We start from the raw sequence: 115,343 nt of genomic DNA, 5'->3' as shown, positions 1-115,343 counted from the left end.
GTAATAAAATCAAGAGCAGAAGCGCTCATAATGATTTGCACTTCTGCTCCTGCTTTGATCAATAAACGGGCAAGATGAGCGGATTTGTAGGCGGCAATACTGCCAGTCACACCTAAAATTATCCGCTTCCCTTGAAGGTTCATTTTTATTGTTCTGATTCTTGCTCAGGGAATCTGTGGTAGATTTTTCCCTCGATAAATTCTTCCAGAGCCAAGGTAGAAGGCTTTGGCATTCGCTCATAAAACTTGGAGATTTCGATTTGTTCTTTGTTTTCGAAGACCTCTTCCAAATTATCCACCGTAGAGGCAAATTCAGACAATTTTGTGTTCAATTCTTCTTTTAAGTTAGAAGAAATTTGCTTTGCACGCTGTCCGATCACATGGATGGATTCGTAGATATTGCCGGTAGGTTCGGCTATTTTTTCTAGATCTCGCGTAATGATGGATGGATTGATTGCCATTTTATTTATTCGTTTGTTAATTTCTAGTTGTTTTCGATTACTTCTTCGGCTTGATTTTCCTGTGCCGCTTCCCGCTCTGCGTATTGTTTTTTCAGTTCAAGATGTGTGGTAAGCTCTTCTTTGGATGCAGCTTCGTATTTCTTTACCTCGGAGACAAACTTACTATCGGGATATTTTCGATAAAAGTTTGAGGCAAAGTTCAAAGACTCATTTAATCGCTCTTCTTTTTTATTGAAAATACTGTTTTTGGCGAAAGTAGCACTTACTTCGACCAGCTTGTAGGCCAGTTCTTCGTTGTATTCACTTTCGGGATAGTCTCTGGCAAAGTTTTGAAAATTGACAATACAAGCCATGAGGAATTCTCCCGGAAATAAACCGTCCTTCAAGCGATAATACATGGTGGCTTCCTGGTAGGCTTTCTCTTCAAATCTCGATTCCAAATCCTCCAGCATTTCCATGGCACGCTCATAACTAGCTGATCCGGGAAACTGAATTACAAATTGCTGAATCGCAGCGACCGCCTCTTGGCTACTTTGTTGATCCAAATTGTAATCGGGAGAATCCAGATACAAGGCATAGGCATTCATAAAAAGAGCCTCTTCTGCCAAAGGACTTCGGTTATAGGTCCGATAGAAGTTATTAAAATATCCTGCTGCCTCAATGTACCGCTTGGTTTTGAAATGGCAGTTGGCATAATTGTAATCCGCTAATTCGGCTTTTTCACTTCCTCTGATGACGGGTAATACTTTATCATAGAGAATAATAGCCTTATTGTACTCCCCATTTTGGTAGTAATCATTCGCTCCTTCATAGAGTTCTTCCCAATTGGTGCTTTTTTCAAGCTTGCTAAAAGGCCCACAGGAAGCAACTAGAAGAGAAATAAATAATAAAGAAAGGATGGGTAAGCGCATGTTCATTTTCAAGACCGCAAATATACGGGATATTAATTGGTATTCAAACGGATAGATGAGAGGTTCGATCTACTTCTTCACAACGAGTTTTTTTGTGACAATATTTTTATTATCCACAAAAAGCGTGTAAAAATATACTCCAGGGTTCAAATCCGAGACATTGACCTGAAGGGTAGTCCGCTCAGGATCCAACTCATATTCTGCGACTGGATTTCCTATAAAGCTATTGATCGAGATTTTGGCCACTGCTGACCTGTTTTTTATCAAGTAATCAAAATGAGCCACTCGATTACTAGGATTGGGATATACATCACTCAAGGAAAGCGCTTCGTAATCAAATTCATCTACCTTTCTTTCGGGATTGGTTACATCGTACTGGGCCTCCACCAAAAATGCATCGCGGATATTATCCACATTGACAAAGAACAAATCAAAACTTCCCCTTGTCTCTGCTATTCCCAATGAAAACTCCACATAGACATCGGTGATGATTTCGCCAGGCTCCATCGTCAATTTCACTTTGGCCAGATCCCTTTTGACATCAAAACATTGCTCTCCCACACAGATTTTCATGTTTTGGGAGGACCCGATACTTCCACGAATATTCTTGAGGTAAAATGTTTTGGCGCGATCAGACTCATTTTGAATCAAAATACTCTTTCGCTGCGAGGACCCGATATCTCCTACAAACTCCAGATTCTCACTTAATACACGAATATCCTGCGCTTCCACCATAAATGGAAGTGACAGCATAAGCCATGTGAAAAGTTTGAAAATTTTGTTCATGTAAAGTTTTAATCTATAAGCCCTTTGATTTTTCTACTATATAAAAACAATATACGGACAAAATTAACTCTTGGATAGCCTCTGAGCGAAAAAATGCGGTTAATTGTTGTTAACCTTCTTAAAATTTTTTCTGGCTTTGGTCGTTTGCCCCTTTGATTCTAACTGGAAGCTTTTTGAAACTACTGTTTTCGAGTTTTAAAAGACGTTTTTGTAGGGTTTTTTCCATCTCTTCCTCAGTCGGCATTCGAAGCCTGACATTGGGAATATCAAATAGATTTTTTTGATCTAAATCAATTTCATCCACTATTCGCCAAGCAAAAATATCCTCCATGCTGGGCTTTTCTTCCTCTCTCCATTGGAAGCCTTCCAGGCGGGTAGTTTTTTCGTCTGTATCTTGAATCGGTATAAATCTACCATCAGGTTTCACCCCGTAGTTGACTCGTCGTACCGCACCGTCTTGGAAGTTTAACCTAATCGTAGCAGAAAGTGTTCGGTTGATTCCTTGATTTAGTGTGTCTCCTTCCAGTGCATAATACAGCGACTCCCCATTTCCCTCTATTAAAAGCTGCCTAATTTCTCCCTCTCCAAAAAATGCGGTCATCTTCCTTCCTTTCATCTGATTAAAATTTGCCAGCGTATCGGTCATGACCGAAAATGCTTTCTCTTTCATAATGGCCCGCTCCAATTCCTCATTGACGATGTAAAAAACCATAGAATCCGCTGAAATCTGATTCTTTTGATTCCAAATGACCGGATCATTAAACAGCTGAATGGATGAGTCGGAATAATTATAAACCAAGGAATCCGAAATCCCCGCCATGTCTGATTTAATAAGACTAATGGATCGGAAGGCTTTCAGAAATTTAAGTGAATCCCCTTCTCTATCCTGAGAAATCAGGGTATCGGCTATCATAAAAAGGGTGTCTTTCTCAAAGTATTTTCTCACCAAGGCATTTCCAATGACTTCGCTGTATCCTCGGTCTTCCCAATATTTTCCCAGGTCGCCGAAGATTTCCACCTCCCGCTCTTTGTTCAATACAGCCACCCGGTTTTTTCCCTCATAGTAAGCATCGAGTTCCCGATAAATTAATTCATCTGCTTTTACCCGGCTATTCTCCGTATCTACCATTCCTTCAAAAAATCGGAATTGCTTCTTCTGGGTATCGTAAAAGCTTCCTTTTTGAGCATCCAGCGTGGTTCCATCTTCAGCCACCAGATTTGTCAAACCTTTGGTTTCGGCCGTTTTGGGAATTGTCATATAGACCAGATGATTGGTCTTCATCGTATAGTCCGGATTGACCAAAATCACATCTTCGTTAAAGGTAATTCGCTCTAAATTCACCTCATATCGCCCTCTAAAACTGGTGAGCACATTGGTCGTATCGACTACCTTCCCCTCATTGAAATAAACCGCCACATTGGCCGCCCGATCAAAATCCAAATAATCCGTATATAAGGAAGTTTCTCCATTGGTCATGACCACATTGGTTCGGAGTTTGGCCAGTTTGGTATTTCCGTTATAGTCGGCATAAGCACTTCGAGTCGTCACCGAATCCTCCAAGTCCTCGATGAATACCCGGCCATAGAGCTTGGCGACATTTAAGGCCCGGTAAAAATGTGCCGAATCACAATTGATGAGCGTACTTTGGTTTTTCATTTTCACATCCCCGTACAGCCGCTGAAAACCCATCGCTCCTTTCAAAGAATCTGCTCTTATGATTTCCAACTGATTGCTCCCCCCAGTCTGTCCCGCGGGAGCAGAAGCATCTCGACGCTGCCCGCTCTGCGAAAAGGTGTTTTCGGAGAGAAGCAGCAAAATGAAGGATAAAAAGAGGACCGGATTTTTCATGATGGATCAACAGTGGGCAAAATTAGTAGAAAAAGCTATTTTTGATCAATGATCACAGCCTTTAAAGCCCATATACGTCAAAAGAACCTTTTGGATGTTAATAAAACCTATTTACTAGCCTGCAGTGGTGGACTGGATAGTGTGGTATTGGGTGAGCTTTTGTTAGAATCTGGTTTTTCTTTCGAAGTGGCACATGTGAATTTTCAATTGCGGGGAAAGGAAAGCGAAGGAGATGAGAAATTTGTGGCAAAATGGGCGGAACAAAAATCCCTGGAATTTCATCTGAAGCGAGTGGATGCGGGGACTTTTGCGGAAGATCAGAAAATCTCTATTCAAATGGCTGCCCGCAAGCTGCGCTACGAATGGTTTGAATTCCTTCGCAAGGCTCGGAACTTAGCCGGGATTATCCTTGCCCATCATGAGGATGATCAGATAGAAACTGTTTTTTTGAATCTCCTCCGAGGTACTGGGCTAGACGGACTGCAGGGAATGGCAGAACGGAATGGTCATTTGATTCGCCCGCTGTTAGTCTTTTCGCGAGACGAATTGGAAGAATTTGCGCAATCGAATAACATTAAGTGGCGGGAGGACAGCTCCAATCAAAAAACGGACTACAAACGCAACAAGCTGAGACTCGAGGTGCTGCCAAAACTCTATGGAAGTACGCCTGAAGCCAAGAAAAATTTACTGACCAGTCTAACCCGGATCAAAGACAGTACAAGAGCCTTTGGGGGATTGTATGAACAATGGCTGGAACAAACAGTCCGCCTAGAAGATGACACTTCTTTTTTACCCCTATCAAAGGTGATGAATATGCCCGGCGCTGTGAGTTTAATTTTCCTTTGGATTCGTTCTTTTGGATTCAATTCGGACCAAGCGGAGTCTATTTATCAAGCCGCCAAATCCGGTGAAGTAGGAAAGCTTTTTTCATCCTCGACTCACTTATTAAATCTCGACCGGGATGAATTGATCCTAATGCCTCAAGGTCCAGATTTCAAGGCTATGGAGATTTCTGAAAATGAAATAGAAATCCACTTGCCTGATACCAGTTATGATTTATTGAAATTAGCTAGTCCGGCTACTCTCGACACACACCGAAGCAATGCTATGCTTGATTTGGAACAGTTGGAATTCCCTTTGGTGATCAGAAACTGGGTGATCGGGGATCGGTTTATTCCCCTTGGCATGAAAAACAGTAAAAAGGTATCGGACTTTTTGATAGATTTGAAAATACCATTGGCACAGAAATCAAAAATCAAGGTATTGGTATCCGGAGGAAAAATCGCCTGGGTAATCGGGCTCCGGATTGCGGATTGGGCCAAATACGACGCCTCCACTAGGAAAATTATTTACTTCAAACAAAAAGTCCATGCGTAACCCTTTTTCAAAGACCTACACCGAGGAAGATCTAAAGATGTTTGATTTTCTGAGATTGATTAAGTTTTTTGAGCGACTGAAAAACAAGGAAATGGTGCGATTCCTGCCTGCCATGCATCAGCGCAAATACAAGAAGGATGAAGTGGTTTTTTTTAGCAAGGATCCCAGCCAGGCACTTTACCTAGTGAAAAAAGGTCAAGTCAATTTGATGATTGACATTAAGGATAACTTCGAAACCATATTAGAGATCAACCGAGGTGAGGCTTTTGGAGAAAACTCTCTTCTGGAAAATGCAAAAAGAACCTACACGGCACTCGTCACCTCAGATGATGCGGATCTGATCGTAATTCCGCATTTTGTCATTCAAGAAATTTTCGATTCAAACCCTAAAATAAAAGCTAAAATGATGACTTCCCTGTCAGAATATTACAATGAAAACAATCAGCGTTTATTCCGTTCCTACCGGGAATCGTTTGGTTTTTTCAGCTTGAGACAAATGTTTGAATAAAGCAAAAGTCCTCTGTATTCTTTTACTTTTATCCCAAATGCATACCGCCAAACAAAGTATTCACTCTCGGGTTTCGAATCCTGCCTTTGTTACTTAACTTAGCGTCGCTTTTCAGGCAGTTACAAAAAATAAATCTAAAAATAATCATGAGCAAAGTTACCGTAGTAGGGGCTGGAAATGTCGGCGCAACCTGCGCAGACGTTTTGGCCTATCGCGAAATCGCCGAAGAAATTGTTTTAGTAGACATCAAAGAAGGTGTAGCCGAAGGAAAATCCCTTGATATTTGGCAAAAAGCCCCCATCAATCAGTACGATAGCCGCACCATAGGCAGTACAAATGATTATAGCAAAACGGCCAATTCTGATGTGGTAGTTATCACTTCTGGACTCCCTAGAAAGCCGGGAATGACTCGGGACGATTTGATCGAAACCAATGCCGGTATTGTAAAATCAGTTACTGAGAATGTGATCAAGCATTCCCCAAATGCTATCATTATTGTAGTATCTAACCCATTGGACGTGATGACTTATCAGGCTCACCTGACATCCAAACTTCCCCGAAACAAGGTAATGGGAATGGCGGGGATTTTGGATACGGCTAGATATCGTGCATTTTTGGCGGAGGAATTGAACGTATCCGCTAAAGAAATCCAGGCAATCTTAATGGGTGGACATGGGGATACCATGGTGCCACTACCAAGATATACCACTGTTGCGGGAATTCCGGTGACCGAATTGATCGCAAAAGACAAACTGGACGCAATCATCGAGCGTACTAAGTTTGGTGGTGGAGAGCTTGTTAAATTAATGGGAACTTCCGCATGGTATGCGCCAGGATCTGCTGCCGCTCAAATGGTCGAAGCAATTCTTAAAAATCAGCGAAGAGTATTCCCGGTTTGTATCAAATTGGATGGAGAATATGGAATCGATGATTGCTATCTTGGAGTACCGGTAATCCTCGGAAAAAATGGAATCGAAAAAGTCATCGAGCTGGATCTGAATCAAGAAGAAAAAGACCTCCTCGAGACTTCAAGAGGACATGTCAAAGAAGTTATGAGTGTTTTGGACAAATTGTCTAATTAATCTCACCTTTGAATAAAACCCGGTCTCCGAACGTTCTGGTTGTGGAGCCGGGTTTTGTTTTTATTTGATTGCCTAGATTTGACTATTCGCCTGTGAAACTCTGGAAAAGCTTACTTATTTTAATCCTCATCACATTTAGTGGCATTGCGGCTTATTGGGTGTATTACAACTACTTCGCCAAGCCACAAGTCAAATCTCTCGATCTCATCAGTCAAGATGCAGTCTTCGTCTTTGAAAGTGATCAAGGTTCTGCTACTTGGAACGCCCTCGTAGAGCACCCCTCTTGGGAAATTTTTCAAAATTTCCCGGCTTTCCAAAAAATCTCCTCGCATCTCCAAACACTCGATAGCCTCACTGGACAAACTGGACAAATCAGTCGATTACTCTCCGGCAATACCCTCACCGTAAGCTACCACTCCATTGGAGCTGATAGTTTTGATCTGCTTTATACCCTTTCTGCAGGAAATAGCTCCGGTCCGGATCTAATGGAGGAGCTAAAATCGCAGCTCCCCAAAGACAGTAAAATTGCCGAAAGAAAATACTCTGACCAGCCGGTTTTTGAATATTTTGATGCTTCCAACACAAGGCTTTGGAGCTTTTCATTTTTAGGTCCCGTTTTGATCATTTCCCAATCTTCTGCAGTAGTCGAGGAAGCCATCAGACACTACCTCAATCCCGAATTGATTACCTATCTGGATCTAATCGGTTCCAAGTCCGCTCTCAGCTATGACTTGGGCAAATTATGGATAAACTCCCAAGGAGTCAAAACACTCATGAGTGGAATGTTGGCCAACCGGGAAGAGGAAACTGCCCAAAGCATTGGGAGCTTTCCGGCAATCGCCGAGCTGGAATTATTCTTAGACGAAGGCCAACTCAGATTTGAAGGACCGGTGGTTTTCCAGGAGGAAATTGATTTTACTCCATCCATTCAGGCGAATATCAGCCAACTAGAAAATGCCATTTCCGCTCGCTCCATTGCGGTCACACAAGTCAACTTAGGAAGCATCTTTGAGACCCAAAAATTGGTCAATCGAGCATTCCCAAGTAAGTCAACTTTGGCAGCAGAAGTTCAGCGAAACCTCATAGATAAAGGGCTTTTGGATGATTTTACAGGGGAAATATACCTTCTTGACCTCGAACCTTATGGAGGCTCGGACAGCAATAAAGCACTATTGATCAGAAGTAAAAACACCGAAAGTTCAATTTCCATGCTTTCTGAATTTCTGATGAATACAGAAGGAGAAACTTCAGGGGATTTTTATGCCGGAAGGGATATTTTATTTATCGATGAGGAGGAATTTCCAGCCTATATTTTCAATGGAAAATTTATGGGTTTTGAGCAGACGTATGTGGCAGAAGTGGATGAGTTATTGATTTTTGCCAATACCCAGCAAAGTATGAAATTGGTGCTGGACGATATCCAAAATGGCAATACCTGGAGCAATGCCAATCGCGCACCCGAAGGGAAAATTGCACTCACTCCTACTGCCGGGTTTTCGAAAACAATTTTGACCAGCAATAGCTGGGATCGATGGACCACACAAACCAATTCTTCCTGGAGCACTTTCCTCCAAAAGTATCAATCGGCATTTCAGGCTTTCCCCTATTTCTCTTTTCGGATCAATCAACTTTCCGATGGTCCAAAAGCCAGTCTTACTATTCCCTTCAAATCAGGAAATATTCAAGATATCGCATCCGAAACATCTAGCGTAAGTATGGAAGCTCAAAATCGGATAGGTTTTGACGCTAGGCTGACCTATGGGCCAAAAGTAGCCATCAATCACTTGGACGTGACTGAGGATTTGGTGGTACAGGATGAAAATCAGGTGGTTTATCAGGTAAATTCCGCAGGGGAAATTGTCTATTCGACATCGGTTGACGGGCCGATTATTTCGGATTTGTTTCAGGTGGATTATTACCGAAACAACAAACTACAAATTCTCTTTGCTACCGAAACCGCGATATATGGGATTGATCGACTAGGAAACCCACTGCCAAATTATCCGATCAGCATATCCGGAGAGCAAATCACTCACCTTAATTTGGTAGACTATGACAACAATAAAAATTATCGTTATTTCGTCGGGACTGGCTCAGGTAATCTTTACCTTTTAGACAAGACGGGTAAACAACTCGAAGGCTGGAATCCGCAATCCACTTCTGAGGCGCTAGTTTACCCACCCAATCATCTCCGAGTACCGGGCCGTGGCGATTTCATGGTTAGCTTCAGCGAATCAGGAAGCCTTAATCTATTTAATCGAAGGGGCGAAAAACAAGCTGGATCACCAATATCCTTGGGAGATTCATTTTCATCGGGTGTGATTCTGGAGCGAAATCCCAACTCAGGCGCATTTCAATTGGCAGGCATTTCCAAAAATGGAGAAGTAGTACGAGTCAATTTCAATGGAGAGGTCACGTATCGGAATCAATTGATCAAGGAAGACCGGGACAGTGAATTTATGCTGGTTCCGGATCAAAAAAATCAGGATTACTTGATTCTTTCTAGACAATACAATCAAGTTAAAGTATTGGATCGAAACGAAACCGAGCTGTTTACCGCGCGGGTTTCTGAGGGGGATTTGGACTTTCAGTATTTTGACTTTGGTGGAAATAGACAGATTATAGTCATTACCGATCTCACTCAGGAATTTTCCTATCTCTATGACAAAGCGGGAAATCTACTGACACAATTGCCGCCTGAAAGTAGCGGTCCTCTCCACATCAGCTATCTTGCCAATCAGGGTCAACTCCTCATCCGCACGATAGCAGGGAGCTACCTGACCACTTACCAACTCAGCGAGTAGCCTTGGGTCAGGCTGGGGATTTGACTACCTTTGTGGCAACTTTATTAAGCGATGCAGAAAAGCCTCTTATTCTTTCTTGTCTTTTTGAGTGTACTCTCGACTCAGACGACAGCCCAGCTTATTGACGATAAGGTTGTCAAAGATCAATTTACGGATCAAATCAATCTCAGCTCGCCCTATTACACGACCCTTACATTTTTTTACAATCTAGAAGAGACCAATTTCAGGCCAAAGGAAGCTGCCAAAGCGCTTCGAATTCCGGAAAATCCGGAAGAAGATGGCGAGGGATTGGCGATCAAATTAAAACAAATCTTCGAAGGGCAGGGAGTCATCATTCGGACTAGTTCTATTCCCAACATCTCCAATTACCAAGATAGCACCTCTGGTGTACGGGAGCCAGTGTATTATTTTGATAAATCAACTCTACCGGGTGTGTTTTTAGAAAAGGTGGGAAATCAGTGGAAATTCTCAGCATTTACCATTAGCCAAATTCCCGATCTGCATCAGGAAACCTATCCTTATGGAACTGACAGACTCCTCAACCTACTTCCAAAAATAGGGACCCAAGAGTACTTTGGTCTTTATCTCTGGCAGTTATCGGGGATGTTTTTGCTTCTATTTCTCATCTTTCTTGCCCATTTCTTTTTCACATTTCTGGTGGACAAAGTCTTGGTTTATTTTTTCAAAAAGCTGAAGCACCAACAATTGGGAGAAAGTTACATTCTTCCTGTAGCCCGGATCATTTCTTACTACCTGATCGTCCTGTTGCTTTCGGTCTTTATGCCCGTCCTACAGCTTCCCGTCGAAATCTGGTCTTGGATTATCGTGATTCTGAATACGCTCAAACCATTATTGATCACGGTCGCCTTTTACAAACTGGTCAATGTAGTAGCGGTTTATTTTGCTCGATTAGCGACCAAAACAGAATCCACACTTGATGATCAGCTGGTTCCGCTGATGCGCAAAACGCTAAAAGCATTCGTGGTAATCATCGGTACCCTGTTCATTTTGCGAGATGGGCTCAACCTGGATATCATTCCATTTCTGACAGGATTGTCCATTGGTGGTGTCGCCATAGCACTGGCCGCCCAAGACACGATCAAAAACTTCTTCGGATCGGTAATGATTTTTATCGATAAACCTTTCCAAGTTGGCGACTGGATTACCTCTGGGGACATTGATGGTACAGTGGAAGAAGTGGGGTTTCGGTCCACTAGAATCCGGACATTTAGGAATTCGCTGATGTATGTCCCAAATGGAAAAATAGCCGATGCCGTACTAGACAATCACGGTTTAAGACGATATAGACGGTTTTTGACTACCTTGACCGTCACCTATGATACTCCTCCATTATTGATTGAGGAATTTGTCAAGGGACTGCGCGAAATCGTGGAAGCTCATCCCGATACGCGAAAAGATTATTATCATATTTATTTCAATAATCTTTCATCCTACAGTCAGGACATCATGTTTTACATATTTTTCGAAGTCCCCGGATGGCCGGATGAACTCCGCGCTAGGCATGAGATATTGATCCAGATCGTCAAATTGGCCAATTCACTGGGTGTGCGATTTGCATTCCCAACCCAGACCTTGCATATGGAATCATTCCCAGAAAAGAAAGATTTGATTCCGGAGTATCCTGCTGACTCTACATTTTATCAGAAAAAACTCGGGGAATTTTTAAGTACCGAACTTAAAAAGAAATAAAACTAGTCCTCTGTCACTTCAAATCGAAGTCGATGATTTGTCATACTTCCATCTGGATTTTTGGATTTGACCTGAATCATAAATATTCCAGAAAGTTCGGAAGTTAAAATTTCCAATTCATTTGAATCCGACAGAGTTTGCAAGGGATCTTTGGACCAAAATAAAACCGATCTGAAGTCTGCCAAAGAACCTGACTCGGAAAGCGATTTTTCCAATTCTATCGGGATTTGAATGCCCTTGTATTGAGAAAAAATCGCATTGCTTGGCAAAGGAAATCCACCCACATTTCCCTCATAGGTTGAGAAACTCATCACGCCTTCGTATTCCTGCTCGTTGAGATAAAATCTGCGGGAAAGAACATCGAGTTTTTCAAAACTCTTCGGATTAAACGCGGCCATCTGATCCGAATCAAAAACAGGCATTCCATCTACCAGCATTAATGGGTTCCCGGAGAAACTGTTTCCAAATTCATTCACTGAGCGAAATTGCTTTTTCCCTTGCCGAGTGCGGACAGCAATCATCGGCACATATTCCTTGATTACAGTTTCTACCGTCTCAAAACGGGTATAATCATCCAGCAGAAAGGTCCGGTCCGCCACAAATCCAGTGACCACAGGGATGGGCTCTTGCTCAAAGCGCTCGGAGTAAAATGTCTGCACTCCACTGCTGATCAGAAGCTGCTGCAAAAATGCTTCGTCATTGGGACCAATTTCTAATTCAGGGAAAATAAAACCGCTTTTAAAGGCTGTTTGTACCGCTGGAGACTGAAGTTCAAAATCCAACAAACTCCCGTTTTGATCTGCCTGAGCGATGACAAATTCCCAGTGCTTTAACCCCCCAATGTCAAAATGGAGAACACCCTCTGCATCTGCTCGATCTGTGTACAATGCTGACTCCATTCCATGAACTGACAAGAAATATACTCGGGTAGTGTCCAAAAGCATTGGGTCCACTCGGGCGGTGACGATATGCCCAAAAAGCTCCGGAACCAATTCTCCTTTCACTTCAGATTGATAAATAGCTTCAGAAGGAATCTGTCCGGTTTTTCCCAAAAATGGATTGAAAATCGCCACACTGACTTCTTGAAGATCCGTCAAATCTCCGAATTCCAGCGATAATTTTTCCCCAGCTTTCACTTCACTACCCGAGAGTCGGAGGGATGCAGATGACTCGGGTATAGAAAACGCCCGGGTGATAGGTTCAGCGCTGACTTTAGGTGGTTTTGTGGGATTAAAAATGGTGACAAACTCCTGCTTGAGTCCGTTTTCCAAATCAATTAATGGGCTCACACGAGTAAACACTCGAAGCAAATAATGATCGGAAGGTAAGTTTTCTGGGATTTCTATAAAATGAAATACCTTTCCATTTTCCAGAAGAAATTTCTCGACATGTACCGATTGATTTTCCCTATTGAGTAGTTCGGCATAAAGCACCTGAGAAGTCGAAGGTTTTTCATTTTGAAAAACGGAAGCCTCTAGCCAGATCTTTTCACCCGTGAAATAAATCGACTTGGGAATCGAATAATTTACCAGCTCTTTGACCAGCTCTTGGGCAAAAAGTACCTGAACCCCAAAGGTCAATAACAGGGTGAGGATAGTCCGGTAATTTCTCATAAATCTTCCCAAAATTCTGGTTTCACATTCGTTCCACGCCGGGTACAATCCACACAGGATGCCGTGGCGTATCGATAACCTATAGGTTCAAATCCATTTCCTACAAAAATCGGAAGTGTCGGCATGTTTCTCCCCGTACGAAAATAATCATCATAGTCCTTAACCAGAACCGTATCCGGTTCCTGGATACATCCGAAATATTCGGGCACTTCAGCTCTCCATGGGACGACTTCCCGCAAATCGATAAATAATCGCTTTTGTCTTATTTTACCCAAACTGACTTGCCCGATTACAGGGGCATCTGGATTTTGGTCTTGTCGGATATTTCCCCTGATATTGGAGGGAAGTGGACTGAAAATCGAACCCAAATCGTCGGTATTCTTTTTCAAAATCTCCCAAAATTCAGCATCTTCTTTGCTCAAAGCCATCTGGGAAATCAAAACGCTATAGCGAAGAGAAAGTCGCTCATCTCCCTCGTCGATCTGATTGATCGCCTGACGAAAAACAAACTGATCCTCAAAGCGGGAAGAAGTCTCTAGGAGCAGATCGGAGTTTCGCTCACTTTTATAACAGACATCTATTCGCTCATCCGGTTCCCGAAGGATTACTTGCTTTGACGCAGTATCGTATTTGACTTGGGAAGGAAAAGGAGGCCTAAAAGCCCAAGTTTCTTCATACATCCAGAGAAAATCATCTGCATTTTCATCCCCTTTAGTCGTTAGGAAAATCTCAACTCCATCTTCATTTCGCTCAAATCCCACATCGACAATATCCGGAGTGATGATGGGTGTCAATTCGTCAGAAGTATAACTCGTGCCGTTTGATAAAATAATCCGTAACCGATAACTATCCTGCTCATTGATATCCTGCTCAAACTGATAACTCCCTCCACCCAAATCCTCCAAAGGAAAACGGTCACTTGCGGAATTTTCCAAATATACCGTCGCCCCACCAACAGGAACCAGCTGTGGTGAATCATCCTGAATAGGCCGAGTATAACTGAGTGAAATCAAACTTGGCGAACCATCAGAGTCCAAATAACCTTCGACCACGAGGACGTTTAGATCTACCGAATCGATTTCCGGCTCAAACGGCTCTCTGCAAGCTCCAAAAGCAAGAAAAATCAAACCGTATAAAAATAAAATGCGCTTCATCAAAACTTGAAATTATAGGTAATAAATGGAATAGGCCGGGCGAAAATGGAAAGCTGATAGCCTCTCAACTGTCCATCGACCGGAGTATAATAAACCGAATAGGGATTGCTTCTCCCCAGTACATTGTATACGCCCACTGACCAAGAAGAATGGGCTAATTTTCTGACTTTGTGATTGCCTTCCAGATTGACTGAGACGTCAATCCGGAAGTAATCTGGAATCCGATAGGCATTGCGATCGGAGAAATACACGCGTTCTGATCCCGCATATTCAAACTTGGCGATGGGTAAGGTCACGGGTCTACCTGTACTGTAGTTTCCATTAATTGAGGTATTGATCCGCTTGCTTAATTCTAAATTCCCTACCAAAACCACATGGTGGGGCTGGTCAAAATTACTGGAATAAAAGCGTCCTTCATTTATCTTTTCTACACTTGGCTCATTGGAGGTTTGAAGCAAGGATCGAGAGTAGGTATAGGCCAAAGAGCCGGTAAGGTTTCCGGAGGTTTTCTTAAGCAATAATTCTATTCCATAGGCTTTACCCAGCGAATTGAGAACATCCTGCTCAATATTGTCATTTAAAATAATATTGGCGCCTGATCGATAGTCCAGCAGATTATTCATGTATCGATAATATAATTCCCCAGAAAACTCTAGGGTATTGGAAGCCATATTACGATAATAGCCCAAGGAAGCCTGCCCGCCGGTCTGAGGCTTGATGTATCGATCACTTAGCTTCCAGCTATCTGTCGGAGCAATGGCGGAGGTATTAGACAACAAGTGGAGATTTTGACGCATGGTCGTAAATCCCATTTTGATCGAAGATTGATTAGTCAGCGTATATCGACCGGAAAGTCGAAATTCAGGTCCATGGTAGGTTTGAACCGTTTCACCAGCTCCATAAGTTTGCTCTCCGATGACGTTACTCTCAGTGATTGCTTCTCCTGGCACATAGTCATTGACGATCATCGGTCCATAGATCTGATAAAACATATATCGTCCTCCATAGCTGACCAACATGCGTTCGCTGATGGTCAGTTCATCTCCAAAATACAAGGCAATTTCACGGGCATTTTCATCCGAAATATCTTCAGGAATAACAATTGATTCCTCTCCAAAAGGAAGATTGGTCCCTGGATTAAGCTGGTATTGAATCGCATGCAGTCCAAACTTGTATACGTGATTCTCTCCTTTTCGATACTCAAAATCCGCACGAGCGTGTAATTGATTGACATCAAAATTAAACTGATAGGCATTCAATGGATTGTCCTCCCCTACGATTCCAAACTCATAGCCATCGTATCCCACAGTCAAGCTGCCCTCCAATTGATCATTAAAGAAGTGGCGCCAAGTCGCGGCCAAATTCGTATTCTCGTAAGAATAGGTCGTATCTCGGTCAAATCCGAATTCATCTCTGGAAAGGTAAGAAGTGATTTCCAACTGATTCTTTTCGTTAAACTCATGCCGGATATTGGCATTAAAATCATAAAAAGATGCATTGGAACCATTAAGGGCTGCTTCATCATCGAGCAGATCGAGTGCCCAATTTGAATAGGTGGTCCTACCCCCAACAATAAAGGTTGTCTTCTCTCCAATGGGTCCCTCCAAGCTGAGGCGTCCAGTCATGATTCCTATTCCTCCACTTCCGCCGATTTTATCAGAGCGCCCAAATTTAGGTTCGACCTGAAGCACCGAAGAAAGTCGTCCTCCGTAATTTACCGGAATAGATCCTTTGTATAACTCCACCCCTGAAACCATATCCGGATTGAAGGCAGAGAAAAACCCGAAAACGTGGGCTGGATTAAACACTGTCGATTGATTGTAAAGGATCAGGTTTTGGTCAGCAGCTCCTCCTCTGACGTTGAATCCCACACTCGCTTCTCCCACCGTGTTGACTCCGGGCATAGTCATGACACCGCGAATGACATCCACTTCGCCAAGGATAGCAGGCAGACGTTTTACTTGGGACATGCTCATCGATTGTACACCCATATCCAGTTTGCTGACATTACTGAGAGCGCCCGAATTGACTACAATTTCATCCAAGGAGAGAAAACTTTCCTGTACCTCCAAGTCAAACTCCCCATCTCCAAAGAGCTCAATTTGTCGCTGCTCTTGATATCCTCCTGGATTCTGAATAAAGAGCGTATGTCGTCCTTTGGGGAGTTCTAATTGATAATTTCCTTCTTCATTCGTAATCGCTTGTAAAAATCCCTCTTTCTCAAAAATCACCGTTCCGAGCATCGGGCTGCCATTGTCGATATTGGTCACGGTTCCACTGAGAATTGCTGTGTTTTTATTAGGGTCTTGATTGTCCTTGCCGATTTCAAAGCGCATATTTCTGGCAAAGGCCCCCAAACTTGAATTTCCACTGTCATCTGAGCCTTTGTCTGCGGTGGATCGAGGTTCAAAATATCCACGGGCAAAATTTACCGTCATCTTTTTGCCTTGGGTTATAAACACGCGGTGATCCGATGAAATAGAAAACTTAAAATCCGTACCCGAAAAAATGGTTTCCAGCAAATCCTCCAAGCCACTTTCCTCGGCTTGGAGGTTAACGGTGGTTTCAGCCAGTAATTCCTGGTCATAAAAAAACCGGTAATCGCTTTCCTCCTCAACTTTTTCAGCAAAGCGATCGAAAGAGACCCCTGCAAAAAATCCTGAAATTTTTTGAGTGCTCTGTGCTTTTAGACTTTGCAGGCTCCATCCCGAAAGGAACAGAACAAAAAGTAAAATTTTACTAAAATTCATTGCATAGCTGGTTTGCTGGAATTGTATAATTTAACCAAGGAAATCAAAAATTTTCTGGGGTTTTGATTGAAGTAGATGCCTTTTTTGATCAGTTTTTCCCGCACCGCTTTTTTTTCGATTTGCAGTAGTTTGATCGCATCTTTTTTCTTTCGGATAGGAAAAAACTCTCCTTCTTTTTCTAAAAAGAAGTCTTCGTATTCTACGTAATACGCGACAAATTCACCTACCTCACGGGCAGGTTTTTCTTCTTTATAGTGTTTGGAAATTAATCGATACGAGCCGGACTCGAGGAGTTCATAAAATCCATTTCTATTATAAAAGTACCGTTCATTGCCTTTGACTTTAATAAATTGCCTCTCATCTGAAAGAACAAATGCATCAATTTTATCAGGATTGATGAGCAGCTTTTGGGTAAAAAGCGGATGAAAGGTCACCAACTGATCATATCGGATATCATAAAGCAGAGGCACATCAGGATAAAAGACCCGATTGATAGTCAATCCTCCATTCTGGAAAGAACGGGTTTCCAAAAAAGGAAACCCATCATGATTTCGGGGCGGCTCAGGATACTGTGCTCCTGTGATCAGCTCTTGAAAAAAGGGAAGTTCCGCTTGATATTGATCAAGGTTTGCCAAATTTTCATTCACTGTTTGAGCTTGGGATGAAACCGTCAAAATCAAACATAAACCCCAAAAAAAAATAAATTTCCGCATGGATGAAATTACGATAGAATCCTCTGGAAGATTCCTATTTTTAGAATTAAGTATAAATGGCATTCTTTTTCGATAAAAGGAAATATGCCTACACTAAAACGCCTAAACCTATCATGACCACACGTAGAAATCTATTGAAAAGCCTCTCCTTGGCTCCATTGGCAACGATGGGATTGCCTGCATTGGCCAAATCAAAATCCGAGAATGAGGCCACTTTCCGGTTTTCACTTAATACCAGTACCATTAGGGGACAAAAGCTTTCGCTCTCCGAAATGATTGAGGTCACCGCTCGGGCAGGTTACGATGGCATTGAGCTCTGGATGATGGAAATCGACGCTTATCTCCAATCTGGAAAAAGCCTGACTCAACTTAAAAAAGAAGTGGATGATGCAGGAATCGAAGCGGTCAATGCGATTGGTTTTGCCACCTGGATGGCTCAGGATTCAGGGAAAAGCAAACAGGGATTTGAGCAGATCGAAAAAGAAATGAACCAACTTGCTGCCATCGGTTGTACACGGATTGCCGCACCTGCCATCGGGACTGTGGCTCCTGTTGATCTGATAGAGGCTGGTGAAAAATACGCCAAACTCTTAGATCTCGGTCGTAAAACAGGTTGTATGCCACAGCTTGAATTTTGGGGAGCTTTTCCTCCTTTTTACCAATTGGGACAGGCATTGGCGGTAGCTGCCATGGCTAATGACCCTGACGCCCGGCTTTTACCGGATATTTACCATCTATTTCGTGGAGGATCCGGTTTTGAGGGGTTGAAATTAATCCATGGCCAGGCCATAGAGGTGTTTCATCTAAATGATTTTGCCGATACGCTCCCACGAACCGAGCAAGAAGACAAGCATCGCGTTTACCCGGGAGACGGAGTGGCGCCACTTGCAGAGGTCGCCCAAACTCTCAAGTCTATGGGAGGCAATAAAATCCTATCTCTGGAGCTATTCAACCCAAGCCTTTGGGAAATGGAGGTGAATCTAGTCGCTCAAACAGGTCTGGAGAAGATGAAGCAGTTTTTTGTTTAAGAGCCAAGAAAAAGGATAAGTAAGAGAGCCGTACAATGTCTTAAGCATTTTGCTTCAAGTCTCAGACTTAAATCTTAATCTTGAAATAGTAGGAAAATTGAGGTAGAACTGAAATTACCCAAACAAATCCGAACTCAGATACCGGTCTCCCCGATCACAGGTGATGCAAACGATTAATGCTTCTTCGAGTTCTTTGGACAGTTCGATTGCAGCATGTAAAGCGCCTCCGCTACTCATTCCGGCTAAAATCCCCTCTTCTTTGGCCATACGACGGGTCATTTCTGTGGCTTGCTGTTGAGAGACATCAATCACTCGATCGATCCGTTCCTTTTCAAAAATTGCTGGTAAAAACTCCGGAGACCAACGTCGGATTCCGGGAATACTCGAACCATCGGTAGGTTGGGTTCCTACGATTTGAATCTCGGGATTTTTTTCTTTGAGATATCGGGATACACCCATTATCGTACCCGTGGTCCCCATAGCAGAAACAAAATGGGTTACTTTTCCATAGGTATCCTTCCAGATTTCTGGACCTGTAGTTTTATAATGAGCGAGGTAATTATCCGGGTTGGCAAACTGATTTAGCATAAAATAGCCCTCTTCAGCATTCATCTTTTCGGCAAGAGTTCGGGAATATTCAATGGTTTTGGAAGCAGGTGTCAGGATCACTTGAGCACCGTAGGCCTCCATCGAGAGTACGCGCTCCCTTGTGGAATTATCCGGCATAATCAGTGTCATGTTCAGCCCTAGTACTTTGGCTACCATCGCCAAGGCGATTCCGGTATTTCCACTTGTAGCTTCGACTAGTTTATCGCCTTTTTTAATTTCTCCTCTATCCAAGGCAGATTGTAGCATATTATACGCTGCGCGATCCTTGACACTACCGCCGGGATTTTGACCCTCCATTTTACAGAGAATTTTAACCTTAGGGTTGGCAGAAATATGTTGTACTTCGATTAGTGGAGTATTTCCGATTAATTCAAAGAGCTTCATCGACGTCATTTTTGAAGATATATAAATCCGTCACTTCCGAATCGGCGTGATGCATTTGAGCCTGATAATACACTTTTGAGCCAGCGGCAACAGATTTAGTCAGCCAAACATTACCTCCGATGGTACTTCCTTTGCCGATTACCGTTTTACCTCCGAGGATCGTAGCACCTGCATAGATCACCACATCATCTTCTATAGTTGGATGACGCTTGCTATCCGCGTCTGCCTTGTCCACACTCAATGCTCCCAACGTCACCCCTTGGTATACTTTGACCCGATTACCAATTACTGTAGTTTCTCCGATTACCACGCCCGTCCCATGATCAATGCAGAAATGCTGTCCAATTTTAGCACCCGGATGAATATCGATTCCTGTGCGGCTATGGGCGATTTCTGTAATCATACGAGGGATTAATTTAATCCCTAATACGTGAAGTTCATGTGCTACTCGGTAAGCTGCAATAGCATAAAACCCCGGATAGGAACGAAGAATCTCTGTTCGTGATTTAGCTGCAGGATCTCCTGAAAACATGGCATCAACATCCTGATGAATCCAGTCATACACACGCTCCAATTGAATAAAAAACTGACTGGCCAGATGCCTTCCATCTTTGCCATGGAGATGTGTGTTTCGCTCCAATATTTTTCCCAAGCGCTCCTCCAAAGCCTGAAGTTTCTGGGTGACATCCTGTTCTTCTTTAAGCTTCTGAACGGTATATTCTGGAAAAAGCAATCCCAAGAGTTCTTCAAAAAACTGTTGGATAACCTGAGGCGAGGGACAATCAGAGCACTCCTGATGAGCTTGGTGGATTTTTTTAATCAGTGAATTCATCGAGTAGGTTTGAAGCGTATTTACATCACAAAACCCACACGGATGACATAAGGTTCACCATAAGGGGAACGAAGGTTGTCATGAAGAATATTGTAGAGAAAAGTAAAATTGGCTCCACCTCTTCCCCCTCCAAATGGAGCAAAATAGCCGGCCCCTAGAAAAAGGGCATTGGACCAAATTCGACTGAATTCACCATTGAACTGGTTAAAATTATCAAAATTGATCGATTCAAATTCTCCATGAAGAAATATATTGGGCAGGACATTGTATCGATTGAAAACCCTTCCTCCGTAAGTAGAGGTTGATCCGCCTACAAATCGGCGATCATTAAAATATTGGTATGTCACTCCCACTCCTGCCGAATAGCGATTTGTAATCATCACTCCCACCAGCGGAGACGCATCGACGAGTGTGATGGTGCCAAACTGCATTCCAAAATTCCCTCCATAGTAAAGTCGATCTTTGAAAGGAATGGTATCAGAGTATATTTCGCGCTGCGCAAGACTGCTCAATAGCGTGGTGAAAAAAAACAATCCTAAGATTAGAAAAAACTTATTCCTTGACGATAACATAGAGGTCCTCCGTTTTCTTCTTCATAAAGTATTTTTCACGGGCAAACTTCTCCAAAAGTTCAGGATTGTTTAGTAATTCTTGTCTTTCCGCTTGGACTTTGAGTTTTCTGTCCTGATAAAACTCTTTTTGATCCTCCAATTGATTCAGTTTTTGGCTCAGCTTAAATTGGTTGACGATGTTATTTGAGTCGATAAAAATCATCCAGAACAGGAAACAAAGAGCTGCGATCCCATAGAAATTGGTAGTGAGTTTGAAAAGCTTTTTCATCCAAAATAATTTAGATAATTAAGGTACAAAAATGATGCAAAAAGCCTAAATCATTTTTTGATTTTTAAAATACCATTTCCCATTTCCCTGAAAAACAAAACGCCCACCAGCAAAAAGCTAGGGGCGTTTGTACAATTATATTTTATTTTAAGCGGAGTTTATCGGCTTATTTCAATCTTCCCTTGAAAACCGCTGACTCTCCCAATTGCTCCTCAATTCGAAGCAATTGATTGTATTTGGCCATACGATCAGAACGGGATGCGGATCCGGTTTTGATTTGTCCGGTATTCAAAGCCACTGCCAAATCAGCAATCGTAGAATCTTCCGTTTCACCTGAGCGGTGAGACATCACGGCTGTAAAGCCAGCTTTGTGGGCAAGGTTCACTGCATTGATCGTCTCTGTAAGCGTACCGATTTGGTTTACTTTGATCAAGATCGAGTTGGCTGATTTCTCTTCGATCCCTCTTTGCAAGAATTTTACATTGGTCACAAAAAGATCATCACCGACCAGCTGTACTTTATCTCCGATTTTGGCAGTGAGCATCGCCCAACCTTCCCAGTCTTCCTCTGCACAACCGTCTTCGATCGAATCAATTGGATACTTCTGGGACAATTCAGCCAAATAATCTACCTGCTCTTCTCTGGAGCGAACTTTACCGGTTGATCCTTCAAATTTGGAGTAATCGTATTTCCCGTCCACAAAAAATTCAGAAGCAGCACAATCCAATGCGATTGTTACTTGCTCACCAGCCTTATAGCCAGCTTTGGAAATGGCGTCCAAAATACTTCCAAGCGCTTCTTCAGTCCCGCCAGAGAAGTTTGGAGCAAAACCACCTTCATCTCCTACCGCAGTCACCAAATTTTTATCATGAAGGATTTTTTTCAAATGATGGAAAATCTCTGCTCCCATACGAATGGCTTCTGAGAAACTTTCCGCACCAACAGGTCGGATCATAAATTCCTGAAAAGCAATAGGTGCATCAGAGTGAGAACCTCCATTGATGATATTCATCATTGGCACAGGGAGGGTATTGGCATTTACTCCACCGATATAGCGGTAAAGTGGCTGTCCGGATTCCATGGCTGCAGCTTTCGCTACTGCAAGAGAAACGCCCAAAATAGCATTAGCACCCAAGTTGCCTTTGTTGGAAGTACCGTCAAGCTCAATCATAATCTGGTCGATCATATTCTGCTCGAAAATATCCATTCCGACCAATTCAGGGGCAATGACATCATTGACATTGGAAACGGCTTTTAACACCCCTTTTCCAAGATATTTACTTTTATCTCCGTCACGTAGCTCCACGGCTTCATTGACACCTGTGGAGGCTCCACTTGGGACTGCCGCACGGCCAAAGGCCCCATTTTCTGTCACTACATCTACCTCTATGGTAGGATTTCCTCGCGAATCGAGGATTTGTCTCGCATGAATTGATTGAATCAAGGTCATAGTTTTAAAAGGTTTAAGAGATTTAATTTTGATTGATTAAGGAAATGAAGTCATCAAAAAGGTACCTGGAATCGTGTGGTCCCGGAGATGACTCGGGGTGATATTGTACTGAAAAAGCCGGCTTATTTTTAAGTCTGATACCTGCTACCGTATTGTCATTAAGATGAACGTGAGTGATCTCCACATCAGGATGATTCTCACTGTCCTCTCGGACAATATTGAAGCCATGATTCTGGGAGGTGATTTCACTTTTTCCGGATGTCAGATTTTTGATCGGATGATTGATTCCCCGATGTCCATGGTGCATTTTATAGGTTGAGATCCCCACTGACTCAGCCAGCAACTGATGCCCAAGACAAATCCCAAATAAAGGTTTTCCTGTTTCTAGAATATCTTTTACTGTATCTACGGCATATTCCATCACGGCTGGATCTCCAGGGCCATTGGAAAGGAAATAGGCATTGGGAGACCAAGCTTCCATTTCGGCCAATTTTGTCTTGGCTGGGAATACTTTGCAATAAACTCCTCTGGAGGCTAGATTTCTCAGGATATTCTTTTTAATCCCAAAATCCAAACACGCCACTTTTATCGCGGCATTTTCGTCTCCGTAAAAATAGGGCTCCTGAGTACACACTTTAGAAGAAAGCTCCAGTCCGTTCATATCCGGAAGCTTGTCCAACTCTGCCTGAAGTCCTTCTAGATCGCCATCATATTCAGAACTGATAATGGCGTTCATGGCACCTTGAGAACGAATATGTCTCACCAGTTTACGGGTATCAATATCAGCGATCCCGGTTATTTTATATTTGACCAAATAATCTTGAAGAGAACCGTGTCCATCCAATCGGGAATAAATCTCGGAGAAACTGTTGACCACAATTCCACCGATGGTTGGATGATCTGATTCTACTTCTTCATTATGTACCCCATAATTACCGATATGTGAGGTAGTGGTCACGATGACCTGCCCGGTATAAGATGGATCGGTATAAATTTCTTGGTAACCGGTCATACCGGTATTGAAGCAAATTTCACCGCCATTAGTGCCTGGGTTTCCGATTAAAGAACCGTGAAAAACGGTTCCGTCTGCAAGGAGTAAGGTAGCTTTTTGTTTAATCATGTTTCAGAAGATTGCCCAAAGTTAAATATTTCTTGGAAGGAGGAGGAATGTATGGGTATAAAAAAAGGATTGAACTAACGTCCAATCCTTTCTATATATCGAATAGATTTCAAACTTATTTCTCTTCAGATTCTGTATCCGTATCATCAGAAGCTTCAGGAGCCTGAGGCTTTGATGGTTTTTCTTCTGAAGTAGTAGCCGCAGCAGCTTCAATCTCAGCTGGCTTAGAAGCACCTGTACCTCTACGAGATCTACGGGTGGTTTTCTTGGCTGGCTTCGCGTCTTTCAGCATCAACTCGTTGAAATCAACAAGTTCAATGATACACATTTCTGCATTATCTCCTAATCTGAATCCCGTCTTGATGATGCGAGTGTATCCACCTGGACGAGTACCTACTTTGGCGATCACTTCTCCGAAAAGAGAAATGATGGCTTCCTTATTTTTAAGATAGGAAAATGCCACACGTCTGTTGTGTGTAGTATCTTCTTTGGCTCTGGTCACCAGAGGCTCTACATATTTCTTCAATTCCTTTGCCTTGGCAAGCGTGGTAGAGATACGCTTGTGAAGAATCAGGGATGTAGCCATGTTGGAAAGCATCGCTTTCCTATGAGCAGCCTTCCTTCCAAGGTGGTTAAATTTCTTACCGTGTCTCATTTTATTTATTCTTCATCAAGTTTATACTTTGAAATATCCATTCCAAAGGTCAGGCCTTTTTCCTGAATCAGCTGTTCAAGTTCAGCCAATGATTTTTTACCAAAATTTCTGAATTTCATCATGTCAGAAATCTCCAATTTCGCCAAATCACCAAGTGTCTTCACGTCTGCGGCTTTCAAGCAATTGAATGCACGTACGGAAAGATCAAGGTCACTCAGAGAGGTTTTGAGGAGTTTTCTCATGTGAAGGAATTCTTCATCGATCGGCTCTGCCTCTGCAGGTCCAGTAGAATCGAGCACCATAGTCTGATCAGAAAACAACATAAAGTGTTGGATCAGAATTTTGGCAGATTCCTGAAGTGCTTTTTCCGGATGGATGGATCCATCGGTAGTGACTTCAAGGATCAATTTTTCGAAGTCAGTTTTTTGCTCCACACGTGTGTTTTCAACGCTATACTTCACGTTTTTGATAGGAGTGAAAATAGCATCAATTGCAATCTGACCGAAAATCTGCTCTTTTGGTTTGGATTCTTCAGCTGGCAAGTAGCCTCTTCCTTTGTCAAGAATCAATTCGATCTCGAACGTCTTTTTTTCATCGATATGGCAAATGACCAAATCAGGATTAAGAACCTCGAAGGAAGAAGTGAACTTGGCAATGTCCCCGGCAGTGAAGACAGACTGATTTTTAACTTCCACAGTGATTTTGCCGTCGAAAGCCTCGTGTACTTTCTTAAATCGGACCTGCTTCAGGTTCAAAATAATGTCGGTCACATCCTCCACTACACCTTCGATGGTAGAAAACTCATGCACCACTCCAGGAATCTTGATGGAAGTGATGGCATAACCCTCCAGCGAAGAAAGCAATATTCTTCTTAGGGCGTTACCGATAGTAACTCCATAGCCTTTTTCTAGTGGTTTGAAGGTAAACAAGCCATGAAAGTCATCGGCTTTTTCCATTACCACTTTTTCGGGCATTTGAAATGCTAATATGGACATATATCTTGTTCTTTGTTTTAAAGCTGAAAATAGTAAATATTACTTAGAGTAAAGTTCGACAATAAGTTGCTCCTTGATATTCTCAGGAATATCATCTCTGCTTGGGATACTGACAAACTTTCCGGACAATGAAGCACCATCCCACTCTAACCAGGAATATTTATTGGCGCCTTTTCCTGCCAAACTATCGGTGATAGCTTCCAAGGACTTAGACCGCTCTCTTACAGAAACGATATCCCCTGGCTTCAAGGTGTAGGATGGGATGTTTACCACCTCACCGTTGACCAAGATGTGTTTGTGAGAAACCAATTGTCTGGCACCTCTACGAGTAGGGGAGATTCCCAATCTGTAAACGGTATTATCCAAACGCGCTTCTAGCAATTGCAAAAGGTTTTCGCCGGTGATTCCATTTTTTCTGGAAGCGATGTCAAACATTTTAGCGAATTGTCTCTCCAATACACCGTAGATGTATTTTGCTTTTTGCTTTTCAGCAAGCTGGATTGCGTATTCAGATTGCTTCTTTCTTCTTCCGCGGCCATGCTGTCCGGGAGGGTAGTTTTTCTTTTGAAGCGCTTTGCTATGCCCTTCGATAGGCTCGCCAAACTTGCGGGCGATCTTTGCTTTAGGACCTGTATATCTAGCCATTCTGTTACAATTTTAAAATTAAACTCTTCTACGCTTAGGAGGACGACAGCCGTTGTGCGGCATTGGAGTCACATCAATGATGGTAGTCACATCCAAACCTACATTTTGCAAGGTTCTGATCGCTGATTCCCGGCCGGAGCCTGGACCTTTTACAAAAACTTCGATTTTTCGCAAACCTAAGTCGTAAGCAACCTGACCACAGTTTTGGGCAGCCATTTGCGCAGCATAAGGAGTGTTTTTCTTTGAACCTCTGAATCCCATTTTACCGGCAGAAGCCCAAGAGATAACCTGTCCTGAATTATTGGTAATAGAGATGATAATATTGTTAAAGGAAGCTTTGATGTGGACTTGGCCTACTGCCTCTACTTTAACAACTCTTTTTTTACCTTTTGCTTTATCGTTTCTTTTCTGAGCCATAATCTAAATCAGGTTTTATTTAGTCGCTTTTTTCTTGTTAGCAACTGTTTTTCTCTTACCCTTCCTTGTTCTGGCGTTGTTTTTGGTCTTTTGACCACGCACCGGAAGTCCTTTTCTGTGTCTCAAACCTCTGTAGCAACCGATATCCATCAGTCGCTTGATGTTCAATTGGATCTCTGACTTCAACACACCTTCTGTTCTGAATTCCTCAGAGATGATGTTTCGGATGGCGGTTGACTCATCGTCATCCCACTCACCTGCTTTTTTGTCGAAGGAGATACCGGCCTTGTTCAGGATCGCCCTGGCGGAGCTTCTTCCTATTCCGAAGATATAGGTAAGTCCTACTTCGCCACGCTTATTGTCTGGTATATCTACACCTGCAATTCTAGCCATAATCTTAACCTTGTCTTTGTTTAAACTTAGGATTCTTCTTATTGATGACGTAAAGTTTTCCATTTCTTCGGATCACCTTACAGTCAACACTTCTCTTTTTGATAGATGCTTTAACTTTCATATCAGTTTATTTATATCGATATACAATTCTGCCTTTTGACAAATCATAGGGAGATAGCTCTAATTTGACACGATCTCCAGGGAGGATTTTGATGTAATTCATCCTCATTTTACCGGATATATGTGCGATCAGTTGATGCCCATTTTCCAGTTCCACTTTGAACATGGCGTTAGATAACGCCTCAATGATGGTTCCGTCTTGCTCTATTGAAGTCTGTTTTGCCATTTTAGAATTTAAAACTCTCTTCTATGTACTTATGAGAGGTCAAAACCTCTGTTCTATCTTCGAAAATTGCAACTGTGTGCTCATAATGTGCGCTGGGTTTCCGATCGGCTGTTCGGATCGTCCATCCATCGCGCTCTTGTACGATATTTCGCGTACCGAGATTAATCATGGGCTCGATTGCAATAACCATCCCCGCTTTTAGCAAAGGACCGCTGCCTCGTTTACCGTAATTGGGGACCTCAGGAGCTTCATGAAGATTTTTACCCAAACCATGACCTACCAGTTCTCTGACGACTGTATATCCTTTGGATTCGACAAATTTTTGAATCGCGTGTCCGATATCTCCAATACGGTTACCAAAAATAGCCTGCTCTATTCCCAAATAAAGCGAATCTCGGGTGGCTTTTAACAAATTCAGAACAGGAGTTGAGACTTCACCGATGGGGTAAGTATAAGCGGAATCGCTATGAAAACCTTGGTGAAAGACTCCACAATCTACTGAGATTATATCGCCATCTTTCAATTCATATGAGCTGGGAAATCCATGAACGACTACCTCGTTCACAGAGATGCAGAGTGATGCGGGAAAACCGTTATATCCTTTAAAGGATGGAACAGCCTGATGATCCCGAATAAACTCCTCAGCTATTTTATCTAAGTAAGAGGTCTTTACCCCTACTTTGACATGCTTGGCTACTTCTCCGTGAGCCTTTGCCAAGATGTCAGCACTTTCTTTAATCTTTTGAACTTCCTCTGAAGTCTTGTAATGAATCATCTTAAGCTACTTGGTAATTTGAAGCACTATTCTTCATATTACCACTCTTCATCATTCCTTCATAATGTCTCATGAGAAGATAACTTTCAATTTGACGTAGGGTATCCATAATCACACCCACCATAATCAATAATGAGGTACCTCCGTAAAACTGAGCGAATTCGGCACCAACACCTGCGATAATCGCAATGGCCGGTAAGATCGCTACTACAGCAAGGAGGATAGACCCTGGTAGAGTGATTTTGGAAATGATTCCGTCAATAAACTCTGAGGTAGGTGCTCCAGGCTTGATCCCTGGTACAAATCCACCATTTCGCTTCATATCCTCTGCAATTTGCTCCGGGTTAACGGTAATAGCAGTGTAGAAGAATGTAAAGATGATAATCAAAACTCCAAAGAGTACATTATACTGCCAGGAGGTAAAGTCAGAGAAGGTAGTACCAATATAATTGGCAATATCACTTTCACCTGCCCAAATCTGAGCAATCAAAGCAGGTACAAACATCAAGGACTGCGCAAAGATAATGGGCATTACACCTGAGGCGTTTACTTTGATAGGGATATACTGACGCTGACCGCCATATACTTTACCACCCACCACTTGTTTGGCGTACTGCACAGGGATTCGCCGAGTAGCTTCTGTCAATGCAATTACACAAAGAACCACAAAGAACAAGACCGCAGCTTCAATCAATAGAAGAAGCATGCCTGAGGTATTTTTTTCCAAAACTTCCGCGATAATAGCACCTGGAAATCTAGAGATGATACCGATCATGATAAGCATGGAGATCCCGTTTCCGATTCCTTTTTCGGTGATCTTCTCTCCAAGCCACATACAGAACATTGTACCGGCGGAAAGTAGCACCAAAGAGCTAAACATAAACAACCCTGTACTTACCATTACAGCACCTGTTGGTAAAATGGTGGCGGTAACGTACCCGATACCTTGAGCTACTGTAATCAATATGGTGAGAACTCGCGTGATCTGATTGATTCGTTTCCGACCAGATTCACCCTCCTTCTGCATTTTCTGAAAGTAAGGTACTCCGACAGTCAACAGCTGCAACACAATGGAGGCAGAAATGTAGGGCATAATCCCCAATCCGAAGATGGAAGCATTACTAAACGCCCCACCAAGGAAGGTGTCAATCAAACCGAAGATTCCTTCTTGAGGTCCTCCCAACTTGGAAGGGTCTACTCCTGGAAGAACGATAAATGAGCCTAATCTGAAAATAATCAGAAAGCCTATCGTGTTAAGGATCCGAATCCTTAGGTCTTCGATCGAGAAGATATTCTTAACTGTCGAAATAAACTTTTTCATTTAATTAAATCTTGTTTACAGAACCGCCCGCTTTTTCAATGGCAGCCACAGCGCTGGCAGAGAAACCGTGAGCAGATACAGATAGCTTGGAACTCAACTCCCCATTACCCAAAATTTTGATCTTGTCATTTTTTGAAGCAACTCCGTGAGCTACTAAAGTATCCATATCGACAGTCTCTAGATTGAACTGAGAAGCAAGGTCCTGCAAGGTATCCAAATTTACTGGTTTGAACTCAACTCTGTTGAAGCTTTTGAATCCAAATTTAGGAACTCTTCTCTGAAGTGGCATCTGACCACCTTCGAATCCTAGCTTGGACTTGTATCCAGATCTTGATTTAGCACCTTTGTGACCTCTTGTAGAAGTTCCCCCTCTACCGGATCCTTGACCTCTACCGATTCTTTTTCGGTTTTTGGTGGATCCTTCGGCTGGTTTTAATGTATGTAATTTCATGATTAAGCTTCCTCCACTTTTACAAGGTGATTAACTTTCTTTACCATACCGGCGATCTGAGGAGTATTCTCTACTTCTACAGATTTACTGATTTTACCCAGACCGAGCGCAACAACAGTCGCTTTCTGATCTTTTGGTCTATCAATGACGGATTTTATTTGCGTGATTTTGATCTTAGCCATGATGATTATCCGTTAAAAACTTTAGACATTTTCACCCCTCTTTGCTGAGAAACAGCAATAGCGTCTCTAAGCTGAAGTAATGCATCAATGGTAGCTTTAACCACGTTGTGCGGGTTAGAAGATCCTTTGGACTTGGCCAAAACGTCGGTTACACCGGCTGATTCCAATACTGCACGCATCGCACCACCGGCAATTACTCCAGTACCTGGAGCTGCTGGCTTGATCAAAACCAAACCTCCACCAAATTTACCGATTTGCTCATGAGGGATTGTTCCTTTAAGCACGGGTACTTTGACGAGATTTTTCTTTGCGTCTTCGATACCTTTGGTGATTGCGTCAGTTACTTCGTTGGCCTTACCCAATCCATAACCTACAACACCATTGCCATCTCCTACTACCACGATTGAAGAAAAAGAGAATCTTCTACCACCTTTCACCACTTTGGCTACCCGGTTGATCGCTACTACTTTTTCTTTTAATTCTGTATCTGTAGCCCTGATAGGCTTTTTTCTTTGTTGAGACATAATGGATTAAAATTTAAGGCCTCCTTCTCTGGCGCCTTCGGCCAAAGCTTTCACATTACCATGATACAAGTAGCCGTTTCTATCAAATACTACTTCGCTGACACCATTGGCCACTGCTCTTTCGGCAAGTTTTTTACCTACTTCTACAGAGACAGAAACATTGATGTTTTGCTTAGCTCCCAATTCTTTGGAAGATGCCTGAGCAAGCGTTTGACCTTTAAGGTCATCGATGAGCTGAGCGTAAATACCCGTATTACTTTTGAATACAGATAACCGAGGTCTGGAATCGGTACCGGAGATTTTTCTACGGATACCCTGCTTGATTCTAAGTCTTCTGGAATTCTTGTTAAATGCCATAACCTATTATTTTTTACCGGCAGTTTTACCAGCCTTACGTCTAATTTGTTCACCCACGAAACGCACACCTTTACCTTTGTAAGGTTCGATTTTACGCAACGATTTGATTTTTGCAGCTATTTGCCCAATCAGTTCCTTGTCAATTGCTTCCAAGGTGATGAGTGGGTTTTTACCTTTTGGAGTTTCGGTTTTCACGGCAACATCATTTGGCAAAGCAAAGAAGATGTTGTGAGAATAACCCAGATTCAATTCAAGAACCTGTCCTTGGTTGGTTGCCTTATAACCTACACCGACTAGTTCCAATTCTTTTTTGTATCCCTCAGAAACTCCGATCACCATATTGTTGATCAAAGATCTGTAAAGACCATGAAGAGACTTGTGTCTTTTGGATTCGGTAGGACGGGAAACGATGATATCATTGCCCTCCACTTTGACCTGAATATCAGGATTGACTTCCTGAGTCAGGGTACCCTTTGGACCTTTAACAGTCACCTCTCCGGGAGAGGAAACGTCTACAGTAACACCGCTGGGTAGATTTATTGGTTTTTTACCTATTCTTGACATGATAGTAAATTAATATACATAGCAAAGCACCTCACCACCGATACCTTCGGTACGTGCTTCTTTGTCAGTCATTACTCCTTTGGATGTGGAAACGATCGCTACTCCCAAGCCGTTGATGACGCGGGGAAGATCTTCATGTTTCACATATTTTCTCAAACCTGGTGTACTAACACGCTGTAGGCTCACGATAGCGTTTTGCTTGGTGGTAGGATTGTATTTCAAAGCGATTTTGATGCTGCCTTGAGGTCCATTTTCCTCGAACTTATAGTTCTGGATGTATCCTTTTTCATGCAATACTTTAGTGATCTCCTTCTTGATGTTAGAAGCAGGTATTTCGACGATACGATGAGAAGCCTTGATGGCATTTCTCAATCGGGTCAAATAATCAGCTATTGGATCAGTCATGGTATTATTAGTCTAGCTCCACCCGTTTTGGGCGTGCAAAGTTACGAATTGATTTTTTAAATAAAAACTACTGTCGTTATTTTACCAGCTGGACTTAGTGACTCCCGGGATCTTGCCTGCTGAGGCCATTTCTCGGAAGGTTACCCGGTTGATACCAAACTTTCTCATGTAGCCTTTTGGACGACCAGTAAGTTTACAACGGTTGTGTAATCTTACTGGAGAAGCATTCTTAGGCAATTTGTCAAGGGCTTCGTAGTCACCGGCTGCTTTTAGCTCAGCTCTTTTCTTAGCATACTTGGCTACCAGATGCTCTCTCTTTCTCTCGCGAGCTTTGATGGACTCTCTTGCCATAATTATTCTTGATTTGAGGGTTTAACGAACGGCATGCCGAAAGCTTTCAACAAAGCCAAGCTTTCTTCATCTGAATTGGCAGAAGTCACAAAAGTGATATCCATGCCGGAGATTCTGTTTACTTTCTCGATTGAGATCTCAGGAAAAATAATCTGCTCGGTCACGCCCAAGGTGTAGTTACCTCTTCCGTCGAAACCTTTATCAGAAATTCCTTTGAAATCCCGTACACGAGGAAGTGCAACGGTCATCAATCTATCCAAAAATTCATACATCTTTTGTCCTCTCAGGGTCACTTTGGCTCCGATTGGCATTCCTTCTCTCAACTTAAAGTTGGAGACAGAAGTCTTAGCAATGGTAGCTACGGCACGCTGACCGGTAATCAAGGAAAGCTCTTCGACTCCCTGATCAACCAACTTTTTGTCAGCTACTGCAGCTCCGATTCCTTTGTTGAGAACGATTTTCGTCAACTTGGGAACCTGCATCACAGAAGAATATTGGAATTTCTCTTTCAAAGCAGGAACTATGTCGTTCACATACTTTTCTTTCATTCTAGGATTAGCCATTGATCACCTCCCCAGTTTTTTTGGAATATCTTACTAGTTTACCATTTTCACCTGCCTTGCGTCCAGTACGGGTGGCTTCACCAGATTTAGGATCTACAAGCATCAGGTTGCTGATATGTACAGAGGCTTCCTTCTTTTCGATACCACCTTGAGGCTTTGCGGCAGTAGGCTTCACGTGTTTGGTCACGATATTGATTCCTTCTACAAAAGCTCTGGTCTTGGCTGTATCTACGGCAAGTACTTTCCCCGTTTTTCCTTTGTCATCACCTGCGATCACCTTCACAGTGTCTCCGGTTTTGATGTGCAGTTTTGTCTGCTTTTTTGTCTTTCTTTCCATGATTACAATACTTCAGGGGCCAAAGAAACGATTTTCATAAACTGCTTCTCTCTCAACTCTCTAGCCACAGGGCCAAAGATACGAGTGCCTCTAGGCTCATCGTTGTTGTTCAACAATACGGCAGCGTTGTCCTCAAATCGGATATAAGAGCCGTCTTTGCGTCTTATTTCTTTTCGGGTTCTTACGATTACCGCTCTTGAGACGGTACCTTTTTTCATGTTGCTGGAAGACAGGGCTGATTTAACAGTCACGACTACTTTATCACCGATAGAAGCATATCGCTTTTTTGTTCCTCCCAATACGCGGATGACCAATACCTCTTTGGCACCGGAGTTGTCCGCCACACTTAGTCTGGATTCTTGCTGTATCATGATTATTTAGCCCTTTCAATAATTTCAACTAATCTCCAACGCTTGTTCTTACTCAGCGGACGAGTTTCGCTTATTTTCACGGTGTCACCTGGGTTACACTCGTTTTTCTCGTCATGAGCCATAAATTTGGTCGTCTTGGTAACGAACTTCCCATACATGCCGTGCTTCACTTTACGTTCTACAGCGACAGTGATGGATTTGTCCATTTTGTTACTCACAACTTTACCAACTCTTTCTTTTCGAAGATTTCTTTCGATCGTAGCCATTTTGTTTTCTGTTAGCTATTATTTGGCAGCCAATGCAGTCTTTAATCTTGCGATTAAACGCTTGGTCTCGCTGATTCTGTTAGGATTCTCAATAGGAGAAATTGAGTGAGCAAATTTAAGTTTGCTCAGATTCGTTTTCTCGACGCTGATTTTCTCAGCGATTTCACTTGCGGAAAGTGATTGGATCTCTGTGTTTTTCATAGTTCCTAATTATTCTGCGTAGTCTCTACGAACAACGAAATTTGTACTTACTGGAAGTTTCTGCTGTGCAAGTCGCAATGCTTCTTTGGCAGTTTCCATAGATACACCTGTAGCTTCGAAGAGGATGGTTCCCGGCTTAATCACTGCTACCCAATATTCGGGAGCACCTTTACCCTTACCCATACGGACTTCAGCTGGCTTCTTAGTGATCGGCTTGTCAGGAAAAATCCTAATCCAAACCTGACCTTCTCTTTTCATCGCTCTAGTCATCGCGATACGAGCTGCTTCTATCTGACGGGAGGTAATCCATCCTGCTTCCAGGGATTTGATGCCAAAGTTGCCAAAAGAAAGCGTATGCCCTCTTTGTGCAATGCCTTTGACACGGCCCTTTTGCATTTTCCTATATTTAGTTCTTTTTGGCTGTAACATGAGTTCTCACTTATCGGTGAAAATTAGTTATTTCTTTTTCTGCGTCTTGGACCTCTGTCTCCTTTAGGGCCTGCATTTCTTGGGCCTTTTGGCTCATTAGCTGCTCCCTGATTAGGTGACAAGTCTCTTTTTCCGTACACTTCACCTTTGAAGATCCATACTTTGATCCCGATAATTCCATAGACAGTCAATGCCTCTGAAATCGCGTAATCAATGTCGGCTCTCAAAGTATGAAGAGGAATTCTTCCCTCTTTGTACATTTCGGATCGGGCCATTTCGGCACCACCAAGACGGCCAGAAAGTTTGATTTTGATTCCTTCAGCTCCCACTCTCATGGATGCGGCAATTGCCTGCTTCATTGCTCTTCTAAAGGAAATTCTGGCTTGAAGCTGCTGAGCGATGGATTCACCTACCAATTTGGCATCCAATTCAGGTCTTTTGATTTCAAAGATGTTGATCTGAATGTCTTTGTTGGTGATCTTTTTAAGCTCTTCTTTCAGCTTGTCTACTTCGGCTCCACCTTTACCAATCACTACTCCCGGACGAGCGGTATGAATGGTAAGTGTGATACGCTTGAGCGTTCGCTCAATGATCACCTTAGCAATCCCACCCTTAGGAATTCTGGCAAGGACGTACTTTCGGATTTGCTGATCTTCGTATAGTTTGTCGGCGAAGTCTTTCCCACCATACCAGTTGGAATCCCAGCCTTTGACTACACCAAGTCTAAATCCTATTGGGTTAATCTTTTGTCCCATAGTCTGTTCTTAATTTGCCTTTTCGTTTGTTTCTACTACATCAGCGGTAACCTCTTCTCCGCTGAATGCATCAACGACTAGGGTTACATGATTTGATCTCTTGCGGATTCTGTGGCCACGGCCCTGAGGAGCTGGTCTCAATCGCTTTAGTGATCTTCCTTCATCTACCATGATGGTTTTGATATAAAGATCAGCTTCTTCGAGCTTTTCATCAGGATTTTTTGCCTGCCAGTTGGCTACTGCCGAAAGAAGAAGCTTTTCCAGACGGATTGCTCCGTGATTGGGAGTAAACTTCAATATGCTCAGTGCCAATCCCACTCTTTTGCCTCTGACCAGGTCAGCGACAAGTCGCATTTTGCGAGGAGAGGTAGGAACGTTGTTTAATCTTGCTACTGCTTCCATGATTATCTCTTTCCTTTATCTTTTTTGGCAATGTGGCCTCTGAAATTTCTGGTAGGAGCAAATTCACCTAGCTTGTGACCTACCATGTTGTCTGTGACGAATACCGGTATAAATTTATTTCCGTTATGCACAGCGAAGGTATGTCCTACGAAATCTGGAGAAATCATAGATCGTCTTGACCAAGTCTTGATCACGGATTTCTTGCCGGACTCGTTCATCACATCCACCTTTTTCAAAAGGTGATGCTCGATATAAGGACCTTTTTTTAATGAACGTGCCATAATTATTTAGATCTTTTGCTGACGATGAACTTGTTTGAATACTTTTTAGGAGAGCGGGTCTTCTTACCTTTAGCCAATAGACCGTTTCTTGATCTTGGATGACCTCCAGAAGAACGTCCTTCTCCACCACCCATTGGGTGATCGACTGGGTTCATAGCTACACCTCTTACACGAGGTCTTACTCCTAACCAGCGCTTACGGCCGGCTTTACCCAATACGACATTCATATGATCTCCATTGGAAACCGTTCCAACGGTAGCCATACAAACCCCTAGGATCATGCGCATTTCTCCAGAAGGAAGTTTCACCGTCACATATTTACCCTCACGGGCAACAATCTGTGCGTATCCACCTGCACTTCTTACCATCGCAGCACCTTTGCCTGGTTTCAACTCCACACAGTGTACGATAGTACCCATAGGGATATTTTTCAAAGGCATAGCGTTACCCACTTCTGGGGCAACTTGCTCACCGGAAATCACTGTTTGACCTGCTTGCAAACCTTCCGGGGCGATAATGTAGGCCTTGGCACCGTCTGCATAATAAAGCAGGGCAAGACGTGCTGTTCGGTTTGGATCGTATTCGATTGACTTTACAGTCGCCGGTACGTCAAACTTATTTCTTTTGAAGTCTACTATTCTGAGTCTTCGCTTATGACCACCACCAATGTAGCGAGCAGTCATTTTGCCATCATTATTTCTACCGCCTGACTTCTTGATAGGAGCAAGAAGCGACTTCTCCGGTTTTGACGCGGTAATCTCGTCAAAGGCCGGAGCCACTCTAAATCTTGTTCCTGGAGTTACAGGCTTCAATTTTTTAATTGCCATGATATTGATTCAATTAAATTTCTCCGTAAAAATCAATTACCTCACCATCAGCTACCTGCACGATTGCTTTTTTGAAAGCGTTGGTGAAGCCTGATACGATTTTTGTCTTGGTGTATCTTGTCTTATGCTTCGCAGCATATCTCATGGTTCTCACAGAGACCACTTTCACACCGTATGCTTTTTCTACAGCATTTTTGATTTCTGGTTTCTTTGCGGTTTTCTCCACAATGAATCCATAAACGCCTTTTTCGTTCATGGCAGAGATCTTTTCTGTAATCAAAGGCTGCTTTAGAATATCCATTGTCTTATTTCGATAAAATGGTTTCCAACTTACTTACAGAATCTTCGCAAAGAACCAAATGGTCTGCGTTGAGCAACTGGTAAGTATTTACATCATTTACAGTCACAACTTTGGCTTTGGGAAGGTTTCTGCTAGACAGGTAAACGTTTTTGTTATCTTCAGGGAGAACCAAAAGCGTCTTCTTATCGGATAGCGCCAATCCATTAAGCAATGCCAGGTAATTCTTGGTTTTTGGCGCATCAAAAGAGATGTTTTCCAAAATCGACAAGCAATTGTCCTTCACTTTATAAGAAAGTGCGGATTTTCTGGCAAGTTGTTTTAATTTTTTATTCAATTTGAAGGAATAGTCTCTTGGTCTCGGACCAAAAACTCTACCTCCACCTCGGAATAGTGGAGACTTGATAGATCCCGCACGGGCACCACCGGTACCTTTTTGCTTTTTGATCTTCTTGGTCGATCCAGCTATCTCGTTTCTTTCCTTAGACTTATGAGTACCTTGTCTCTGATTAGCCAAGTACTGTTTTACATCCAGATAGATCGCATTGTCATTAGGCGCGATCGCGAAGATCTCCTCTGACAATTGCACCTTTCTTCCGGTGTCTTCTCCTTTTTGATTAATTACTGCTAATTCCATGGCTTACTTCTCTAGAATAACATAAGAATTTTTTGGACCTGGTACTGAACCGGACACCAGAAGGAGATTTTGCTCAGCATATATTTTCAATACTCTGAGGTTCAATACTTTCACTCTGTCACCACCGGTTCTTCCAGCCATTCTCATACCCTTGAATACTCGGGATGGCCAAGAACAAGCACCAATGGAACCCGGGTGTCTCTGTCTGTTGTGCTGACCGTGAGTTTGTCCACCCACACCACCAAAACCATGACGCTTCACTACACCCTGGAAGCCTTTACCTTTAGAAGTACCGATAGCATCCACGAAGTCTCCTTCGATAAATACCTCACCGGCCTTCACAGTAGCTCCGAGATCTACCTGGCCTTCAAACTCGACCCGGAAATCACGAAACTCAACAACTTTATGCTTGGGAGTAGTCCCGGCCTTTTTGAAATGGCCGATCAATGGCTTGGGAGTGTTTTTCTCCTTTCGCTCACCGAATCCCAACTGCACTGCGTTGTACCCGTCTGTTTCAACGTTTTTTACTTGCGTCACTACGCAAGGACCAGCTTCTATTAGCGTGCATGCGACATTACGTCCATCGGCACTAAAAATGCTAGTCATTCCTACTTTTTTTCCAATTATACCAGACATCTTTTATAAGATAATTTGATAACCCACAAGCAATTATGTGCCAGGGGCCCTTTTTAAGGACTGCAAAGTTACTGAAATAAAATTCTGCAACAAATGGCAACTCCTATATTTTCAAACATTTAGAAAATAATTGACCTTGAATCGCTCCAGAAGCCGATACCTATCCCCGGCAATGGGCAAAACAAAAGACCTGCATTGAGAATACAGGTCTTTTAAATCTGTTGATTTCGGGTCTGATCAGACCTTAATTTCTACATCTACTCCACTGGGAAGTTCGATTTTCATCAAAGCATCCACCGTCTTGGAAGAATTGGAATAAATGTCTACCAATCGCTTATAGGTGCAAAGCTGATATTGATCTCTTGCCTTCTTGTTTACGTGTGGGGATTTCAACACAGTAAACTTTTCTTTTTTAGTAGGCAAAGGAATCGGACCAACAACAACGGCACCGGTAGCCTTTACAGCTTTCACGATCTTCTCTGATGACTTATCCACCAGGCTATGATCGTATGATTTTAATTTTATTCTGATTTTCTGATTCATCGCAAATATTGATTAGTCTTTCTGACCTTTTACTTTAGCAATTACAGCCTCTGCTATGTTGTTTGGTACTGGCTCATAGTGAGAGAATGTCAAAGAAGCTGTCGCTCTACCGGAAGTGATGGTTCTCAAGTCGGTAATGTACCCAAACAACTCTGACAAAGGCACAGACGCCTTGATTACGGATGAGGTACCTTTGGTGTCCATTCCTTTCATCAAACCTCTACGTCGGTTCAAGTCACCGGTGATCGGACCGGTATATTCATCCGGAGAAACCACATCTACTGACATGATCGGCTCAAGCAATTGAGGCTTACACTTCTTAGCTGCTTCTTTGAAACCAATTCTAGCTGCCAACTCGAAAGAAAGCGCATCTGAATCGACGTCGTGGAAGGAACCATGGAACAAGCGTACTTTCATGGATTCGATCGGATATCCTGCCAAAGGTCCATTCTTCATAGCTTCCGCAAATCCTTTCTGAATAGAAGGAATGAATTCTTTTGGAATCACACCCCCTACGATACCATTCACAAAGTCCAAACCTGGCTTAATTTCACCAGTCTCAGGATCTGCATCTTTTGGTCCGAGTTCGAATACGATATCGGCAAATTTACCTTTACCACCGGTTTGCTTTTTGTAAACTTCTTTGTGCTCTACCGAACCAAACAAAGCTTCTTTGTAAGCCACCTGTGGAGCACCTTGATTGATCTCTACTTTAAACTCACGCTTCAATCGATCAATGATGATATCCAGGTGAAGCTCACCCATACCTCTCAAGATGGTCTGACCAGTTTCGTGGTCAGTATTCACCTGAAGGGTAGGATCTTCTTCGACTAGTTTGGCAATCGCCATACCCAATTTATCCACGTCAGCTTGAGTTTTAGGCTCAATAGCATAACCAATTACCGGCTCAGGGAAAACCATAGATTCAAGGACTACTTTACGCTTTTCGTCGCAAAGGGTGTCACCCGTCTTGATATCCTTAAATCCAACTACCGCTCCGATATCTCCTGCTCTAAGCGAATCAATTTGATTTTGTTTATTTGCGTGCATTTGGAATACACGGGAGATTCGCTCTTTATTTCCAGATCGGCTATTGAATACATATGAACCAGAATCCAATTTACCGGAGTACGCTCTTACAAAGCACAATCGACCTACAAATGGATCAGTTGCGATCTTAAAAGCTAAGCCAGCAAACGGTTCGTCTTCATTTGGAGCTATTCTAACATCTTTTTCTTCATCGTTCAAGTCATGAGCGATGATATCATCTTTGTCCATTGGAGAAGGAAGCAATTCCATCACCAAGTCAAGCATAGTCTGAACTCCTTTATTTTTGAATGAAGAACCACAAACCATAGGGACAATTTTCATGTCAATGGTCGCTTTTCTCAAGGCATTCAAAATCTCTTCTTCTGTAATAGAATCAGGATCGTCAAAAAACTTTTCCATCAAAGACTCGTCATAATCAGCCACAGCTTCCAGCAAATGCTCTCTCCACTGTGCAGCTTCTTCTACCAAGTCTTCTGGAATAGGAACTTCCTCGAAGGTCATTCCCATATCATCTTCATTCCAAACAATCCCGCGGTTGTTGATCAAATCAACTACCCCTTTGAATTTATCTTCAGACCCGATTGGGATTTGCAAAGGCACTGCATAGCTGCCAAGCATTTCCTTCACCTGCTTACAAACCTCCAGGAAGTTTGCACCGGCACGGTCCATTTTATTTACAAACCCGATTCGGGCTACTTTGTAATTATCAGCTAATCGCCAGTTGGTCTCAGACTGTGGTTCAACACCGTCCACAGCACTGAACAGGAAAACCAATCCATCCAATACCCGAAGCGAACGGTTAACTTCTACTGTGAAGTCCACGTGTCCCGGGGTATCGATGATGTTGATTTGATATTTTTGATCTCTGTAGTTCCAGAATACGGTCGTCGCAGCAGAGGTAATCGTAATCCCTCGCTCCTGCTCCTGAGCCATCCAGTCCATAGTGGCTGCACCATCGTGTACTTCACCGATTTTGTGTGAAACACCAGAGTAAAAAAGAATCCGCTCTGTAGTAGTCGTTTTACCAGCATCAATGTGAGCGGCTATACCGATATTTCTGGTAAATCTTAAGTCTCTTTTTGCCATCCTAATTAAAATCTAAAGTGAGAGAATGCTTTGTTAGCCTCAGCCATTCTGTGGGTATCGTCTTTCTTTTTCACCGCTGCGCCTTCACCTTTGGCACCGGCGATGATTTCGCCAGCTAGACGATCCATCATGGTTTTCTCACCTCTTTTACGAGCGTAGTTGATCATCCACTTGATTCCAAGGGCCATCTTTCTTTCGGGTCGGACTTCCATTGGAACTTGGAATGTAGCACCACCAACTCTACGACTCTTCACCTCTACGGATGGAGCAATATTGTTAAGCGCCTTTTTCCAAACTTCAAGACCATTCTCACCTACTTTGGATTCTACCTTTTCTACGGCATCGTAGAAAATTTTGTAAGCAATACTCTTCTTCCCATCTACCATCAGACAGTTCACAAACTTGGTCACCAAGGTATCGTTGAACTTGGGATCAGGAAGAATATATCTCTTCTTTGGTTTCGCTTTTCTCATTTCTTCTAATGTGTTTGATTATTTCTTTTTGCCTGGAGCAGCGGGAGCACCCTTACCTGCTTTAGGTCTTTTAGCACCGTACTTGGAGCGACCTTGCTTACGGTCTTTTACTCCGGCAGTATCCAATGCACCTCGGATGATGTGATATCTCACACCTGGTAGATCTTTCACACGACCCCCTCTGATCAATACGATCGAGTGCTCTTGCAAATTATGACCTTCACCTGGGATGTAAGCATTCACTTCTTTTCCATTGGTCAATCTCACCCTGGCCACTTTTCTCATCGCTGAGTTTGGCTTCTTAGGGGTAGTAGTGTACACCCTGGTACAAACCCCTCTACGCTGTGGACAAGCGTCCAAAGCCCTTGATTTAGATTTGGTTTCCAGTGTAGTTCTACCTTTTCTTACTAACTGTTGAATAGTAGGCATTAACTGATAAAATTTAGTTTTCCTGTAAACTGTTAAATTTTGGACTGCAAAGGTATTGAAAGTAATAAATTAAACAAAATTAAGCAGTTATATTTTTGTTAGGCTTCTCCTGGCTTTCCGAAGGAAATCGGAAACTGGGGAGCTCCTCCATTTTGGCTTATCTTTCCAAAAGCTGCTTCGTATTTCTCAATATTATCTTTCAAAGCAGCAAGCAATCGCTTGGCATGATCCGGAGTCACAATGATCCTGGACTTCACTTTTGCCTTGGGTACACCCGGCATCAACCGGATAAAATCAATCACAAATTCAGAATTGGAATGGGCGATCATTGCCAGATTGGAATAGACACCTTCAGCTACTTCCTCTGAAAGCTCCACATTGATCTGCTGATCGGGTCGGTTTTGATTTTTCTCGTCGCTCATTTTAACTGGGATTAAAAAAGGCCTGTACTGCTACAGGCCTTTCACTTGAATTCAGAATAAATTATAGAATCGCTTCACTGGATTTGCGGGAAGACTTTTCCATATTTTCGGAAAGTTTCTCGTATTCCTCCTGAGAACCTACGATCGCATTTTGGATAATTCGCTGACCTGTTCCAGCAGGAATCAGGTGTCCTACAATTACGTTTTCTTTCAGTCCCAAAAGCTCATCACGCTTGCCTCGGATCGCGGCTTCAGAAAGCACCTTGGTAGTTTCCTGGAAGGAAGCTGCCGAGATAAAGCTTTCGGTACCCAACGAAGCTGCAGTGATACCTTGCAAAGTAGGCTTAGAAACAGCCGTCTCCGCATCACGTACCTGCACAAGCTTCAAGTCCTTACGCTTCAAGGAAGAATTTTCGTCTCGAAGTCTACGGGAAGAGATAATCATCCCTGGCTTCAAGGTAGAAGAATCTCCAGCATCCATGACCACTTTCTTATCCAGAATGTTGTCGTTTTCCTCACGGAATGCCCACTTGTCCACGACTTGACCTTGCAAGAATCCAGTGTCTCCAGCATCGAGGATTTCAACTTTCTGCATCATTTGGGTGACAATCACCTCAATGTGCTTATCGTTGATTTTCACCCCCTGAAGTCGGTAAACTTCCTGAATCTCATTCACCAAGTATTCCTGAACCGCTGTTGGTCCTTTGATAGACAAGATGTCATTCGGAGTAATGGCTCCATCTGAAAGCGGTTCACCCGCACGGATAAAGTCATTTTCCTGAACCAAGATGTGCTTGGAAAGTGACACCATGTATTTTTTGATCACGCCGTCTTTGGATTCGATGATGATCTCACGATTACCTCGTTTGATACCACCATACGTAACCACACCGTCGATTTCAGAAACTACTGCTGGATTGGATGGGTTTCGCGCCTCAAACAATTCCGTTACTCGTGGAAGACCACCGGTAATGTCTCGGGTTTTTCCGACAGATCGAGGGATTTTTACCAAAATCTGGCCAGCTTTCACCTTATCTCCCATTTCTACAGCAAGGTGAGCTCCCACCGGAATATTGTAAGATTTGGAATCTTCCCCATATTCTACAATAATTGCGGGGTTCTTGGTTCTATCCTTAGTTTCGATAATTACTTTCTCACGGAAACCAGTTTGATCATCAGCTACCTCTTTGAAAGTCACCCCTTCTACGATAGACTCAAAGTCCACTTTACCGTCAAACTCGGAAATAATGACCGCATTGTATGGATCCCAGGTACAAAGAGAATCTCCCTTCGAAATTTTCTGTCCATCCTTTACGTTCAACAATGCACCATAAGGCACATGGTTTGAAACCAATGTTTTTCCGGATTTAGCTTCATTGATCTTGATTTCTCCAGATCTTCCCATCACTACCGTGACTGGTTCTCCATCTTTATTGGTGGTTTCGATGAGTCTCAATTCCTCATCAAATTCCACAACACCGTCAAACTTTGCATTGATGCTCGCCTCAACGGCCATGTTAGAAGCTGTACCACCCACGTGGAAAGTCCTCAAAGTCAACTGCGTTCCTGGCTCACCGATAGACTGTGCGGCAATTACACCGACAGATTCACCGGCCTGTACCATCCGACCTGTGGCCAGGTTTCGCCCGTAGCATTTGCTACAAACTCCTCTTCTAGTCTCACATGTCAATACCGAACGAATTTCTACCTCTTCGATAGCCGATTCATCGACCATCTTGGCGATTTCGTCTCCGATCTCTACACCTGCTGGAACGATAAGCTCATCAGTCAACGGATCGTAAACATCATGTACGGAAACCCGTCCTAGAATTCGCTCAGAAAGTGGCTCGACGATTTCGTCGTTATCTTTAAGTGGCTGAACGATTAGCCCTCTCAAAGTACCACAGTCCTCTTCGGTCACAATCATATCCTGCGCTACATCCACCAGTCGTCGGGTCAAGTAACCCGCATCGGCAGTTTTCAATGCCGTATCGGCTAGACCTTTACGTGCACCGTGGGTAGAGATAAAGTACTCGAGTACATCGAGTCCTTCTTTAAAGTTAGAAAGAATAGGGTTTTCGATGATTTCACCGACAGAACCTTGAAGGTTTTTCTGTGGCTTTGCCATCAATCCTCTCATTCCTCCTAGCTGTCGAATCTGCTCTCTGGAACCTCTTGCTCCGGAGTGCATCATCATATAGATGGCATTGAACCCTTGCTTATCTTCTTCCATCTGCTTCATCAGAATATTCGTCAGATTGGAATTGGTACGGGTCCAAATATCAATTACTTGGTTGTAACGCTCATTATCAGTAATCAGACCCATGAGGTAGTTGTTCCAAACCGCATCCACTTCTTCCTTGGCTTTAGCCACCAATGGATCCTTTTGATCTGGAATAATTACATCATTCAATCCCATGGATAGTCCACCTTGGTAGGCCATTTGGAACCCTAGATGCTTGATATCATCCAAGAACTGAGCAGTACGGGCAATTCCACAAACTTTAACTACCTCGGCGATAATCTGCTGAAGTTTTTTCTTAGTCAAAAGTTCATTTACATATCCAACTTGCTCTGGAACAAACTGATTGAAAATCAATCGGCCGGCTACAGTTTCTACGATTTTGGTTTCGAAGGTATCTGGAGCAGTTCGTACTCTTACTTTACACTTGATATTAGCATGCTTTGAAACCTTTCCCTCATTCATGGCAATAATTACCTCTTCCTGAGAGTAGAAGGTCATTCCTTCTCCAGCTACCGGCTCTTCTTTGGTAGACATTTTGCCTTTGGTCACATAGTACAACCCCAAAACCATGTCTTGAGAAGGCACCGTAATAGGCGCTCCGTTGGCAGGGTTTAGGATGTTATGAGCAGAAAGCATCAATGTAGAAGCTTCCAAGATCGCTTCATGTCCGAGTGGAACGTGTACGGCCATCTGGTCACCGTCAAAGTCAGCGTTGAATGCTGTACATACCAATGGGTGGAGCTGGATCGCTTTTCCTTCGATCAATTTAGGCTGGAATGCCTGGATACCCAATCGGTGAAGAGTTGGGGCACGGTTGAGTAGAACGGGATGTCCTTTCAACACATTTTCCAAAATATCCCAAACCACCGGATCTTTACGATCCACAATTTTCTTGGCAGATTTTACGGTTTTTACAATCCCTCTTTCAATCAGTTTTCGGATGATAAAAGGCTTGAAAAGTTCCGCTGCCATATTTTTGGGAAGACCGCATTCGTGAAGTTTCAATTCTGGTCCTACCACGATTACAGATCGACCGGAATAATCCACTCGCTTACCCAATAGGTTTTGACGGAATCGACCCTGCTTACCTTTCAACATATCGGAAAGGGATTTTAGGGCACGGTTACCATCAGACCTCACGGCATTTACTTTTCGGGAGTTATCGAAAAGTGAATCCACAGCTTCCTGAAGCATTCGCTTTTCGTTTCTCAAAATCACCTCAGGAGCCTTGATATCGATCAAACGCTTCAATCGGTTATTTCTGATGATTACTCTACGGTATAGATCATTCAAATCCGAAGTCGCAAAACGACCCCCATCCAAAGGAACCAATGGTCTCAATTCCGGTGGAATAACAGGAACCATTCGTACGATCATCCACTCTGGGCGGTTTTCAATACGGGTTCTGGCATCACGGAATGCCTCTACTACTTTCAGACGCTTCAAGGCCTCAGCCTTTCTCTGCTGAGAAGTATCTGTAGCTGCCTGATGGCGAAGTGAATAAGAAAGATCATCCAAGTCCAAACGGGCCAAAAGCATTTCAAGCGCTTCTGCTCCCATCTTTGCGATGAATTTGTTCGGATCATCATCATCCAGCATATGGTTTTCTTTAGGAAGCTTGTCCATGATGTCCAAGTATTCGTCTTCCGTCAAGAAATCCAGGTACTGAATTCCTTCTTCTGCTTTGATTCCTGGCTGGACTACCGCGTATCGCTCATAATACACGATTTGATCCAATTTTTTGGTTGGTAAACCAAGCAAGTAACCGATTTTATTCGGTAGCGATTTGAAGTACCAGATATGAGCTACAGGCACTACCAATTCGATGTGTCCCATCCGCTCACGGCGAACTTTCTTCTCGGTGACTTCCACACCACATCGGTCGCAGATGATTCCTTTATATCTGATGCGCTTGTATTTACCACAATGACATTCCCAGTCTTTGACCGGACCAAAGATTCTTTCACAGAACAAGCCGCCCATTTCGGGCTTGTAGGTTCTGTAGTTAATCGTCTCTGGCTGGGTTACTTCTCCATTTGAGCTATCCAGAATGGATTCTGGAGAGGCCAAACTGATCGTAACCCTAGAAAAATCAATGTTGAGTTTTTTATTTTTTCTAAACGACATAGTTTTTTGAAGATATGTGAAGGGCGGGAATACCGCCCTGTTGAGCCAATTTAATCTAAGGTAATTTCTAGAGCCAAGCCTCTCAACTCATGAACCAATACGTTGAATGATTCAGGAATATTTGGCTTTGGAAGGTTTTCACCTTTCACGATAGCCTCGTAGGCTTTCGCTCTACCGATTACATCATCAGACTTTACAGTTAAGATTTCTTGTAGGACATGAGAAGCACCGAATGCTTCCAAAGCCCAAACTTCCATCTCACCAAATCGCTGACCACCAAACTGCGCCTTACCACCCAATGGCTGCTGGGTAATAAGTGAGTATGGACCAATAGATCTTGCGTGCATTTTATCATCCACGAGGTGACCCAGTTTCAGCATATATGCGATACCTACAGTCACGGGCTGATCAAATTTTGCACCTGTCAATCCATCGTATAGGTAGGTACGGCCATATGGAGGCAAGCCCGCAGCATCGAGTTCCGCTGCAACCTCTTCCATAGAAGCTCCATCGAAGATCGGAGTTGCGTATTTCTTCCCTAGCTTTTGTCCTGCCCAAGCCAAAACGGTTTCAAAGATTTGACCAATGTTCATTCGAGAAGGTACACCTAGTGGATTCAATACGATATCCATTGGAGTTCCGTCCTCTAGGAATGGCATGTCCTCATCTCTTACGATTCTGGCGACAATACCCTTATTTCCGTGACGACCGGCCATCTTATCTCCTACCTTCAGCTTTCGCTTCTTGGCGATATAAACTTTGGCTAACTGTACGATTCCGGCCGGCAATTCATCACCAACCTCAAGCGTAAATCGATCACGCTTAAACAAACCACTGATCTCGTTACGTGAGTTGGTGTAGTTTTTCACCAATTTCACGATCAAATCGTTGGTATGTGCATCATCTGTCCAATCATCCAAGATAATATCAGAAATCAGATTAGCTTCTTCCGGCACATTGTAATTAGACTCGTCTCTGTAAGGGTTCTTAGCAGGGAAAAGGTTATTTTCAATGTTCTTCAGGTTAAACTTCATCCCCTTGCTGATGATCTCATCGCCAAACTTATGCTTGACACCAAGGGAGGTTTTTCCGTCCAGAATAGTCACCAATTTATTAATCATTCGAGCACGGATGCCCAAAAGATCCTTGGAATACTTCGCTTTCAGTTTTTCAACTTCAGCTTTAGCTTTAGTCCGGTTATCTTTATCTTTTTTAGGTCTAGAGAATAATTTGGTTTCGATAACCACTCCATTTAAGGATGGAGAAGCTTTCAAGGAGGCGTCTTTTACATCGCCAGCTTTGTCACCAAAAATTGCTCTAAGGAGTTTTTCTTCCGGAGTAGGATCTGTTTCTCCTTTTGGAGTGATCTTACCGATAATGATATCTCCTTCTTTTACCTCTGCTCCGATGGCGATTACACCATTTTCGTCCAAGTGCTTCACAGCCTCTTCGGATACGTTTGGAATTTCAGAAGTCAATTCTTCTTCTCCGCGCTTGGTATCCCGAACTTCAAGTTGGAATTCCTCTACGTGAATCGAAGTAAAGACGTCCTCTCTTACCACTCGTTCAGAGATTACGATCGCATCCTCAAAGTTATATCCCTGCCAAGGCATGTAAGCCACCCGGAGGTTTTTACCCAAGGCTAGCTCACCGTTATTGGTAGAATAACCCTCAACCAAAACCTGGCCTTTGACAATCTTATCTCCTTTCAACACCAATGGCGTTAGGTTGATTGTCGTATCCTGGTTTGTTCTTCTGAATTTAATCAGATCGTATGTTTTATATTCGTCAGTGAAGTTGACTAGAAGCTCATCATCCGTCAAATCATATTTGATGGTGATTTTTCGAGCGTCAACGTATTCAACGACTCCATTTGCCTCTGCAATAATCAGCGAACGAGAATCTGTTGCCGCTTTGCCTTCCAAACCTGTTCCCACGATTGGAGCTTCAGCCTTTAACAACGGAACTGCCTGTCGCTGCATGTTGGATCCCATCAACGCTCGGTTTGCATCATCATGCTCCAAGAATGGAATCAAGGAAGCTGCTACGGATACAATTTGATTGGGAGCAACGTCCATGTAGGTGATTTCAGATGGGTCAAGCACTGGGAAATCCCCTTCAAATCGTGCTTTTACCTTTTCATTTACGAAAATACCCGCATCATCCAACGGTGCGTTTGCCTGAGCAATATTGTGATCGTCTTCTTCCTCAGCAGTCAAGAATACAATATCTTCTTTTTGCATAGCCACCTTACCGTCTTTTACTTTTCGATAAGGAGTCTCCAAGAAGCCCATGGAATTCACTTTGGCATGAACGCAAAGAGAAGAAATCAAACCAATGTTTGGTCCCTCTGGTGTTTCGATGGTACAAAGTCGACCGTAGTGCGTATAGTGAACGTCACGAACCTCAAAACCCGCCCGCTCTCTGGAAAGACCACCTGGACCCAAAGCAGAAAGTCTACGCTTGTGCGTGAGTTCGGCCAATGGATTGGTTTGATCCATGAACTGAGAAAGCTGGTTGGTACCGAAGAAAGAGTTGATAACAGAAGACAGCGTTCTGGCATTGATCAAGTCAACTGGTTTGAAATCTTCATTATCTCTGACGTTCATTCGCTCTCGGATGGTTCTGGCCATTCTGGCCAAACCTACCCCAAATTGGCTGTACAACTGCTCGCCTACTGTTCTTACCCTTCTGTTGGAAAGGTGATCAATATCATCGACTACCGCTTTGGAGTTGATCAATCCGATCAAATACTTCACGATATTGATGATATCTTCCTTGGTCAAAACGATTTTGTCTGAGTCGATATCAAGACCAAGCTTTTTGTTAATTCTATATCTACCTACTTCACCCAAGTCATATCGCTTGTCGGAGAAGAATAGGGAATGGATCACTTCACGAGCAGTGGCTTCATCAGGCGCTTCAGTATTTCTCAACTGACGGTAAATCACCTCAACGGCCTCCTTCTCGGAGTTTGAATTATCTTTTTGTAGGGTATTGTAGATAATGGAGTAATCAGCCACATTCACATCCTCTCTGTGAAGAATGATGCTCTTAGAGCCGGAGTCCAAAATCATTTCAATATCCTCATCAGTCAAAACGGTATCACGCTCAAGCAATACTTCGTTTCGGTCGATGGAAACTACCTCTCCGGTATCTTCATCCACAAAATCCTCCACCCAAGTTCTCAATACACGGGCGGCAAGTTTTCTACCGGCGGCTTTCTTAAGCGCGGTTTTTGTTGCAGAGACCTCTTCAGAAAGTCCAAATAAGTCAAGGATATCCTTATCGGATCCATATCCAATCGCTCTGAGAAGTGTGGTAACCGGAAATTTCTTCTTACGATCGATGTATGCATACATGACATTGTTGATGTCAGTGGCAAACTCGATCCAAGAACCTTTGAAAGGAATAATACGGGCCGAATATAATTTCGTACCGTTGGTGTGTTTACTTTGAGCAAAGAATACTCCCGGAGAACGGTGTAATTGAGAAACGATTACCCGCTCAGCTCCATTGATGACAAATGAGCCTTTCTCGGTCATGTAAGGAAGATTTCCCAAAAACACCTCTTGCTCGATGGTTTCGAAATCCTCATTGTCCTCATCATGACAAAGTAATCTCAATTTTGCTTTCAATGGTACGGAGTAGGTCAAGCCTCGATCGATGCACTCACCTACACTGTATTTGGGAGGGTCAACGGCATAATCGATAAATTCCAAAGTAAAGTTTTCTCTGGAATCAGAGATTGGGAAATTCTCAGAAAACACTTTGAATAACCCATCCGCCCGGCGTTTTTCTGCAGGAGTATCCAACTGGAAGAAGTCTTTGAATGACTGCAGCTGAATATCTAGAAAATCCGGATAGTCTTTGACCACCTTAATGGAGGAGAAACTTTTCCTTTCGGTTTGATTCTTGATAGCCAAGGTAGTATATGTTTATAGTGAAATTAAATTAAGGAAAATTACAATTTTCGATCGAAATAATGCAATTTTTTACCTGCGCATAAACAGGAAAAGACCTGACTTAAATAGTCAGGTCTTAGGGCCTCACCCAAACCTAAACAGGTCCGGATGAACCAAATTATTTGATCTCTACTTCAGCTCCAGCTTCTTCGAGAGACTTTTTCAACGCTTCAGCTTCGTCCTTAGCGATACCTTCTTTCAAGGCTTTCGGTGCGGAGTCAACCAATTCTTTTGCTTCTTTCAAGCCAAGACCAGTTAATTCTTTTACAAGCTTAACTACTGCTAGCTTCTGTCCACCAGCTGCTTTAAGAACTACGTCGAATGCAGTTTTTTCCTCTTCAGCAGCAGCACCATCGGCACCACCAGCAGCAGGTCCCGCTACTGCAACAGCTGCTGCAGCAGGTTCGATTCCGTACTGATCTTTAAGGATGTCTGTCAATTCTTTAACCTCTTTTACAGTCAAGTTTACCAACTGTTCTGCAAGTTGTGTAAGATCTGCCATTGTATTATAAATTTAGATTTTTCGTTTTTTTTGATTGAATTTGAAGTATTGTTATTCTCCTCTGCTTTCTAGAGTTTTCAACACACCGGTAAGGTTGTTTTGACCACTTTGAAGGGCAGAGATAAGGTTCATCGCAGGAGCTTGAAGTAGACCGATAAGATCTCCGAGCAATTCTTCCTTTGACTTGAGTTTAGAGAGCATTTCCAAGTTGGCTTCACCGATAAAGACATCTGTATCGATTGCTGCGCCTTTGAATACTGGTCTAGTCTCTTTTTTACCTATTTTTTTCCTGAAATCCAGCAATACTTTAGCTGGCAGGTTACTAGTCTCTTTAGAGAAAATGATTCCTGAGAATCCTTTAAGTGATTCATCCAATCCTGAAAAGTCCGCTTCCAGATTTTCCAATGCTTTTTTGATCAAGGTGTTTTTGTACACTTTGTACTCCACTCCTTTTTCGTAGCAGGTTCTTCTGAATGCGTTCACTTCAGCTACAGAGAATCCACCGGCATCTGTAATGTAGAAGAAAGGGTTTTCTCTGAATTTCTCGGTAAGACCGTCGATTATTTCTTTCTTTTCGTCTCTAGTCATGATTAAATTCCTTGAATGCTACCCTTGTCCACTGAGATACCAGGAGACATTGTACTGGATACGTGAATACTCTTAAAATATGTCCCTTTAGAAGAAGCTGGCTTCAACTTGGAAATCGTCAAGATCAATTCTTTGATATTCTCTTCGAGTTTATCTGGAGAGAATGACACCTTGCCCACGCTAGCGTGAATGATTCCGAATTTGTCGACTTTAAAATCGATTTTACCTGCTTTTACTTCTTTGACAGCTTTTCCTACTTCTAGTGTTACTGTTCCTGCTTTAGGATTTGGCATCAGACCTCTTGGTCCGAGCACTCTACCTAATCTACCTACTTTTGCCATCACGTTTGGCATGGTGATAATGACATCAATGTCAGTCCATCCGCCTTCGATCTTAGCAATGTAGTCGTCCAATCCAACGTAATCTGCACCTGCTTCTTTAGCTTCAGCTTCTTTGTCAGGAGTACAAAGCACCAATACTTTGATGTCTTTTCCTGTACCGTGAGGAAGAGCTACTACACCTCGGACCATTTGATCGGCCTTACGAGGATCCACACCTAAGCGAACGTCTACGTCCACTGAAGCATCGAATTTTGTATTAGTGATTTCCTTCACGATCGAAGAAGCTTCCTCCAGGGAGTACACTTGGCTTGGGTCGTACTTAGAAAGAGCTTCTTTTTGCTTTTTTGTTAACTTAGCCATAGTTTATTTATTATACTTCCCAAGGGGCTTTTCCAGATACTGTGATTCCCATGCTTCGTGCGGTACCAGCTATCATTTTCATAGCTGACTCCACTTTGAAGGCATTTAGGTCAGGCATTTTTACTTCCGCTATTTCCTTTACCTGATCCCAGGTAACAGAACCGACCTTCTTACGGTTTGGCTCTGCAGATCCGCTTTTGACCTTTGCTGCCTCGAGTAGCATATTTGCCGCAGGAGGAGTTTTTACTACAAAGTCAAAAGACTTATCCGAGTAAATCGTAATCAATACAGGACACGTTTGACCCATTTTTTCTTGGGTACGTGCATTGAATTGCTTACAAAACTCCATGATATTCAAGCCCTTGGAACCAAGAGCCGGACCTACTGGAGGTGACGGGTTTGCCTGGCCACCTTTCACTTGCAGTTTTAAATAACCAGTGATTTCCTTAGCCATTGCTTAGTCTTGTTTTTCTACTTGTATAAAGTTTAATTCTACAGGAGTGTTTCGACCGAAGATCTTGACCATAACATTCAATTTCTTCTTGTCATCAAACACTTCCTCAATTGTCCCGGTAAACCCACTGAAAGGTCCGTCCATTACTTTTACGGACTCTCCAACTATAAATGGGGTATCTAACTTCTCGGCAAACTCATCAATCTCCTCAACCTTACCTAAGATACGGTTGACTTCAGACTGTCGTAATGGTTCAGGGGTTTTGGAAGCTCCCCCTTGGTTTGATCCTAGAAATCCGATTACTCCCGGAATGCTTGTTATTACGTGATTGGCTTCACCATTGGTAAGATCCGCATTGACTAAAACATAGCCCGGAAAGAAGTTTCTTTCTCTGACTCGTTTTTTGCCATTTCGCATCTCATATACCTTCTCAGAGGGAATGAGGACTTCGGGGATAAATTCATCCAGCTTTTGTCTGGCAATTTCATTTTCCAGATAAGTCTTGGTTTTCTTTTCCTGTCCCGCTACTACCCTGAGTACGTACCATTTATGTTCAGCCATTCTGTAATGTCAGTTCAATTAAAATAAATCATAAAACCATGTCATGATGTTCTCAAATCCCAAATCAACCGCACCTATGAAAAGCGCAAAGATTAAAGATGCTACCAACACCAATACTGCTGAATTTTGAAGAAACGAATACTTAGGCCATGTGACCTTGTTTTTCATTTCATCATATGACTCGAGGACAAAGTTTTTGAGATTCATAATGTCTTTCTTACTAGCACGGGCAGAGAGATTCGAACTCCCATCAACGGTTTTGGAGACCGCTATTCTGCCATTGAACTATGCCCGTGTGAATGAACGCTCCGCTAATGGGAACGCAAAATTAGATATAACTGCCTAAAGAAACAAATGCGATCCCAAAAATATTCAGGATCGCATTGTATATTTATTAAGAATCAGTACTGAATTAGTCAAGAATTTCAGTCACCTGACCTGCACCTACAGTTCGGCCACCTTCACGGATAGCGAAACGAAGACCTTTTTCAAGAGCAATTGAGTTAAGCAAGTTAACTTCAATAGTCACGTTATCACCTGGCATCACCATTTCTACGTTTTCTGGAAGTTTGATCTCTCCAGTCACGTCAGTGGTTCTCAAGTAGAACTGTGGTCTGTATTTGTTAAAGAATGGAGTGTGACGTCCACCTTCTTCTTTTGAAAGTACGTAAACTTCAGCTTTGAAGTGAGCGTGAGGAGTTACAGATCCTGGCTTACAGATAATCATACCTCGCTTGATCTGCGCTTTTTCAATACCTCTTAGCAACAAACCTACGTTGTCACCAGCTTCACCTCTATCAAGAATCTTACGGAACATCTCTACACCAGTTACGGTAGACTTCAGTCCTTCAGCTCCCATACCGATGATGTCAACTGGATCTCCAGAGTTGATTACTCCTCTTTCGATTCTACCAGTTGCTACCGTACCTCTACCAGTGATGGAGAATACGTCTTCAACAGGCATCAAGAAGTCTTTGTCGATCAATCGCTCAGGAAGCGGAATGTAGTTATCAACTGCATTCATCAATTCCATTACAGTTTCAACCCACTTCTCTTCACCGTTCAATGCACCTAGTGCAGAACCAGCGATTACAGGGATGTTGTCACCGTCGAACTCATAGAACGAAAGAAGCTCTCTGATTTCCATTTCCACAAGCTCAAGAAGCTCAGGATCGTCAACCATATCAACTTTGTTCATGAATACTACTAGAGCTGGCACACCTACCTGGCGAGCCAAAAGGATGTGTTCTCTAGTTTGTGGCATTGGTCCGTCAGTCGCAGCTACTACTAGAATAGCTCCGTCCATCTGGGCGGCACCAGTTACCATGTTTTTAACGTAGTCAGCGTGACCAGGACAGTCTACGTGTGCGTAGTGTCTAGCCTCAGTTTGATATTCTACGTGCGAAGTATTGATGGTAATACCTCTTTCTTTTTCTTCCGGCGCGTTATCGATAGAAGAGAAATCTCTTAGTTCGGAAAGACCTTTTTTTGCCAATACGGTAGTAATGGCGGCAGTCAATGTAGTTTTGCCATGGTCTACGTGTCCAATCGTACCGATGTTAACGTGCGGCTTGGAACGGTCGAATGTTGCTTTTGCCATGCGTGAAAATCCTCAGTTTAAGTTTAAAGATATGTTTAGAATTATTTTAAAGCCGTTAAGAGCCAACGAGGGGATTTGAACCCCTGACCCCTTCCTTACCAAGGAAGTACTCTACCCCTGAGCTACGTCGGCTTTTACCCGATGCTTTTCAAGAGAAAAGCATTGAGCGGGAGACGAGGCTCGAACCCGCGACCTGCAGCTTGGAAGGCTGCCGCTCTACCAACTGAGCTACTCCCGCTTTTGATCCGGCAAAGCCGAATATTTTTTGCCCTGCAAAACTAGAAAAAAAATTTCACAATTCAGGCAATTTTGTGGGGGAAACAGGATTCGAACCTGTGAAGACATAAGTCAACGGATTTACAGTCCGTCCCAGTTGGCCGCTTTGGTATTCCCCCAACTAGCGTTTCGATCCCTACACTTTGGTGGTGTATCTCTCTTAACGGATGGCAAAATTATAGGCTTTTCTTAAAGTTTCAAAACAAGGATTTTATTTTTAAGAAGATTTTTCATCTAATCACTTCAATCCTTTCTAAATCAGCCTATTAATTTTCATCAGAAAGTGCCTGAAGAAAATATTCCATGTAATTTTTGATCTCTTGATTGCTTTCTCCTGCCACAGCCTTCCTTAATCGCTCCGCTACTCCCGCTTCATCTGCAAAACCTAAGAGCCCCTGAAAGGCACCCAGTCTTACATAAACCTGTCCGCTATTCTCCAATTCAGAAAATAAATATTCAACCGCTTCATTTTTTCCTTCCTCTGGATTTCGCACGAAATATTCACTAAAATATCCTAAGAAATAATATAATCCCTCCCCACTAAGCTCCTCAGTCTTCTGTCGAAACCAGTTTCCTTTTCCTTTCAATTCCTTAGTCAAATAATATTCTGCCAACGGTACAGCCACGCGGTAATTGCTCGATTGGGCAAAACCTTCTATAAATTCGACATCAATCGACGTCGTTTCAGTTTGATTGATTGCCATCAAAGCCGAACTGACGATCAAATAGGAAGAATCATTGGCAAACCTTCGGAAAGCCTGGTAATATTTATCCGCATCAAATGCAGAAAGCACATCAATGGCTCCCGCTCTCACTGAATTTCTCGAGTCTTCTTCGGCAAGTAGGTACACCTGCTCTTCTAATTCCGGATCCATTCCCAACCACTCCGTGTAATTTTGAACTACTCTCAATGCAGATTCTCTCACTGCCCAAAACTCATCCTCCAAGGCCTGAGCGATCAACTCCTTAAGTTGGTCTTCTGCTTCCCAAGCTGACAAACTATCCAATGCTTCGTATCGGGCTACTCCAAATTCGGACTCCTTGAACTGACGAACCATGAACTCCGGACTTAATTCTTGCTGACGAACGGCCAAGAGGTCTTTTTGCTCATCGATATATACTTGATCGACTACTTGCTTATTTTCTAAAGCAAACTGCTGAAAAGCCCGCTCTAAAATAAATGTCTTTTCTTGTCTTTTGCCCTCCGCATACCAGCTCACTTTGAAAGGGATCCGATAGAGCGGAGTATTCTCCAAGTTTTGTTTTTGTCTTACTGTAATCAAGAGATTTTCCGGCACGGAGTAATCGACTTCAAAAGCCAGCTGAGGATGTCCTTTGTCCAAAAACCATTGATTGAAAAACCAATTTAAATCTTCCCCACTGACCTCCTCGAAAGCCAGTCGGAGATCATGTACTTCCACGCTATTCAGTGCATTTTCATTTAAATAATGCTTGAGCCCCTCAAAGAATAATCGATCTCCAAGGTACTTTCTTAACTGATGCAGGACCCAGCCGCCCTTGGAATAACTGTGGGAATCAAACATATCTTCTGCAGAGGCATACTGAAAGCGGATCAAATCGACCTGCTTACTATCCGACTCCAATAGATAGTTTTCAAGCTCGGTCATCAACTTCAGCTTCGCTTCATCCTCGCCATATTTGTATTCATGCCAGAGAAATTCACTGTAATTGGCAAAAGCTTCATTTAGGGTTAAATTGGACCAAGATTCTGTCGTCACATAATCTCCAAACCACTGATGAAACAGCTCATGAGCAATAATATAATCCCACTCCGAATCAATCGCCTCCCGCTCATCCAGCCGAAGTTCCTCCATAAATATCGACGCGGTAGTATTTTCCATCGCACCGGAAACAAAGTCCCTGACCACAATTTGATCGTATTTTTGCCAGGGATATTCTACCCCCAGTAAATCCTCAAAGTATTCAATCATTTCCGGGGTATGCTGAAATACTTTCTTGGCTCCCGCGCCATAGCCTCTCTCTACATAATACCCAAGAGGAATCTCCTCATAGCTGTCTGAGACTTTTTCAAAATCGCCAATCGCCAAGGCAACCAAGTACGGTGCATGAGGCAGATCCATCAGCCAAGTATCGACTCGAAGGCCATTATCCGCTTTTTCCTGATTGATCAATTTCCCATTGCTTACAGAGACCATCGTGTCTGGCACACTTACTTTGATCTGGTGGGTAAACCGCTCATTCGGTTCGTCTATCGTCGGAAACCACTTGGAGTTATGGGAAGTTTCCCCCTGCGTCCAAATCATGGTGGGTTTAGAATCTATCGTGTCCAGCGGATCGATGAAGTACAATCCTTTGGTATCTGTGATCGCGGCACTTCCTTCTCGGGCATTTCGCTCAGGAAATGCCTGATAGGCCAATCGAAGCTGAACCGTATCACCTACCGCCACGGTATCCGGAAAATACACCAGCAACTCCCTATCATCATAGCGGTAGCCAAGAGAAGTTTCTTCATCAGATTCTACCAAGTTTACCTTGCCCCATTCAAAATCCTGGGCATCCAACGTCATCGTAGTCTGCGGTCGGGCATATGGAGTCAAAGTCAAGATCGCATCTCCAATAACCACCTGCTCATCGAAATCAAAACCGACAGCTAAATCCATGTGGACCAAATCCATGATTCGGGGAGCAGCTGCCCGATAGGAATTTAGAGCATACTCCTTATTTTGAGTTAATCGGATCGAGTCCTCATTGACCTCCTCTTCCACCACTTCTACAGGTTCCTGAGGAATGGAAGGTGTCGAGGGAGTCGGCTGGGTGGACTTGCAGGCTATCTGAAAAAAAATCAAGGCAATTCCCAAAATTCTAATCGTGAATTGCAAAATATTCTTTGGCTTCGTAATCATTTATTTGATATTTGGAGTAGAAATAGGCTCATGTCTATGAGCTTGACAACTATAGCGACTCAAATTAGCAGGAATGTTTTCAGTAATCCTCAACCAAAAGACGTTTTCGGTCGAAAAATCCGACAAACGTCTCAAAGTAAACGATCAAATCCTAGATTGGGATATCCGATGGATTTCCGATCGTAAAATCCACCTGATCAAAAACGGAAACTCCATGGAGGCGGAGTTGGTCAGTCTAAACCGCGTGGAAAAATCCCTTCAGATCAAGTTGGCAAACAAGATCGTGGATGTTCAATTAAAGGATAGATTTGATCTTTTATTGGAGGAGTTGGGAATGACTGATCTCAATCAAAGCAATATTCAGGACATCAAAGCTCCCATGCCAGGTTTGATTCTGGATCTGAAAGTGGCTCCTGGAGACGAGGTTAAAAAAGGTGATGTAGTCTTGATATTGGAAGCCATGAAGATGGAAAACATCATCAAAGCTCCTGGGGATGGGGTCGTCAAAGAAGTAAAAGTCTCGCTCAAACAAAGCGTGGAAAAAAATCAAGTCATGATCACCTTTTAATTTTGGCGCAGGAATTGAATCGTACCCTTTTGGGCAAATTGAAATTTTGACTAGCATTCTGAAAGGAACAAATTATATTTGTCCGGTTATTTTTGAAAAACCAGGCATTGCACTCTTTTGAAAAAAAACGACACCTATGAAATACAATAGAATCCTCCTCAAACTCAGTGGGGAAGCGCTGATGGGCGACAAAAGCTATGGAATAGATCCCAACAGACTACAGCAATACACCCAAGAAATCAAGAAAGTAAAAGAAATGGGGGTGGAAATCGCCATTGTGATCGGAGGAGGTAATATTTTTAGAGGAGTGCAGGCCGAAAAATCAGGAATCGATCGAGTGCAAGGGGATTACATGGGCATGCTCGCCACGCTAATCAATGCCATGGCTTTACAAAGTGCCCTCGAACAAGCCGGAATGTTTACCCGCCTGATGTCCGGGATCAAAATCGAATCGGTCTGCGAACCCTTTATCCGAAGAAGAGCGATCCGGCACTTGGAAAAAGGACGAATCGTTATTTTTGGAGCAGGAATCGGAAATCCCTATTTTACCACCGACTCCACGGCGAGTTTGAGAGCAATCGAAATCGAAGCGGATGTGGTCTTGAAAGGAACGCGGGTAGATGGGGTTTACACCGCAGATCCCGAAAAAGATAAAACCGCGACAAAATATCAAACCATTTCCTTTCATGAGGTCTATGAAAAAAACCTCAACGTGATGGACATGACTGCTTTTACGCTTTGCCAGGAAAACAATTTGCCCATTATCGTTTTTGATATGAACAAAGCTGGCAACTTAAGCAAACTAGTCGAAGGAGAACAAATCGGAACACTCATCACCTCACTATAAAATAATCATGGAAGAGATCGAATTATACCTAGAAGAGGCTAAAGAAATGATGCAAAAAGCCGTGGATCATACCGCAGCTGAGCTGTTGAAAATCAGGGCAGGCAAGGCTATGCCTAATATGCTAGACGGGATCCTAGTCATGTACTATGGTTCCCCCACTCCGCTCAATCAAGTATCATCAGTAACCACCCCGGATGCACGTACCTTGGCGATTCGCCCATTTGAGAAAAATCTGATCGGAGAAATCGAAAAAGCCATCATCAATTCGGATCTGGGGCTAGCTCCGCAAAACAACGGAGAAATGATCATCCTGACCATCCCGACTTTGACAGAGGAGCGTCGGATTAACTTGGTCAAAAATGCGAAAAACGAAACAGAAAACGGAAAAATTTCCATTCGTACGATCCGTAAGGACACCAATGATGCATTGAAAAAACTCAAAAATGATGGAGTTTCCGAGGATGACATCAAACGCGCCGAAGACAAAGTCCAAAAACTCACCGATCAGTACTCAACCAAAATCGACGAGCTTCTAGCCAAAAAAGAAGCGGATATTATGAAAGTCTAAGGAGGGTAAAATACCTTTCAAAAGCCACTTTCCGAAAGAGAGTGGCTTTTTTGATTTTGAAAGCTAGAAACCCTATAAACTGATATAGTTTTTTGAAGAGTCTCATACTCCCAACTTCCAGAATTTAGCTAAATTCATGAACTCAACTTCACATATTTAGCTAATTTTATGAAGCTGACTTCTTCCATCTGCCCAATTTAACCCTCAGGTGGTCCGTACCATCTCCGCATTTTCATCGAGTTTATCTCAGTCCGAGTCGAAGGAAACCCGAAGAATATCCGAATGAACGCCGAAGAAAACCTAAAGAAACCAAGGCTTAGCCATGGCATTGAAATAGGAATGAATTACTGAATCTGAATAAAGGTCGCCACTCCAAAGCGGGCTCTGCCTCTCAGGTACTTTCCATTTTCGAAACCTGCCCCAAATTCCACCCGGAATATCCGGAACAGATTATCTATGGAATAGCCCAACTCCACATAATGAGGCGAGTTTTCGGTTTTGAGGTAATTGAGGAAAATATTTTCCCGCAATCCCGAAAACCGCAACATCGGCAATTGAGTCAGGAGGAATTTTCGAAATTGATAGTGGAAAATTCCAGTCAAATAGGTCGAACTCGTACTGTATCGGTAATAATCCATAAAACGGAAGTTGGAAGCTGGACCAAAATTGGAAAAGATCGTCCGATTGCCGCCAAAGTGGGCAAAATCCTGAAAATACACCCGGTCCTGATTGAGGAAGGTACCCGCAGTAATATTGAAATCAAATTTGCCACTTACTCCAAATTTAAAGTCATGCTCGATTCCGAGTTCCACCTGATCAAAATCAGCCGCTTCATCGCTTTGGAAAAGAGTAGGAATGGCCTTATTAAAAGTTGCTCTGATTAAAGGGGAACGATCCGTAATGGGATACTTTCGACCATTCCGGATTCCATAGCGAATACCCGGTCTCCATTCTAAAGAGAGATTGAGTTTGGCTAGTCGATGATTTGCAAAAGCTTCCTGACCCGCTTCCACATTATCGGGCTGATTGGAGGTATAGCTTCGCTCGGGTTTATTGTACCAGCTGAGGTCCGAGTTATTTTGAAGGGAACGCCGCTCAGCCAGCGTGAAATTCATCCGATAGGTCAGACCATAATTCACCCGATGGTACCAGTAGATTTTGGCAAAATCCTGCTCATAGAGTTTCATGTAATTTTGTCGAAATAGCAGGGAATAAAGCGCATTGACTTGTTCATTGATCGGCTCACCCCCGTTAAATTGCTCGATAAAGCGACCGCCTTCTATTCCCCAGGTTTTACCGGAAATGGCCTCCGTAGTTGACCATCTGAAATTCGTTTTTCCATAAAAGCGCTTACTGGCAAATCCATAGCGAAGTTCCGGTTCGATATTGAAACTCCTGCTGAATCTTTCGGTGCTGTCGGTTTGGGCTTGATTTGAAAATTTTCGATAGAAAAGCTTCATTCCCACTTTCCATCCCTCTACGGTGTTGAAAGAAATTTTAGTCCAGTTTTGGTCAAATCCCAAACTTTTCCCTTTCCCAAAACTATAGCTGGCACCATTCAAAAAATCCAGGGGACGGTATTTTCTTCGGGCTTTTTTGGCCACCGAGTCCACCTCACTCATTTTAGCAGCCTCCACGGTGGCCAAGCTATCATCGCGCTGATAGCCCTGGATTTCAGTATCTGTAAGTGGAATAGGCCGAATGCTGTCCCAATAACTCAAATCCCGCTTTTTGGCCATAGAATCTACCTTGTAATAGCGCTCCGTGACTACGGCCTCCTCCTGCTTTTCTTCCAAAAGCTCCTTTTCATAGGCATTGATCAGCTTGCGGTATTCCTTCCGGGTTTTGGGCTCCTCGGTCGTGAGCTTTTCCAAGGTAGAAAGACCTTCAGGAAGGCTTACCGTTGATTCAGGAACGTCCTCCACTTTTTCATCAATAATATCTGGCGTTTGGATAAGGTCAGGATTTAGGGTGATTTCATAATCATTGGTGGAGGCCAGATAGTTGAACTCTCCCTCAAATCCAAAAAACTTGCCTCCAAAGCGATAGGTATGGGTAAAGGGCATCCAAACGTTTTCGGCCACTTGAGCATACTGTTGCTTGGCCTCAATTTGAAAGCCTAAATAAGAAGTTTTCAAATCCAAACTATGAATTGCCCACAAATCCTCAATAATGTAGATGTGGCCTTCAAATACCTGTTCTCCTCTAGAGCGGGGAGTGACTCGGATTTTTGATACCAATACCTCCTGATCAAAAAAGCTGCCTTCATATCGGAATTTATAGTATTGAAAAGCCATCCGAGAAAGTGGAGACACGATTTCATTAATTTTATCTTGGTAAAAACTTGTCTGAATATAAGGTGCCGGTGAGGTGGACTGATTGTCCCCGTTGGTTCGGATCGAAATTACCTCCTCCTCTACCTTGTCGGGTTGAGTAAAAGTGATTTTCGAAACAGACTCCGAAGTGTAGGCTTCATTCAGGTTAAGCCCTTCTTTTTCCAGTGTTTTTTTCAGGAAAAACGGGGCATCAGTCAGTTGTCCGGTTCCTTTGAGATAGACCATCATTGAGTAGGCATCAAGTTGTCGTCGATGATACTTGGCTTTGGTGATGGCTTTGCGCATAATAGTAAGAGCAGGATCCTCTTGACCCGCTCTAACCTCCACCTCCGCTAAAGTGTAATCTTGGGGAATCAGCTTTACATTGAGCGATACCCAATCCTCGGCTACCGTGACTGTCTCGATGACAGATTTGTATCCCAAGTACTGAAATAATACATCATAGACTCCGGGAGGAAGCTTGAGTTCAAAATCCCCCTCTTCATTGGAAGGAACACCTTCACTAATATTCCGGACATAGACAGAGGCAAAGCCCAAAGGATTGTCTTGATCGTCGGTTATTTTCCCTTTGATCCCTTGTGAAAAAGTAACAGGACTGGACAAAAAGAGCAGGCCAAAAACCAAAACAAATTTTAAAAAGGAGATCATAACAATTGAATTTTTCCGAAGATTAACGATTTGACCCAAATCCCAAAACGGGGTACTCAGATTTAAGATGCTTTAAGAAGGCAAAAGGTTTGCTAGCCACCGAAATAAAAGCTGAATTTCAATTTTTTCTTTTATGTATATCTGCTTTCTTACCAGTAAGAATTGTGCACGGACCAAAATGAGGGTTGAAGTTCAATTTAAGCAAACTTCGGTCATCGGTCATCGGTCTTCCAGCCGCTTAAGCAAAGAAAATATGGCTACTGGTATAATTACGGATAATCAGTTTTTATTTAAAAATATTTCATCAAAACAAAAGAACTTCCTTAAATTTTTTAAAAATGTGGAAATCAGCCTAAAAACGAACATTTCGAAAAATGGGTGAATTTTCGAATAATTAATAAATATGATTTTTTTTAATTATCCGTAAATGGAAATCGATTTCCATTAGTGTCTTAATACTTAAATTAACAATTCACTGAGAATTCATTAAAATATACATTATTCTGTTAATTGTCTCTTTTTCAACAATCACTAAAGCCAATTGTTAACAATTGCAAAATTAAAATTAATGCGTCACATTAGGTTTGAAATTAAGTACTCATACCTATTTCGCTTTTTCAAAAACAAAAAACCCTATGAGAAATTATTTACAAAAAGCAAAGACATTGACGCTGGCGATCATGCTCCTTTTTGGAGCCACGTTAGTAGCCAATGCCCAAAGTAGAACCATCACGGGTACTGTCCTGGATGCTTCCTTTGGAGACCCTGTTCCAGGTGCCACAGTTTTGATCAAGGGGACCACGCGAGGCGTTCCTACTGATCTAGACGGAAAGTTCACCTTGGAAGTAAGACCAGGAGATGAAATTCTCGTGGTGTCGTTCGTTGGTTATCTGACTCAAGAAATTGAGATTGGTAGCCAAAGTACATTTACTATCAACCTCGAAGAAGATATCCAAAGTTTGGAAGAGGCGGTAGTCATCGGTTACGGTTCTCAAGACAAGAAAGAAATCACCTCCGCAGTAGTGGGTGTTTCTCCGGAGGATTTCAACCGAGGTAATGTCTCTAATCCGGCTCAATTGCTACAAGGTAAAGTAGCCGGTCTATCCATCACCCGACCTGGTGGTAACCCAAATGCCGGATTCAATATTCGTCTTCGTGGTCTTTCCACGTTCGGAGCCAACTCTTCTCCATTGATTGTATTGGATGGAGTAATTGGAGCATCGCTTGAAAACGTCGATCCCAATGACATTCAGTCCATCGATGTATTGAAAGACGGTTCGGCAGCAGCGATCTACGGTGCTAGAGGTTCATCCGGTGTTATCTTGATCACCACGACCAAAAAAGGAAGCAAAGAAGGAAGAGCGGAAGTCAACATCAACTCATTTGGTACTTTGGACAAAGCTGCCAATCTAATTCCTATCCTTTCTGCAGAAGAATTTGTAGCAAGAGGAGGCACAGACTTTGGCAGTGAAACCGATTGGAGACAAGAACTGATTCGGGACGCTTATTCCTACACGACCAATGCCAGTGTTTCTGGTGGATTTAACAACACCAATTATTTGGCTGCTGTAAACTATAGAAGTAACAATGGTATCGTTCAGGGCTCATCAAATGACCGGATAAATACTCGAATCAACCTTTCTCAAGCTGCTTTTGATAATAAGCTGAGAATGAATGTGAATTTATCCTTCAGTACTATCGAATCGAATTCCATCAATGATGCGGCATTCAGATATGCTACCATTTACAATCCAACTGCGCCAATTTTTGAGGATACTGAGGATGCAAATGAACGATTTGGAGGATATTTCCAGAGAGACCTATTTGACTTCTTCAACCCGGTCGCAATGATCAATCAGCAGAAATTCAGAAATGAAAGAAAAACTGCTTTGACCTCTTATCGTGCGGAATATGATATTTTACCGAATTTGACGGTTTCGGCTCAGTATTCTGAAGACAGAAGTAATGATTTGATCGGTGGTTTCTGGTCAAGACAGGATTTTCAAGTTGGACTTGGATCCAGAGGTTCGGCGGAGCGAATCACCAATGACAGAAGACAGCAAATCTTTGAATCTACCCTTCGATATGAAGTAGATATCACAGATGGCTTGAATTTAGCATTGTTGGGTGGTGTGGGTACTCAAACTACCAAAAACCAAGGATTTGGCGCTAGATCCAGACAGTTCCTTTTCGACACGGGCTGGGACAATTTGGGAGCTGGAGCGATCCGAGTGGGTAACTTTACCAACATGTACTCCTATGCCAATCAGGATCAGTTGAATTCCGTTTTCGGAAGAGCAAACTTCAATTACAATAATTACCTGTTTGTCTCAGCATCTGTAAGGGCAGAAACGTATTCTGGTTTTGGACCGGAAAATCAAACTGGTGTGTTCCCTGCATTCTCTATAGGATCTGACTTTACTCAGCTGTTTGATATGGGCTTATTTTCCCAATTCAAGCCAAGAGTTTCATTCGGTGTAACGGGTAATCTTCCTCCTTCTCCTACCCTTGCTTTAGGTGTCTTCGGAAATGGTAACCGAATTGATTTGGATGGAGATCCGCTTTCTACCGATGACGTATATGTGGGTATCGTCCAAAATTCAAACCCTAACCGATTCCTAAAGTGGGAAACCAAAGAAGAATTTAACGTGGGTATTGACTTCGGGATTTGGGATAATAAGGTAACGGGTAGCATGGACTACTATACCCGAAATATTTCTGACCTACTATTCAACGTACCTGTGGGCGGTGGACCAAACATCTTTGATCCAGGACGATTCAATACGGTAGGAAGTACTTGGGTAAACTTGGCAGATTTGAGCAATGCAGGTTTTGAATTCTCAGTTGCTGTCAACGGCCTTAACCTCGGAGAGGTGATTTGGACTCCTAGTGGTAACTTCACTATCTACCAGAAAACTCAGATCAATAGCTTATCAGCATCAGGTCTTGGTTTTGATGAATTACGTTTTGCAACTCCAGGCTCTCCTGGACAAAACAACAACCCAATTATCTACAACCGAGTAGGTCAGACGTTGGGTGACATCTATGGTCCAAGATTGGAAGGCATCTCAGAATCCGGTGAATACATCCTTTCTACGACCAATCCGGATGAATTCGAGCGATTGGGCAACGGTCTTCCAAAAGGAGAATTTGGATTTGCCAACAACTTTGCTTGGAGACAATTCACCTTGAATTTCTTCTTGAGAGGAGTTTGGGGACATGATTTGTATAACTCTTACCGAGGATTCTACGAAAACGCAGACGGTGCTTCAATTACTTGGAATTCTGTAGTCACTGACAAAACTCCTACCGATCCGTTTATTACTTCAACTCCTACATTCAACAGTTCGTATGTAGAAGATGCAAGCTTTGTCCGTCTGGACAACATGGAAATTGGTTATAACTTCAAAACCAATTCTCCAAATTTGGGTTCTTTAAGGGTGTACTTCGCTGGACAAAACCTGTTTACCATTACCAACTATTCAGGAATTGATCCGGAAGCAAGAGTAACAGATTTGGAAAATGGAGATGGATTCACCACTTCACTTTCTCCAGGTATTGAGCGAAGAAATACGTATTTCCAAACTCGCTCATTTACATTGGGACTTTCTTTAAACTTCAAATAATCAATCAAAATACAGAGATATGTTTAAATCATTTAGAAAAACCTTTCTTTTGATCCCTGCGACATTGATGCTGGGATCATGCTGGGAGTTGGATCAAGAGGTGCTGGATGGGATTACGCAGGAAGAGGTAAATAATAGCAACAATCCGGTATTGATTGATGTCTTGAAAGCCTCTGCCTACTCCCGAATCGTCGGGAGCTGGGGGTCTCATAACAGTATTTGGTCCATTTACGAAATCTCTTCCGATGAGATGGCTATTCCTCAAAAAGGAGCTGACTGGGAAGATGGCGGACTATGGTTAAGAATGCACAGGCACACCTGGCAACCATCTGATGAAGCTTTCAATAACTCTTGGGCTTATTGCTACACGGCAATCGGTGAGATCAACAACTTGATTGTAGCCTATAGAGATGTAGAACTACTTACCGCAGAATTACGCGTGTTGAGAGCTTTGGTTTATTCTTGGCTGATCGACAGCTTTGGAAATGTTCCGATCATCACAGAAGATGATTTGGAAGGAAACCCAACCAACAATACCAGACAAGAGGTATTCGATTTTATCGAAGCTTCAATTTTAGAAAATGTTGATTTACTTCCAAAAGAAGATACCAAAACCACCTTGAATTACTATTCTGCACATGCAGTTTTGGCAAAGCTTTATCTAAACGCGGAAGTCTATACGGGAACTCCGAGATGGGCTGACGCGGAAGCTGCTGCGGACGTCGTGATCAATAGTGGTCTTTATTCTCTTTCTCAAAACTACTTTGCAAACTTTGCGACTAGAAATGGTGGATCGACTGAAAATATCCTGACGCTGCCTTATGACGAGAATAATGCTGGAGGATTCAACATCGCACAGATGACGCTTCACTATTCTAATCAGGCTACTTATGACTTGCAAGAGCAGCCTTGGAATGGCTACGCATCCCTTGAAGAGTTTTACAATTCATTCGATGATGACGATGTCAGAAAGAACTCCTTCCTAGAGGGACCTCAGTTTGCTGCTGACGGCACACGCCTCAACGACATTTCTGCTGAGGACAATGATCCGGACGGTGAGCCATTAACCTTCACTCCAGAGATTAATCAGTTAGCGCCAAACGCGCTAAGACAAGCAGGTGTCCGTGTGGGAAAATATGAAATCGCCTCTGGTGCATCCTCCAATCTAAGCAACGATTATCCGTTGATCCGATTGAGCGATATGTATTTGACCAAAGCGGAAGCTGCTTTCCGTCAAGGAAATGCTTCTGAAGCGCTTGAGCCATTCAATATGGTCAGAGAAAGAGCCGGTTTAGACCCATTAGGAGCTTTAACTTTGGATGATATTTTCAACGAAAGAGGATTTGAGTTCTTCGCTGAAGCTTCTAGAAGAACAGATCAGATTCGATTCGGAAAGTGGACTCAGCCTTGGTGGGAAAAAGGACAATCAGAGCCATTCAGAGCTTTGTTCCCTATTCCATTGCAGCAAATCAATGCTAACCCTACTTTGACTCAGAACCCAGGTTATTAATTTATACCTGAATAAATTGAAAGGAAGTGTACATTGGTGCACTTCCTTTTTTTTACTACCCTTATGAAATACAGGATAATTATCTTCCTGCTTAGCTTCAACGTGTTACTCTCTTGTACTGATGAGAGCGAGGAGACGGCTACACTTTTTTCCCCTATCAACTCAGATCTTAGTGGAATAGACTTTAGAAATGATCTTTTTTACACCGAAGAAATCAATCCCTATACCTTCCGAAATTTTTATAACGGCGCCGGTGTCGCCTTGGGAGACATCAACAATGATGGACTGATTGATATTTTTTTCGCAGGAAATCAATGCTCAAACAGACTTTACCTCAACGAAGGGAACTTCAAATTCAAAGATATAACCAACTCGGCAGGTCTTGAGTCCATTGGGTATTGGACCACCGGAGTGAGTATGGCCGACATCAATGGCGACGGGCTAATCGACATTTACCTCTGCAAATCCGGGCCTCCGGGAGGCGAGAAACGACACAATGAGTTATTTATCAATCAGGGAGATTTGACCTTCAAGGAAATGTCAAAATCCTATGGGCTGAATGATCAGGGGCTTTCTCAGCATGCCGTATTTTTTGATTATGACAAAGACGGGGATCTGGATTTCTATCTCCTCAGCAACTCGGGAAGATCGGTAGGCATCTATGACCTACGAGAGGGCCAACGGGAAATCCGTGATCCTGATGGAGGGAATAAGCTGTATAGAAATGAAGGAGATTATTTTACGGATGTCAGTGAAGAAGCCGGGATTTATGGTAGTAGCATTGGCTATGGTTTGGGCGTGACAGTGGCCGATTTAAATGGAGACAATTGGCCGGATCTTTACGTTTCCAATGATTTTTTTGAGCGGGACTACCTTTACCTCAACAATCAAGACGGGACTTTCAGGGAGATACTACCTGAAGCCATGCCGGAAATCAGTCTGGGTTCTATGGGCGCGGATATTGCCGATTTGGATAATGACGGTCTACCCGATGTATTTGTCACAGAAATGCTCCCCGAGGATCTCGCCCGGGTAAAGACCAAAACTCCCTTTGAAGAATGGGATAAGTTTCAGGCAAATTTCGATGCAGGATACCATCGACAGTTTACCCGAAATACCCTTCAAAAGAACCTTGGCAAACATCCGGAAACGGGTGAACCCATCTTTGCAGAAATCAGCCGACTGACCGGGATGCATGCCACGGACTGGAGCTGGGGAGCCTTGATTTTTGATGCGGATTTGGATGGCTGGAAAGACGTCTTTGTCGCCAATGGAATTGTTAAAGACCTCACTGATTTTGATTTCGTGGACTTCTATTTGGATAAGCAGCAGGAAGTCAAGCAAAACAAATCCGATTCCCTGCTGATCACCAAAATGATTGACGAGTTCCCCTCCAATCCCCTTCAGAATTATTGGTTTAAAAATCTCGGAAATTGGAACTTTGAAAATCGGGCGGCTTCCTCAGGCTTGGACCAATCCACCTTCAGCTCCGGAGCGGCTTATGGTGATCTCGACAATGACGGAGACCTGGATTTGGTCGTAAACAACCTCAACTCGGAGGCTGGAGTTTTTAAAAATATGGCTATCGAACAGGGCTTGGGCAACTATCTAAAGTTTGATCTGGGAAGCGAATTTGGTGCTAAAATCACCCTAAAAGCTCAAAATCAAACCTTCACCCAAGAATATCAAGCGGTCAAAGGCTACATGTCCTCTGTTGACCCATTGGTGCATTTTGGATTGGGCAATTCCACCCAAATCGACTCGATCATCATCGATTGGCCCAATAATCTCCAAAGTATCCTTACTGACATTCCGACCAATCAAACGCTGAAATTAACCACAGAAAATACTCAGCCGCCCAAACCTAAACCAGAGACATTAGCAACTTTACTTTCGAGAGTTTCCCTGCCCCTTGACTACCGACATCAGGAAAGTGATTTTATTGATTTTGACCGGGATCGATTACGGTTTTGGGCAATCAGCAACGAAGGCCCAAAAGGTGAGCTCGGAGACCTCAACTCGGATGGCTTGATGGACTTGCTTTTGCCAGGAGCCAAAGGGTTTCCCAGTCAGCTTTTTTTCCAAAATAGGGATGGCTCATTCACCGCAAATTTTCTCCCCGATTCGGAAAAAAATAAGCTCTCTGAAGACATTGGAGTACACTTTTTTGACGCCAATCAGGACAGTCATCTCGATATTTTGGTGTATAGTGGAAGTATAGAGTTTGGCGAGGGAAGTCCTTTTTATCAGGATCGCTTGTATCTGAATGATGGTAAGGGGAATTTCTCCGAAGTCTCGCAAACCTTCTCCAGTCAATCCACCTCCTTCGCCCTTTCCTTGGATTGGGATCGAGATGGAGATCTGGATTTGATTTTGGGACAGCGAGCGGCTCCTTTTCACTATGGCGAAGCGGTAGGGCTAGGCCTCTGGGAAAACCAAGGAAATGGAAAATTTACCGAAGTCAATACAAAAGCAAATCCGGCACTTTCTCAAATCGGAATGATTACCAGCGGAGCATTGGCGGATTTGGATCAAGACGGCTTGGAAGAATTGATTCTGGCAGGTGAATGGATGGGAATCAAAATTTTCCAAACGGCGAATGGTCAATTTGAGGATATCACTAAGAACTTTGGACTGGTTCAGACGAGAGGACTTTGGAATTCCCTTCTAGTCGAGGATCTCAACGAGGATGGATTACCCGATATTTTGGCGGGGAATATCGGATTAAACAGTCGGCTAAACTCAAGGAATAAATTCATAAACCGAATGTTTATTAATGACTTTGATCAAAATGGATCTTGGGACCCCATTCTGACTCGTCTGGAAAACGGCAGAAATTTTCCGCTGTTGACCAAAAATGCACTTATCCGCCAACTCCCCTATTTGAGAAAACAATTGACCACCTATGCGGCCTATCAGGACAAGACAATGGAAGAGCTCTTTTTTCCCATAGTTCTCTCAAATTCCTTAATTTTGGAGCTAGACTTACAGGAAACCAGCCTTTGGCTAAATAATGGAAAAGGTGGTTTTGATAAAAAAGTACTCCCCATAGAAGTCCAGTTTGCCCCAATCTATGCCATCAATCATTTTCAAGATTCGGATGGAGAGTCCTACCTGGTTCTGGGTGGAAATCAATCCCGCATCAAACCCGAACTTGGCAGTAATCTGGGAAGTTACGGATGGGTATTGAAGCAAACCCAACAAGGAGAATGGAAAGCGCTCTATCCCGAAGCCAGTGGAATGGCAATTCCGGGAGAAATAAGGGATTTTGAAAAAATACAAATTGAAAACAAACCACATTTACTCGTTTTACGAAATGATCAGGAACCGATTTTATTTAAGATTCGCTAAAGTCACCTTTTTACTCATTCTTCTGGCAGCCTGCCAATCCGAATATCAAAAGATTGAAGAGCGGGAGCTTGCCTCTGGCAAAGAAGTGAATGAACTCTTTCTCGGATTGCAATTAGGCATGGATCGCAAGGGGTTTTATGAGACCTGCTGGGACCTGAACAAAGAAGGGGTATTGACTAATGGGCCCACTGAGCTATCTGTGGAATATGTTCCCGAGCTTCCCTCAGGAAAACCTGCCCGTATGCGATTTTATCCCAAATTTGAAAATGAAAAAATCTACTTGATGCCGGTGGAATTCACCTATGACGGTTGGGCACCTTGGAATGAAGAATTGGCGGTAGAAAAACTCAGAGAAGATGTCGTCGGGTATTTTGAAAACTTATACGGAGAGGGATTTTTTGAGGTCAGCAATGAGGATAAAAGTCTGATTGCCTTTGTAAAAATCGATGGGAACCGAAGAATCCGGATTTTCAAAAAAGACCTATCCACCATCCGCGCAGAAATCGTCGATCTCAAAATCCAAAAACAACTCGAAAAAGAAGCTTCATGAAGATAAAGGCACTTTATTTAGCAGCTTTCGTCGGGCTTATGGCTTGCTCCACTCCAAAGGAAACTGCCCCTACTCTTTTTCAAGAGGTATCGCCAGAGAGCTCCGGAGTTTCCTTTAGCAATGACCTTTCCTTTGATGAAGATTTTAACATTTTCACCTATCGGAATTATTACAATGGTGGTGGAGTCGCCTTGGGAGATGTCAATAATGATGGCTTGCTGGATATTTATTTTACAGGGAACCTGACGAGCAACAAGCTTTATTTAAATAAGGGAAATTTTCAATTTGAAGATGTCACTGAGCAAGCAGGCGTGGCAGGAAATCGAGCATGGAGTACCGGAGTAGCCATGGCAGATGTAAACGGAGACGGGTTTTTGGACATTTACGTCTGCAACTCAGGGGACATCTCCGGAGACAATAAGCAAAACGAACTTTTCATCAATCAAGGTGATGGTACTTTTGTCGAAAAAGCCGAAGAGTATGGATTGGCCGATCAGGGCTTCTCTACCCATGCGGTATTCTTTGATTATGACAAAGACGGTGACCTGGACGTTTATTTACTCAACAATAGCTATCAAGCTATCGGAAGCTTCAACAAAATGCAAAATGAGCGGCCCAAACGAGATCCCGTAGGCGGAGATAAATTATTCAGAAATGACGGGGATCGCTTCACCGATGTGAGTGAGGAAGCCGGAATTTATGGTTCCATCATTGGTTTTGGTTTGGGAATCACCATCGGAGATGTCAATCAGGATAGCTGGCCGGATATCTTTATTTCCAATGATTTTTTTGAACGGGATTACCTATACATCAATAATCAGGACGGGACATTTACCGAATCGCTGGAAAACTCCATGCGATCCATTTCCGCAGCATCTATGGGTGCAGACATTGCTGATATCAATGGGGACGGTCTGCTGGATATTTTTGTCACTGATATGCTACCCGAGCCTCTTGCCCGGCTGAAGCAGGTCACGACTTTTGAGAATTGGGATAGGTTTCAGTTCAATAAAACCCATGGTTACCATTATCAATTTTCCAGAAACATGCTCCACATCAACAATGGGGATGGCACATTCAGTGAACTGGGACGAATGGCCAATGTCGAAGCTACCGACTGGAGTTGGGGAGCCTTGATTTTTGATATGGACAATGATGGCCTTCGGGATTTATTTGTGGCTAATGGCATCTATCAAGACATTACAGATTTGGATTACCTCAACTTCATCGATGATGAGGAGACCAAAATCAAGATCATTTCCCAAGAAGGAGTGGATTATAAGGCACTCATCGATCCCATTCCGATCAATCCCATTCCCAACTATGCCTACCAAAACTTAGGGGACTTGAAGTTTGAAAACAAAGCAGATGATTGGGGACTTGGCGAAGCCATTCACTCCAATGGCGCAGCTTATGGAGATTTGAACAATGACGGAACGCTGGACTTGGTCGTGAACAATGTCAACCGGCCTGCCCAGATCTTTAAAAATGCCCAGCGGGAAATCGCTCCCGAAAATAACTTTATTCAATTTCGCCTTGTCGGCAAAGATCAAAACACCTTTGCCATCGGTGCCCAGCTAAAGGCAAAAGCGGGAGACCAGGTGTTTTATTTGGAGCAAATGCCCAACAGAGGATTCCAGTCTTCGGTAGATCCTAAGCTCACCTTGGGTTTGGGAAAAATCACCCAACTCGATGAATTGACTGTGACCTGGCCGGATGGTTCTCAAACTATCCTGGAAAATATTCAGGCAAACCAACTCCTAAAACTCAGTTGGGAAGACGCGCAAGTGTACCAAAACCCAATAAAAAAATCTCCGATGGGCATCAAATTCGCCCGAAATGACCAAAACTCACTCAATTACACCCATCAGGAAAACCCTTTTGTAGATTTTGATCGGGATCGATTGACCTATCACATGCTTTCTACTGAGGGGCCTGCTTTTGCGAAAGGGGATGTCGATGGCGATGGATTGGATGACCTTTATCTTGGTGGCGCAAAGGGAAATACCGGGAAATTATATCTAGGTATTTCAGATGGTCGGTTTGTGGAAAAAGAACAAGCGGATTTCTCAGTCGATGCTGCTTCGGAGGATACTGACGCTGCCTTTTTCGATGCCAATGGAGATGGCTTTCTGGATTTAATCGTGACTTCGGGCGGAAATGAATCCCCTCGAAATGCTCCCGATTTGGCAGACCGAATCTATCTCAACGATGGAAAAGGAAACTTCTCCAAAAACACAAGCTCTGGGCTTCAGCAAATCCGCGGGAGTAGCTCATCTGTGCAGATTATCGATATCAATGATGATGGAGCCGATGACCTCATTATTACCGAGCGATTGGTGCCTTTCGTCTATGGAGCTCCAGCTTCCAGTCAGGTTTGGATCAATGATGGAAAGGGAAGTTTCAGTAATCAAACCGAAGAACTTGCACCAGAATTTAAGGAAGTTGGGATGATCTCGGATGCGGCAATTTTGGACTGGGATCAGGATGGTCTACAGGATCTGGTTTTGGTGGGAGATTGGATCGCTCCGATTTTTTTTAAAAATACTGGAGGAAAGTTTGAAAAGATCGAAATGCCCGAATTCGAAAAACTCAAAGGCTGGTACCGTACCGTGGAAATCGCTGACATGAATGCTGATGGACTTCCGGATATTCTTTTGGGAAATCAAGGGCTTAATACGCGTTTCAAGGCAAGTGCGGATAATCCCATTCGCATGTATTTGAATGATTTTGATCAAAACGGATCCATTGAGCAACTTTTTACCACCACGGAATCCGGTAAACAGATTCCCTTTGTACTCAAGCATGAATTGGAAAAGCAAATCCCGGAAATCAGAAAAAAATACGTTCGCTACACGAGTTACAACAATCAAAGTCTAGATCAGATTTTTGATGCGGAAACGATCTCCAAATCCATCATTCGGGAAGTCAATCATTTTGAATCCGGCGTCCTTATAAATGAAGGTTCGGGGAAATTTGAATGGAAAGCCTTTCCTCGAATGGCTCAAAAAACCTGGACTTTTGCCATAGAGACCCTAGACTTGAACGAAGACGGAATTCTGGATTTAATTTTAGGAGGAAACCTCTATGGCATCAAACCGGAGATTGGGAAATCAGATGCGGGTTTTGGTGAGGTATTACTGGGAAAAGGAGATGGGACCTTCACCTTTATGCCAAATGCGGAGCACGGTTTGAAACTCGAAGGAGACATCCGAGCGATTTCAAATTTGGGAAACAATCGCCTGCTGATCATCAAAAACAATGACTCGGCGGAATTCTGGAATTATGGGATTGAATAAAATAATTGGATCTAGCTGGTTTCTGGCGGTGGGATTATGTTTTTTTTCCTGCAAAGAAGAGCCGAAGAAGGAAACGCTGTTTGAATTACTCCCCGGAAATCAAACTGGAATCACTTTTTCCAATGAGTTAACCTCCACCTCCGAACTCAACATTTTAGAGTACCTCTATTTTTACAATGGAGGGGGCGTGGCGGCTGGTGACATAAATAATGACGGCTTGGTCGACCTTTATTTTACCGGAAATCAAGTTTCCAATAAGCTTTACCTCAACGAGGGAAATTTCAAATTCCGAGACATCACCGAATCTGCCGGCGTGTCTGGGGATGGTGGCTGGTCCACGGGAGTTACCATGGCTGATGTCAATGGGGATGGTCTCTTGGACATCTATGTCTGTCAGGTAGGGAATTACTTAGGCCTAAGCGGAAAAAACAAACTTTATCTCAATCAGGGAGACTCGACTTTCGAGGAAGTTGCAGCGGAATATGGATTGGATTTCGAAGGTTTCAGCACCCATGCGGCATTTTTTGACTACGATCGGGATGGGGATCTGGATCTTTACCTACTCAATCATGGGATCAAATCGCCAGAAGTCTTTGTGAAAGCAGAAAACAGAAATCTTCCCGAACAGAGTGGAGATAAACTCTTTAAAAATTTTGCCGCCGAAGGGGATATTGGGTTTGAGGAAGTGACAGATGAAGCTGGAATTTATTCCAGCATTTTGGGTTTTGGTTTAGGTCTCAGCATTGAGGATTTCAATGGAGATGGCTGGCCGGACATTTATGTTTCCAATGATTTTACCGAAAACGATTACCTCTACCTGAATAATCAAGATGGGACATTTACCGAATCCCTGGAGAAACTGATCGCCCACACCTCCCGCTATTCGATGGGAAATGATGCCGCAGACCTCAATGGAGATGGTCTTCCCGAAATCATCACCACCGATATGCTTCCCGAAGACCCAGAAATCTGGATGAAGTCAGTCGGAGAAGATAAAGCGGAAGTCTACAAGATCAAAAAAAACCTGAACTATGGTGATCAATATGTCCGTAACCATCTCCAACTCAATCAAGGAGCTCAGGGATTCAGTGAAATCGCACTTTACTCGGAGGTATTTGCCTCGGACTGGAGCTGGTCTCCACTACTTTTTGATATGGATAATGATGGACTCACCGACCTCCACATCAGTAATGGCATTGTCAAGCGCCCAAACGATCTGGATTTTATCCAATATTCCCAAACAGTCGATCCTACACTCACACTGGATCAAGTTCGTCAAAAGCAAATCGACATGCTCCCCAATGTCAAGTTGCCCAATTACACGTTTCGAAATACCGGTCAGCTGAAGTTTGAGCAGATGGCAAAAAACTGGGGTTTGGATCAGCCCAGCTACTCCAACGGTAGTACTTACGCCGACCTAGACAATGACGGAGACTTGGATTTGATCATCAATAATATTGATCAGGAAGCTTTTATTTATCAAAATAGAAGCGAAAAACTACTCCACCATTTTCTTCGAATCAAACTCAAATCACCCAGTCTAAACCCTCAGGCAATTGGAGCGGAAGTGCGTGTTTTTGCTGAAAACCAAACCTGGAGACAGCGTCTGAGTACTAGCAGAGGTTTCCAATCCGGAACCCCTACCGAATTGGTTTTTGGACTGGGAAATACCACTAAAATCGATTCCGTTTTGGTGCGTTGGCCAGAAGGAAACCTAGAAAAGTTTGATGGAGTAGCTAGCAATCAAGAACTGAAGCTGAAGCAAGGAAGTGGAACTCCTCGAAATGAAGAAATAAGCAAACCGGAGACTGACGGATATTCCTTCCCTATCGACTGGAAACACCAAGAAAAAACCGAACTCGATGAATCTGCCCGAGAATACCTAATTCCAAAAAGTTTTGCCAACCGTGGACCTGCTGTCGCTACAGCTGATGTCAATGGAGATGGGCTGGATGATATTTATTTGGGCGGAGCCAAAGATCAAGCGGGAAGTCTTTTTTTGCAAAATAAGGGTGGAAGCTTTCAGGAGGTGCCCAATCCGTTTTTTGAACAGTTGGCAAAAGCAGAAGATGTGGTGGCTGAGTTCGCCGACCTAAATGGAGATGGAAACCTTGATCTCTATGTGGGAAGTGGAGGAAATGAAGAAAAATCAGGCAATCTTTTTCTATTTGACCGGATCTTCTTTGGTGATGGAAAGGGTAATTTTATTTTCTCCCCAACTGCCCTCCCTCCCCTCGGAGAAAATACCGCAAGTCTGGCAATCGAAGACGTGAATGGAGATGGAGCTTTGGATATTTTCGTGAGCGTTTCCAATGTGCCGGGAGACTATGGCGCCAATCCGAAAAGCTACTTATTAATCAATAATGGTTCAGGTCAATTTCAAGAGGCCACTGCTGCATTTTTTGGACCCAACACAGAATTAGGAATGATCAATTCAGCCCAATGGGCGGATCTAAATCAAGATGGAAAAAAGGAGTTGATCCTTGCTGGGGATTGGCAGGACATACGGGTTTTTACACTTTCTGAAACCCAACTTCATGAAATCCAACTGGATGGGCTTGAGAATTCCTCAGGTTGGATCAATGCGATAAAAACTGCTGATATTAACGGTGACGGATTGATGGATATGATCGTGGGTAACTTGGGATTAAACTCAAAACTCAAAGCAAGCCCGGAAAAACCGATTTGGTTATACCATGCGGATTTTGATCAAAATGGTCAGGCCGACCCCATTATTTTTCACTACATGCAGGATAAACTAGTTCCTTTTGCTACTCGCGATGATCTGATCAAGCAAATTCCTTCGATCAAACGCCTTCATCCGAGTTATTCAAGCTATGCCCAGATTGATTCACCGGAGTCCCTTTTCGGAGCTGAGCTCATTAATCAAGTTAAGCCAAAAAAAGCAGTGGAGCTCCGCTCAGGAGTGTACTTTCAGCAAGAGGACGGAAGCTTTGAGTTTGAACCATTTCCGTGGGAAATCCAGTTAAGTCCGGTACAGGCTATTCATTGGGATGAGTCAAGTCGCCTCCTGAGTTTAGGAGGAAATGAATCGGGATATCGAGTGGATTTAGGAAAATCAACCGCCCGGTCATTTCACCAACTCAAATGGACAGGTTCCTCATGGGAAAGCTTACTCCACTCAATTCCAATCCCACTCCATTCAGAGGTTCGGGCGATTATCTCACCCAAGCCCAAAAATCAATCTCAATTATTGCTGGTGACGAATAATGGTCCTGTTTATCAATTAAAAATTGAAGAAAATTGATAAAAGTCATTTGTGCGACTCATAAATGAGATTAGCTTTGACTTTTCCTTCCATGGAACAAGCGATAATAATTTGAGCTTTGATTGGCAATGATTAAATTTAAGGCTGTAAGAATCACTGCTTTCTGCCCTTTATCCAAATTTGGAATCAAGCACAAAGCACCCTTAGCAAAATAATAAAATATGAATCGTATTAAAAGCCTGCTTTATTTAGGATTAGTTGCATTGGCAATCTCCTGTTCTGAGCCGGTTGATTATAGTCAAGCCATTACGGATGGACATTACCTAAACGAGGCTCAAGACCGGATTACCGAAGTCATTATCCACGACATCTTTTCCCCTCCGGTAGCGGCACGGATTTACTCTTATTCTTCCTTGGCGGCCTATGAAGTAGCCGCAGCAGTAGACCCCAACTACCAATCACTCTTGGGGCAACTCAAGGGTTCTGAAGAAGTAAAATTCACCGTACCTGAAAATATTTATCCTCCCCTAGCTTCTCTAGCGGCTTATTATACCATGGGTACTCATTTGATTTTCTCCGAAGAAATGGTCAACGCCCATCGGGACAAAGCCTTTGAGGAATTAAAAGAAAAAGGAATTCCAAGAGATGTTTTTGAAGCTTCTGTTGAATTTGGTAAAGAAGTGGCCGAAGCCGTCAAAGCCTATTCCGCACAGGATAATTATCATCAGAGCCGTTCCTTTCCAAAATACACAGTCACTAATCTCCCCGGAACTTGGGAGCCGACACCTCCGGCCTACATGGAAGGGATTGAACCGCATTGGAACAAAATCCGAACCTTCACCTTAGATTCAGCAGGTCAGTACAAAGTTTCTCCCCCACCGCCTTATTCCACCGATCCCGAATCGGAGTTTTTCAAACGAGCCAAAGAAGTTTATGATGCGGTTAATGCTGCGGAAAAAGAGGAATTGGATATTGCCATGTTTTGGGATTGTAATCCCTACAAAATGAATGTCAAAGGTCATGTGATGTTTGCCGAGAAAAAAATTACACCCGGTGGGCATTGGATGAGTATTGCAGCAATTGCTGCAAAAACCGCAGAATCGGATTGGAAAAAAACCGCCGAAGCCCTTGCGCTTACGGGTATTTCGCTTCATGATGCCTTTGTGGCTTGCTGGGATGAAAAATACCGAAGCAAGCTCGTTCGCCCGGAGACTTACATCAATCAATTTATTGATGAAGAATGGGTCCCCTTGCTTCAAACTCCTCCATTCCCAGAACACACTAGCGGACACAGTGTGGCTTCCACAGCAGCAGCATACACCTTGACGCAGCTATTTGGGGAGGATTTCCATTTTGTGGATAGCTCCGAAGTAAATTATGGACTTCCGGTTCGGGAATATAATTCCTTTTCAGAGGCAGCCGAGGAAGCAGCGATTTCACGGTTTTATGGTGGAATTCACTACATGCCTGCGATTGAAGAAGGAGTATGGCAAGGCCAAAAAGTAGGTGAACTCCTCTGGTCCAGAATTAGCACCAAGCCTAAAAATCTTGCACAAAATGAATAAATTGAACAGCCCGAAAGGGCTGTTTTTTTGACCCAAAAATTAAAATAATGGCAAATCCCATTTGGATTATGACTTCTGCTTTTGACCAGCTCAATCTGGATCAAACCATAGAAAAGGCAAAAGAAATCGGTGTGCAAGGATTGGACCTTTGCGTTTTCCGTAGAGACGGTACACGAGATGATTTTGTCGCTACACATTTGAATTATGAAAGTTTTGGTCCCGAGGATGCCAAAAAACTGATCGATCAATTTAACTCAGCAGAATTGAGATTATCCATCGGAGCTTTCGAAAACCTTATCGGAGGGGATCCGGGTCAGCGAGTTAAAAATCAAAATCACCTGTTGCGATTGATCCGAATGGCTTACCTGCTTGGAGGAGATGAAAATGATGTCAAAGTCGGCACATTTGTCGGCTATAATCATGAATTGGGAAATGAAGAGGGAGGTTTTGAAAAAAACCTGTTGGAATTCCAGCGGATTTTCACTCCGATCATCAAGTATGCAGCCGATCTTGGCGTATGCATTCTGTATGAAAATTGCCCGATGGAAGGTTGGAGAAACTCGGGATATTTTGGCACCTACAATAATTTACCCGGTGTTCTTGCTGCCCGAAAATTGATGTACGAACTGATCCCCTCCCCCAATCATGGAGAAATCTACGATCCTTCTCATGACATTTGGCAGCATACCGATCCGGTGGAGGTAATCCGAAATACGGATAGGTCACGCCTCAAACGTATTCACGTCAAATCAACCCGAAATAATCCGGATCCTTTCTGGGGAAATATGTATCCCATGCATCAGATTCCAGAGGACTGGGCAAAAAAAGCAGGAATACCCTCAAGCACCAATCCTTGGGACAGACATCATTACGAAGCCACCTTGCCAGGCTTTGGACTGGGAGATTCAATGGATTGGAGAACTTTTGTCCATGTGCTAAAAGAAAGAGGATTTGAGGGGCCATTTGAAATCGAAAATGAAGCCGTGCTCTCCAAGCAAACGGGGAAAATAGGCGCGATAGTTCAAGGTTGTAAAGCGGCAGTTCAAAACCTCGCCCCATTACTTTACGAACTGACTGAGGAGGGTTGGGTTTATCCAAATTCTGAATATAAATTTTTGAAAGAAGTCTATCGAAAAGACCTCCCATTGATGACAATGAAGGACTTACAAGGATAGAGTTTATATTGACAAAATATAAATGTTTATTTTGTCAATATAAACCTGAATTGATATCCGAAGTCAAGGTTAAAAATGAGCTAAATCCGTTACCAAAAATTCAATTTCCAGACTCATACCCCACGTCCACTTTCAGCCCATGTCCTTCCGCGGCGGCAACAGCTAGCTGATCGCAGCGTTCGTTTTCGATATTGCCGGCATGACCCTTTACCCACACGAATTTCGGTTTGTACTTCAGATGAAGGGGAATATAGCGTAGCCAGAGATCAGGGTTTTTCTTGTCTTTAAAGCCCTTTTTCTGCCAACCCCAAAGCCAGCCCTTTTCCACTGCATCGACCACGTATTTGCTATCCGAATAAATCGTCACCGGGATTCCCGTTAGTTTTAACTCCTGCAACGCCCGAATCACAGCCAAAAGCTCCATTCTGTTATTGGTCGTCAGACGAAAGCCTTCCGAAAGCTCTTTTCGATGTTTGTTGAATTTCAAAACTGCTCCATAACCTCCGGGACCGGGATTTCCTTTGGCAGCACCATCGGTATAAATCGTAATCATGGCACAAAGAAAAGAATAAAAATCGGCACCTTAGATGATATCCATCGGGAAGGCGTTCGTTTTGAAAATTTTGACTGCAATCGAAAGTAGGATAATGCCAAAAATCCGACGCAATACATCCAACCCGGTTTTTCCAAGCTTTCGCTCCAGCCAATTGGTGCTTTTCAAAACCGCATAGACAAAAACCAAATTCAATAGAATTCCGATGGCAATATTGACTTGAGCAAATTCAGCTTTCAAAGTCAAAATCGTCGTCAAAGTTCCAGCCCCAGCTATCAGAGGGAAAGCGATAGGAACAATAGAGGCACCTGAGGATGCTTCCGGGTCAGGCTTAAAAAGCTCAATACCCAGAATCATTTCTGCACCCAAGGCAAAAATGATCAGAGCTCCCGCTATCGCGAAATCCTCCACTCCGATCCCAAAAAGACCCAAAATGGACTTTCCTGCCAGCAAAAACAAAATCATCAACAGCCCAGCGGCCAAGGTGGCTTTTTCAGATTGAATATGACCAACCTTTTTTCTCAAATTGATAATGATCGGTATGGATCCGAGTATATCAATCACTGAAAAGAGAATCAATGACACCGAAAGAATTTGCTTGAAGTCAACCATGCCACAAAGCTACACCAAATAAAATTTGCCAAAAAGCAATTTCATATTAGGCAATTGTGAATTATTGCGAACCCCTTGAAAACATGAATTTTCTAAGCGCCTTTTTTGGAAGGAGAAGCCTTCTTTCCGAATTAATATTTTGACAAAAATGTAATCAGTCGGTCAATCTCAGCATCCGTAATGGCAGGAAAATTCGCAATACGGAATGAAGTCGGCTTCAATGGGCCGTAGCCACTTCCCAGCTGCATCCCCTCTTTTTCTGCTTCTTTTTTGACACGGGAAATCAATTCTTCGGGACCCGTCACACCCAGCACGGTGGTACTTCTGCTCAATTCGTGATCTACCAATAGGCGTAAAGAGGAGGATTGTGCAATACAGTTTTCCAATTTTACCATTCGCTCGCGGAGATTCTGATCGGTATGCTGAATTTCTGGAATATCCTGAAGCACCCGCTTCAGCAAATAGATTCCCAATACATTTGGAGTATAATGCGTTTGATAGCTAGCCGCGTTTTCCAAGATAAAATTCAGGGAATTGTATCGACCACGTTCTCCTTTTTGCTGAGTTTGCTCTTTTGCTTTTGGCCCTAAAATCAACAATCCCAAACCAGCGGGAAGGCCAAAACATTTTTGAACTGAAGCATACCAAATATCAGCCAATTCAAACTTGAGCTCGATCCCGGCCATACTCGAAGTCGTGTCCACTGCGATCAATTTCTCGGGAAATTTCTCACGAATTGCTTCCAGATATTCCATTTTTACCTGAGAAGCATTGGAGGTTTCATTTTGGGTAATGGCGATCAGATCAAACTTCTCGTCTATTTCCAAGCCTGGCACATCGATCACCTGAGTAGGCTGGATTTTGATCCCATCCGTACCAGGCAGAATATACTTGGCAAATTCGATCCACTTTTTCCCAAAAGAACCAGAAAAAATATGGAAACTCGCACTTTCGACGATAGATTGAGAAATGATTTCCCAGTTTTCGGTAGCAGAGGAAGTGAAAAGCAGTTGATAATCCTCGGGAACATGAAGCTTTTCTCTCATCAAACGCTCGGTTTCCTGATAGAGATTCATAAACACCGAACTCCGGTGATTGGCACTCAAAATCCCCTGAGCATAGGCATCGGCGAGGTATTGGGGAAGGACATCGTAGACTTTTGAAGGTCCGGCGGCAAAGGTCAACATGGTCAAAGATTGATTTAAAGAAAATATCGGATAGCCAATTCGTAGCCTTTCAGCCCCAAACCGGAAACCATCCCTACACAGGACTTGGAAATAATACTTTTATGACGGAATTCTTCTCGTTTGTAAATATTGGAAATGTGAACTTCTAAAACTGGGGTAGTTACTCCCGCGATGGCATCGGAGATGGCCACTGAGGTATGGGTGTAGCCTCCGGCATTGAGCAAAATCCCATCATATGAAAATCCAATTTCATGAATCTTATCGATGATTTCTCCCTCAATATTGCTTTGAAAATATTCGATCTGTATCTCTGGAAACTGCCTACGGAGGGAATCCAAATACTCCTCAAAGGTTTGGCTTCCGTAGACTTCAGGTTCCCGCTTTCCCAGCAGATTCAGATTAGGTCCATTTATTATTTGAATTTTCACAAGCGATAGGTTGAAAGCTAAAACTGGATTTCAACCAAAGTTAAAAACTAAGTACAGATATTCAGCTAGGTGCCTGGTAGTATTCAAAGATTTTTAAAATTAACTCCTCTTATTTTTAAAAGAATGGGATTCAGCATTCCACAATCAAATTCGTAGCTTTGCAGCATGGAAGAAATCCAAAAAAGGGACATTCGTAAACTCAGCCAAGCGGATTTGGAAGAATTCTTTTTGGAACAGGGCGAAAAAAAATTTCGGGCCAAGCAAGTCTATGAATGGCTATGGAATAAATCCCTGAAGAATTTTGACGAAATGACCAATATTTCCCTTTCTACTCGGGAAATGCTCAAGAAGTATTTTATCATCAATCACATCCAAGTGGACCTCATGCAGCATTCTCAGGATGGAACCATCAAAAACGCCGTAAAGCTTTTTGATGACAAAATCGTGGAATCTGTGCTCATCCCTACGAGCAAAAGAATTACAGCTTGTGTTTCTTCTCAGGTAGGCTGTAGCTTGGATTGTAATTTTTGTGCCACTGCCCGCCTCAAGCGCATGCGAAATCTCAATGCAGATGAAATCTACGACCAAGTGGTGGCAATCAAGGACGAAGCAGAAACCTATTTTAAGCGCCCCCTGACCAATATCGTATTTATGGGCATGGGCGAACCGCTACTCAATTATTCCAATGTGATCGATGCCATCGATAAAATCACTTCTTCTGATGGACTCGGCATGGCTCCACGGCGAATTACCCTTTCGACCGTGGGAATTCCCAAAATGATCAAAAAAATGGCCGATGACGGGGTCAAATTCAATTTGGCTATTTCCCTCCACTCAGCCATCAATGAAACCCGCTCCCGACTGATGCCAATCAACGACAAGAGCCCTTTGGAGGAGTTGGGAGAGTCATTGCGCTATTGGTATGAAAAGACCAAACGAAAAGTTACCTATGAATACGTGATTTGGGATGGGATCAATGATGACGAGCAACATGCGAGAGCTTTGGCAAAGTTCTGCAAAATCATTCCCTCCAAAGTCAATATCATCCAATACAACCCCATCGACGAGGGGGAATTTCGACAAGCGTCCAAGGCTGCAGTAGAGATGTATGTACGAATACTGGAGAGCCAGGGAATCATCGCAAAAGTCCGAAAATCCAGAGGTCAGGATATCGATGCGGCCTGTGGTCAACTAGCCAATAAAAACGAAGTTGCTGAATTAGTGAAGATTTAAGATTTTTTCACTTGAATTTTAAATAGGTCTTAGTTTATTTACGACTTAATAGAACTAAGCCAATTTATTTATGAAAAAGTTACTTTTCGGGCTATTCGCCTACTTTGCTTTTTTTCCTGCAGTTTTTGCACAAGAAGAGCTTCCTACACAGATTCAGACCTATTTCGAAAATTATCAAAAAGAAACTCCTCCCGAGAAGGCTTATCTGCATTTTGACAAGCATACCTATACTTTGGGAGAAGATGTATGGTTTAGTGCCTATGTAGTGGCGGGAAGCGTACAGATTCCCTCTCCTCTGAGTCAGACCCTTTATGTTGATCTTTTTGATGGGGATGGCTTGCTGCTCGAGCAGAAAATCGTCCGAATTGAAAATGGACGGGGAAAGGGAGATTTTCAATTGCCTGCCTTTGGGAAGCCGGGTACTTACCGAATCAAGGCGTATACGTCTTGGATGAGAAATTTTGGTGAGGATTATTTTTTCAATCAAAAACTCAACGTGATAGATGGTCAGGGTGGGAGTTTTCTTCCACAGCTAAAATTCATTGAAATTTCCTCCACTGAAGGAAAGGTCACCTATCGAGCCGAACTACAGGCGATTGACGAATCCGGAAATCCGCTTTCCTCAAAAAAAATCGGCTTAAAAGCTTTTGGAGGAAATGAAGAAATATTAAACCAAGAATTAGTCCTTAACCAAGACGGACAAGTCAGCTTTAGTTTTTCGATTCCTGAAAAAGCCTACCCCAGTCAGCACGTAGTTTTAGGCTTTTTCGAAAATGAAAATTATGAAGTGACCCAAAAAATCCGCCTTCCATACAGCTTATCACTGGCTGATATTCAGTTTATGCCGGAAAGTGGAAATTGGCTGATTGGCAAAAATTCAACTATTGCTTTCCGGGGAGTGGAACCCGATGGCACTCCACTTACCTTCACCGGCCAAATCGAGGGCGTTGAAAACAGTACCTTCGAAAGTAATTTTGCGGGATTGGGAAAGATTACCCTCATGCCAAATCAGGCGGACTATGAAGCCCAAATTCAAAATGAGTTGGGGCAGTCAATTACTTTACCGCTTCCAAAAGCCCTATCGAAAGGCTTGACCATGCAGGTAGTCAACAATCCTGAGACCAGCTACTTGACAGCATTTGTGCAGGGAACGGAGGAAAATCAAGACCTCCTTCTTGTCAGCCAAACTAGGGGGATAATCAATTACATGATTCAGGGTGGATTGACTAATGGAGTTTGGGGAGTGAGAATTCCCAAGGAAAATCTCCTGATGGGAATCAACCAAATTACCGTGCTTGATGGCAAGGGAATTCCCTTATTAGAACGCTTGGTATATATCAATCAAGAACCTGAACTATCCCTTGAATTATCAAAGTCAGGCACGCTTGGGTCCAGAGATCTTATAAAATTAAGTATCCAAAGTCAGGTGGATGGACAGCCTGCCGCAGGTAGTTATTCCCTTTCGGTAGTCGATGCAGACCAACAAAAAGATGAAAGTGAAGCATCGGGCACCATTTTCTCCAGTCTATTATTGGATTCAGATCTGAAAGGAAATGTCCATTCACCCGGCTATTATTTTCAGAATCAATCCGAAGAAACACAAGAAGCTTTAGACTTAGTCATGCTGACTCATGGCTGGACAAGATTTCAATGGGATCAAGTGACTTCCAACCAACTTCCGAAAATTGATTATTTCATCGAACGGGGGATCAATATCGAAGGTCAAATCACCGATGCAGAAGATACCCGCAAGGGTCTTTCCGGAGGAAAGGTCAGTGCTGTAGTCGGAGAGGGAATCGAAATCATTTCATCTGAATACGGTCCAAATGGAAGGTTTATTTTACGGGATTTGGAATATCAAGATTCTGTCAATGTCACCATCACTGCGGAAGACAATCGACTAAAGAATTTTGTAGATGTCGAGGTAATCCAGCCCGAGCCGGTATTTAAGGGTACCGAGGGCAGCTATCAATCTGAGATAGTCTGGCCCGAAGCCCTGGCAGCCACCTATCAGGAAAGAACCCTGATGCAGCGAATGAATGAAGATCCCGACATTTTGGATTTGGATGAAGTGACGGTAGAGGGACAAACAATTGAAGCCGAAGAAGAAGAAATCAGAAAAATCTATGGAGCTGGGGATGTGACCTTGGATCCCGAAAAAATCCCGGGATCTGTCGGCTTTACCAATGTCTTTCAATTGATCCAAGGACGAGTATCCGGCGTTTCCGTTTACATTGCAGGCACTGATGTCAGTGTTAATATCCGGGGCATTGGGTCATTGGGGGGATCGGGAACGCAGCCGTTATTCCTTCTTGACAATACTCCGGTAGATGCCAATACGCTTCTTCAGGTCAGCCCTCGGGATGTAGCTAACGTGGACGTCTTCAAAGATCCTGCTCGCTCGGCTATCTTTGGTGCACAAGGCGCAAATGGTGTGATCGCTGTCTATACCAAATCCGGAGCTGGAGTTTCACCTAGCGTAGGCGGTACTTTAGTCTCCAACTATGGGGGATATTCCATCCCCAAAGAATTCTATACGCCAAAGTATGACGAAAAGACTCCAGAGAATGCTATTGATGATAAACGAGCAACCATTTATTGGAACCCGCTTCTTGAGATCGGAGAAAATGGTGAAATCGATTTAGAATATTACAATTCCGATGTGGCTAAGCGCCAACTTTTGATTATCGAGGGGATGGATGCCGAGGGAAGATTAGGACGTCTCGTCAGAGTTTTAGAATAAGTTCTTGTTTTAATCACCAAAGCCACCTAATTTTTATGCTTCAACGTTGACGTTTTGCAGTATGAAAAAGGCTTTGGTGATTTGTTTATTTTTAATTGTCTGCAGTGCTGGTGAAATGATGGCCCAGACTCAGGATCAAGGAAACGTGCGAGCTCACGCTTTTGGAAATTACGGTCTTCGGTGGAAAAACTTTGGAACTGGAGTCGGCTTGGAATATTTTTTTGTGGATCAATTTGCCATTAAACCCAGCTATACCCGGATTTTTCCCCGAGTAGGAAACGCATCAAATTTTAGCATGGATCTGAGATATTACGTTTCGGACGGCCCATCTCAGATGTACTTCATGGCAGGATATAGCCAAAATTGGGAAACCCCCAACACCGTTGGTGGCCCCGGGGTCACCCGCTCATTCAAAGGCGCCAATGTAGGCGTTGGTGCTTATATTCGGTTGGTAGATTGGGTAGGTCTCAGCACGGAATTTCGCGTACAAAGTCAGACTCCTAGAGAAGCCGGTTTTCGATTTGGACTGGCATTTCCGCTCTAATTTTACTTTTTGCTGAACTCAAAAAGCTTTCGTTTCTCCTCTTTATTTAAAGATTCATAACCTCTTTCGGCGATTTTATCCAGAATCCGGTCGATTTCCTCTTGACTGGTTTCTTCAGATGATCGCTTTGTAGAGCCCACTTTGGAAGTGGTATCAGTAGGCTTGGAATAAGAAGAGAAAGTACCAGTCTTGGCTTTTGGTCTTCGAAAACTGACTTTGATTTTGGATGGATTTCTGCTGAATAAGTTTTCGAAAAAGATCCCTACTTTTTGAACGGGCACTCCCAAATCCACTCCTCTTCGCAGCTGGATGATATAAAGATATCCAATCAGTGCCCCTCCCAAATGCGCCAATTCTCCTCCAGCATTAGCTCCGGCAGAATTGACAAAGGATAAAATGACATAAAAAATAGCAATGTACTTGATCTTTACAGGCCCCAAGAGCAATAAGAAAAATGTGGTATTGGGAGACAAAGTGGCTGCTCCGACTACTATGGCAAATACACCCGCACTGGCTCCCAACATCAAAGAACTGTCCACCGATGAGCTAAAATACGGTGCTAAGTTATAGATCAACAGGTAAAAAACTCCACCTGCCAAACCTCCTAAAACATATAAGTTGGTGAGTTTTCGACTTCCCAGAAACTGATGGATCAATTGTCCAAACCAATACAGAAAGAGCATATTGAATAGAATATGAAAAAGCCCTTCATGCAAAAACATATAGGTAAACAAGCTCCAGGGCTGAGTCAGTAACCTGGCCAAGGATGCCGGAAGCATAAAATAGGAGATCAGCTGGGCGTAAACTTCCCCAAAACCGCTAATCGTCATAAAAACATTGAGCACGATAAATACCGCCCACAAGATCAAGTTAATCGCAATGAGCTTATAGAGGCTATTGTCTCCGTGCCGAAAGGCATTCTTTAAATTCTCCCAAAAATTTCCGTACATCTTAATAAAAGCTATTTCTATCCTTTTTCCACTTATATACTAGCAATCCTCCGATGATCAATCCACTCAAGTGAGCAAAGTGTGCTACATTATCCAAAGGATTATTGTTCAATACGTTGTAAATCGTGTAAAGTCCGTAAAACAGGACCAAATATTTGGCTTTGACCGGCATGGGAGGAAACAGCAGAAAAAGCTGCGTATTTGGAAATAGCATCCCAAAAGCAATCAAAACTCCAAACAAAGCCCCCGATGCTCCTACCATGGGGATATTTGCTTTTAGATCCATAATAGAATCCAGGGTTTGGTTGGCTTGAGAAACCTTAATTGGATCCTCAGGATTTCTGCTATAATCATCGATAAAATCAAAAACCTCCCGATTAAAGAAATTTCGGTTTTGGATAACTATCCGATTGAAGCTCTCGGGGTCAGGATCTGCTTGAAACTGCTCCACCGTGGATTCAAAACTACTCATCCGGTAAATATTGTAGCCGGAATACAACACTCCCGATCCTACGCCACAAACCATCCAAAGAATCAACAATTTTTTAGGGCCCAAAAACTGCTCGAGAAGCGGACCGAAAATAAACAAGCCAAACATATTACTGAACAAATGCCAAAAATCGGCATGCATAAACATATAGGTCAGAAACTGGAAAGGCTTGAAGTTTTCACTCCCGATATAATATAACGCAAACCATTCATTGAGCTGGGGTAAAACAAAACCACTCACAATGAATAGACCAATATTGATCAATAAAAGATTCTGTACGACAGGTGTAATATTTCTAAACATGCTATTTTCCGAAAAAAGAGTGGATGCTGGTTAAATCCAATTTGACAAAGGTTTTGTTCCCGCTCAGTCCATAATTTGGATTTTGACAGGCAAAAAGCTGTCCCACGAGGGTTTCCATTTCTTGGGGGTTGAGTTTTTGTCCTCGCTTCAAAGAGGATTTTCTTGCCAAGGAGCGGGCCAGATTTTCCCTTTTGTCGAGGGATAATTCATTTTTGAAATTTTTAAATTGTTCAATCAAGCCTTCGAAAAGGTCTTTTTCATTTTTCAACTGAACATCTGCCGGTACTCCTTGAACCAACACTGTATTGTTTCCAAATTCAGAAATCATAAATCCCAGACTGTGTAATTCGGGCATCAGCCCAGAAACCAATTCAAAATCCCCGGGACTCAGTTCCACCACCGGGGGAAACAAGCACTGCTGGGAAGGGCCTTGGGCAAGTTTCAGCTGTCTGAGGTAGCGCTCGTATAGAATTCGCTCATGTGCCGACTGCTGGTCCACGATCAAAAGGCCGGTGGACATTTGGGCCACAATGTAATTTAGCTCGACCTGAAAAGTAGTTCCTGTTGCTTCCTCCTCCGGGGATCTTGACAAAACAGGCAGATCCGCTTCAGCATTTGCTTTACTTTTAAAAGTCAAAATCTGCTCATCATCACTGTCAGCCTGTCGGTCTCCAGGAGTTTCCGACACCGGTTGATTCCCCTCAAATAATCGCTCCCAGCCACTGGCACTTGATCTTTTAAATTCCGGGGTATTGAAGGTTTTATAACTGTACTCTCGATCTACTGCGGCTTTTTTCTCGGGATCTTTGCTCCAGTTTTCGGTGAAATTGACATCAATACTGAAGTCCAGGGCCGGTACCACATGATGGGCGCCAAGGGCTTGCTTGACCGCAGATCGGATTACGGCATAGACCGTCCGTTCATCTTCAAACTTAATTTCAGTTTTAGTTGGATGCACGTTGATATCAATATGCGAAGGGTCAATTTCCAAAAACAACACATAAAAGGGGTGCTGATCATTTTGAATCAGCCCTTCAAAAGCGGTAGAAACCGCATGATGAAGGTAATTGCTTTTGATATATCGATTGTTGACAAAGAAATACTGCTCGCCCCGGGTCTTTTTTGCACACTCGGGTTTTCCGATGTACCCTTTGACATTGAGATGAGGAGTAAGTTCTTCACAGGGCACGAGATTACTTTGATAATTTTTTCCAAAAAGCCCAACGATCCGCTGGCTCAATTTCCCCGGCTGAAGATTAAAAACCTCCAAATCATTTTGCATCAGTACAAATCCGATTTCGGAATAGGACAAGGCTACCCGCTGAAATTCCTCCACAATATGGCGCATTTCCACAGGATTGGATTTGAGGAAATTTCTGCGTGCAGGCACATTGAAAAATAGATTTTTCATGGCCACTGAGGTACCCGGACTGGTGGCGATGGGTTCTTGCTTTTTGACTTCCGATCCTTCGATTTGAATCAGCGTTCCGAGCTCTTGATCAGCTTGTCTGGTTTTGAGCTCGACTTGTGCTACTGCTGCGATCGAGGCCAAAGCCTCTCCCCGAAAACCAAAGGTTCGGATGGCAAACAAGTCCGCACTCGTCCGGATTTTTGAAGTAGCATGCCGCTCAAAACTCATTCGCGCATCTGTGGCAGACATCCCTCTTCCATTGTCTATGACCTGGATCAGCTGCTTTCCGGCTTCCTTGACTATTACTTGAACTTTGCTCGCTCCAGCATCAATAGCATTTTCGAGCATCTCTTTGAGTGCAGATGCTGGTCGCTGTACGACTTCACCCGCAGCAATCTGATTGGCGATGGCATCGGGTAAAAGCTGTATAATATCACTCATTGCGGGATTTTTTGAGCTTAGTGAAATAAAAGCCCGCAGCAACGATTATTCCTAGGTATAAAAGATATTCAAAAATAACTGGACCGAGATAAATATATCCACCCATACCCGTCAAAAGGAAAAGAAAAATCAACGTCCTGATCAAAGCAGTGGAGTTCATCATGCTGCTTTCCTTTTCTCGAATCCCTTGATATTGGGCAAAAGCTCCACGTATACCGGATTCGTATCGCTTGAGTCTTTCCTCCTCAGTTATTTCTCCAAGTTTCCCTTCTGCTTCGAGTTCTTGTTTAATCCTTGAAGTACGCTGATCTAGCTCCTCTCTAACAGGATCATAATACCTAGGCTTTATATCAAATCGAGCCGGATTTGCAGTCCGAAATATGGATGGGAATTTCATTTTTTTACAATTTTCTTCTTCAAAGGGCTAAATATCCGGATCGAAATCAAACCGGATCCTGCCCACTTTCAGTTTTGGAATTTCATTGGACAACCCCATTATCTCTAAAGGCAACGGTTGAATCATGTCAATTCTCCAGTTGGATTATTTTTTAACCACAGACTTACCGACCTCAGGGGTTTTGGAAGTAAGCTACAGCCGACAATCAAATTTATACCAATTTTAACCCGAAAAGGAACTCATTGTTGTCCTTTCTTTACTATCTTCAAATTACTTTTACCTGAAAAGGAATAAGTAGAATGACCTCTCGGGAATAAGCATACCAGAATGAATGAATAAACGTTCAATGGTGTGCCTCACAAATTTATCTCAAATTTAAGGATTATAATTAACTCAAACATGCATGTTACGGTTCGGAGGGTTTTAGGCATCTGCTTGGTTGCCCTATTTTTCACCTCAGGAAAAATAGACAATGCCCTTTTAGTCGAAGACCCTTTAATCGCTCCAGACCCCATTGCCCAGCTCAACTGGGTAGATTCAGTTTATCAAAACCTCAGCTTAGATGAACGACTCGGCCAACTATTTATGGTGGCCGCTTATTCAAATAAAGACGAATCTCACGTCGATGAGATTAGCCAACTGGTAAAGAACGAAAATTTAGGCGGATTAATATTTTTTCAGGGCGGTCCGGATCGCCAAGCCAAACTGACCAATTATTATCAGGCACAGGCCAAAACTCCACTATTCATTGCCATGGATGCCGAATGGGGATTAAGTATGCGCTTGGATTCTATTCCTGATTTTCCAAAAGCCATGACGCTCGGCGCCATTCAAAATACCGAATTGATCTACACTATGGGCACCGAAATGGCCCGCCAATTCAAGGAAATGGGTATGCATATTAATTTTGCTCCGGTCGTGGACGTCAATTCCAATCCTGATAACCCCGTGATCGGCTATCGCGCCTTTGGGGAAAACAAACAACTTGTTGCCAAGCGTGCAGTTGCTTACATGAAAGGGCTGCAAGACCATGGAGTTATTGCCAACGCCAAACATTTCCCCGGACATGGAGATACCGAAGCCGACAGCCACTACGCCCTGCCGGTCATCAAGCATCCCGAAAATAGAATTTGGGACATCGACTTATATCCGTATCAGGAGCTTTTCCGCGAAAACCTCATGTCGGTCATGGTGGCCCATCTCAATATTCCCTCACTGGACAATACCGCTAACACCCCGACTAGTTTAAGCAGAAAAGTCGTCACGGACCTGCTCCAAAACCAAATGAATTTCCAGGGCTTGGTCTTCACCGATGCGCTTAATATGCGTGGAGTATTGCAATCCAGTAGTCCTGGAGAAGTGGATCTGAAAGCCCTTCTTGCAGGAAATGACGTCCTCCTCTACTCTCAGGATGTCCCTAAAGCCAAAACCCTAATCAAAGAAGCTATACAGGACGGAAAGATCTCGGAGAAAGAAATTGAACGCAAAATCAAAAAAATCCTCAGAGCAAAATACCAGGTAGGACTTAATGACTATCGCCCCATCAAAACTTCTGGACTAATCGATCGCCTAAACACGCCCGAGGCCGAAGTGATTCGGGAGGAATTGTATGCAAATGCTATCACTGTAGCCGCCAACAAGGACGAATTGATTCCTTTCAAAGGACTGGACATGAAGCGATTTGCCAGTCTGACCATTGGTGGGGATGGGCAAGAATTTCAGAACCAGCTTGGCAAATACACGAAATTTGATCATTTCGACATCGAAAAAGCCTCCAGTGAATCTGAGCATTATAAGCTCATGAAAAAACTGGAAGATTACGATGTCGTAGTCGTCGGGTTTATGGGAGTGACCAATCTTCCGAGAAGGGCTTTTGGAATAGCCCCTGGAGATGTGGAATTGCTGCGAATGCTTCAAAAGCGCCAAAAAGTCGTCACCGTACTGTTTGGAAATGCTTACGCCTCCCAGTTTTTGGAGGGATTGGAGCATGTGGTTTTTGCATTTGAAAACAATGAATTAACTCAAAAACTAAGCCCCCAGATTCTTTTCGGTGCGAGACCGGCACAAGGAATCCTTCCAGTATCCGTGAGCACCCAATTCACCTATGGCGTCGGAGGATTTTTGCAGGGGATGAACAGACTTTCCTATGGCACTCCTGAGAGTGTGGGGCTTGACAGCAAGACACTGGACCAAATTGATGAAGTAGCTGAAAAAGCGATTCGCATCCAAGCTACTCCGGGAGCGAGCGTACTCGTGGTCAAAGATGGGAAAGTAGTGTTTGAACGCTCCTATGGGCAACTCGAATACAAACGCTCCCCAAAAGTGAATTCTGAAACCGTTTACGACCTGGCCTCGATCACCAAAGTCCTGGCCACTACCCAGGCTGTGATGTTTCTTCACAGCCGAGGTGAATTGGACATGAACAAAACTTTGGGCGATTACCTCCCAGAGCTAAAAGGCACCAACAAAGCAAAGTTGATCCTTCGGGATGTGATGGCACATGAAGCAGGATTAAAAGCATTTATTCCTCATTACGTAAAAACAGTAGAAAGCGGACAGTGGCGTAATGAGTATTACCAGCCAAACCCTGCGCCCGGTTTTTCAAGTCCCGTTTCCAACGACATGTTTGCGGTAAATCACCTTCGGGATAGTATCTGGCACTGGACCGTAACATCCGATTTGCTTCCAAAAAGCGGGGGCCGAAATCGCTACGTCTATTCCGACCTGACCATGTATTTTATGCAGGCCGTGGTCGAGCGAATCGTCAATCAACCCTTGAACGAGTTTTTGGACCAAAACTTCTATGAGCCGCTAGGATTGTATAGCCTGACGTTTAAGCCATTCGAAAAAATGCCGATCGACAACATCGCTCCTACTGAAAACGATGTTGCCTTTAGAAAACGACAAGTTAAAGGCTATGTACACGATCCCGGTGCGGCCATGTATGGTGGAGTAGCTGGACATGCAGGCCTTTTTGGAAAGGCAAATGACCTTGCCGTCATGATGCAGCTTATGCTCAATCAGGGTTATTATGGCGAACTCAGTTTGCTCAAACCTGCTACAGTAGCAGCATTTACCCAGCGGCAATCCACCCAAAGCCGTAGAGGGTGGGGCTGGGACAAACCCGAACCTGAATTGGGAAAAGGGGGTTCGGCAGGAGATTTGGCTCCCAAGACGACATTTGGGCATACCGGATTTACCGGAACCTGCGTCTGGGCGGACCCTGAAAACAACTTAATCTATGTTTTTCTATCCAATCGGGTCTATCCTGAGGCAGAAAACACCAAGTTGCTCAAAGAGGGGATCCGAACTGAAATCCACGATATTATTTATAAGGCCCTGGCAAAAAACTAAAAATCGCTAAAATATTTTTCAATATCTTTTCGGATAATTATATATTTAATTCTAGAAATACCTTAAGTAAAAGTTATCTTAGGTCATTAAAGTTGAATGTGTGAAAAACTAATTCATCCTCTTTGAAAGATGGATTATCAGGATGCATAGGGAACAAGTTTAGTCCGTTTTTATCAATAAAGTAATGGTGGCTTAAATACACATTTCTAGGAAGAACAAACTCCTTTATTAAGGAAAAATCCTCCAGATTATATATACTGATGGTGAAAAACCTTGGCGTATATCCAAATTTCATAGCATCCTCATCGCCTGAGATATCTTCTCCCGGCCAACCAAAACGAAATAACAAGTTATTATATGCATCAAAGGATATACCCAAATTCGAAGAGCTCTTGTACAGAAGATTGATATTTTCATTAGGAGATTGGGACATTCTAGGAGAATTCCAATATTCATTAGAAAAATTCCGAATCAAATTAGATTTTAACTTATATTCTTCAAATCTATTTCCATTAAAATCAATTTCAAACATGGTATTACTTTGATCATGGAGTAGGAGAAGTGAATTCGAAGTAGCAGAAAGACCAAAATCTATCGCATCATTAAACTTCAACAAAGACTCAGGCGCCTTGAATGCCAAGTAATCAAATTTTTCGCTTTTTTGATTGAAGGAAAAGATTGGAGGATAATCTTTTAAAGTCTCTTCATTTAAGTCAGAAGGGAAAATATTCTGAAGATCTCCCATTAAAAAGAAATATCGGCCTTTTCCATCTTTTTGAATAGTATTCGAAAATCTAGTCATTGAGACAAAGACTCCTCCAAGTTTAGATTCATTAAAATAATCATATTCAAGAAGCTTATTTCCATCTGAGTCAATCAACACAAATTGGTACGCCATAGTTGGAATGTAAATACTATCCTCATTAGCCACGTAGAAACCAAGAGGCATACCTAACCCATTTGGGCCCTCCGTCTCTAATTTTATTGATTTCTTTAAGGTTTTGCTGGTAAGATTAAAAACTGAAATGGTTTGCTGATTTGCATTCCACCAATAAAGATCACCATCAAAATACTGCAGGGTTCTAGTGTAGAGATCTATTTTTGGATCAATGGAAATTGTAGTCGTGTCTACAATGAAATCTAAAGGATTATCAGAATTTATTTTCCTTTCATTACATGAAATGTGAAAAAGAAGAAGTAATAATACTAGTTTTTCTTTCATCTGTATATAATTGATTTTCAGAGGCAACATTAAACCTTGTAGGTTTGATAGTCATGCCAATAGGTGATTTCCATGTCATTCTCGATTTGATAGATTTTATTATCAAAATAAAATCAGGCCTAGCCCTATTGTGGCTAGACCTGATTAGAGAATTTAACCCTTAAAGCTCGGATGCCTCAACTACGGGATAGGTTGTTGAACAGTCGGCACCTCCATAAGCACATAATCCATCAGGGGCTGTAGTTAAACAAAACTGAACCTCCTCAGACCATTTACAATAAATCACATCACTTTGTGCCATGGTGTTACTGGATATAGCACCCAGGAAAAGTAATAGACTTAAAGCCAAAACGAGTTTTTTAATTGAATTTTTCATTTTGATAAATTGATTGTTTAGAAATAATATAAAAGCCCTCAGCGCCGAAAACTTAAACTAAACATACTGCCCCCCCCCATGAAAAAGTCAAGTGTTTACTAAGAAATTTTTGTCATTTTTTTTCAAAACAGCCTCAAGTTGCTAGTTAAAGTCCCTTTAGGATACGGTTTGATCGTTTACTCGATTTTCGAATTCCTGGTTTCAGCCCAAATTGCTGAACATTTGGCGGCTGCGCTAAACCTTTGGGGTTTTATAAACCCCGAAGATTTTTATTCTTTTATAAACCTTCGAGGTCTAAAAAGATCTCAAAGGTTTCGCTAAAATCTACCTCACCAGAATCAATTCCTCTTGAGGCTGGATCAAAAATTCAGCCCCATATTCTGTCACCACAGCCATTTCCTCCACAGAAATTGTTTTGAAGGTGCCATCGGTTCGTTTCCAAGAATGGAATCCATCGAAAGCGAATACCATTCCTGCTTTTAATTCCTTTTCGGCAGCAGGCCGCACAGATGGGCTTTGGGCTCCGCCTAAATTAGGACCTACATCATGAGCTACATAACCCACCGGATGACCGGTACTCCACATGACATATTCCGAACCGGCCTTTTCCATCAGTTCCCGTTGTGCCCGATCTACCTCCACGCCCTTGACTCCCGGCTTCATTGCTGCAAAGGCTGCTCGAGAACCTGCTTTGCCATGCTCCCAGTAAGATTGAATAGCTGCAGGAGCTTCCGTCTCCCCTTCGTTCAGCACATAGGCGAAGCGCTGAATATCACTGACCCAGATATCATAAAGTTTCACCCCGAAATCAATCTGAATCACATCCCCAGGCATGATCACCTTTTCTGTAGCATGCGAATGTCCCCGATCGGGCCCGGAATTCACATTGGGATTTTGATCAGGGTGCCAGGCATCTTTTACGCCATATTCTGACATTTTTTCTTTTAAAAATTGAGCGACTTCCGCATCGGTGGTTTTTCCAGGCTCTATCATGTCATAGGCTTGATACTGAAAATCTGAAGCCAATTGGGCGGCTTGACGCATGATTTCGACTTCAGCCGGAAGCTTGATCGAAAGCCATTCATAAACTAATTCGGTGGAAGAAACCATTTTATCTGCTACCTCGCCTAAAGCTTCTTCTAGCTCCATACGCTGGCTGTAGGATAATCCATCAGCCATGGCATTGGATTCGGAACTATTCACCGCGATTTTCCCAAAATTCTTTTCTCCAATAAAAGCGGCTGCGGCCTCCACTGCGGATTCTCCACGAGGCACTCTCCTCACTTCTTCATGAATATCCAATTCATCCAGTGCGGTGGCTTCGCCATCTGGCGAAAACACCAAGGAATGAAATCCCCCTTCATCGAGGTAAAATAGAAAAACGGCCGTTCCACCGGCATTTTCTCCCCCAATATGAGAAGCGATGGGATCATTGTGATTTTCCCGACAGATACTGATCCAACAGTCCACTCCTGCCGCTTTCATCGCTTCTGGTAAAAGGCGGTTGATTCGCTCTTTTCGGATTTCGGGCCAAGGATTATCCGACCAATCAGGAAGTGAGTCTGATGTACTCTCGACCGGAGGGCTGCATGCCGCCATAGTGGCGATTAGGATAAATAAAACAAGAATGGATTGAAGCATAAAAACACATTTTTGATATCAAATTTTAAAATAAGAGTAAATCCCAAATAAATCCCTTTTCGATTTCAAATATCCTATAAATCTCTTCCCAAGTCAAAAAGCAAAACCAAAGGTATAAACCCTACAATTTCTTGATAATCAGTTTATCTTTACTTTATATTAAAAATAACCTCAAGAGGAGCCAACATAAATACCGCCTTAATTGAACAAATTTAACAGGTATGCGTGTTTAAAACAGATTAGCCAAAAAGGCGTAAATCAAAGCTATGAAAATTGGAATTGTATGTTATCCTACCTTTGGTGGGAGCGGGGTAGTGGCTACCGAGCTGGGAAAAGGCTTGGCCAAAGTCGGTCATGAAGTTCATTTTATCACTTACAGTCAGCCATCCCGTCTGGATTTTTTCAGCGAAAACCTCTATTATCACGAGGTAGATATCAAAAGCTATCCTCTTTTTGAACATGCTCCCTACGAATTGGCTTTAGCCAGTAAAATGGTCTCTGTGGTCAAATATGAAAACCTGGACTTGCTGCATGTACACTATGCCATTCCTCATGCTTCTGCGGCTTATATGGCCAAGCAAATCCTGAAAGACCAAGGCATTCAGATCCCTGTAGTCACTACGCTCCACGGAACGGATATTACGTTGGTCGGAAAAGACCCAAGCTACGAACCGGTAGTCACTTTCAGCATCAATAAATCCGATGGAGTTACTGCAGTTTCCGAAGATTTGAGAAAAGAAACCTTTGCATATTTTGATATCAAGCGAGAGATCGAAGTCATCCCGAATTTCATCGACTTGGAGCGATTCAAAAAACAGAAAAAAGAACATTTCAAAAAAGCCATCTGTCCCAATGATGAAAAGCTACTCGTCCATACGTCCAACTTCCGAAAAGTAAAGCGAGTGGAAGATGTCGTGCGAGTATTTTATGAAGTACGAAAGGAAATCCCAGCCAAGCTACTTCTGGTCGGAGATGGCCCAGAGCGGGACAAAATGGAGCGTCTCTGTAGAGACCTGGGTACCTGCGAAGACATTCGGTTTCTGGGCAAACTCGATGCTGTGGAGGAAGTGCTGTCGGTGGCGGATCTATTTATCATGCCTTCGGAAAAAGAAAGTTTTGGCTTGGCGGCACTGGAGGCCATGGCTTGTGAAGTACCAATTCTGACATCAAATGCCGGAGGTATTCCGGAATTGAATATCGACGGAGTTACCGGACATGTCTGCGAAATTGGCGATATTCAAGATATGAAGGTGAAAGCCTTGAGAATCCTTTCGGATGAACATTTTGCAACATTTAAAGCCAATGCATTGGCTCGCGCAAAGGAATTTGACATTTCTCAAATTCTGCCACGTTATGTGGACTATTACCAGAAAACCATAGAAAAAACCCTGGCTACCATTTAAAAAACTAAAATAAACTGACAAAAATCACAGTGACACCAAACCTTAAGGGCTATTTTTGCAGTACTTATTAAAACCAACTATTTATTTTACCTTTGATTAATTCACGAACAATATGAAAAAGATTGGAAGACTCGAAAGACCGGACAATTTTGGTTCAGTTAGAATGTTCGATAACCCAATATTAGAACGTCTATCTCGGACACATATCAGTATCCCGATTACGATGTTTGGCGTTTTGTCGGCAATTTCATTCTATTACGCCTTGGATACCACGATTCCTTTTGCAAAAGGATTAGTAATACTTTTTGCTGGATATATATTCTTCACTTTTGTAGAATACATGATGCACAAGTATTTTTTTCACATGGAACCTGATACCCCGATGAAGGACAAACTCCAATATTCTGTTCACGGCGTACATCATGATTACCCAAAAGACAAGGATCGATTAGCCATGCCTCCTTTTGTCAGTGCGGCCTATGCGGCGATTGCTTATTTGGTTTTTAAATTGATCATGGGTGATTTTGCATTTTATTTCCTTCCGGGATTCTTAATCGGATATGCCAGTTACTTGGGTGTCCATTACATTGTCCATGCCTACAATCCTCCAAAGAATTTCCTGAAAATACTCTGGGTCAATCATGCCATCCATCACTACAAAGATCCTGATGTCGCTTTTGGGGTAAGTACCCCGCTATGGGATATTATTCTCGGCACTATGCCAAAAAGAGATTAAATCAAAACCTCTCTCACGGGAGGTTTTTTAATCATGAAGCCCATGAATAAAATTTCAATCATCGGACTTGGTTGGATCGGATTGCCCTTGGCAAAATTGCTTTTAGAAAAAAATGTTAAAGTAATCGGAAGTTCGACTACTTCAGCAAAAGCTTCTTCACTTCAAAATTTGGGAATTCCCTCCATTCATTTTGCGCTAGATCCTCACCCTATAGGCTCAGGATTTCATCAACTTTTCCAAGGAGATGTCATCGTACTTAATATTCCTCCCCGTAGTCGGCAGGACGGCGGAGAAAAGTATTTGGAGCAGTTGAAGTTCCTTACCGCCTTGCTTAATAATTCCCCCATCCAAAAGGTCCTATATGTGAGTTCGACGGGAGTTTATCCAGAGGATTTTCGCTCCGAGGAATATACTGAAGAAGAAGCCATCAGCCTTAGTACCGCCGGTAACCCTGCGCTATGGAAAGCAGAGCGCTACCTTCTTGACAATCTTGAGCAAGACTTGACCATCGTCCGATTTGGAGGATTATTAGGTGATGATCGCATTCCAGGAAGATATTTCTCCGGAAAAGAAAATGTGATCGGCCATACTAGAGTCAATTACATCTACAGAAATGACGCGGTGCAGATGATGCATTTTATTCTAGCAAACGAGTTATGGGGCAAAACCTTCAACGGAGTAGCTCCGCTTCATCCACTGCGAAAGGAAGTTTATGAGAAAAATGCTCAAGATCTTGGAATTGCTCCTCCTGCTAGCTTCGCTCCCGAAAATCCAGCCGAACAGCGTCTCGTTTCTTCCCAGAAAATTATCGATTCCGGATTTGAATTTACATTTCCGGATCCTTTGGATTTTCCATACCAACAATAGTTACTCTGACTAAGTAAAAATTTTTTAGGTCACCCAACTGATTTTTGCATCTCAAAGGATTTTTAAAAGAAAATGCGCATATTCTCGGAATAATTTAAATCCCAATAGAATGTGCGCCATTCTCCCCTTCCTCAAAGCTACATTTCCTTCATTCTTTTCCCCTTCAACAGGTACCATTCTACTTTTATTGGGCTCCATTTTGGCCCTTTCCTGCCAATCTCCCAATTCAGAAATTGACTACACGGATTGGTCTCATTACGGAGGCCCTGAAGATGGGAGCCGGTATTCTAGCCTTTCCCAAATCACCAAAGAAAATGTCGCTCAGCTCGAGGTAGCCTGGACTTATCGCACGGAAGATGTCACCGAACGATCTCAGATACAATGCCAGCCGATTGTCAAAAACGGATTGCTCTACGGCAGCACACCTTCACTGAATATTTTTGCTTTAGATGCATCAACGGGGACTGAAATTTGGAGATTTGATCCATTCGAGATTTTAGGAGGGGAAAACTCCTGGGCTGGAACAAATCGCGGAGTATCCTACTGGGAAAAAGGGGAAGATAAACGCATACTTTTCGGTGCTGGCAATTGGCTGATGGCTGTGGACGCTGAAACGGGAAATCCCATTGAAGATTTTGGTGACAATGGAAAACTGGATCTGCGTAAAAATTTGGATTCAGAGCGGGAGGATTTTTTAATCGTGGCCAATGCCCCAGGAGTAGTTTACCAAGACTTGGTAATTATCGGCATGCGCCTTTCTGAGGGACTTGACGCTGCACCGGGTCATATTCGAGCCTATCATATCGAGACTGGAAAACTGGAATGGACCTTTCACACCATCCCAAAAGAAGGGGAATTTGGATATGAGACCTGGGACCCAGCATACATTCGTCAAATCGGCGGTGCAAATAATTGGGCGGGGATGGTTGTCGATTATTCGAGAGGAATCGTCTTTGTACCCACCGGTTCGGCTACTTATGACTTCTGGGGTGGATATCGACATGGAGACAACCTGTTCGCCAACTCCCTGATCGCTCTTGATGCCAAAACAGGGGAAAGAATCTGGCATTTTCAAGGGGTTCATCATGATATTTGGGATCGGGATTTTCCTTCACCTCCAACCCTGATACGGATCAAAAAGGAAGGAAAATGGATCGATGCCGTCGCTCAGCCTTCCAAGCAAGGATACACTTTTGTACTAAATCGGGAAACCGGTGAACCTGTTTGGCCAATTGAGGAGATGCCCGTTACTCAAAGTACTCTTCCCGGTGAAAAAACCAGTCCCACTCAGCCCGCTCCGACACTTCCAGAACCTTTTATGAATATGATTTTTGAGGAAAAAGACATTTTGAACCTCAAACCTGAATGGGAAGCTGATATCCGGGATCAATTAAAAAATGCGCTTTACGGAGATATGTGGCTCCCTCCCAATGCAGAAAAGCCGATTGTTTTATTCCCTGGAATGGACGGCGGGGCCGAATGGGGTGGATCGGCTTTCGATCCTGAAACCCAGACTTTTTATGTCAACGCCAATCAAATCCCCTGGATCATCGAGATGACACCCAATGCGGATTTTGAAAATGTAGGAAAATCCGCCTACACCAATTACTGCGGCAATTGTCACGGATTGGAGCGAAAAGGAAATCCCCCTGCTATTCCGGGCTTGATTCAAATTCAGGAAAAATATACCCCCGACTCCTTGGATCAACTCCTCCAAAAAGGTCGTGGAGCCATGCCGGCTTTTGACTATTTGACTCAAGAAACTCGAAAAGTCTTGGTCGATTATCTGATGGGAACTATTGAGGAAGGGGACAAAGTAGAACTCGAATCCACCCCGAGTAATCTCAATCCCCGCTACTACATGAATGGCTACAAAAAACTCCTCACCAAAGAGGGACTTTATGGATCAAATCCTCCATGGGGCCTGCTCACTGCACTCGATATGCAAACTGGACTGAAAAAATGGCAGATTCCATTGGGAGAAATAGACAGTTTAGCCGCTCAGGGATTCACCAATACTGGGACTGAAAATTACGGCGGACCAGTCGTCACAGCCGGCGGACTACTTTTCATAGCGGCCACAAAAGATGAAAAAATCCGGGCATTTGATAAGGATACTGGGGAATTACTCTGGCAAGCCAACTTACCTGCTGCCGGACATGCGACGCCCGCGATGTATGAAAAAGACGGTAAACAGTTTTTGGTCATTGCCTGTGGAGGTGGCAAAGGCACCAAAAGCGGAGATTCCTATGTGGCTTTTGCCTTGCCGGAAAATGTCGAAAATTGAATTTCTAATCCATGAAATTATTCACTCTTTTCGCTTTCCTCATTTTATCATTTCTCATTCCTATGCAAGTGAATCCAGAATTTCATGATGCATTGGTAGAGGAGTTTGACTCCGAAAATCTCCAACACTTTGAGTACGTTTCCAGGGGATCTGATTCCCCATTTAAGTGGCGATCAGGGATTTCTTCAAAGCAAGAGAAAGAAACCTCCATTCTTTCTTTCAAACTAGACCCAAAAGATCCTGTCGGTCCCGGAAGAGGTCCTGAAATCAGCTCTAAAAAATCAGTTCACTTTGGTCACTACGCAGCTCGGCTCAAGGTGCCCGATGCCAGATTTAAGCAAGCTAATGTGGGAGCAGTAGTCGGATATTTTACCTACACCAATGACTCTATTTTGGGACTGAGTGAAATCGATTTTGAATGGCTATTGGCAGATCCAGAAGTCATTTATGTAGGTACCTGGACTGGCAAAAGCGGGAATTTGAAGCGGGTGGGCCGAACCATCAACCTTGCCCAGGGATTGATCTACACCAGTGAATACCGGGAAGACGCCCAAAAAATCAGAGAAGACATCACTCATGAGCAGCATCAGCCTACGTTTATAGAAACGATTCCCGACTTCGACGCCTCAGCAGAGTTTCACACCTATGGCTTTGACTGGTATCCTGATCGCATCCGGTGGTGGATGATTCATCCGTATCGGAGGGATACCTTGGTTCTTTGGGATTATCGGGGAACGCGCGGGATTCCTCAACACCCGAGCAAGTATTTGATGAATTTTTGGCATACCGATAATTGGGCTGTGGAAACCAACCCGCAAGCTTTGGAGAAACCTAAGCATCGATTCGAACTGGAAGTAGATTGGATGTCCTATCGACCATTAAAAAAATAATCGGAAAACAAGATTGCATCTTTCAATGAAAAAAACTAGCTCTTTTTCCGAAGCTTCACCAAGTCCAATTTTTCACTTGCTTTTTCATTGATTTGGTTCAAGGTTAAGTTAATTTCTAAAATTTGCTTTGACCGAATTATTTCTTTGTCAATGATTTTCTCCAAATCCGTGATCCGCTTATTTTGAATATGTTTTGATTTTGAAAATTCACAGTAGAGAAAATAATACAGCATTAAAAAGCTTCCTAAGATCAAGGAAATAATCACTTTCAAAAATATAGGCTGAAACAGGAATTCAATCATAAGTAGCCAATTCGGATTTATTTTTATAGAAACCAAAGTTAAAATCAATCCATTTCCAACTCCATACGACAAAAGGCCTATTTATATCTCCATGTAGTCTATCGGTCCGAAGGATTTTTTCCAAAAGATTTTCACCCATTCAAACGAAGGAATAATTGGCTTTTCTCTTCAGGTAAGAAATATAATTGATCGATAACCCCGATTCTCTTGGTTTTTGGAAAGAGATATTCAATGGTATAAAAATATAGTCCATCGGATTCGGATTTGCTGAAACCAAACTAATTGCGAAACTTAGGGTTTGATTCACAGCATATAAACCCAAATAGTAACAAAATGAATTTTAACCTCAACGAAAATCAGCAAATGATCGCTGAGATGATTCGTGATTTCGGAGCCAAAGAAATCACCCCTTTTCGTAAAGACTGGGACGACAAGCAACATTTCCCGATTGAAATTTTCAAAAAACTCGGGGAACTCGGTCTCATGGGCGTCTTGGTGCCCTCCGAATACGGGGGCTCGGGCTTCGGATATTATGAATACGTGACTGCCATCGTGGAGCTTTCCAAATTGGATCCCTCGGTAGGACTTTCCATGGCCGCACACAATTCGCTTTGTACCGGACACATCATGATGTTTGGGAATGAGGAGCAAAAGAAAAAATACCTCCCCAAACTAGCCACTTGTGAGTGGCTGGGGGCTTGGGGCTTGACCGAACCAAATACCGGTTCGGATGCCGGAAATATGCGCACCGTAGCCAAAAAAGAAGGCGAATACTACATTCTGAACGGTGCCAAAAACTTCATTACCCACGGCTATTCCGGAGATGTAGCGGTGGTCATTGCCCGGACAGGCGAAGTGGGAGATTCTCATGGAATGACCGCTTTTGTGGTCGAAAAGGGTACTCCGGGCTTCAAAGGAGGCAGAAAAGAAGATAAACTCGGCATGCGAGCATCCGAAACAGCCGAGATGATTTTTGAAGACTGCAAAATCCACGAAAGTCAGATTCTCGGTGAAGTAGGAGAAGGATTTATTCAATCCATGAAGATATTGGACGGGGGTAGGATTTCGATAGCTGCACTTTCCCTCGGTATTGCTGAGGGTGCGCTGGAAGCTTCCATTCAGTATTCCAAAGAGCGTCAGCAATTCAATCAGCCGATCAGTAAATTTCAAGGGATTTCTTTCAAATTAGCCGAAATGGCTACACAAGTAGAAGCGGCAAGTCTATTGACTTTCAAAGCAGCTGACCTGAAAAACCGGGGTGAAAAAGTGACCTTGGCTGGAGCGCAAGCGAAATTGTATGCTTCTGAAATCGCTGTTTCAGTCGCCAATGAAGCAGTTCAGATTTTCGGTGGCTATGGCTTTACCAAGGACTATCCCGTGGAGAAATACTATCGAGATGTTAAATTGTGCACGATCGGTGAAGGCACTTCGGAGATTCAAAAATTGGTGATTTCGAGAGAGGTGTTGAAGAAGTAATTTTGCACTGCAACTTTTCCAAAGTTTAGAACTTTGGAAAAGTTTTTTTTAATATGGATATTCTAAAAGCCAATCCATAAAGTTTTCTCGGTGAATCACTTGTACCGGTGCTGTTCTGTAATTTTCGATAAAAGCTTTAGGAACTTTCACTTTCGCCTTTGGATTCCACTTGAATTCAAACGGATATAATTGACCATCAATCTCTTCTATATAGTCTATTTCTCCGCCTCGAGCTAACCTCCAAAAATAATTTTTTCCATAAAACCCATGGTAACTGAGCAGTTTTATTCTTTCACTAATTAGAAAGTTTTCCCATAAAGAACCGATATCCTGTCTATTCCCGAATGCAGCGTAATTCCCAACCACGGAATTTCGAATCCCATTATCAATAAAATAGATCTTTCGGCTGCTGCTTATTTCAGTTCTCAAATTTCTAGAAAATGGCTGGAGGCGAAAAATGATAAAAGCCTTTTCTAATAAGTCAAGGTAATTTGAAACTGTGTTTTTATCTGCCTGTACTGTCCTCCCTAATTCATTCAAACTTACCTCCGAGCCAAGTTGCCAGGCTAGAGCCTGAAGAATTTTTTGGAGTAATTCCGGCTTTCTAATTCCCTGGAAATTTAATAAATCTTTATAGAGATAACTTGATGCTAAATTCTTTAATAGTTCTACTTCATATCCTGAATTAGTGACTACCTCAGGATATGAACCAAAAACAAGGGTTTTTTCCAGCTCCGAAAGCATGGAAGGAACCCCAAAAGCATTGACAAGTTCGCCCCAACTCATAGGGAAAAGCTGAAACTCCCATTTTCTACCAGTCAAAGGTTCATGAATTTGATTCGCTAATTCTAAAGATGAAGAACCCGTCACAATCAAATTCAAGTCTTGAAAATTATCCGTAATCAATTTGAGTGTAATTCCAACATCTGGAATTCTTTGCGCCTCATCAATGACAATCGTCTTCGTATTTGCCAAATAAGCTTTGAGAAAAGGAAGTGTCGGGCGGGTAAGTGAGGCAATAACCGTCGGTTCGTCTGCATTGAGATACAAAAACTCCCCCAGTGAACCTGCCAGTTTTTTTACCAAAGTTGTTTTTCCAACTTGCCTGGGCCCTAAAAGAATAATGGCTTTTCCAGAGCCTAATTTGGAAAACAGTTTTTCGAATATTTTTCGATTTATATGCATATTTGGTGAATATAATCACCAAATATACGTATATTCAGTGAATATGATCACCAATTATGCGTTTTTCTGATTTCTGGGATGAAAATCCGTCAAAACCTGACGCAGGTAATCCCGATCCAAATGCGTGTAAATTTCGGTAGTCGTGATGCTCTCATGTCCAAGCATTTCCTGGACGGCACGAAGGTCAGCCCCTCCTTCGATCAAATGTGTCGCAAAAGAATGCCGAAAAGTGTGGGGGCTCACATTTTTTTGAATTCCTACCTGCGATACAGCTTCTTTGATAATCATAAAAATCATCACCCGACTCAGCTTTTTGCCTCGTCGATTGAGAAAAACATATTCCTCATGTCCACGGGCGATATCCTGATGACTGCGTACTTCCTGCTGATAAATGTTCAGGTACTTAAGCGCATCTTTTCCGACAGGAACCAAACGCTCCTTATTTCCCTTTCCCACGATTCGCAGAAAACCGATGTCTTCAAAAATCTGGCTTTTTTTCAAACTAATCAGTTCCGAAACCCGCAAACCACTGCTGTAAAGTAATTCCAACATGGCCCGGTTACGATGACCTTGAGGCTCGCCGAGGGGAATGCCTTCGAGGATTTGATTGATTTCGTGAAAGCTCAAAGTATCCGGAAGTTTTCTTCCTAATCGGGGAGCTTCGAGCAATTGGGCGGGATCCTTTTTGATCTGGCCTTCATACATCAGAAAGCGATAAAATGCTTTAATCCCCGAGATCATCCGAGCTTGGGTAAATTCGGAAAGCTCGAGCTCGCCAATGGTTTGGACAAAAGTCTGAAGCTCTTTGGAGCTTAAATCCAAGGGACTCAATCCGCCAAAGGTAGACTCCACAAATTGTCCCAATCGCTGCACATCCCGACAATAGGCTTCAATCGAATTTTCGCTCAGCGAACGCTCGATTTTCAGGTAGTGCCGAAATTGTTTGTTATACGATTCCCAGGATTTGGACATGAATTAAATTTTCTGATTATTCGCAATCATGCCAGTTGACATATTTTCTTTGCTTGACCGATTGGAGGACCGATGACCGAAGACCGAAGCTTCCGGGTTCTGATCTATTGGGCTAATGATTGGCCGTATTTTCCTCTTACTGGCAGGAAAGCGGAATACCTAATGAGTTTTATGAATAAGGTCAAAAATGGGGCCATATAAAAAAATAAGATCGCTTCGCAAATAAGAAGATAAGGTAGACAAGGCTTCCCAGATAGGGCAAAACCTTAGAATTAGGCGTTTATCTTGAATAGCATATCTTAGCGACCAAAGGGAGCCCTATCTGCAAGGCTATCTTTCAAATTTTACCTCCACTTAAAACTCTTATCATCCATCGCCCGCATCGTACAAAGCACACCATCGAGATGATCGTATTCATGCTGGATCAGTTCGGAAATTGCTCCATCTACTTTCCAACTTTGTTTTTGCCAGTTTTCATCCCAATATTCCAAAGTCAGACTTTGATGTCTTTCTATTTTGACAAAAAGATGGGGAAAGGACATGCAATCATCCCAGAGTTCGAATTTTTCACTACTTAGATTTTTCAGTTCCGGATTAATTACCACATAGGGCCGGTCGAGATTGAGGTAAAATAGCCGCTTCATAATTCCCAACTGTGGAGCAGCGATTCCCCTTCCAAATCCATAAACCCGGCGGATATCCTCCATCGCCTCATGAAGCTGCTGAGTCCATTCGGAGACTTGGGGAAGTTCAGACTGAAGTACCGGCTCACAAGTTTGATACAATCGGGGGTCGCCGAGCTTGAGGATATCGTGGATGGTTTTCATCAGGGTATATCGGGTAAGATGCTTCGAAGATAATTCGCAATGCCATTTTTTTAAAGTTTTCGACCTAAATGAAAAAAACTTCAAAGGTGATTAGCGAATTATGGTGTCTTGGGAAATCACTGCCAGAAATCAAATCTTCCTATTGAGCCTTTTTTTTACAGACAATTCCTTAGTTTTGAATATGCATTATTTTAGAAATCAAAACCATTATCCATTTCTTCTAATCCTATTCATCGCCTTTGCATGCACGGAACCCTCAAAGCATAGCGAAAGCAGTAAGCTCGAAGCCAGCGGAGAAATCCTCCGCATCCCCATTGACAGCATCACCGCCAATATCAGTACCGGCTTAATCCGCTACGAAGACTATTTGGTCAATGTCAACTGGAATTCCAATGCGCTGCAGTTTTATGATTTGAACACAAAAGAACTTCACAAAGAAATCACCTATCAGCAAGAAGGCCCGCAGGGAGTGGGAAGCATTTTAGGTATTCACATTCAAAACTTAGATAGTATTCTTCTTTTTACTCAAACCGTTCCAGTCATCACGCTAACTGACACTACCGGCCTAGTTAAAAACCGCATCAAATACGAAAACCCGGAGGGCCACACCAATGCCTTTGTACACAATGCCTATTTTGGGAGTGCTCCCCGGTTAATCAATAATCAACTTTGGGCCAAAACTCACATTCCTGTCCAATATTCCAAGATGACGGCTGACTTGATGAAAAAATCAGTGATGGGATACAGAATCGATCTGGAAAGTGGAAGCAGTTCTAAAACTGGTCTCAATTATCCAGATGATTATTTAGACAGGGGGCTTAAGTTTTATGAACCTAGCCTGGTTTTTCAGCCCGACTTTACGGTATATTCTTTATTTGGAGATCATCGCCTCTTTAAGCAAAACCAGGACGGAAGCTTGGAAACCTTCGAGGGTCAAAGCGAATATTTGGATGAATCCTTACCGCTTTTTCCTGTGGATGGCGAACGCTTTGACACCCAAAAGTACCTCACTGCTTCCTCCCGTTACGAGACGTTGCTGTTTGATGAATATCGGGAAGTGTACTATCGATTTGCCTATCCTACGCTGCAAATTGAAAAAGAAGAAGATTTGATGCCTTTGCGGGAAAACCCCGGACCTTTTGTCATTCAGGTATTTGACGAGGATCTCACCTTGATCACCGAAAGCTATTTCGAAGGGGGAATCTATTTCCCAAACAATCACTTTATCACCGAAAAAGGGCTCTATCTCTCCGCCAACAATCCCGAAAATCCAGAGGCCGAGGAGGATGCTTTTCGATTTGAGTTGATCGAATTAAAAGATTGAAATCATAGGATTCGGCTTAATACCTCTGAATTTTCTTTAAAATACGGCTCAATTTGCGTCAAGAATGAGCCGTATTTCCAAGCATTTTGAGCCGAATCCCCTATTTCCATACTATTACCCGACAAAAGATAGTATATTTCTATCGTCCTTCCATTGTATTTCTCCTTCCTTTAAAGGATCTATTTCTACCGTATTTCAATTGTATTTCTACCTTATTTCCACAGGATTTTCCCGTACTTTTGCGCCATGAATTACCTTTCGGTTGAGAATCTCAGTAAAGCATTCGGCGAACGCAAGCTTTTTTCCAATATTTCCTTCGGCATTTCCCAAGGTCAAAAAATAGCCCTAGTCGGCATCAACGGTGCCGGAAAATCAACGCTCATGAAAATCATCATGGGCCAAGAGATCCCCGACAGTGGGGAAGTTGCGCTAAATAATGCGGTCAAAATCGCCTATGTGCACCAAAATCCCGTTTTTGACTCCAACCTGAGCATCTATCAGACGATTTTTGATCAGAGCAATTCGGAGGTGCTTCGGGTTATTGAAGACTATCACAAAGCCATGCTGGACTCCGAGCGAGGCATCGACAATTCGGACAAAATGTCCAAACTCTTCGAGCAAATGGACGCCTTACAGGCTTGGGACTTTGAATATCAAGTGAAAGAAGTATTGGGAAAACTAGGCCTTCACGATACCGATTTACCAGTTGGCAATCTTTCCGGAGGTCAGCGAAAGCGGGTAGCCTTGGCCAAAGCTATTTTGGAAAAACCTGATCTTCTCCTACTCGACGAGCCAACCAACCATCTCGATTTGGAAACTATAGAATGGCTGGAAGATTATTTAGCTAAAGCCAATCTCGCACTTTTTATGGTGACGCACGACCGCTATTTTTTAGAAAAAGTCACCAATGAAATCCTCGAACTCGATCAAGGCAAAATCCACCGCTATCAAGGGAATTACGGCTATTTTCTGGATAAAAAAGCTGAACGGATGCAGATCGAGGATATTGAAATCGAGAAAGCCAAAAGCCTTTACAAAAAAGAACTGGACTGGATCCGTCGCCAACCCAAAGCACGAGGAACCAAAGCAAAATATCGGGTGGATGCTTTCGAGGAAACCAAGGAAAAGGCCTTTACCAAGCGGGAGGAACGGGATATTGAATTGTCTGTCTCGACTCAGCGACTAGGAAACAAGATTCTGGAAATCGAAAAAATCTCCAAATCATACGATGATAAAATCCTGATCAAGGATTTCTCCTACATATTCAAAAAGAAAGACCGGATAGGAATCATCGGGCCCAATGGAGCAGGAAAGACGACTTTTTTGAAAATGATTACCGGACTTGTTGAACCTGATCAAGGAAAGGCCACAAAAGGTCAAACCACCGTTTTCGGATATTACAGACAGGAGGAAGATCGCTTTGACGAAGAGAAGCGTCTGATCGATGTGGTAAAGGAAATAGCCGAGGTAGTTACGCTCAACAAAGGACAAACGATCACAGTCGGGCAATTCCTCAATCAATTTGGCTTTCCTCCAAAGCAGCAATTCACGCCCATTGGAAAAATGAGCGGAGGCGAACGCCGTCGATTACAATTACTCATGGTCCTGATCAAGAATCCCAACTTCCTGATTCTCGATGAACCGACCAATGACTTGGACTTGATGACGCTAAATATCCTGGAGGAATTTTTGGATACTTTTCCGGGTTGTCTGATCATCGTATCGCACGATCGATACTTTATGGATCGCTTGGTAGAGCATTTGTTTGTCTTTGAGGGTGAAGGAGCGATTAAGGACTTTCCTGGGAATTACACCGACTACCGAGAGTATCTAGAATCAAGTAGCAAGAGCTTAGATCCTAAAATCGAGAAATCAGAACCAAGAAGCGAGAAACAAGAAAAAGTTACCCAAAAATCAGAAGAACAACCCAGGCTAAAGGCCAGCTACAAGCAAAAACAGGAATTCCAGAAAACCAATGAATCCATCGCCAAACTGGAAACGGAAAAGGAGGACATTACTGAAAAAATCTCCGGTGGTATAAATGATCATGAGGAGCTTTTGAAGCTATCCAACCGAATTGCCGAAATCGATCGTGAGTTGGAGGAATTAGAAATGACTTGGTTGGAACTGAGCGAGCTCGATGGCATAGAGAGTTGATATTCTCTTCCTTCAGGCCATCACTTCAAATTCACCATTTAGCATTTTTTTTAATCCCCTTAATAGAAGAAATAGCAAATTGTGCGGTTTACGTTTGTATATTTCGACTATGAGTAGTCGCTTTTTTTTGATTTTTCTTTCTCCCATTTTGCTCCTATCTGCTTCAATCGGCGTCGTCCAGACTGCGGAAGATAGCCTCGCTTTTGCAACAGAGGAAGAGTTGCAACAGCTGTTGGAGGATGAACAAATCTCACCCGAGGATCAGGAAAAGGTGTATTTTGAATTGTTTGATCGATTCAGAAACGAAAAACGGATTGACGAGTGGGCAGACCTTGCTGCACGGTATTTTCACCATCCCATTACCCGTCAAGGTATCAATGAGGAAAAATTGGACGTTTTGCAGGAAGTCCTCCCTTTTGAATCAGAAATTAAGGACAGCAAAATCCGTGGAAATCTCCATTTGAAAACCGGCGGGGCCTGGTTTAATCTTCAGCAATTTGACTCGGCCATAGTCGCTTATTCCGATGCGATCAGCAGTTTTGGGAGCAATGACTCTATTTTAATAGCCGATTCGTACTTTTTTCGGGGACAGGCGGAGGATTACCGGGGAAGCATGCTTCGGGCGATGGAAAATTATCAGCAAGCCCGAGATATTTATGAAGCACTCGGTGACAGCGAATATGTAAATTATGTCAATGGAGGAATTGCCATCCTGTATAGCAAATTCGGAATCTATGAAGAATCCCAAAAAATCAGAATGCAACTCATCGAAGATGCAAAGGAAAAAGGGCTGGTTACCGACCACCGGATTCAGCTGTATAATATGGCAGAAACCTATAGAAAACAGGGTCTAAAAGCTGCGCAACTCCAAGCTTTAAAAAACGCAGAAAGCCTTCTTGAAAAAGAACCTCAAGATCCTTATTTGGAAACCATGCTTTACCTTTCCCTTTCCAAATATTACGGGGATGCGGACGAGCCCGAACTCCAAAACACCTACTTTGAACTGGCAGAGGAAAAGCGAAAAACCGATCCTCGGATCAGTGATGAAAACGGGGCTTATCTGATTGCCAAGTCTCAACTATTACTCGATCAGGGTCAATTTCGAGAAGCCAGGGATATCGCTACCCAACTAATGGAAATCGCCAAGGTCAAGGAAAACATGGATCATCTCCTAAATGCCTACAGACTGATCGTCCAAAGCTCAGAAAACCTCGGAGATTATTCACGTGCCTTTGATGCGAGTGAAAATTTGATGCAATACAAAGATTCTATTTTTACGGTGAATCAGGCTCAATCCTTTGCTTTTTACCAAACTCGCTACGAGACAGAAAAAAAAGAACGGGAAATCCTCAGAAAATCAGTAGAACTCGAAGAAACCAAAACTGCTTCAAGGCAACGAACCCAGATCATGCTGGGAGTCATCTCATTTTTGATCATTTTGGCAGTTATGTTATTTCTCACCACTCGGCTGAGACATTTGCGCAAGCAA

104 protein-coding genes and 4 tRNA genes (2 of these 108 running past the window's edge) are annotated in these 115,343 nt (G+C 43.0%); 30 read left to right on the top strand and 78 right to left on the bottom strand.

Annotated features, from left to right (window positions below):
- The 5 genes from coaBC to BM043_RS11280 form a co-directional block, all read right to left on the bottom strand.
- Nucleotides 1-143: the 5' portion of a bifunctional phosphopantothenoylcysteine decarboxylase/phosphopantothenate--cysteine ligase CoaBC gene (gene coaBC, locus BM043_RS11300; protein ID WP_092791695.1), read on the bottom strand. 1,072 nt of this gene lie to the left of the window's left edge; the window shows 143 of its 1,215 coding nt (coding positions 1-143); its start codon is at nt 141-143; its stop codon lies off the left edge, out of view.
- A gap of 2 nt (nt 144-145) precedes the next feature.
- Nucleotides 146-460 carry a DNA-directed RNA polymerase subunit omega gene (locus BM043_RS11295; RefSeq protein ID WP_092791693.1) on the bottom strand — a complete coding sequence of 105 codons (315 nt, stop codon included), beginning with the start codon at nt 458-460 and terminating at the stop codon, nt 146-148.
- A gap of 23 nt (nt 461-483) precedes the next feature.
- Entirely contained in the window at nt 484-1,377 is an 894-nt protein-coding gene (locus BM043_RS11290; RefSeq protein WP_377901230.1) for an outer membrane protein assembly factor BamD, read from the bottom strand.
- A 63-nt stretch (nt 1,378-1,440) separates the two neighbouring features.
- Nucleotides 1,441-2,157 carry a T9SS type A sorting domain-containing protein gene (locus tag BM043_RS11285; protein ID WP_092791690.1) on the bottom strand — a complete coding sequence of 239 codons (717 nt, stop codon included), beginning with the start codon at nt 2,155-2,157 and terminating at the stop codon, nt 1,441-1,443.
- 118 nt (nt 2,158-2,275) lie between these two features.
- Complete coding sequence (locus tag BM043_RS11280; protein ID WP_092791689.1) at nt 2,276-4,006, bottom strand: OstA-like protein; 1,731 nt, start codon at nt 4,004-4,006, stop codon at nt 2,276-2,278.
- A 48-nt stretch (nt 4,007-4,054) separates the two neighbouring features.
- Between BM043_RS11280 and tilS the strand changes: the two genes are divergently transcribed.
- The 5 genes from tilS to BM043_RS11255 all read left to right on the top strand — a co-directional run bounded on the left by tilS (nt 4,055) and on the right by BM043_RS11255 (nt 11,487).
- The gene (tilS, locus tag BM043_RS11275) at nt 4,055-5,383 is read left to right on the top strand and encodes a tRNA lysidine(34) synthetase TilS (protein ID WP_092791687.1); all 1,329 of its coding nucleotides are present in this window, start codon (nt 4,055-4,057) and stop codon (nt 5,381-5,383) included.
- A complete protein-coding gene (locus BM043_RS11270; RefSeq protein WP_092791686.1) occupies nt 5,376-5,891 on the top strand; it encodes a Crp/Fnr family transcriptional regulator in 516 nt (171 codons plus the stop codon). Before tilS ends, BM043_RS11270 begins: the two co-directional genes overlap by 8 nt.
- Before the next feature lie 146 nt (nt 5,892-6,037).
- Nucleotides 6,038-6,973: a malate dehydrogenase gene (gene mdh, locus BM043_RS11265; RefSeq protein WP_092791684.1), complete on the top strand. Its 936-nt coding sequence runs from the start codon at nt 6,038-6,040 to the stop codon at nt 6,971-6,973.
- A gap of 92 nt (nt 6,974-7,065) precedes the next feature.
- Entirely contained in the window at nt 7,066-9,777 is a 2,712-nt protein-coding gene (locus BM043_RS11260; RefSeq protein ID WP_092791682.1) for a hypothetical protein, read from the top strand.
- 51 nt (nt 9,778-9,828) lie between these two features.
- Nucleotides 9,829-11,487: a mechanosensitive ion channel family protein gene (locus BM043_RS11255; RefSeq protein ID WP_092791681.1), complete on the top strand. Its 1,659-nt coding sequence runs from the start codon at nt 9,829-9,831 to the stop codon at nt 11,485-11,487.
- A gap of 2 nt (nt 11,488-11,489) precedes the next feature.
- Here the strand turns inward: BM043_RS11255 and BM043_RS11250 are convergent, their stop codons facing one another.
- Genes BM043_RS11250 through BM043_RS11235 form a run of 4 tightly spaced genes read right to left on the bottom strand, consistent with a single transcriptional unit; the run spans nt 11,490 to nt 17,651 of the window.
- The gene (locus tag BM043_RS11250; protein WP_092791679.1) at nt 11,490-13,100 is read right to left on the bottom strand and encodes a hypothetical protein; all 1,611 of its coding nucleotides are present in this window, start codon (nt 13,098-13,100) and stop codon (nt 11,490-11,492) included.
- The gene (locus BM043_RS11245; RefSeq protein WP_092791678.1) at nt 13,097-14,254 is read right to left on the bottom strand and encodes a DUF4249 domain-containing protein; all 1,158 of its coding nucleotides are present in this window, start codon (nt 14,252-14,254) and stop codon (nt 13,097-13,099) included. The genes BM043_RS11250 and BM043_RS11245 overlap by 4 nt, the downstream gene beginning before the upstream one ends.
- Nucleotides 14,254-17,004 carry a TonB-dependent receptor gene (locus tag BM043_RS11240; RefSeq protein ID WP_092791676.1) on the bottom strand — a complete coding sequence of 917 codons (2,751 nt, stop codon included), beginning with the start codon at nt 17,002-17,004 and terminating at the stop codon, nt 14,254-14,256. Before BM043_RS11240 ends, BM043_RS11245 begins: the two co-directional genes overlap by 1 nt.
- Nucleotides 17,001-17,651, bottom strand: coding sequence for a hypothetical protein (locus BM043_RS11235; protein WP_143189520.1), 651 nt, complete (start codon nt 17,649-17,651; stop codon nt 17,001-17,003). The genes BM043_RS11240 and BM043_RS11235 overlap by 4 nt, the downstream gene beginning before the upstream one ends.
- Before the next feature lie 122 nt (nt 17,652-17,773).
- Here BM043_RS11235 and BM043_RS11230 point away from each other — a divergent pair, with 122 nt between their 5' ends.
- Nucleotides 17,774-18,745 carry a sugar phosphate isomerase/epimerase family protein gene (locus BM043_RS11230; protein ID WP_245753019.1) on the top strand — a complete coding sequence of 324 codons (972 nt, stop codon included), beginning with the start codon at nt 17,774-17,776 and terminating at the stop codon, nt 18,743-18,745.
- Nucleotides 18,746-18,859: 114 nt separating this feature from the next.
- On the opposite strand, the gene cysM is transcribed toward BM043_RS11230, so the two are convergent.
- The 54 genes from cysM to BM043_RS10960 all read right to left on the bottom strand — a co-directional run bounded on the left by cysM (nt 18,860) and on the right by BM043_RS10960 (nt 58,271).
- On the bottom strand, nt 18,860-19,738 hold the full coding sequence (gene cysM / locus BM043_RS11225; RefSeq protein ID WP_092791672.1) for a cysteine synthase CysM: 879 nt from the start codon (nt 19,736-19,738) through the stop codon (nt 18,860-18,862).
- Nucleotides 19,725-20,570 (bottom strand): serine O-acetyltransferase, encoded by an 846-nt coding sequence (locus BM043_RS11220; RefSeq protein WP_092791670.1) that lies wholly within the window; start codon nt 20,568-20,570, stop codon nt 19,725-19,727. The genes cysM and BM043_RS11220 overlap by 14 nt, the downstream gene beginning before the upstream one ends.
- A 20-nt stretch (nt 20,571-20,590) precedes the next feature.
- Nucleotides 20,591-21,142, bottom strand: a complete 552-nt coding sequence (locus BM043_RS11215; protein ID WP_092791668.1) for a hypothetical protein — start codon at nt 21,140-21,142, stop codon at nt 20,591-20,593.
- Nucleotides 21,123-21,410: an FtsB family cell division protein gene (locus BM043_RS11210; RefSeq protein ID WP_092791666.1), complete on the bottom strand. Its 288-nt coding sequence runs from the start codon at nt 21,408-21,410 to the stop codon at nt 21,123-21,125. The genes BM043_RS11215 and BM043_RS11210 overlap by 20 nt, the downstream gene beginning before the upstream one ends.
- A 166-nt stretch (nt 21,411-21,576) precedes the next feature.
- The gene (eno, locus tag BM043_RS11205) at nt 21,577-22,860 is read right to left on the bottom strand and encodes a phosphopyruvate hydratase (RefSeq protein ID WP_092791664.1); all 1,284 of its coding nucleotides are present in this window, start codon (nt 22,858-22,860) and stop codon (nt 21,577-21,579) included.
- Nucleotides 22,861-22,882: 22 nt separating this feature from the next.
- Nucleotides 22,883-23,980, bottom strand: a complete 1,098-nt coding sequence (gene carA / locus BM043_RS11200; protein WP_092791661.1) for a glutamine-hydrolyzing carbamoyl-phosphate synthase small subunit — start codon at nt 23,978-23,980, stop codon at nt 22,883-22,885.
- 115 nt (nt 23,981-24,095) lie between these two features.
- The gene (gene rplQ, locus BM043_RS11195; protein WP_092791659.1) at nt 24,096-24,635 is read right to left on the bottom strand and encodes a 50S ribosomal protein L17; all 540 of its coding nucleotides are present in this window, start codon (nt 24,633-24,635) and stop codon (nt 24,096-24,098) included.
- A gap of 5 nt (nt 24,636-24,640) precedes the next feature.
- Nucleotides 24,641-25,630 carry a DNA-directed RNA polymerase subunit alpha gene (locus tag BM043_RS11190; protein WP_092791656.1) on the bottom strand — a complete coding sequence of 330 codons (990 nt, stop codon included), beginning with the start codon at nt 25,628-25,630 and terminating at the stop codon, nt 24,641-24,643.
- 39 nt (nt 25,631-25,669) lie between these two features.
- The gene (gene rpsD, locus BM043_RS11185; protein ID WP_092791654.1) at nt 25,670-26,275 is read right to left on the bottom strand and encodes a 30S ribosomal protein S4; all 606 of its coding nucleotides are present in this window, start codon (nt 26,273-26,275) and stop codon (nt 25,670-25,672) included.
- 18 nt (nt 26,276-26,293) lie between these two features.
- Entirely contained in the window at nt 26,294-26,692 is a 399-nt protein-coding gene (gene rpsK, locus BM043_RS11180) for a 30S ribosomal protein S11 (protein ID WP_092791652.1), read from the bottom strand.
- A gap of 15 nt (nt 26,693-26,707) precedes the next feature.
- Nucleotides 26,708-27,085, bottom strand: coding sequence for a 30S ribosomal protein S13 (rpsM, locus tag BM043_RS11175; protein WP_092791650.1), 378 nt, complete (start codon nt 27,083-27,085; stop codon nt 26,708-26,710).
- 4 nt (nt 27,086-27,089) lie between these two features.
- A complete protein-coding gene (gene rpmJ, locus BM043_RS11170) occupies nt 27,090-27,206 on the bottom strand; it encodes a 50S ribosomal protein L36 (RefSeq protein ID WP_014772314.1) in 117 nt (38 codons plus the stop codon).
- A gap of 6 nt (nt 27,207-27,212) precedes the next feature.
- Nucleotides 27,213-27,431 (bottom strand): translation initiation factor IF-1, encoded by a 219-nt coding sequence (gene infA / locus BM043_RS11165; protein WP_008202999.1) that lies wholly within the window; start codon nt 27,429-27,431, stop codon nt 27,213-27,215.
- 1 nt (nt 27,432) lies between these two features.
- The gene (gene map, locus BM043_RS11160) at nt 27,433-28,206 is read right to left on the bottom strand and encodes a type I methionyl aminopeptidase (RefSeq protein ID WP_092791648.1); all 774 of its coding nucleotides are present in this window, start codon (nt 28,204-28,206) and stop codon (nt 27,433-27,435) included.
- 1 nt (nt 28,207) lies between these two features.
- The gene (gene secY, locus BM043_RS11155; protein WP_092791646.1) at nt 28,208-29,527 is read right to left on the bottom strand and encodes a preprotein translocase subunit SecY; all 1,320 of its coding nucleotides are present in this window, start codon (nt 29,525-29,527) and stop codon (nt 28,208-28,210) included.
- A gap of 4 nt (nt 29,528-29,531) precedes the next feature.
- Nucleotides 29,532-29,978, bottom strand: coding sequence for a 50S ribosomal protein L15 (gene rplO, locus BM043_RS11150; protein ID WP_092791644.1), 447 nt, complete (start codon nt 29,976-29,978; stop codon nt 29,532-29,534).
- Nucleotides 29,979-29,980: 2 nt separating this feature from the next.
- Nucleotides 29,981-30,160, bottom strand: coding sequence for a 50S ribosomal protein L30 (gene rpmD, locus BM043_RS11145; RefSeq protein ID WP_092791642.1), 180 nt, complete (start codon nt 30,158-30,160; stop codon nt 29,981-29,983).
- A 5-nt stretch (nt 30,161-30,165) separates the two neighbouring features.
- Nucleotides 30,166-30,684 carry a 30S ribosomal protein S5 gene (gene rpsE / locus BM043_RS11140; RefSeq protein ID WP_092791640.1) on the bottom strand — a complete coding sequence of 173 codons (519 nt, stop codon included), beginning with the start codon at nt 30,682-30,684 and terminating at the stop codon, nt 30,166-30,168.
- Between the two features lie 6 nt (nt 30,685-30,690).
- Nucleotides 30,691-31,041: a 50S ribosomal protein L18 gene (gene rplR, locus BM043_RS11135; RefSeq protein ID WP_092791638.1), complete on the bottom strand. Its 351-nt coding sequence runs from the start codon at nt 31,039-31,041 to the stop codon at nt 30,691-30,693.
- Between the two features lie 6 nt (nt 31,042-31,047).
- Complete coding sequence (rplF, locus tag BM043_RS11130) at nt 31,048-31,605, bottom strand: 50S ribosomal protein L6 (RefSeq protein ID WP_092791637.1); 558 nt, start codon at nt 31,603-31,605, stop codon at nt 31,048-31,050.
- A 9-nt stretch (nt 31,606-31,614) separates the two neighbouring features.
- The gene (gene rpsH / locus BM043_RS11125) at nt 31,615-32,010 is read right to left on the bottom strand and encodes a 30S ribosomal protein S8 (protein ID WP_092791635.1); all 396 of its coding nucleotides are present in this window, start codon (nt 32,008-32,010) and stop codon (nt 31,615-31,617) included.
- Nucleotides 32,011-32,091: 81 nt separating this feature from the next.
- On the bottom strand, nt 32,092-32,361 hold the full coding sequence (gene rpsN / locus BM043_RS11120; protein WP_092791633.1) for a 30S ribosomal protein S14: 270 nt from the start codon (nt 32,359-32,361) through the stop codon (nt 32,092-32,094).
- Between the two features lie 2 nt (nt 32,362-32,363).
- Nucleotides 32,364-32,924: a 50S ribosomal protein L5 gene (rplE, locus tag BM043_RS11115; protein ID WP_092791631.1), complete on the bottom strand. Its 561-nt coding sequence runs from the start codon at nt 32,922-32,924 to the stop codon at nt 32,364-32,366.
- Nucleotides 32,917-33,261 (bottom strand): 50S ribosomal protein L24, encoded by a 345-nt coding sequence (gene rplX / locus BM043_RS11110; protein WP_092791629.1) that lies wholly within the window; start codon nt 33,259-33,261, stop codon nt 32,917-32,919. Before rplX ends, rplE begins: the two co-directional genes overlap by 8 nt.
- A gap of 2 nt (nt 33,262-33,263) precedes the next feature.
- Entirely contained in the window at nt 33,264-33,632 is a 369-nt protein-coding gene (rplN, locus tag BM043_RS11105; protein WP_057939449.1) for a 50S ribosomal protein L14, read from the bottom strand.
- A gap of 2 nt (nt 33,633-33,634) precedes the next feature.
- Entirely contained in the window at nt 33,635-33,898 is a 264-nt protein-coding gene (gene rpsQ / locus BM043_RS11100) for a 30S ribosomal protein S17 (protein WP_087938027.1), read from the bottom strand.
- An 18-nt stretch (nt 33,899-33,916) separates the two neighbouring features.
- Nucleotides 33,917-34,099, bottom strand: coding sequence for a 50S ribosomal protein L29 (rpmC, locus tag BM043_RS11095; protein ID WP_092791627.1), 183 nt, complete (start codon nt 34,097-34,099; stop codon nt 33,917-33,919).
- Between the two features lie 9 nt (nt 34,100-34,108).
- Nucleotides 34,109-34,528 (bottom strand): 50S ribosomal protein L16, encoded by a 420-nt coding sequence (rplP, locus tag BM043_RS11090; RefSeq protein ID WP_092791625.1) that lies wholly within the window; start codon nt 34,526-34,528, stop codon nt 34,109-34,111.
- A 23-nt stretch (nt 34,529-34,551) separates the two neighbouring features.
- Nucleotides 34,552-35,283: a 30S ribosomal protein S3 gene (rpsC, locus tag BM043_RS11085; protein ID WP_092791623.1), complete on the bottom strand. Its 732-nt coding sequence runs from the start codon at nt 35,281-35,283 to the stop codon at nt 34,552-34,554.
- Nucleotides 35,284-35,292: 9 nt separating this feature from the next.
- Nucleotides 35,293-35,685 carry a 50S ribosomal protein L22 gene (rplV, locus tag BM043_RS11080; RefSeq protein ID WP_092791621.1) on the bottom strand — a complete coding sequence of 131 codons (393 nt, stop codon included), beginning with the start codon at nt 35,683-35,685 and terminating at the stop codon, nt 35,293-35,295.
- A 2-nt stretch (nt 35,686-35,687) separates the two neighbouring features.
- Nucleotides 35,688-35,966, bottom strand: a complete 279-nt coding sequence (rpsS, locus tag BM043_RS11075) for a 30S ribosomal protein S19 (RefSeq protein ID WP_008203028.1) — start codon at nt 35,964-35,966, stop codon at nt 35,688-35,690.
- Nucleotides 35,967-35,968: 2 nt separating this feature from the next.
- Nucleotides 35,969-36,793: a 50S ribosomal protein L2 gene (gene rplB / locus BM043_RS11070; RefSeq protein WP_092791619.1), complete on the bottom strand. Its 825-nt coding sequence runs from the start codon at nt 36,791-36,793 to the stop codon at nt 35,969-35,971.
- 13 nt (nt 36,794-36,806) lie between these two features.
- Nucleotides 36,807-37,094: a 50S ribosomal protein L23 gene (gene rplW / locus BM043_RS11065; RefSeq protein WP_092791617.1), complete on the bottom strand. Its 288-nt coding sequence runs from the start codon at nt 37,092-37,094 to the stop codon at nt 36,807-36,809.
- A gap of 4 nt (nt 37,095-37,098) precedes the next feature.
- Nucleotides 37,099-37,728 carry a 50S ribosomal protein L4 gene (gene rplD, locus BM043_RS11060; protein WP_092791615.1) on the bottom strand — a complete coding sequence of 210 codons (630 nt, stop codon included), beginning with the start codon at nt 37,726-37,728 and terminating at the stop codon, nt 37,099-37,101.
- 3 nt (nt 37,729-37,731) lie between these two features.
- A complete protein-coding gene (gene rplC / locus BM043_RS11055; protein WP_087938035.1) occupies nt 37,732-38,364 on the bottom strand; it encodes a 50S ribosomal protein L3 in 633 nt (210 codons plus the stop codon).
- 237 nt (nt 38,365-38,601) lie between these two features.
- Entirely contained in the window at nt 38,602-38,907 is a 306-nt protein-coding gene (rpsJ, locus tag BM043_RS11050; RefSeq protein ID WP_024284766.1) for a 30S ribosomal protein S10, read from the bottom strand.
- A gap of 12 nt (nt 38,908-38,919) precedes the next feature.
- Nucleotides 38,920-41,043 (bottom strand): elongation factor G, encoded by a 2,124-nt coding sequence (fusA, locus tag BM043_RS11045; RefSeq protein WP_092791613.1) that lies wholly within the window; start codon nt 41,041-41,043, stop codon nt 38,920-38,922.
- Between the two features lie 5 nt (nt 41,044-41,048).
- On the bottom strand, nt 41,049-41,516 hold the full coding sequence (gene rpsG, locus BM043_RS11040) for a 30S ribosomal protein S7 (RefSeq protein WP_087938037.1): 468 nt from the start codon (nt 41,514-41,516) through the stop codon (nt 41,049-41,051).
- 18 nt (nt 41,517-41,534) lie between these two features.
- Complete coding sequence (rpsL, locus tag BM043_RS11035) at nt 41,535-41,945, bottom strand: 30S ribosomal protein S12 (RefSeq protein ID WP_092791611.1); 411 nt, start codon at nt 41,943-41,945, stop codon at nt 41,535-41,537.
- Nucleotides 41,946-42,043: 98 nt separating this feature from the next.
- Nucleotides 42,044-42,367 (bottom strand): DUF3467 domain-containing protein, encoded by a 324-nt coding sequence (locus BM043_RS11030; RefSeq protein WP_092791609.1) that lies wholly within the window; start codon nt 42,365-42,367, stop codon nt 42,044-42,046.
- Between the two features lie 61 nt (nt 42,368-42,428).
- Nucleotides 42,429-46,739, bottom strand: a complete 4,311-nt coding sequence (gene rpoC / locus BM043_RS11025; RefSeq protein ID WP_092791607.1) for a DNA-directed RNA polymerase subunit beta' — start codon at nt 46,737-46,739, stop codon at nt 42,429-42,431.
- A 50-nt stretch (nt 46,740-46,789) separates the two neighbouring features.
- Nucleotides 46,790-50,665: a DNA-directed RNA polymerase subunit beta gene (gene rpoB / locus BM043_RS11020; RefSeq protein ID WP_092791606.1), complete on the bottom strand. Its 3,876-nt coding sequence runs from the start codon at nt 50,663-50,665 to the stop codon at nt 46,790-46,792.
- Between the two features lie 157 nt (nt 50,666-50,822).
- On the bottom strand, nt 50,823-51,206 hold the full coding sequence (gene rplL, locus BM043_RS11015) for a 50S ribosomal protein L7/L12 (protein ID WP_092791604.1): 384 nt from the start codon (nt 51,204-51,206) through the stop codon (nt 50,823-50,825).
- A 51-nt stretch (nt 51,207-51,257) separates the two neighbouring features.
- A complete protein-coding gene (rplJ, locus tag BM043_RS11010; RefSeq protein ID WP_092791603.1) occupies nt 51,258-51,794 on the bottom strand; it encodes a 50S ribosomal protein L10 in 537 nt (178 codons plus the stop codon).
- A gap of 2 nt (nt 51,795-51,796) precedes the next feature.
- Nucleotides 51,797-52,495, bottom strand: a complete 699-nt coding sequence (gene rplA / locus BM043_RS11005; protein WP_092791601.1) for a 50S ribosomal protein L1 — start codon at nt 52,493-52,495, stop codon at nt 51,797-51,799.
- A gap of 10 nt (nt 52,496-52,505) precedes the next feature.
- The gene (gene rplK, locus BM043_RS11000; protein ID WP_092791600.1) at nt 52,506-52,949 is read right to left on the bottom strand and encodes a 50S ribosomal protein L11; all 444 of its coding nucleotides are present in this window, start codon (nt 52,947-52,949) and stop codon (nt 52,506-52,508) included.
- A gap of 3 nt (nt 52,950-52,952) precedes the next feature.
- Nucleotides 52,953-53,510 (bottom strand): transcription termination/antitermination protein NusG, encoded by a 558-nt coding sequence (gene nusG, locus BM043_RS10995; protein ID WP_092791598.1) that lies wholly within the window; start codon nt 53,508-53,510, stop codon nt 52,953-52,955.
- Between the two features lie 18 nt (nt 53,511-53,528).
- Nucleotides 53,529-53,717, bottom strand: coding sequence for a preprotein translocase subunit SecE (gene secE / locus BM043_RS10990; RefSeq protein WP_087938047.1), 189 nt, complete (start codon nt 53,715-53,717; stop codon nt 53,529-53,531).
- A gap of 17 nt (nt 53,718-53,734) precedes the next feature.
- A tRNA-Trp gene (locus tag BM043_RS10985) sits at nt 53,735-53,805 on the bottom strand.
- Between the two features lie 117 nt (nt 53,806-53,922).
- Nucleotides 53,923-55,110, bottom strand: coding sequence for an elongation factor Tu (gene tuf / locus BM043_RS10980; protein WP_092791596.1), 1,188 nt, complete (start codon nt 55,108-55,110; stop codon nt 53,923-53,925).
- Nucleotides 55,111-55,170: 60 nt separating this feature from the next.
- Nucleotides 55,171-55,242 (bottom strand) — tRNA-Thr (locus BM043_RS10975).
- Nucleotides 55,243-55,275: 33 nt separating this feature from the next.
- Nucleotides 55,276-55,348: transfer RNA gene (locus tag BM043_RS10970), tRNA-Gly, on the bottom strand.
- A gap of 74 nt (nt 55,349-55,422) precedes the next feature.
- A tRNA-Tyr gene (locus BM043_RS10965) sits at nt 55,423-55,505 on the bottom strand.
- Nucleotides 55,506-55,652: 147 nt separating this feature from the next.
- Complete coding sequence (locus BM043_RS10960) at nt 55,653-58,271, bottom strand: M1 family metallopeptidase (protein WP_092791594.1); 2,619 nt, start codon at nt 58,269-58,271, stop codon at nt 55,653-55,655.
- A gap of 73 nt (nt 58,272-58,344) precedes the next feature.
- Between BM043_RS10960 and BM043_RS10955 the strand changes: the two genes are divergently transcribed.
- The 3 genes from BM043_RS10955 (at nt 58,345) to frr (ending at nt 60,254) form a co-directional block, all read left to right on the top strand.
- Nucleotides 58,345-58,839, top strand: coding sequence for an acyl-CoA carboxylase biotin carboxyl carrier protein subunit (locus BM043_RS10955; protein WP_092791593.1), 495 nt, complete (start codon nt 58,345-58,347; stop codon nt 58,837-58,839).
- 136 nt (nt 58,840-58,975) lie between these two features.
- Nucleotides 58,976-59,686 carry a UMP kinase gene (gene pyrH / locus BM043_RS10950; protein WP_092791591.1) on the top strand — a complete coding sequence of 237 codons (711 nt, stop codon included), beginning with the start codon at nt 58,976-58,978 and terminating at the stop codon, nt 59,684-59,686.
- 7 nt (nt 59,687-59,693) lie between these two features.
- Complete coding sequence (gene frr / locus BM043_RS10945) at nt 59,694-60,254, top strand: ribosome recycling factor (protein ID WP_092791589.1); 561 nt, start codon at nt 59,694-59,696, stop codon at nt 60,252-60,254.
- Nucleotides 60,255-60,598: 344 nt separating this feature from the next.
- On the opposite strand, the gene BM043_RS10940 is transcribed toward frr, so the two are convergent.
- Nucleotides 60,599-63,238, bottom strand: a complete 2,640-nt coding sequence (locus BM043_RS10940; protein ID WP_092791587.1) for a DUF5686 and carboxypeptidase regulatory-like domain-containing protein — start codon at nt 63,236-63,238, stop codon at nt 60,599-60,601.
- Nucleotides 63,239-63,873: 635 nt separating this feature from the next.
- Between BM043_RS10940 and BM043_RS10930 the strand changes: the two genes are divergently transcribed.
- From BM043_RS10930 to BM043_RS10895, 8 genes are all read left to right on the top strand, one after another.
- Nucleotides 63,874-66,864 carry a SusC/RagA family TonB-linked outer membrane protein gene (locus BM043_RS10930; RefSeq protein WP_092791584.1) on the top strand — a complete coding sequence of 997 codons (2,991 nt, stop codon included), beginning with the start codon at nt 63,874-63,876 and terminating at the stop codon, nt 66,862-66,864.
- A gap of 19 nt (nt 66,865-66,883) precedes the next feature.
- Entirely contained in the window at nt 66,884-68,374 is a 1,491-nt protein-coding gene (locus BM043_RS10925; RefSeq protein WP_092791583.1) for a RagB/SusD family nutrient uptake outer membrane protein, read from the top strand.
- A 63-nt stretch (nt 68,375-68,437) separates the two neighbouring features.
- On the top strand, nt 68,438-71,725 hold the full coding sequence (locus BM043_RS10920) for a VCBS repeat-containing protein (RefSeq protein ID WP_092791582.1): 3,288 nt from the start codon (nt 68,438-68,440) through the stop codon (nt 71,723-71,725).
- Nucleotides 71,691-72,275 (top strand): hypothetical protein, encoded by a 585-nt coding sequence (locus tag BM043_RS10915; RefSeq protein WP_092791580.1) that lies wholly within the window; start codon nt 71,691-71,693, stop codon nt 72,273-72,275. The genes BM043_RS10920 and BM043_RS10915 overlap by 35 nt, the downstream gene beginning before the upstream one ends.
- Complete coding sequence (locus BM043_RS10910; protein WP_092791579.1) at nt 72,272-75,574, top strand: VCBS repeat-containing protein; 3,303 nt, start codon at nt 72,272-72,274, stop codon at nt 75,572-75,574. The genes BM043_RS10915 and BM043_RS10910 overlap by 4 nt, the downstream gene beginning before the upstream one ends.
- The gene (locus BM043_RS10905; RefSeq protein ID WP_245753018.1) at nt 75,537-78,842 is read left to right on the top strand and encodes a VCBS repeat-containing protein; all 3,306 of its coding nucleotides are present in this window, start codon (nt 75,537-75,539) and stop codon (nt 78,840-78,842) included. The genes BM043_RS10910 and BM043_RS10905 overlap by 38 nt, the downstream gene beginning before the upstream one ends.
- Nucleotides 78,843-79,024: 182 nt before the next feature.
- Nucleotides 79,025-80,368 (top strand): vanadium-dependent haloperoxidase, encoded by a 1,344-nt coding sequence (locus tag BM043_RS10900; RefSeq protein ID WP_092791577.1) that lies wholly within the window; start codon nt 79,025-79,027, stop codon nt 80,366-80,368.
- Between the two features lie 47 nt (nt 80,369-80,415).
- Entirely contained in the window at nt 80,416-81,543 is a 1,128-nt protein-coding gene (locus BM043_RS10895) for a sugar phosphate isomerase/epimerase family protein (protein ID WP_092791575.1), read from the top strand.
- A 100-nt stretch (nt 81,544-81,643) separates the two neighbouring features.
- Here the strand turns inward: BM043_RS10895 and rnhA are convergent, their stop codons facing one another.
- The 4 genes from rnhA to aroQ all read right to left on the bottom strand — a co-directional run bounded on the left by rnhA (nt 81,644) and on the right by aroQ (nt 84,323).
- Nucleotides 81,644-82,096, bottom strand: coding sequence for a ribonuclease HI (gene rnhA / locus BM043_RS10890; protein WP_092791573.1), 453 nt, complete (start codon nt 82,094-82,096; stop codon nt 81,644-81,646).
- Nucleotides 82,097-82,126: 30 nt separating this feature from the next.
- Nucleotides 82,127-82,708, bottom strand: coding sequence for a MarC family protein (locus tag BM043_RS10885; protein ID WP_092791571.1), 582 nt, complete (start codon nt 82,706-82,708; stop codon nt 82,127-82,129).
- 131 nt (nt 82,709-82,839) lie between these two features.
- Nucleotides 82,840-83,895: an aminotransferase class V-fold PLP-dependent enzyme gene (locus BM043_RS10880; protein ID WP_092791569.1), complete on the bottom strand. Its 1,056-nt coding sequence runs from the start codon at nt 83,893-83,895 to the stop codon at nt 82,840-82,842.
- A gap of 14 nt (nt 83,896-83,909) precedes the next feature.
- On the bottom strand, nt 83,910-84,323 hold the full coding sequence (gene aroQ, locus BM043_RS10875; RefSeq protein WP_092791567.1) for a type II 3-dehydroquinate dehydratase: 414 nt from the start codon (nt 84,321-84,323) through the stop codon (nt 83,910-83,912).
- A 165-nt stretch (nt 84,324-84,488) separates the two neighbouring features.
- Between aroQ and rlmN the strand changes: the two genes are divergently transcribed.
- The 3 genes from rlmN to BM043_RS10860 all read left to right on the top strand — a co-directional run bounded on the left by rlmN (nt 84,489) and on the right by BM043_RS10860 (nt 88,843).
- On the top strand, nt 84,489-85,556 hold the full coding sequence (rlmN, locus tag BM043_RS10870; protein ID WP_092791565.1) for a dual-specificity RNA methyltransferase RlmN: 1,068 nt from the start codon (nt 84,489-84,491) through the stop codon (nt 85,554-85,556).
- Nucleotides 85,557-85,626: 70 nt separating this feature from the next.
- On the top strand, nt 85,627-88,299 hold the full coding sequence (locus BM043_RS10865) for a TonB-dependent receptor plug domain-containing protein (RefSeq protein ID WP_092791563.1): 2,673 nt from the start codon (nt 85,627-85,629) through the stop codon (nt 88,297-88,299).
- Between the two features lie 61 nt (nt 88,300-88,360).
- Nucleotides 88,361-88,843 carry a porin family protein gene (locus BM043_RS10860; RefSeq protein ID WP_092791561.1) on the top strand — a complete coding sequence of 161 codons (483 nt, stop codon included), beginning with the start codon at nt 88,361-88,363 and terminating at the stop codon, nt 88,841-88,843.
- A gap of 2 nt (nt 88,844-88,845) precedes the next feature.
- Here the strand turns inward: BM043_RS10860 and BM043_RS10855 are convergent, their stop codons facing one another.
- The 4 genes from BM043_RS10855 to BM043_RS10840 are packed head-to-tail and all read right to left on the bottom strand — an operon-like array spanning nt 88,846 to nt 92,835.
- Nucleotides 88,846-89,793, bottom strand: a complete 948-nt coding sequence (locus BM043_RS10855) for a rhomboid family protein (RefSeq protein ID WP_092791559.1) — start codon at nt 89,791-89,793, stop codon at nt 88,846-88,848.
- 1 nt (nt 89,794) lies between these two features.
- A complete protein-coding gene (locus BM043_RS10850; protein ID WP_092791557.1) occupies nt 89,795-90,586 on the bottom strand; it encodes a rhomboid family intramembrane serine protease in 792 nt (263 codons plus the stop codon).
- Nucleotide 90,587: 1 nt separating this feature from the next.
- Nucleotides 90,588-92,438 (bottom strand): DNA mismatch repair endonuclease MutL, encoded by a 1,851-nt coding sequence (gene mutL / locus BM043_RS10845; RefSeq protein ID WP_092791555.1) that lies wholly within the window; start codon nt 92,436-92,438, stop codon nt 90,588-90,590.
- A complete protein-coding gene (locus BM043_RS10840; protein WP_092791553.1) occupies nt 92,431-92,835 on the bottom strand; it encodes a hypothetical protein in 405 nt (134 codons plus the stop codon). Before BM043_RS10840 ends, mutL begins: the two co-directional genes overlap by 8 nt.
- A gap of 399 nt (nt 92,836-93,234) precedes the next feature.
- Between BM043_RS10840 and BM043_RS10835 the strand changes: the two genes are divergently transcribed.
- Nucleotides 93,235-96,189 carry a serine hydrolase domain-containing protein gene (locus tag BM043_RS10835; RefSeq protein WP_092791551.1) on the top strand — a complete coding sequence of 985 codons (2,955 nt, stop codon included), beginning with the start codon at nt 93,235-93,237 and terminating at the stop codon, nt 96,187-96,189.
- Between the two features lie 73 nt (nt 96,190-96,262).
- Here BM043_RS10835 and BM043_RS10830 read toward each other — a convergent pair whose 3' ends face one another.
- Entirely contained in the window at nt 96,263-97,411 is a 1,149-nt protein-coding gene (locus BM043_RS10830; RefSeq protein WP_177188464.1) for a DUF4221 family protein, read from the bottom strand.
- Between the two features lie 700 nt (nt 97,412-98,111).
- The gene (locus tag BM043_RS10820) at nt 98,112-99,428 is read right to left on the bottom strand and encodes a M24 family metallopeptidase (RefSeq protein ID WP_092791545.1); all 1,317 of its coding nucleotides are present in this window, start codon (nt 99,426-99,428) and stop codon (nt 98,112-98,114) included.
- 266 nt (nt 99,429-99,694) lie between these two features.
- On the opposite strand from BM043_RS10820, the gene bshA reads away from it, so the two are divergent.
- From bshA to BM043_RS10795, 5 genes are all read left to right on the top strand, one after another.
- On the top strand, nt 99,695-100,831 hold the full coding sequence (gene bshA / locus BM043_RS10815) for an N-acetyl-alpha-D-glucosaminyl L-malate synthase BshA (RefSeq protein WP_092791543.1): 1,137 nt from the start codon (nt 99,695-99,697) through the stop codon (nt 100,829-100,831).
- 112 nt (nt 100,832-100,943) lie between these two features.
- On the top strand, nt 100,944-101,567 hold the full coding sequence (locus BM043_RS10810; protein WP_092791541.1) for a sterol desaturase family protein: 624 nt from the start codon (nt 100,944-100,946) through the stop codon (nt 101,565-101,567).
- Nucleotides 101,568-101,609: 42 nt separating this feature from the next.
- The gene (locus tag BM043_RS10805) at nt 101,610-102,434 is read left to right on the top strand and encodes a Rossmann-fold NAD(P)-binding domain-containing protein (RefSeq protein WP_092791800.1); all 825 of its coding nucleotides are present in this window, start codon (nt 101,610-101,612) and stop codon (nt 102,432-102,434) included.
- 109 nt (nt 102,435-102,543) lie between these two features.
- Nucleotides 102,544-104,721, top strand: coding sequence for an outer membrane protein assembly factor BamB family protein (locus tag BM043_RS10800; RefSeq protein WP_092791539.1), 2,178 nt, complete (start codon nt 102,544-102,546; stop codon nt 104,719-104,721).
- A gap of 11 nt (nt 104,722-104,732) precedes the next feature.
- Nucleotides 104,733-105,611, top strand: a complete 879-nt coding sequence (locus BM043_RS10795) for a glycoside hydrolase family 16 protein (RefSeq protein WP_092791538.1) — start codon at nt 104,733-104,735, stop codon at nt 105,609-105,611.
- Between the two features lie 35 nt (nt 105,612-105,646).
- Here the strand turns inward: BM043_RS10795 and BM043_RS10790 are convergent, their stop codons facing one another.
- Nucleotides 105,647-105,913: a hypothetical protein gene (locus BM043_RS10790; RefSeq protein WP_092791536.1), complete on the bottom strand. Its 267-nt coding sequence runs from the start codon at nt 105,911-105,913 to the stop codon at nt 105,647-105,649.
- A gap of 333 nt (nt 105,914-106,246) precedes the next feature.
- On the opposite strand from BM043_RS10790, the gene BM043_RS10780 reads away from it, so the two are divergent.
- Complete coding sequence (locus BM043_RS10780; protein WP_092791534.1) at nt 106,247-107,389, top strand: acyl-CoA dehydrogenase family protein; 1,143 nt, start codon at nt 106,247-106,249, stop codon at nt 107,387-107,389.
- 48 nt (nt 107,390-107,437) lie between these two features.
- Here BM043_RS10780 and BM043_RS10775 read toward each other — a convergent pair whose 3' ends face one another.
- The 3 genes from BM043_RS10775 to BM043_RS10765 form a co-directional block, all read right to left on the bottom strand.
- Nucleotides 107,438-108,574 (bottom strand): ATP-binding protein, encoded by a 1,137-nt coding sequence (locus tag BM043_RS10775; protein WP_092791532.1) that lies wholly within the window; start codon nt 108,572-108,574, stop codon nt 107,438-107,440.
- Nucleotides 108,575-108,628: 54 nt separating this feature from the next.
- On the bottom strand, nt 108,629-109,546 hold the full coding sequence (xerD, locus tag BM043_RS10770) for a site-specific tyrosine recombinase XerD (protein ID WP_092791531.1): 918 nt from the start codon (nt 109,544-109,546) through the stop codon (nt 108,629-108,631).
- 344 nt (nt 109,547-109,890) lie between these two features.
- Nucleotides 109,891-110,373, bottom strand: coding sequence for a peptide deformylase (locus BM043_RS10765; protein ID WP_092791530.1), 483 nt, complete (start codon nt 110,371-110,373; stop codon nt 109,891-109,893).
- Nucleotides 110,374-110,554: 181 nt separating this feature from the next.
- Between BM043_RS10765 and BM043_RS10760 the strand changes: the two genes are divergently transcribed.
- The 3 genes from BM043_RS10760 to BM043_RS10750 all read left to right on the top strand — a co-directional run.
- Nucleotides 110,555-111,697: a DUF4221 family protein gene (locus tag BM043_RS10760; protein ID WP_177188463.1), complete on the top strand. Its 1,143-nt coding sequence runs from the start codon at nt 110,555-110,557 to the stop codon at nt 111,695-111,697.
- 246 nt (nt 111,698-111,943) lie between these two features.
- A complete protein-coding gene (locus BM043_RS10755; RefSeq protein ID WP_092791527.1) occupies nt 111,944-113,854 on the top strand; it encodes an ABC-F family ATP-binding cassette domain-containing protein in 1,911 nt (636 codons plus the stop codon).
- Between the two features lie 109 nt (nt 113,855-113,963).
- Nucleotides 113,964-115,343: the 5' portion of a tetratricopeptide repeat-containing sensor histidine kinase gene (locus BM043_RS10750; RefSeq protein ID WP_092791525.1), read on the top strand. Its footprint extends 612 nt past the window's final position; 1,380 of the gene's 1,992 nt are visible here — the first part of the coding sequence; the start codon lies at nt 113,964-113,966; its stop codon lies off the right edge, out of view.

This window comes from Algoriphagus hitonicola, assembly GCF_900113375.1.
Taxonomy (GTDB): domain Bacteria; phylum Bacteroidota; class Bacteroidia; order Cytophagales; family Cyclobacteriaceae; genus Algoriphagus; species Algoriphagus hitonicola.
The sequence above is the reverse complement of the archived record's forward strand: the minus strand, read 5'-3'. Positions and strand labels throughout refer to the sequence as shown.

What these genes read in the sequence shown, in the direction of transcription:
- BM043_RS11295 (WP_092791693.1), bottom strand. Translation starts at nt 460, where the DNA reads ATGGCAATCAATCCATCCATCATTACGCGAGATCTAGAAAAAATAGCC.
- BM043_RS11290 (WP_377901230.1), bottom strand. Translation starts at nt 1,377, where the DNA reads ATGAACATGCGCTTACCCATCCTTTCTTTATTATTTATTTCTCTTCTA.
- BM043_RS11285 (WP_092791690.1), bottom strand. Translation starts at nt 2,157, where the DNA reads ATGAACAAAATTTTCAAACTTTTCACATGGCTTATGCTGTCACTTCCA.
- BM043_RS11280 (WP_092791689.1), bottom strand. Translation starts at nt 4,006, where the DNA reads ATGAAAAATCCGGTCCTCTTTTTATCCTTCATTTTGCTGCTTCTCTCC.
- tilS (WP_092791687.1), top strand. Translation starts at nt 4,055, where the DNA reads ATGATCACAGCCTTTAAAGCCCATATACGTCAAAAGAACCTTTTGGAT.
- BM043_RS11270 (WP_092791686.1), top strand. Translation starts at nt 5,376, where the DNA reads ATGCGTAACCCTTTTTCAAAGACCTACACCGAGGAAGATCTAAAGATG.
- mdh (WP_092791684.1), top strand. Translation starts at nt 6,038, where the DNA reads ATGAGCAAAGTTACCGTAGTAGGGGCTGGAAATGTCGGCGCAACCTGC.
- BM043_RS11255 (WP_092791681.1), top strand. Translation starts at nt 9,829, where the DNA reads ATGCAGAAAAGCCTCTTATTCTTTCTTGTCTTTTTGAGTGTACTCTCG.
- BM043_RS11250 (WP_092791679.1), bottom strand. Translation starts at nt 13,100, where the DNA reads ATGAGAAATTACCGGACTATCCTCACCCTGTTATTGACCTTTGGGGTT.
- BM043_RS11245 (WP_092791678.1), bottom strand. Translation starts at nt 14,254, where the DNA reads ATGAAGCGCATTTTATTTTTATACGGTTTGATTTTTCTTGCTTTTGGA.
- BM043_RS11240 (WP_092791676.1), bottom strand. Translation starts at nt 17,004, where the DNA reads ATGAATTTTAGTAAAATTTTACTTTTTGTTCTGTTCCTTTCGGGATGG.
- BM043_RS11230 (WP_245753019.1), top strand. Translation starts at nt 17,774, where the DNA reads ATGGCATTCTTTTTCGATAAAAGGAAATATGCCTACACTAAAACGCCT.
- cysM (WP_092791672.1), bottom strand. Translation starts at nt 19,738, where the DNA reads ATGAAGCTCTTTGAATTAATCGGAAATACTCCACTAATCGAAGTACAA.
- BM043_RS11220 (WP_092791670.1), bottom strand. Translation starts at nt 20,570, where the DNA reads ATGAATTCACTGATTAAAAAAATCCACCAAGCTCATCAGGAGTGCTCT.
- BM043_RS11215 (WP_092791668.1), bottom strand. Translation starts at nt 21,142, where the DNA reads ATGTTATCGTCAAGGAATAAGTTTTTTCTAATCTTAGGATTGTTTTTT.
- BM043_RS11210 (WP_092791666.1), bottom strand. Translation starts at nt 21,410, where the DNA reads ATGAAAAAGCTTTTCAAACTCACTACCAATTTCTATGGGATCGCAGCT.
- eno (WP_092791664.1), bottom strand. Translation starts at nt 22,860, where the DNA reads ATGACCTTGATTCAATCAATTCATGCGAGACAAATCCTCGATTCGCGA.
- carA (WP_092791661.1), bottom strand. Translation starts at nt 23,980, where the DNA reads ATGATTAAACAAAAAGCTACCTTACTCCTTGCAGACGGAACCGTTTTT.
- rplQ (WP_092791659.1), bottom strand. Translation starts at nt 24,635, where the DNA reads ATGAGACACGGTAAGAAATTTAACCACCTTGGAAGGAAGGCTGCTCAT.
- BM043_RS11190 (WP_092791656.1), bottom strand. Translation starts at nt 25,630, where the DNA reads ATGTCCATATTAGCATTTCAAATGCCCGAAAAAGTGGTAATGGAAAAA.
- rpsD (WP_092791654.1), bottom strand. Translation starts at nt 26,275, where the DNA reads ATGGCTAGATATACAGGTCCTAAAGCAAAGATCGCCCGCAAGTTTGGC.
- rpsK (WP_092791652.1), bottom strand. Translation starts at nt 26,692, where the DNA reads ATGGCTCAGAAAAGAAACGATAAAGCAAAAGGTAAAAAAAGAGTTGTT.
- rpsM (WP_092791650.1), bottom strand. Translation starts at nt 27,085, where the DNA reads ATGGCTAGAATTGCAGGTGTAGATATACCAGACAATAAGCGTGGCGAA.
- rpmJ (WP_014772314.1), bottom strand. Translation starts at nt 27,206, where the DNA reads ATGAAAGTTAAAGCATCTATCAAAAAGAGAAGTGTTGACTGTAAGGTG.
- infA (WP_008202999.1), bottom strand. Translation starts at nt 27,431, where the DNA reads ATGGCAAAACAGACTTCAATAGAGCAAGACGGAACCATCATTGAGGCG.
- map (WP_092791648.1), bottom strand. Translation starts at nt 28,206, where the DNA reads ATGATTCATTACAAGACTTCAGAGGAAGTTCAAAAGATTAAAGAAAGT.
- secY (WP_092791646.1), bottom strand. Translation starts at nt 29,527, where the DNA reads ATGAAAAAGTTTATTTCGACAGTTAAGAATATCTTCTCGATCGAAGAC.
- rplO (WP_092791644.1), bottom strand. Translation starts at nt 29,978, where the DNA reads ATGAAATTACATACATTAAAACCAGCCGAAGGATCCACCAAAAACCGA.
- rpmD (WP_092791642.1), bottom strand. Translation starts at nt 30,160, where the DNA reads ATGGCTAAGATCAAAATCACGCAAATAAAATCCGTCATTGATAGACCA.
- rpsE (WP_092791640.1), bottom strand. Translation starts at nt 30,684, where the DNA reads ATGTCTCAACAAAGAAAAAAGCCTATCAGGGCTACAGATACAGAATTA.
- rplR (WP_092791638.1), bottom strand. Translation starts at nt 31,041, where the DNA reads ATGGCATTTAACAAGAATTCCAGAAGACTTAGAATCAAGCAGGGTATC.
- rplF (WP_092791637.1), bottom strand. Translation starts at nt 31,605, where the DNA reads ATGTCAAGAATAGGTAAAAAACCAATAAATCTACCCAGCGGTGTTACT.
- rpsH (WP_092791635.1), bottom strand. Translation starts at nt 32,010, where the DNA reads ATGACTGATCCAATAGCTGATTATTTGACCCGATTGAGAAATGCCATC.
- rpsN (WP_092791633.1), bottom strand. Translation starts at nt 32,361, where the DNA reads ATGGCAAGAGAGTCCATCAAAGCTCGCGAGAGAAAGAGAGAGCATCTG.
- rplE (WP_092791631.1), bottom strand. Translation starts at nt 32,924, where the DNA reads ATGGCTAATCCTAGAATGAAAGAAAAGTATGTGAACGACATAGTTCCT.
- rplX (WP_092791629.1), bottom strand. Translation starts at nt 33,261, where the DNA reads ATGGAAAGAAAGACAAAAAAGCAGACAAAACTGCACATCAAAACCGGA.
- rplN (WP_057939449.1), bottom strand. Translation starts at nt 33,632, where the DNA reads ATGATACAGCAAGAATCCAGACTAAGTGTGGCGGACAACTCCGGTGCC.
- rpsQ (WP_087938027.1), bottom strand. Translation starts at nt 33,898, where the DNA reads ATGGCTACGATCGAAAGAAATCTTCGAAAAGAAAGAGTTGGTAAAGTT.
- rpmC (WP_092791627.1), bottom strand. Translation starts at nt 34,099, where the DNA reads ATGAAAAACACAGAGATCCAATCACTTTCCGCAAGTGAAATCGCTGAG.
- rplP (WP_092791625.1), bottom strand. Translation starts at nt 34,528, where the DNA reads ATGTTACAGCCAAAAAGAACTAAATATAGGAAAATGCAAAAGGGCCGT.
- rpsC (WP_092791623.1), bottom strand. Translation starts at nt 35,283, where the DNA reads ATGGGACAAAAGATTAACCCAATAGGATTTAGACTTGGTGTAGTCAAA.
- rplV (WP_092791621.1), bottom strand. Translation starts at nt 35,685, where the DNA reads ATGGAAGCAGTAGCAAGATTAAACAACGTTCCTACCTCTCCTCGCAAA.
- rpsS (WP_008203028.1), bottom strand. Translation starts at nt 35,966, where the DNA reads ATGGCACGTTCATTAAAAAAAGGTCCTTATATCGAGCATCACCTTTTG.
- rplB (WP_092791619.1), bottom strand. Translation starts at nt 36,793, where the DNA reads ATGGCAATTAAAAAATTGAAGCCTGTAACTCCAGGAACAAGATTTAGA.
- rplW (WP_092791617.1), bottom strand. Translation starts at nt 37,094, where the DNA reads ATGGATATTCTAAAGCAGCCTTTGATTACAGAAAAGATCTCTGCCATG.
- rplD (WP_092791615.1), bottom strand. Translation starts at nt 37,728, where the DNA reads ATGGAATTAGCAGTAATTAATCAAAAAGGAGAAGACACCGGAAGAAAG.
- rplC (WP_087938035.1), bottom strand. Translation starts at nt 38,364, where the DNA reads ATGTCTGGTATAATTGGAAAAAAAGTAGGAATGACTAGCATTTTTAGT.
- rpsJ (WP_024284766.1), bottom strand. Translation starts at nt 38,907, where the DNA reads ATGAATCAGAAAATCAGAATAAAATTAAAATCATACGATCATAGCCTG.
- fusA (WP_092791613.1), bottom strand. Translation starts at nt 41,043, where the DNA reads ATGGCAAAAAGAGACTTAAGATTTACCAGAAATATCGGTATAGCCGCT.
- rpsG (WP_087938037.1), bottom strand. Translation starts at nt 41,516, where the DNA reads ATGAGAAAAGCGAAACCAAAGAAGAGATATATTCTTCCTGATCCCAAG.
- rpsL (WP_092791611.1), bottom strand. Translation starts at nt 41,945, where the DNA reads ATGCCTACTATTCAACAGTTAGTAAGAAAAGGTAGAACTACACTGGAA.
- BM043_RS11030 (WP_092791609.1), bottom strand. Translation starts at nt 42,367, where the DNA reads ATGAGCGACGAGAAAAATCAAAACCGACCCGATCAGCAGATCAATGTG.
- rpoC (WP_092791607.1), bottom strand. Translation starts at nt 46,739, where the DNA reads ATGTCGTTTAGAAAAAATAAAAAACTCAACATTGATTTTTCTAGGGTT.
- rplL (WP_092791604.1), bottom strand. Translation starts at nt 51,206, where the DNA reads ATGGCAGATCTTACACAACTTGCAGAACAGTTGGTAAACTTGACTGTA.
- rplJ (WP_092791603.1), bottom strand. Translation starts at nt 51,794, where the DNA reads ATGACTAGAGACGAAAAGAAAGAAATAATCGACGGTCTTACCGAGAAA.
- rplA (WP_092791601.1), bottom strand. Translation starts at nt 52,495, where the DNA reads ATGGCTAAGTTAACAAAAAAGCAAAAAGAAGCTCTTTCTAAGTACGAC.
- rplK (WP_092791600.1), bottom strand. Translation starts at nt 52,949, where the DNA reads ATGGCTAAGGAAATCACTGGTTATTTAAAACTGCAAGTGAAAGGTGGC.
- nusG (WP_092791598.1), bottom strand. Translation starts at nt 53,510, where the DNA reads ATGGCTGAACATAAATGGTACGTACTCAGGGTAGTAGCGGGACAGGAA.
- secE (WP_087938047.1), bottom strand. Translation starts at nt 53,717, where the DNA reads ATGAATCTCAAAAACTTTGTCCTCGAGTCATATGATGAAATGAAAAAC.
- tuf (WP_092791596.1), bottom strand. Translation starts at nt 55,110, where the DNA reads ATGGCAAAAGCAACATTCGACCGTTCCAAGCCGCACGTTAACATCGGT.
- BM043_RS10960 (WP_092791594.1), bottom strand. Translation starts at nt 58,271, where the DNA reads ATGATTACGAAGCCAAAGAATATTTTGCAATTCACGATTAGAATTTTG.
- BM043_RS10955 (WP_092791593.1), top strand. Translation starts at nt 58,345, where the DNA reads ATGTTTTCAGTAATCCTCAACCAAAAGACGTTTTCGGTCGAAAAATCC.
- pyrH (WP_092791591.1), top strand. Translation starts at nt 58,976, where the DNA reads ATGAAATACAATAGAATCCTCCTCAAACTCAGTGGGGAAGCGCTGATG.
- frr (WP_092791589.1), top strand. Translation starts at nt 59,694, where the DNA reads ATGGAAGAGATCGAATTATACCTAGAAGAGGCTAAAGAAATGATGCAA.
- BM043_RS10940 (WP_092791587.1), bottom strand. Translation starts at nt 63,238, where the DNA reads ATGATCTCCTTTTTAAAATTTGTTTTGGTTTTTGGCCTGCTCTTTTTG.
- BM043_RS10930 (WP_092791584.1), top strand. Translation starts at nt 63,874, where the DNA reads ATGAGAAATTATTTACAAAAAGCAAAGACATTGACGCTGGCGATCATG.
- BM043_RS10925 (WP_092791583.1), top strand. Translation starts at nt 66,884, where the DNA reads ATGTTTAAATCATTTAGAAAAACCTTTCTTTTGATCCCTGCGACATTG.
- BM043_RS10920 (WP_092791582.1), top strand. Translation starts at nt 68,438, where the DNA reads ATGAAATACAGGATAATTATCTTCCTGCTTAGCTTCAACGTGTTACTC.
- BM043_RS10915 (WP_092791580.1), top strand. Translation starts at nt 71,691, where the DNA reads ATGATCAGGAACCGATTTTATTTAAGATTCGCTAAAGTCACCTTTTTA.
- BM043_RS10910 (WP_092791579.1), top strand. Translation starts at nt 72,272, where the DNA reads ATGAAGATAAAGGCACTTTATTTAGCAGCTTTCGTCGGGCTTATGGCT.
- BM043_RS10905 (WP_245753018.1), top strand. Translation starts at nt 75,537, where the DNA reads ATGACTCGGCGGAATTCTGGAATTATGGGATTGAATAAAATAATTGGA.
- BM043_RS10900 (WP_092791577.1), top strand. Translation starts at nt 79,025, where the DNA reads ATGAATCGTATTAAAAGCCTGCTTTATTTAGGATTAGTTGCATTGGCA.
- BM043_RS10895 (WP_092791575.1), top strand. Translation starts at nt 80,416, where the DNA reads ATGGCAAATCCCATTTGGATTATGACTTCTGCTTTTGACCAGCTCAAT.
- rnhA (WP_092791573.1), bottom strand. Translation starts at nt 82,096, where the DNA reads ATGATTACGATTTATACCGATGGTGCTGCCAAAGGAAATCCCGGTCCC.
- BM043_RS10885 (WP_092791571.1), bottom strand. Translation starts at nt 82,708, where the DNA reads ATGGTTGACTTCAAGCAAATTCTTTCGGTGTCATTGATTCTCTTTTCA.
- BM043_RS10880 (WP_092791569.1), bottom strand. Translation starts at nt 83,895, where the DNA reads ATGTTGACCTTTGCCGCCGGACCTTCAAAAGTCTACGATGTCCTTCCC.
- rlmN (WP_092791565.1), top strand. Translation starts at nt 84,489, where the DNA reads ATGGAAGAAATCCAAAAAAGGGACATTCGTAAACTCAGCCAAGCGGAT.
- BM043_RS10865 (WP_092791563.1), top strand. Translation starts at nt 85,627, where the DNA reads ATGAAAAAGTTACTTTTCGGGCTATTCGCCTACTTTGCTTTTTTTCCT.
- BM043_RS10860 (WP_092791561.1), top strand. Translation starts at nt 88,361, where the DNA reads ATGAAAAAGGCTTTGGTGATTTGTTTATTTTTAATTGTCTGCAGTGCT.
- BM043_RS10855 (WP_092791559.1), bottom strand. Translation starts at nt 89,793, where the DNA reads ATGTACGGAAATTTTTGGGAGAATTTAAAGAATGCCTTTCGGCACGGA.
- BM043_RS10850 (WP_092791557.1), bottom strand. Translation starts at nt 90,586, where the DNA reads ATGTTTAGAAATATTACACCTGTCGTACAGAATCTTTTATTGATCAAT.
- mutL (WP_092791555.1), bottom strand. Translation starts at nt 92,438, where the DNA reads ATGAGTGATATTATACAGCTTTTACCCGATGCCATCGCCAATCAGATT.
- BM043_RS10840 (WP_092791553.1), bottom strand. Translation starts at nt 92,835, where the DNA reads ATGAAATTCCCATCCATATTTCGGACTGCAAATCCGGCTCGATTTGAT.
- BM043_RS10835 (WP_092791551.1), top strand. Translation starts at nt 93,235, where the DNA reads ATGCATGTTACGGTTCGGAGGGTTTTAGGCATCTGCTTGGTTGCCCTA.
- BM043_RS10830 (WP_177188464.1), bottom strand. Translation starts at nt 97,411, where the DNA reads ATGAAAGAAAAACTAGTATTATTACTTCTTCTTTTTCACATTTCATGT.
- BM043_RS10820 (WP_092791545.1), bottom strand. Translation starts at nt 99,428, where the DNA reads ATGCTTCAATCCATTCTTGTTTTATTTATCCTAATCGCCACTATGGCG.
- bshA (WP_092791543.1), top strand. Translation starts at nt 99,695, where the DNA reads ATGAAAATTGGAATTGTATGTTATCCTACCTTTGGTGGGAGCGGGGTA.
- BM043_RS10810 (WP_092791541.1), top strand. Translation starts at nt 100,944, where the DNA reads ATGAAAAAGATTGGAAGACTCGAAAGACCGGACAATTTTGGTTCAGTT.
- BM043_RS10805 (WP_092791800.1), top strand. Translation starts at nt 101,610, where the DNA reads ATGAATAAAATTTCAATCATCGGACTTGGTTGGATCGGATTGCCCTTG.
- BM043_RS10800 (WP_092791539.1), top strand. Translation starts at nt 102,544, where the DNA reads ATGTGCGCCATTCTCCCCTTCCTCAAAGCTACATTTCCTTCATTCTTT.
- BM043_RS10795 (WP_092791538.1), top strand. Translation starts at nt 104,733, where the DNA reads ATGAAATTATTCACTCTTTTCGCTTTCCTCATTTTATCATTTCTCATT.
- BM043_RS10790 (WP_092791536.1), bottom strand. Translation starts at nt 105,913, where the DNA reads ATGATTGAATTCCTGTTTCAGCCTATATTTTTGAAAGTGATTATTTCC.
- BM043_RS10780 (WP_092791534.1), top strand. Translation starts at nt 106,247, where the DNA reads ATGAATTTTAACCTCAACGAAAATCAGCAAATGATCGCTGAGATGATT.
- BM043_RS10775 (WP_092791532.1), bottom strand. Translation starts at nt 108,574, where the DNA reads ATGCATATAAATCGAAAAATATTCGAAAAACTGTTTTCCAAATTAGGC.
- xerD (WP_092791531.1), bottom strand. Translation starts at nt 109,546, where the DNA reads ATGTCCAAATCCTGGGAATCGTATAACAAACAATTTCGGCACTACCTG.
- BM043_RS10765 (WP_092791530.1), bottom strand. Translation starts at nt 110,373, where the DNA reads ATGAAAACCATCCACGATATCCTCAAGCTCGGCGACCCCCGATTGTAT.
- BM043_RS10760 (WP_177188463.1), top strand. Translation starts at nt 110,555, where the DNA reads ATGCATTATTTTAGAAATCAAAACCATTATCCATTTCTTCTAATCCTA.
- BM043_RS10755 (WP_092791527.1), top strand. Translation starts at nt 111,944, where the DNA reads ATGAATTACCTTTCGGTTGAGAATCTCAGTAAAGCATTCGGCGAACGC.